The sequence below is a fragment of the Rossellomorea sp. y25 genome, assembly GCF_038049935.1.
In the GTDB taxonomy this organism is placed as follows: domain Bacteria; phylum Bacillota; class Bacilli; order Bacillales; family Bacillaceae_B; genus Rossellomorea.
In genome coordinates this window covers 1,372,501-1,487,843 of the sequence record NZ_CP145886.1, presented here as the reverse complement: position 1 = coordinate 1,487,843, position 115,343 = coordinate 1,372,501, and the positions used below count along the sequence as shown (strand labels likewise).

Here is a 115,343-nt window from a genome sequence, read left to right as displayed (position 1 = left end):
ATTTGTTGGACCATCGGGTTGCGGAAAATCAACTACCCTGCGCATGATTGCAGGACTTGAAGAAATTTCAAAAGGAAATTTCTCCATTGACGGAAAACGCGTGAATGATGTGGCGCCAAAAGACCGTGACATCGCCATGGTTTTCCAGAACTATGCCCTTTACCCACATATGAGCGTATATGATAATATGGCATTTGGCCTTAAATTACGTAAGTTCGATAAACAGGAAATTGACCGTCGTGTTCAAGAAGCGGCTAAGATCCTTGGCCTTGAAGCACTGCTTGATCGTAAACCGAAAGCACTATCAGGTGGTCAGCGTCAGCGTGTAGCACTTGGCCGTGCCATCGTCCGTGATGCGAAAGTGTTCTTAATGGATGAGCCATTATCCAACCTTGATGCTAAGCTTCGTGTGCAAATGCGTGCAGAAATCGCCAAGCTTCACCAACGTTTACAAACTACAACGATCTACGTAACACATGACCAAACAGAAGCCATGACAATGGCAACACGTATCGTTGTCATGAAGGATGGAGTCATTCAACAAGTTGGTTCTCCTAAAGAAGTATACGATAAGCCTGAAAATGTTTTCGTAGGCGGATTCATTGGATCACCTGCTATGAACTTCTTCCACGGATCCCTTGAAGAGGGGAAATTCGTTATCGGCAATGCTAAGGTATCGGTACCTGAAGGAAAAATGAAAGTACTTCGCGAGCAAGGTCATGTAGGCAAGAGCATCGTCCTGGGAGTGCGTCCTGAAGATATTCATGATGAGCCCCTTTTCTTAGATACTGCTGAAGGTGCCAAAATCACGGCGAAAATTGAAGTATCTGAATTGACAGGTGCTGAAACAATGCTTTACTCTCAATTAGAAGGACAAGAATTTGTAGCCCGCGTTGATTCCCGTACAGATATCGTGGCTGGTCAAACGATTGAACTTGCTTTTGACATGAACAAAGCCCACTTCTTTGATTCAGAAACTGAGTCAAGAATCCGATAAGAACATAAAAATGCCGCACTCATCTACGAGTGCGGCATTTTTTATATCGTTTAAAACTCTGTCAAATCAATGCTTTTCCCCTCTTCTTCCCCACATCGTACACATGTAAACAGATGCAGGCAAGTATCCGAGCAGCTGCTATTTGGTATGCCATCGGCTAATTGAACATGCTGTATATCCATATACGCACTGTACTCATCGTAAAAATCATAATATCTTCCCTGATCCGTTGTAGAGTCACCACACTTCTTGCAAAGCCCCCTATATTCAACGATTCCATTACATAATGCGCAAGCTTTCATGCTGTGTCACCATACTTTCAATCTAATCATTGTATAGTGTTATCCTTTTTACATTCATGATGATTTATGTAGAAAAATTATAGGTATTTAACAGGAATAAATTCCCTGTCCTCACTTTGAATATAATTCCCCGGAAAAACCATAATACCTAGTAACAAGGCAGCAACAAGCCTTCTTACACCCAACACGATGGGTTACACCATACTAAAGATGGTCGCTCATGGAATAGCGGGCTGGTGCAAATCCAGCTAACCCAACCAAAAAAACTTATACATTTTAAGGAGATGACAGATTATGCAACAGCAACAATCTCGCAGCAATTCATCTAACCAATTAGTAGCTCCAGGAGCTCAACAAGCAATCGACCAAATGAAGTACGAAATCGCTTCTGAATTTGGCGTACAATTAGGGCCAGATGCAACAGCTCGTGCTAACGGTTCTGTAGGTGGAGAAATCACTAAACGCCTAGTTCAAATGGCTGAACAACAAATCGGTGGCGGGTACCAACAATAATTAGCAATTTCATATGAATGGATCAAGCCCCCGGTTTTTGACTGGGGGTTTTAATTATGTCTGTTTGGCGTTATGAAAAGAACTGGCCCATTTTATTAGAGCCAGTTCTTCCTGTTATTTATTATGAACCATGTTCGCGGGATCGATCCATTCGTCATATTGCTCTTCTGTTAAGTAGCCAGATTCTATGGCTGCTTCCTTTAATGTAGAGCCATTATTGTGAGCTTTCTTAGCAATTTCAGCCGCTTTTTCATACCCGATATGAGGATTTAATGCCGTTACCAGCATAAGGGACCTTTGAACAAAGTCTTCTATTACCTCTACGTTCGCTTCAAGTCCTTTCACACACTTATCGTTAAATGACTTTATGCCATCTGTAAGCAGGCGTACGGATTGCAGCATATTATAGATGATGACTGGTTTAAATACATTAAGCTCGAAGTTACCTTGACTTGCGGCAAACCCTATAGCCGCATCATTTCCGAAAACTTGTGTCACTACCATCGTCACTGCTTCACTTTGGGTCGGATTCACTTTACCTGGCATGATTGAACTTCCTGGTTCATTCGCAGGTATCGTAATTTCTCCGATTCCACTTCTGGGACCGCTCGCTAACCACCTTACATCATTCGCTATTTTCATAATATCAGCAGCGAGGGCCTTTACAGCACCATGTACGTACACGATTTCATCATGGGACGTTAAGGCATGAAACTTATTATCAGATGAGACAAACTTGATGCCTGTTTGATTTTCTAATTGTCTTGCCACTTTGTCGCCGAATTTTGGATCGGCGTTAATCCCCGTCCCTACAGCCGTTCCCCCTATAGCCAGATTGACTAATCGATGAACGCTTTCTCTTAGCATGCTATAGGATCTTTCCATCATGGCCCGCCAACCGCTGATTTCCTGTCCCAGCGTCAATGGTGTTGCATCTTGAAGATGGGTACGGCCTATTTTAATGATGGATTGAAATTGGTTTTCTTTTTCTTTCAGTGTCGAGGTAAATTCCTGAAGGATCGGAAATAGCTTTGATTCGATTTCCTGATAAGCTGCGATATGCATCGCTGTCGGAAATGTATCATTGGAACTTTGGGACATGTTCACATCATCGTTGGGATGAACTTTTTCATCCACACTTTTTTCTTCAAGGATTTCATTCGCACGAAAGGCAATTACTTCATTTACATTCATATTGGATTGAGTACCGCTACCTGTTTGCCATACGACAAGCGGGAAATGATCATCCCATGTTCCTTCCAGTATTTCATCACATGCTGTACTGATCGCCTGCTGTTTCGCTTCTGAAAGCTTTCCAAGTGAATGGTTAACAACCGCAGCCGCTTTCTTTAGCTGGGCGAAGGCATATGTAACCTCAATGGGCATTTTCTCTGTACCGATTTGGAAGTTTTCTTTACTCCGTTGAGTCTGGGCACCCCAATATTTTTCTTTCGGCACCTTCATTTCTCCGATTGTGTCACGTTCAATACGATATTCCATTCTGGTTCCTCCCTTGTTTTGATCTTGTTATTACCATATTTCCACTAATCCTGGTGAACTAACCTTTTTCTGAGAAGTTTATTTGAGACTCATCAATTTATTCTTAGAAATTGTAACGTTGAGGTGTTCCTTCATGAATATAAAAAAGATGAATGAGCATCTGTCCCATTCATCTTTTACACTCTATTGTATTAAATTCAGGAATTGTTTCGTACGTTCATTCGTAGGGTTTTCGAAGACCTCCTGTGGCGTGCCTTCTTCTACGATATATCCGCCATCCATGAAGATGACCTTATCGGCTGCTTCTTTCGCGAATCTCATTTCGTGAGTAACGACAACCATGGTCATCCCTTCTTCGGCAAGATCCTTCATTACCTTCAGAACTTCTCCTACCAGTTCAGGATCGAGTGCAGAGGTGGGTTCATCGAAGAGCATCACTTCCGGCTCGATAGCGAGTGCTCTTGCGATTCCGACCCTTTGCTGCTGTCCACCTGAAAGCTGGAACGGATAGTAGTCAACTTTGTCACCCAATCCTACTTTTTTAAGCAGTCTGATGGCTTTTTCCCTAGTTTCAGACTTGTTACGCCTCTGTACAATAGTAGGTCCTTCCATGACGTTTTCCAGGGCTGTCATGTGAGGGAACAAATTGTAGTTTTGGAACACCATCCCTGTCTTTCTTCTTAGTTTAATAAGCTCTTGCTTGGATACTTTTTTATTGAAATCAACGGAGGTACCGCCTATTGAAACGGTTCCGTCATTAGGGATTTCGAGGGCATTCAAACAACGCAGGAAGGTTGTTTTCCCAGAACCTGAAGGGCCGATCAGGACGATTACCTGTCCTTTATTCACCTCAACATTCATTCCCTTTAACACTTCTAATTGATCAAATCGTTTCGTTAATCCTTTGATGGAAATCATATTCAATCTCCTTTAATTTGTTGCGGCATATAATTACTTGGCAATATATCGATCTAGTCGTGTCTCGATACGGCCTTGAATGATGGATAAGATAAAGCAAATGATCCAGTACAAGAGGGCAGCTTCCATGTACATAAGCAGGAACTCATAGTTGGTCGCAGCAATCTCCTGTGCTTTTCTGAACATTTCTGTTACAAGAATCAATGAAGCCAGCGACGTGTCCTTCACCAGACTAATGAATGAATTCGATAACGGCGGGATGGATACACGAGTAGCTTGGGGCAGGATGATTCTCTTTAAAGCTTGTGAATACGTCATACCGATGGAATAGCCTGCTTCCCATTGACCCTTGGGAATCGATTGAATCGCTGCACGGACGATTTCAGAGGAGTAGGCACCTTTATTTAATGAGAAAGCAATGATGGCAGACGGGAACGGATCAAACTTTATTCCAAGTGTCGGTAAGCCGTAGAAAATAATGAACAATTGAACAAGTAATGGTGTTCCCCTAATGGCAGATACATAAAATCGGGCAATTCCTCTTAAAATCGATACATTGGACAAACGGGCAAGTGCAGTAAGGACGGCCAGGATCATTCCTAAAGCAAAAGAAATCAGCGTCAGAGGGATAGAATAATACAAAGCTCCCTCTAGCATTGGAAGCAGGGAGCTTTGTAGTATATCAATCATTGCTTCGGGATCCTGGTAGATACTACTTAGGAGATACATCTTCTCCGAACCATTTCTCAGAAATCTCTTTGTACGTACCGTCTTTCTTCATTTCCTCTAACGCTTTGTTAACTTCTTCTACTAACTTGTCGTTTCCTTTACGGAACATCAGACCACTTTGTCCGGCCTCTTCAGCTTCAGCAGCTATTTTGACATTTGCGTTCGGCTGTTTCTTTAAATAGTCAAGAATTGAAATTTTATCGTTTACAGTTACATCTACTCTGCCTTGCTCAAGAAGTTGGATAGATTGTGCCAAGCCTTCAACGGGCTGAATTTCCGCCCCATTTTTTTCAGCGATATCTCTATAGTTACTTGTCAGAGATTGAGCAGAAGTTAATCCTTTAATATCTTCAAATGTCTTCACATCGTTATTGTCTTTGGATACAACCACTACTGCACTTGATTCGATATATGGTGTTGAGAAATCATATTTCTCCTGGCGATCTTCACGAATCCCCACTTGGTTTGCAATTACGTCAAAACGCTTAGAGTTCAAGCCTTCAAACATCGCGTCCCATTGTGTTTCCTGGAATTTCGCTTCAACGCCCAGACGCTTTGCTACTTCACGGGCAATCTCTACATCAAATCCAGTCAGTTCCCCGGATTCGTCGTGGAATGTGAAAGGAGGGTATGTACCTTCCGTTCCAACAAGTAATTCTCCTTCTTCCATGACTTGGTCGTATAGTGATGTTTTAGAGTCTTCTTTAGAATCACCACTTGATTCTTCTTTATCATTAGATTGACCACACGCAGCTAATACCATGGATAAAGCTATTAGCATGATGATGGATAATTTCCATTTTTGCATCGTATAACCCCCACTATTCTTATCGGATTTAAATTCGTTACGATTGTCATCATAAAACGAGACAAGAAATAAGTCAACATAAAAGTTTTCAATTCGAGACTTTTTTTATTCTTCTCCTTCCTAGTATGTAACCTGAGATGCAGATTCATGTAAATAATAACGATTTTGCGGTACACTATTTCCATAGTGAGACTGGAGGTCATAATGATGAAAATCGCTTTATTCGGAAGCACCGGGCGGGTCGGTTCTGTTGTCTTTCAACAAGTAAAATCTGTACATGAGGTAAACCGTCTGATAAGGAGCGAAACTGATAGAGAAGCGTGCAGCAATGATATTGTAGGCGATGTACTGAACGAAGAAGATGTGATGAGAACCATTGAAGGCTGTGACACGGTAATCAGCTGCTTGAATACAGATAAAAACGACGTACTCACAAGGAGTATGCCCAACCTCTTAAAAGCCATGAGATATCATGGAGTGAAAAGAATCATTACCTGTGGTACCGCAGGGATCCTTCAATCCCGAAAAGATTCAGCAGTATTTCGATTCCAGTCAAGTGAATCTAAACGAAGAAGCACAACTGCTGCCGAAGACCATTTAAGAGCCTATTTCATCTTAAAAGCCTCAGAGATGGACTGGACGATTGTCTGTCCAACCTATTTACCTGATGGAGAAAGACTGGGAATATACCGAACGGAAAAGGAAGTCCTGCCTCCTGAAGGAAAAAGCATCTCCATGTATGACACCGGGGATTTTATCTACCAACAGCTCGAGGATGATAGATATATCAGAACTCGTGTGGGGATTTGTTATTGAGTGTTTGGGACGCAGGTCTCTTGTCTCAGGCTCTACCAAAAAGAAATAGGGACAGTCCCCTGTCCCTACTACTCATTATTTGAAAATAGTTGAAATGATTTCGTCTGTTGTCATTCCGCTCTCCACTTCGAAAGTACCCGGACGCAAATCATTTTCAAGTCCGCGCTTTTCAACTTCTTTGTAGAAGTCGAGGCCGCTTTTGATGATGTTTGCGTTCTCCAGGGCATTCCCGACGTCAATGCTGGTCATTCCGGTAGACACGGTCAACATTGTACGATAAACGACACTGTCATCGTTTTTCCGCTCTTTAATGTCTTCCTTTTCTTCTTCCTGCTTCTCGTTCATGGCAGCGAGCTGCTTATTCCATTCATCTTCGGTATGTATAACAAAGCCATTGGAAGTAAGTTGTTTTACCATTTCTTCTTCTGTGAGTTTCTCCGTTTTAACGGTTTCCGCTTTCCCTGTGCTTTCGGCTTCAGTAGGACCAAACATATATACAGACCCAATTACAGTGGTTGCAATTAATAGACCTGCAGCAAAACTGCGCAATGAATTAGGTGTCACTCTCATTGTGCTACTAAGCCCCTTTCAGCCTTTTGGGCCCTAAATGGCGCAAGCAGATGTTCTACTTCATTAGGCTTCAGCTTTGTTTTTCCCGCTATGCTTTCAATGGAATAGCCCCTTTTATACAAATCAAGCATCTCACGCAGCAGGGTGCGCTCCTCAGATCCCGCTAATGCAACCCCTGCCTGCTGGGCTGTAATTTCGGCATCCAATTGAATATTTCGTAACTGCTTCTCCAGTTCATGAACCTCATTCAACACAGAAATCGATACATGCTCTATCTGTTGCTCAAGCTGCGAGTTGGTTTGTGTCGTTTTAATAAACGATAAAATGAGCAGCACAACTGCTGTCCCAAATAAAATGGCGATTGCCCATCCCATCATAGGATCCTCCCTTTATGAAACTTTTTTATCAATTAAATTATACATTGATAAAGGGAGAAATTCGATTTAAAACGACAAAATCCCACGAAAGTCCTGTTTTCTTAACAGGAAATAGTATTTTTGCTTGAATGACAGGGTATAATTGGTGACCCCTTTGGCGTTTTTCTACCAAAAAGAGTCCGTTTTTATCCAAAAACACAAAATTTGTTGGGATTTGGGGATTTTGGGATTTTATTTTCAAATTCCCAACTTTTATTTTCAAACGCACATCCTACCCCCTATATGTCTCCTCGGACTCCATCACAAACATTTCACCTTCCACACGCTCCACAGATCCCCTCTGCTTCCCATCCCCTTTCCTGATTCTCTTCACTCTCCCCTTGTCACCCAACAGTACCCGTTGAAGCGATGTCGCCATAAGATTATAGGAAAGCACAGTGAATGATAATGCAATAAGGGGCACAAAAAGAATCCACGGTGCCACCATCAGTTCAAAGTAGGCTTTCCCGATATTTCCTGCCCATTCATTGGAAAGAGAAAACAATCGCGTTACTCCCATCATGATTTCCCTTTCTACAGCCCCTCCCAGGAAAATCTCAAGAAAGCCGAGATGAGCAAATAATATCAGTACCGCCACATTTCGCTGAAAAAACAACAAGATCAGACGCGGGAATAAATTTCTCAGGATATGCCTCCGATACAAAGATAAGCCACTTGCTCCCAACGTTCTGGCACTCAGGACAAACTCTTCCTGGAGCACTTTCTTAATCTCTTTGGATAGGACTACAATCAATGGCGGAATGCCGATCAGCGTCAGGATGAAGATCTGAATACTTATCACTTTCACAAATGCCTTTTCCGGTTCATCGATGACGAAACTGATTGGTGAAAGGAGCATGAAGGCGATGACAGCCATGGGGATATAGACCATGGACTCTACCAACTCTTCAAATACCCTTTGCACTTTTTTAAAGAAGTTTATAAAGATCACTGATAATGAAAAAGCCAGTACCACCTGAAGAAGGCTGATGATCAATCCAATGATGATGGTAAACTTCGCCCCCTGAATGACATATGACCATAAGGGTAGACCCAATCGATCTGACCCGAACGGAGGCAGCTCAGCCGGTGTGAACGGCGGCCCCACTGTTTCGCCGTTATAGTTAAAGAAACTATACATCTTCACCTTTTCTTCTATAAATGGTTCATACAAAAAACTCAGCACTAATAGGCCCGTAATGAATAGGAACCCAATGAGAAACTGTGGCTGCTTCCAGAGATCTTTAAGCATAGGTCCCGTCCTCCTTTAGTCCGATGCTCTTCTTCATGCGCATCTCAATCAAAGTAAAGACCAGATAGAATGGGAGGAAGATGACAGTGGAAATAATCACAAAAGTGAATTCACTCGACCAGATCAGTAAATCCATTATCCCCCTCATATTGAACAATCTTTCTAATATAAACAAATTGGATAGCATAAAGGAGAAAATGATTTTGGATCGGTAGAATAGGCTGTAGACTACGTTCCTGAAACCATGTGTCACTATGACTTGAAATGCATTGAGACCTTTCCCCCTGGCGAGCTCTATGTACGGTTTCCGGTCTTCCTCTTTCAGCAGGAGAACGATGGTTTTAATTAAGAATACGGTCGGCACGATCGTTAAGCAGGTGACCGGCAACAGGTATAATTCTTCACCCGTCATGGCAATATCCCCTATTAACACACCGGTATGACGGAAATACATCACTACAGCCAGTTGAATACCGATGATGATGAATACATCGGGAAGCGATTCGAGGATATTCACCAGACTTAAGAACGCACGTTGCATCCATTTGGAAGAAAGAGAGATGAATAAACTGATTAAAAATGAAATTCCAACCGCCAATCCCAGAGAAAATACGAATACCTTCATGGAGTAGAAATATCGTTCAGCCAGAACATCCTGAAGCGGATATTCCTTACTCAGAACAAACAAGATCCACTGATCCTGTTGAAAGATTCGTGAGAATACATGATAAATTCCTAGGAAATATTCTTTCGGATAAAAGCCAAATGAGCTTCCTTGATCATTCATCATCAAATAATATAATTCCGTGTTTCCTCCTCCATAGAATAAGACGGGCAGCACGCTTATCAGTATAAAGCCCACAATAATAAGTACGAGTTTACGAAGTGCCTTCATGATTTCCCCCTTGTGATTGTCTCTATCTATTTACTGTTCTTGTAAGAGGTGACAAAATCCTTTTTCTGGATAAATTTTAAAAAAGAAAAGCACCCGACTCTATCAGTCGGATGCTTCCCGTGTCCTATCCTGCCTTATCACCTTTTGCCCCCTGCTGGAGCTGGTACATTTGATGGTATCGTCCCATCCGCTTCATCAATTCGTCATGATTGCCCCGTTCGACGATTTCCCCTCGATCTAAAACCAGTATTTGATCGGCATTCTTAATCGTAGAAAGTCGATGAGCGATGATGAAGGTCGTTCTTCCCTTCTTCAACACTTCCATCGCTTCTTGAATGATGGCTTCCGTCTCTGTATCAATACTCGACGTCGCTTCATCCAAAATCAGGATCGCTGGATTAAAGGCGAGAGCCCGTGCAAAGGAAATCAATTGACGCTGCCCTGAAGAAAGAGTGCTTCCTTTCTCGATCACGGGTTCGTCATAGCCGTTCTCAAGGTTTTTGAACACCTTTTCCGCACCAACGGCCTTGAGTGCTTCTTCCACCTGTTCCCTCGAAATCCGAGGATCATCAAGACTTACGTTGGATGCGATTGTACCCGTAAACAAATAAGGATCCTGTAAGACAATCCCCATATGCTCGCGAATTGTTTGATAGGGAATATCGACAATGTCTTTTCCGTCAATCAGGATTTTTCCTTCATTGCTATCGTAGAAACGGAATAATAGATTCATGATCGAGCTTTTCCCTGAACCTGTGTGTCCCACCAGGGCAACAGTTTCGCCTCTGCTTGCGGTAAACGTGATATCCTTCAATACATATTCATTTTCCTTGTACCCAAAGAAAACATTCTCAAAGCTGACATTTCCCTCATAACGATTCATTTTCTCATCTTCAACAGAAGTTCCACTCTCTTCTAGCAGTCGGAAAACCCGCTCCCCTGCCACTAGTGCCTGTTCAAGGTTCGCAAGCTGATTTACGATTCCTGTCACCGGCTGGAACAAACGGTTGATGTAATCGACAAAGGCATATAGTACGCCCAATGTTACCACCGATCCTACTCCGGTAGAGGCTCCTCCGAAATACCATATGAATGCCACGAAGGTGATATTTCTTAATACCCCTACAAGGTTATGGGAGGTCATTGAATTTAAGCTTAAAAGTTTATTTTGATATTTGAAGTGAGTTTCGTTCAAGTCTTCGAATTCTTCGTTTGTTTTCTTCTCTCTGCTGAAAGCCTGAATGATGTTCATGCCCTGTATCGATTCATTGATCATGGCATTGATATCGCTCACTTTCGATCTGATGATGTGATTGTATTTAGACGCATAAATACGGTACAGGTACGTCCATACAACCAGAATCGGGATCAGGATCAAGCAGATGGCCGCCAATTTCGCATCAAGTATAAAGAGTGCTATATAAATTCCAATAATATAAATCGTACTTGAGAAAAAAGTCGATAAAACTGTTACATACAGGTCTCTGATCGCTTCGGTGTCGTTTGTGATCCTCGCTACGACCTTCCCTGCCGGCAGATTATCAAAATAACGGATCGGCAGCTTCTGGATATGCTGAAAAACGTCATTACGCATTTTCTGAATCACACGGTTTGCAGCTTTCTGAAGGTAGAATCGCTGACCGTATTGGAAAAAGGCGGCGATTACCAATAAGCCAAAATAAAAGGCAATCAATTTGATAATTTTCGGGATTTCCGGATTATAAAAACGCAGCAGCTCGTTTCCCTTCAATTTTTGGGCGGGATAAGTTGCTGACTCATCCCCTTTTGTAATGGTCATTTCCCCTGCTGTGACAGATCGTTCACCATCAAAGGAAACACTAGAAGGAACGAAATAAAATGCTCTTCCCACTTGAAGAATACGGATGTCTTCCCCTTTGCTCTCCCCTTCAGAGAAATATTGATCACGCTTATACCAATTGCCCTCATAGGAAACAGCTTCTTTTCCCTCCACTGTTTCATACCAGGTTGATTCTATTCCAAGAATATGATCATCGATCAGTTTTTTTGCAATGAAAGGTCCTGCAAGTTCTGCCGCTACTGACACACTAAGCATCAAAAGGGCAGCAATAATGATTTTTTTGTAAATAAGGGCATAATCGACTAGTTTTCTTCCGACGTTCATGCGCCCACCTCCTCTAGTGAGGAATCTTCAACTTGTTGGCGATCGAATTGTTCTTTATACCAACCACCGTTTTCAAGGAGTCGTTCATGTACCCCTTCTTCTACCACTTTTCCATCTTCAAATACGATGATCCAATCTGCATGCTGAACCGCCGAGAGACGATGAGTCGTAATAATCGTTGTTTTTCCATCACGTTCTTTTCTTATATTGTCAATGATCTTTGCTTCTGTCTTGGCGTCAACAGCGGATAGCGAGTCATCAAGGATCAGTATTTCCGGATTTTTGATAAGTGCCCGGGCTATCGAAATCCGTTGCTTCTGACCACCTGAAAGCGCCACACCCTTTTCTCCTACAAGAGTGGTCAATCCGTCCGGAAGCATTTCAAGATCTTTTTTGAAATCAGCCAGTTCAATGGCTTGTTCCAGGTCTTGTTCAGTCGCATCATGTCTGCCGAACAGAATGTTTTCTCTAACGGTCCTTGAGAAAAGGACATGATCCTGGGGTACGTAGCCGATCCAGTCCCTTACCTGCTGGATGGTCAAGTCACTGATCGGGACACCTCCTATGGATAAAGCCCCTTTTCCGGCAGGGTATTCACGGAGGAGCTGCTTGATAAAGGTCGTTTTTCCACTTCCAGTCTTCCCGACGATTCCAAGAGTGCTTCCTTGATGGATATTCACATTAATATGGGACAGATTTAACACTTGTGAGGATGGATATTGAAAGTCCACATCCTTAAACCCTATGCGATCAGGAGAATCTATCCATTGAGGAGTCTCAGAATCCTGGACGTCCTGAACATAATCAAGGGTCTCCTGAACCCGGTCAAGTGAGGCATTTCCGCGCTGCATGACATTTATTAACTCACCAATGGCAAACATCGGCCAAATCAGCATACCGAGATACACATTAAAGGAAACAAGCTCTCCCAATGTGATCGACTGATGAAACACAAGATATGCCCCGTAGCCGAGTCCAATTAAATAACTTAGCCCTACAAGTACTTTTATGGTAGGTTCAAAGAGTGAGTCAATCTTTGCCACTCCTATATTCTTGTTATATACATCTTCTGTCATATCAGCGAAACGCTTCTCATCAGCTCTTTCCTGGACGTACGCACGAATGACACGAACGCCCGCAATGGACTCAAGCACTTTATCATTCAAGTCCCCGAATGAATCCTGAGCTTCCGTAAATCTCTTATGAATTCTCGCACCGTACACCTTCATCAACATTGCCATGATCGGCAATGGCAGTATAGCCGCTATGGTCAGTTTCCAGCTGATAAGAAATCCCATTGTAAAAAGGATCGTTAACATAAAGACACTGGAATCGATTAAGGTCAACACTCCGAAACCGGCTGTGACCGAGATAGCCTTCAGGTCATTCGTTGCCCTTGCCATTAAATCTCCCGTACGATTTTTCTCGAAAAACGTCGGTGTCATCTTTAACAAATGTCCCATGAATTTACTGCGGAGCTTCCGTTCAACCAGAAAGGCCCCTCCAAATAATTGATACATCCACACATACGTCATTGCGTACGATATGATAGCGATCCCGGCGATCAACCACAGATATTCCCCTACGACATCCCACGTCATCGCACCCAGGTGAATGTCATCAATGGCATTTCCGACAAGCTTAGGGGGAATCACATCAAGGATTCCGACAATCGTCAATAGAACGATCGCCACCGTATATCTCTTCCAATTTTCAATAAAAAACCATGATAATTTCTTAAAAATACTAAACATTCCACATTACCTCCTCTTGTTGATTTTCTTCACTATCCGCCTTCTGTCTCCACAGCAGACATCATCTTCTTCATTTGAATGATTAACATATTCATTTCCTCCTTCTAAATTAGGTATATATGTGATCAAGGATGGTCCTTGGGTACACCTAAACGAAAAAAAGACAGACGCTTAAGGCTTTTAACACTAGATCTGATAGAGGTTTCCTTTCGAATCCCCACCAATCTGTTGCGCCTTAAAACGTCCGTCTTTGTTTTTGGACATACAAAAGCACAGATTATATGCATAACCTGTGCCATTAATATTCATATTTCAGAATGATTAAGGAGTTACTGGTTATGTGATGATATGAAATTGGCTGCTGGTACTCCATGAATTGTATACACTTTCATCATCACAAACCCTCCATTCATTTTTATTATTAATTCCATTAATAACCATACTATACGCTTGAAATTGTGTCAATATTATTTTTATTATTAATTTTCTATATACTATATGTGATACCACATCAATAGTGAACCACCATTATTCTACGCTTTCACTTTTCATTTATTCCACGACGACAGCCGTTCCGTAAGCAATAATTTCTGAAGCATTCTGCATGACGGCAGAGGTTTCTAAACGAACGGCAATAACGGCATTTGCACCTTTTTGAGAAGCTTCTTCCATCATACGATCTATCGCCTGTTTCCTTGCCTCCTCCATCAACTCACTGTATTCGCTTATTTCTCCACCAATAATAGTTTTAAGACCGGCAATAATGTCTTTGCCAATATGCTTGGCTTGTACGGTACTACCCCTTACAAATCCTTTTAATTCTTTTACTTCTTTACCTGGTACAAAATCGGTTGTCACAATAATCATGATTCCCTCTCCCCTGCCTTGAATTTTCTCCAAATCTTCTTTGCAAATATGAAATAAAAGATAAGTGGAAACGGGCACTGAATCAATCCCCAGATCCCCCAGAACCAATAGTTATGTCCGTTCTTCCGGGCATCGATAAACAGGTAAATACTTTGAGTCAGAAGGATCGGAATGACAAGGGGTAAAATATATAGTTCTTCTTTCGTCATATCCTTTTCACCTTTTTCGTATATGTTATGCCAGTAAAGATCGAGGCTCCCACAAAGATGGCGACTTGAAGGAGAAGAAATAGAATTGGCATTTGAAATAACGTAAGGGAAAACACAGTCAAGATACAACAGGCCAGAAGAAGAAAGATGGTGAGATCTCGTTTAAACCTTGCTTTAAGCTCCACTTGCTTATCCTCTACTAATTGCTCGAACCACTGCAGGGACGGGGTGCTTTCGTCAATGTCTTCATCAATTGACTGGAATCCCTCCTCCAGTAATTTCTTTAATTCATCGTTATGTTCCTGATGATTGTTCATCTATTTTCAACTCCTTCCTCAGCCGGATGATCCCATGATGAACACGGGATTTCACTGTCCCAGGTGGCACTTCTGTCATTTGACCAATCTCTTCATAGGAATAACCGTAGTAATGTTTAAGGATGATAGGGAGCCTGATATCTTCTGATAGTGTGGATAGGGCTGCCAGCACATCATTCCATTCTTCATTCCTTGACTCCATCTCCCATTTTAATTTTCTAACGTTCACTTCTTCATTCTGCCAGTTCTGTTCTCTTTTCTTTTTACGCTGCAGATCAATATAACGATTGGTTGCGATGGAAATCAGCCATGATGAAAATTTTGATTTCCCATTGTATTGATGAATCTTCTCTACACATTTTGCCATTGTATCCTGAGCAAGCTCCTCTGCCTGATCCCGATTCATTGTCACTTTCATTAAGTATTTCACTAGAAAAGGATAATGCTCTCGAAAAAGAATAGCAAAGGCTTCGTGATTCCCTTTTTTCGCCCGTTTGATCAGATCTCTCTCTTCCATCCTTTACTGTCCTTTCTTTCCACCCCAGCCTGCGAGTTCATTAATAAGACGCACAAGAAGAAAAATCGTTCATAAAATCATTATACTTTTTTTGAAATATTTTCATTCTATTTTCAAAAGCCTTTTTTCGCAAAGATTGTTTCTTTATAACATTGGATCTGCCAGGGCTCTGTCAATCAGTGTGTGCTGGATGGTGAGGAGAACCGCTCCGCTTGCAGCTAGCGTTCGGCCGAGCCAGCCCCGCGGAAAGCGAGCATCCTGTAGCGGAAATCAACTACTTCTTCTCTAAAATAGCAACAAACTTTTCGGGAAATCCCACAATAAAGCCCTCTATGAATAGCCCTTTTCTATTCATAGAGGGAATCTCACTTAGCCATTCAGAACAGCAGGCTGAGCATTCTTTTCTTCTTTCACATATTTAGGTAGAATGATGGTGTAGAAGATACCTACTATGATTAGGCATCCTCCAACGAGCCAGTAGAGCATTTCAACGGTTACGACGGTAGGGAATGTCAAGGCAATCACTCCCAGTGTAATCGATTGTGACAGCATCATAAGAGGATTGATCCACCCTTGCACCCTGCCCATCATTTTTGGATCAATGATGCTCGGCATCCATCCTCCGATGGCAATATTCACAAGGGGTAACCCCAATGCGGCAAAAAAGATGATCGTGAGGAAGATCCAAGTCGCAGGCGCAAAAGATGCTGCGATGATAAATGTTCCGGAAATAACCAGCCCTGCAACGATCAACACATGAAACTTATACTTCTGAGCAAGCATCGAAGAGAAGATACTGCCGATCAATACACCCGCGCCGAATGCGACACCTAATAGAATCGAATATTCTTCATAAGACTCTGGGGCTAATTTATATTTCAATATAAAAATAGGAATGACCGAGAATCCGCCGTTCACAATTCCAAATACGACAAACCCTCCAATTAAGGATAACAACAGCTTGTGATTCAGAATATAATTCATCCCCGCTGTAAAATCCTTCCTCACAGACTGAATGTTCAAGTCTGTCCACGTATGCTTGCCGTTTGGAAGACGAACCTCTTCAGGAATGATACATTTCCTGATTAAGATGGCAGAAATAACGAATGTAACAAAATCGACTGCAATCGCACCGTAGATCCCCGCCGTCCAATATACAAAGATGGCCACTGCATTTCCAAGTAACATAAACAAGCTCATCACCATCTGATTCAAGCCGGCGGCCGTTGAATAATCATCTTTCGAAAGCACTCCTTGCAATATCCCCTGTTCAGCAGGAAAGAAAAACTTCTGAACGCCGCTTCGTAGAAACAAGATCGTAAATATGAGGGGCAGCCAGCCAATGTAGATGGCCCCGAATAATAAAAGTGTAAGGAACGCACTGATTGTATCACAGTGATAGGCGATTTTTTGCCGGTCCATTCTGTCAGCGAATACTCCAACAAGAAAGAAGACGAGAAGAGTGGGTAATGAGTACATCATTTCAGTCAGGGAAGCATACATGGGTTGCTCGGAAAACCGATCCAGCAGATAAAACATAAAGGCAGTCAAACCAATCACACTTCCCATATGCGAAGTGAAATTAGCAAAAAATAACTTTAGAAATATTGGATTCTTAAAGATTTCGATCATTTTTTTCATGAATAACCGTCTCCCATCAATGATTAACTATCTTTATCATATAAGGAAGGTTAAGTGAACTTGAGGGTCTATTGGTGGTTTTTTCCTCCGTCTGTGGTCGGATGTGGATCGGGAGGCTGGAAGTCTAACAAAAAAAGCGTAGGAATCTACATACCCCATTGTGTATTATAGTCATTTCAGTAACCCACTTGTGCCAAAATCGGGGGTTGTTGTGCCAGTTTTGTTGTTTATTGAGCCACTTTTGGTATTTGTTGTGCCAAATTGTGAACCTCTCTCTGAGTTCAACCAACAATACCCTGCCACTTTACCATCTATTGGCCAAACCAGCACACTAAATCGCCACGTATTCAATCCATACATACACAAAAAAAATAGCCCAGAGCCCCACGGCTCCAAGCTATTTAAAACCAAACAATTATTCAAACGTGCCCTTCACTATTGCTTCCCCGTTCTCTACCATCAACTTCCCCTTGGCAAACACCGTGTTTACTTCAAGTGTATTTTTATCCAACAGCACCAGATCAGCGTCTTTTTCAGCCTCAACGTGACCTTTTTGCTTTAATTTCAGGATTTTGGCAGGATTTGATGTAATGACTTTAATGGCTGTTTCCAAAGGAATCCCTTCTTCCAGAACAGCGTCTTTCACTTCACAGTATAAACTGGAAACCTGGCCAATCTGTAATCCTATCAGCTCGCCGTCCCCATCAAAATTAGGCAGGCTTGCTTGTCCATCCGAGGTGTATGTGATTTGTTCAACTGGCACACCTGCATCCAGCATGCGTTTTAGCGCTTTACTGCATTTCACTTCGCCATCTTCGAGAAATTGTGGAATCGTACTGGTCGTAAAGTCTACATAACCACCCCTTTGAGCATATTGAATCCCTGCTTCAAATAGATGGGCATTTCGATTAATATGAGTTGGATAGAATTGTTTAATCGGAATATCCGTTGTGTCGACTATTTCCTCTAGAAGCTTTAAATGGTCATGACTATCTCCTACATGAACATTGACAATTCCCGATTTGCCTGACAGCATGCCGCCAATTCGGGCAGCAGAAGCAATTTTCGTTAATTCATTTACCGTGGGTTGAGATGAGCGGTGGTCAGCAATTGCCACTTCGCCTACTCCTATGATGCGGTCTACTAAAATAATATCGTCTTCAATTTTTCCAGTAAGCGTTTTTAATGGTACTTGATAAGAACCGGTTTGCGCGTAGCAGGTAATTCCCTCTTCTTCAAGACCCTTTGCTTTCGCTACAAGGCTCGCCATCGTTCTTGTCGTTCCATCTGTTCCTATCACACCAACAAGCGTCGTGATACCGGCAAGCGTGGCCTGAGTCAGTTGAATTTCCGGTGTTCTTGTACGAAAGCTGCCCTCGCCGCCTCCACCCATAATATGTACGTGTGAGTCTATGAATCCAGGTACAACATACTTTCCAGTTGCATCCACAATCTTTATATCCACAAATTGATGAGGAGGTTCAATCTTATCTTCAATAAAACCTATTTTATTATCTACTATTAATATATCCTTTTTCCCTAAATATTCTGGAGCATAAACTTCTCCGTTTTGAATTAATGTCAGCATGATGTTTGCTCCCTTCATTTCTTATTCATACAATCGTACCGAACCTTTCGATAAAGGTTCGGCACTATAAATCAAATCAGAAACCGATGAATGTTGCCGTTATCACAAAGATCGATGAAAGAACGAATAGAATCAGCATGAATTTAGTAATAAATTTCGCCCATATTCCCCAATCGACACGGGCTGCTCCAAGTGTACCAAGTAAGGCAGCAGAGGTCGGCACAAGAATATTGGTTAATCCATCTCCTAATTGGAAGGCAAGGACCGCTACTTGACGAGAGACTCCGGCAATATCTGCAAGTGGAGCCATTAAAGGCATTGTTAAAGCGGCTTGACCGGAACCAGATACAACAAAGAAATTGAATACAGACTGGAATAAATACATACACCAGGCAGAAATGGCTTCAGGGAAATCCCCAACCACTTGCCCTGCTCCATATAACATCGTATTTAATACAGATGGTGCGTCAGGTGAATCTCCACCAAGGATAATGACGATTCCTTTTGCCATACCTACAACTAAGGCAGCCGGCAATAAATCCTTCGCCCCGTCGATGAATCCATCTGCTATATCATCCCATGACATTCCATTCAATTTAAACAGAACGCCAATGATTCCTGCTACTAATCCAATCGTAAAGAATTGGCTCGCAATCTCCGGAATATAGTAAGCGTGTTCCACTACTCCCCAAATGATCCAAGCAATACCTACTGCAACCGTTAATATGACAAGTGAATGACCCAAAGTAAATTTCGTATTTAGGTCTTGTACTCTGCCTTCTTTACGGAAGTATTCATCAGAAGCGTAAGAAAGACTCCGTTTAGGTTCCTTTCGAATCGCTACAGCATATCTCCATGTGTAAATGATCCCCACAAGTGTAAAGACAATCCACATCACAATACGGAAACCTGATCCCGAAAGAACCGGTACACCTGAAACACCTTGTGCGATAGCCACTCCGAATGGATTCATCCATGAAGTGGCGAAACCGATTTGAGTCGCCACGTAAGTGATCATGATTCCAGTGATGGCATCATACCCAATCGCAATCATGATTGGAACGAGTATCATGGCAAAGGCAATGGCCTCTTCCCCCATCCCGAACACGGCTCCCCCTAATGAGAACAAGAAGAACATAATTGGGATGATGAGAGATTCCTTTCCTTTCGTCCTCTCAATGACCTTTAGGATCCCTTCCTCAATGGCCCTTGTCTTCATAATGATGCCAAAGGCACCACCAATGATTAAGATAAAGGCCACAACACCTACAGCCGACCCCCATTTATCCCCTGATACAAGACCTTCAAATACATAATTAAGGAATCCAATTCCGCCACCCGGCTCGAAAAGACTGGTTCCTTCTCTAATTAGATTCCCATCATCATCCTTTAAATAACTGAACGAATCAGGATTTAATACCGTTTTGGTTTGTTCTTCTCCATCCTGCATAAATGTGATTTCTTCTGTCGTGAATTGCCCCTTTGGTACGACATACGTTAAAATTGCAGCTGCCAGTACAACGAAAAAAACAATAATAAATGTATGCGGCACCTTCCAGGCTTTTTGTTCTTTCTCCATTTCTTTCCCCCCGTTTGACAGTATGATTTGTTTCACATATGTACATGCAAGTTCCGTGCCAATCTATAATTATCTGAAAATACAAACTTTGGGTGCACTAATGGTTATTATCGGTTAAAATATACTTAACCAATAAAACACTTATCAACCAATTAAACCATAAGGGGGAGACGTATGAAACATGAATTAATTCTATTAGCTGGAACAAAGGAAACAGAAAGAGCTCTTAAGCAACAATTACAATCCGTTTTTGGAGAACTGATCAATATTACGAGTTATGCTTGTGATGAAGGAATTCCTACGTATTTCACCAATAAATTGATTGTTTATTCTTCTGCGCTCATCGCACCAGAAGTGAAAGAATATATCGATTTCGATTCATGCACCATCATTAAAGCTCGCCGCACCGTCAATTATGAATACATAGATCGTATTTTCGAGTTACCTCCGGGAAAAAAGATTTTATATGTGAATGACTTTATCGAGACGGCTCAAGAAGCTGTCTCTACATTGAAACGATTAGGAATAGATCACGTCGATTACATTCCATACTCCCCAACCGGAGACTACCCTAGACAAATTGATATTGCCATCTCACCAGGGGAAACGGCAAGCATACCACCTTCCATTCCCAGCAAAATCGATATCGGTGTAAGACTGATCGATTTGAATACCATTATGAAAATCATCTACCACTTTCAGTTGTCAGAGCAGTTAACCTTTGATATTACCGACCGCTATACGAGAAAGATCATCGAGCTCAGTCAAAAACTGGGCGCCATCAATCGACGGGCAAAAACGTTAAATAAATTTTTAAATAAAGTAGTGGATGGTGTAAATGATGGTATCCTCGCCTTTCAGGAAGACGGAGAAATTACCGTATTCAATGAAGTGCTTGAACGAATGGTCGGGATTACAGCTGCCCATGCGAAAGGAAAAAAACTAAACAGGGTGTTCAAGAATATCGAGCTCAATCACTTTTTGACATCGCAACAGGATGAAGATCAACAATATTTCACTCTCCGTCAGCAGAATGTAATGGTCTATCGTTTCCGTTTGAAGGCAGAAGGAGTCATCGTTGCAACGTTTAAAGATATGGAAGAGACCATTGAGATGGAAAAGGTCCGTAAACGGGAGCTTCAGCGAAGAGGGTATATTGCGAAATATACATTTGATAGCATACTGGGTAACAGCGCAATCATTAATGAAACAAAAATGATTGCCAAAAAACTCGCTCAAAGTGAGCTCCCGGTTCTAATCTATGGGGAAACAGGCACAGGGAAAGAGTTGTTTTCAAGCGCTATGCACAATGATTCTTCCCGAAAAAACAGTCCGTATCTTGCCGTTAACTGCAGCGCCCTGCCCGAGGATCTATTAGAAAGTGAATTATTCGGCTATGAGGACGGAGCATTCACAGGCGCAAAAAAAGGAGGTAAAAAAGGATTGTTTGAACAAGCTGATGGCGGGACCTTGTTTCTTGATGAGATCGGTGATATTAGCCTAAAGCTTCAAGCCAGACTCCTGAGGGTTCTTCAGGAAATGGAAATCAGACGGATCGGAGGAAACAAAAACATCCCTGTTGATGTCAGGATCATTGCTGCAACGAACAGGGATCTCCAAGCCTTAATAATTGAAGGAACGTTTCGTGAAGATCTCTATCACCGTCTGAAAGTTCTATCTTTGCAGCTGCCAAGTCTGCAGGATCGCAGCGAAGATATCCCCCTCCTCATTGAGAATTTCCTCCGAATGGAACAAAGCAAAATCTCTACAATCGACGTGGCTGTATTAGATGCATTGAAGAAAGCACCATGGAGTGGGAATATACGCGAACTTAAAAATACGCTGCTTTACATGATCACCGTTGCAGAACAAAATCGTCTAACGGTACATCAATTACCGAAAAATGATAATAATTTTAAAGGTAAAGTGCATACTAAGGATAACCTATCTCCTCCGGCCATCACCATGTCAAAATCAGGAGAGTATGTAAATATCCTTTCCGCTTTAGTTGAATTTTTCGAAGAAGGAAAACGAGCCAGCAGACAAAAGATTTATTCTTGCCTGCAACGAAGCTCCACTCCTCTATCCGTTCAACAAATTAGGACAAGACTAAACGAACTCCAGGATTTAGGCTATGTATGTATCCAGAGAGGGAGAATTGGAACAGAAATAACGCCTGAAGGAGTAGCCTGGCTAAATAATAATGTGGAGAAGGTTTTAACTATTCGTTAACAGGGTAACTTTACATTAACCGGTTAGAAATACAAAGCATATTTCATTGATACGATAAGTCGAGGTGATTTTAATGATACGTACAATCTTAATGGTCGTTGGAGCAATTGTTGTCATTGGTTGGATTATCAGCATGCTGTAATCAGAACCATTCAAACTGAACATTATTCCTGCTATTATATGAATTTTAATCAAATAGAAAGAGCAGAAAGGATCTTCCTCCGTTCTGCTCTTTCTTTTTGTTATTAAGCCAATGTTGAATCTGCACCTATATATTCTGCATTCCATTCACCGTTTTCCTGAATAGCTTTCATATAGGTAAATACAACCTGACAGGTTTGATCATCAGCGTTTAATACCTTTAAATGCTGAATACATTTTCGAATGGTTGGATCGTAGTTTCCATGGGATTCTTCTTCATTTAAAGTTTGAAGAGATTTCAAATACATATACACGATTTGCCGTGTTTTCTCATCAGTATTGATTTTCGTTAAGTGTTCAATACACTTTCTGATGATTGGATGCATTTTATCCATATCCTTTTCTCTCCTTAGTAGAAATAATTTACCATAATATTTCGTGTGATTGTCTCGATTTATGAGGGATTTTCCTGAAAAAGATTATAATTCATATATTGGGGTAAATAGTAGATATCCCAATATTGAGGTGATTTTAATGTATAGACATATTTTGTTAGCCTACGATGAAACAGATGGAAGCAAGAAAGCATTGGATGAAGTGCAGAAATTAATAAAAGGTTCTATAGATACAAAATTAACCGTACTCCATATATCAGATGAAAAGATAGCCAATCAAACCCATGATAACTATACTCCCACCCATGCACTGGCAGATACATCACCAGGGTTTGATAATAATTATATGGGGAATTTATCGGTTTCACCGGACAACAAAACTCATTCGACGGAGGAAGAACGTCATGAAATCAAGACCCCCTCCTCTACACATCACTTTTTAAAAAATGCAAAGGAAAAACTTTCTCCTTACGGGATTGAAGCAAACTATATTCACCTATCCGGTTCAGAAGCAAAACGCATATGTGAATATGCCAAAGAAATCCAGGCAGACCTGGTAGTGGTCGGAAGCAGCGGTAAGTCCGGTATGAAAAAATGGGTACTCGGAAGCGTCAGTGAAAAAGTCACTCAAAACTGTGAATCCAGTGTATTGGTTGTAAAATAAAATTAAATATCAGAAAGGGAGGGACGGACCTTGCAAGGTCCGTCCCTCCCTTTCTTTACTCACCTGTTAACTCATCAAAACGTTTATGGGCATTTTCTTCATCAAAGCTGCTATAAATTCGGTAGTCATCAAAATCTAATATTCGATAGTGCTTACTGAAAAGGTTCTGTTGAAGTATGTATTCATCATCCTTCTTCAAATCCTTCCACCAGACCTTCCCGCCTAACGTCTTTTCCTTCCGGTAATCAATCCCTTCCCGAGCAATTGTCTCTATGATTTCAAGAGGTTCCCCCCCAAGACTCGTGGTTAAGGTTTCACTATCTTTAAACAATGCACAGACGGCAATGACCGCGGTCCAGCTGGCCATGACTCTGCCTTTTTCTATTTGGACAAGGGTTTTTTTGGATAATCCGATGATGTTCGCCATCTTGTCCTGTGTATACCCTGCTTCTGTGCGTATTAGCCTTAATTTATCTGAAATGATTAAAACGATTTCTTCTTTTGTCATCGATTCACACCTTATTTCCGTTTTAGTGTAATATTACACTAATCTCAAAATTATTAAAACATATTTGATTGAACCCATTGATTTTTGTATCACTCTGTCCATTTTACTATACTTTAGATTAAGAATAGACGCATTCGAATCAACGGAGGGAAAATCATGACAAAAAGCATCATTGTCCTTATTAGGCAAGACCTTCGCCTTCACGATCACCCAGCTCTCTACAAAGCTTCTCAAGAAGGAAAAGTGATTCCTCTCTATATCTTGGATGAGGAAACTTCTCCTGCTTCAACCGGAGAAGCCAAGAAGTGGTGGCTGCATCAAAATTTAGAAGCCTTTCAAACATCTCTTCAAACGATTAACGGAAGACTATGGATGGATAGAGGAAAAGTAGAAAATGTTCTCCCTCAGTGGGTTAAGAAAACCGATGCACAAGCAGTTTACTGGAATCGGGTATATGATCCAAAGGTGTATGAACGGGATCTCACATTAGCCCGTTCTTTGTCCTCACAAGGAATAGATGTTCAAACATTTGAAGGTACACTTCTCCTCCCGCCTTGGAAGGTCAAAAAGGAGGACGGCACCCCTTATAAAGTGTACTCGGCATTTTATAAATCATTAAGGAAGGAAGAAATCCCGAAACCCCTCTTACCTGTTAAGAAACTAGAGGTCCCTAGGCTCGGTGCCGAGGGTCTATCACTTATCGATTTAAGTCTAAAACCCTCTATACCCTGGTTTCACATCATGGAAAGCATTTGGGACCCCGGCGAAGAAGCTGCTATTAAAAGGTATCATTCATTCGTTCAAAAAAGCATCGAGGACTATGCAGAAAGAAGAGACATGCCTGCAGAAGGACATCATTCCACTTTATCCCCATACTTAGCTCTTGGTGTCATTTCTGTGAGAAGCTTGTATCATTCACTCCTTGAAATGGGAGGTACACAAGTGGAGCCGTTCATTAAACAATTGATTTGGAGAGAATTCTCCTACTCCGTCCTCCTTCAGTTTCCTGAGTCCACCACACGGCCAGTAAATGAGAAGTTCAAGAAATTCCGATGGAAGAAGGAAAAGGAGTATTGGAATAGATGGACAAGAGGAGAGACAGGCTATCCAATCGTTGATGCAGGAATGAGAGAATTATGGGCAACGGGGTTCATGCACAACCGTGTCAGAATGATCGTCGCATCGTTCCTGACCAAGCATTTACTGATTCCTTGGCAAGAAGGCGCAAGGTGGTTTTCGAATACACTCATCGATGCAGACCTCGCCAATAATTCAATGGGGTGGCAGTGGGTTGCAGGCTCCGGCTTTGATTCAGCCCCCTACTTCCGCATTTTCAATCCAACCCTCCAAAGTGAAAAATTCGATAAAGAAGGCACTTATATCCGGATGTGGGTTCCTGAATTAAAAGATGTTCCCAGTAAACATATCCACAAACCTTCAGAAGCTTCCGTGGAGATTCTGGAAGGGGCCGGGGTCATCCTGGGGGAAGATTACCCCTATCCAATCGTGGACCATAAAGCCGCCAGGGATCGGGCATTAGATCGCTACCACGAAATAAAATAGATATAAAAAATCGAGTCTATCGCCTTTACAGGCCATAGACTCGATTTAATTTATGAGGAGATCACGCCTCTCCTCTTTGTTCCTTAATTGTACGTTTCTTCTCAGATTCTGATACAAACAGCGCACACGCTGCATCTCCTGAAATATTGATCGACGTCCTTGCCATATCAAGCAGGCGGTCAATCCCCAGAATTAATCCAATTCCTTCTACAGGCAGGTTTACACTGCTTAATACCATGGCAAGAAGGATTAATCCTACACCAGGAACCCCTGCTGTACCGATGCTGGCTAAAACAGCCGTTAGTACAACCGTAATCAGTTGTTCCAATGATAAATCGACACCATACACCTGAGCGATAAAGACGGTCGCAACCCCCTGCATGATGGCAGTACCATCCATGTTGATGGTGGCTCCTAATGGTTGGACGAAAGAGCTTACTGATTTCGATACGCCTAAACGCTGCTGTGCAACATCCATTGAGATGGGAAGCGTCGCGTTACTGCTTGATGTACTGAATCCTACACTCATCGCAGGACTGAAATTCTTGAAGAACCATAGCGGATTCTTCTTTGCCAGGAGGAGAATCGTTCCACCATAGGTAACGATGGCGTGAATGATCAATGCTGCAAGAACGACGACAAAATACAGCCACATCGCCTTCAAAGCACTGAAACCCTGGCTCCCTATTGCTGAAGCGATTAATCCGAATGTGCCGTATGGAGCGAATTTCATAACGAGTGTCACAAGGTACATCATAAGATCATTACCTTGTTCAACAAGCTTCAATATTCCTTTTGTTTTATCCCCTAAAGCTGTTAATCCAAATCCAATAAAGATGGCAAATGCAATGATTTGCAGCATATTTCCCTCTGTCATCGCCGTGAGTGGATTTTTTGGAATAATGTTCATGAGAGTCTCTCCCACAGGAGGAGCTTCTTTGGTTTCAAAACCTTCTGATTGTGTTTTGTCGATTCCCTCTACCAGGCCGGGATCAATGACATAAGCCAGAGATAGACCAATCACGATGGCTATACAGGTAGTCACCAAGAAGAATACAATGGTCTTCAATCCTATTCTCCCCAGTTTCTTAGGGTCACCCAGACCTGCAGATCCAAGGACGATGGATAGAAACACAATTGGCACGACAAGCATGCTGATGAGGTTAAGGAAAATCTTCCCTAACGGAGTAAATAGATAAGGATCTAATATATCAAATATATCTTTAGCAAAAATATTGAGCAGTAATCCCACAATCGCCCCCAAGATCAAGGCGATGATAATCTTCGTTGTTAAATTAAACTTCATAGATGTCCCTCCCCATAAAAAATACAAAATAATTAAAAGATGTTTACCCTAAATTAAAGCTTGCAAAACCATTCTCTCTTCTTCCTTCAAAAAAACAGTCTGCAATTCGTGCCAAGCTGCCTTCCCATTCAGATTTCATCCCTCTAGCTTCTTCATTCTCCCTCCCCTATTATACTGATTTTTTTAATAATTGAAGAAGTTTATGGGAGATTTAAAACATATTTACTATATTTCATCCCACTACACCCACAATAACAGGGAGAAACATGATTCAATCTTACTATGAATTGAATTCCAATCTTTTCTTTTTTACATTTAATGATTAAATACTACGTGGTTGGGTAAATAGTAATAACAGCATGAAAATAGAAAGGAAAATACCTAAAATGAATAAAACAGTCTATTTTCTTTCAAGTAGTCAACAGCGCAGCTTGATAGCTGAAGGGTGGGCTGAGAAGCTCGATGTGTCGGATTGGTCGTTCAAAAGTGCAGGTTGGGTTGCCGAGAGTCGTGCTGAATTCAGCGTTTTAGCAATGAAAGAGTTATGTATCGACATTAGTACCTACCCGCTTTCGCGCATCGAGATGAATGAACTTGGTGATGCTTCGGTTATTGTTGCGATTCAGGATACAGAATTTGATGATAAGATTGAGATTCCATCTGAATTAGAAGATAAGGTCATCTATTGGAATTTGCCTAATCCAAGGAAGCGTTCCAAGACACCTATTGAAGAATGGGTACACTATCAAGAAATTTGTGATGAGATTGCCATGCGAGTGAAAGATTTAGAAAACATCCTTCCACAACTACATTAAGAGGACTGATTACAACTGAAATTCTATTGTAATCAGTCCCTTTTTTTTATGTGAAATACTCCAGCTTCGCTTTCGGAAAATGCTTCTCCATATACGCATACAGATGATCTTTCATTTCCTGCTCCTCATCCTTCTGATAAATATACTTGCCTATCCCGTATTTCCCCCACTTATATCGACGTTCTTCTTCGTTTAGTTCAAGTTTAGTCATCGGATAATTTTTCTCTATGACCCTTTTAGCCGGTTTTGTGAAACGATGTTGAATAAATTCAAAGGTCAGATCCTTTTTCGCTTCTTCCGGCAGGTGAGCTTCCAAATGTTCAAACATTTGCTTATACCCTTCCTGCCATCCTTCATGGATATAGATAGGTGCCACAATGAATCCTAATGGATACCCTGCTCTCGCTACCTTTCCTGCTGCCTCAAGTCGCTTATCCAGGGGAGATGTACCAGGCTCGAAATTCTTGATCACATAATCTGCGTTGATGCTGAACCGGAACCTTGTTTTCCCGTTATGCTTTGCATCAAGCAGATGGTCGACGTGATGGAATTTCGTTACGAAACGAAGCTTGCCATACTCGGATTCACCAAAATGTTCGATGGCTCGTTTCAGTGTATGAGTGAGATGATCAATCCCTACGATATCGGACGTACAGGCAGCTTCAAAGCGAGTGAATTCAGGAGCTCTTTCCGCGATATACTTGTCCGCCGACTCAAAGATTTCATCCACATTGACATAGGTCCGGATATACGGCTTACTTCCCATCGTTGTTTGCAGATAGCAGTAGTGACAGTGTCCCATGCACCCTGTTGCAAAAGGGATGGCATATTCAGCAGACGGCTTGGATGTATCAAATTTCAACGTTTTTCTTACTCCAACTACTAATGTGGATTTAGCAATGCGATATTTCTGAAAGTGGTTATCCCCAGGCAGATTACGAACCTGGTTATGCGAAGTTGTGTACCGGATTTCCACCTCCATTTTTTCAAACTTTTCTTTGAGCTCTTTACCGAGGGGATATTCCAAGGCATTCGGTTCAAAGTAGACCAATTGTGGCACGAACGGTTTAACCATGCTTCATCCCTCCTACATGTCTCCAAATGATTGAGTATAGGCTTGCTCCGCTTCTGCTTCTGAAGAATAAACCGCAATTTCATGTGTTAACGGATAATAGGTTTCATATAGAAATAATGCCAGTTCATTCGGATTTTCCGGATCATGTACTATGGCTGCTTCCTGCACGTTGGCTACACTTTGTGTGTGGGGGTTTCGATAAATCACATATACGACATCCCCTGCTTGATAGGGCATATATTGATCATTCAGTTCCATTCTTTTCACCTTTTTCCTAAACGTCATTACTATCATTTTTTGTTATCTTCCCGATAAATATGATGGTAAAAGATGTTTATAAAAAAAACTTCTCCTGCACCTACTATGCAAGAGAAGTCACTCTTTTAAATACCATATAAATCATTCGTATTTTTGAATAGTTGTTTATATACATCTGCTTCTGGAATGCCTTTTATCTCTGCTATTTTTTCAATGGTTCGATGCATCATTCCAGGATGGGTCATCCTCCCTTGAAATTCTCCTTCAAACCGCCAAGGACCATCCGTTTCCACCATTATTCCTTCAACAGGATACTTTCTTACAAGCTTCTGTATCTCAATTTCATAAAGGACATCAGGTGTAATGGAGATTGAATAGCCATTTTCAATCATTCTATCAACGGTCTCATCATCTCCTTTAAACCAATGAAAATGAGCTTTCCCTATGGAGTGCTTTTCTAACAGGGCACAAACGATGGGTGCGTGTTCATACACCGCATGAAGGATAATCGGTTTGTTCATCCTCTTTGATTCAATCATGAACCGTTCCAACAGATCGATATACCGCTCAACTTCAACATCAGGATCTTCTTTCATTTTGTAATAAGGCAATCCTACTTCTCCAATCGCCACTATTTCCTGTTGATGCAGCTCAATGAATGATAGTAGTTCCTCAACTTCTCCTTCAGAGGGCAGTTCCTGCTCCGGATGGAACCCTGCAGCTGGTTTGACCCTAGCATCTCTTCTTGAGAGATCTATATTTGTCCTGGAAGACTGAAGGTTGGAAGATACAGTTATGAGCGCTTCAACAGCATACAGTTCAAGTTCCTGCAGAATCTTATCACGTTCATACCCATCGTATAAATCCAAGTGTATGTGAGCATCGATCAAGGAAGGTTTACACATATTGAGAAAGCTCCTCAAAAATGCTCGTTTTCCATTTCAGAAACTCCTCTGTTAAGAGAATCTCTTTGTCCCTGGGTCGGGGAAATGGTACTTTGAACTCTTTCTGTACACGGGCAGGCCGAGTCGATAAAACAATAATCCGATCTGAAAGGAATAGGGCTTCGTCAATATTATGAGTGACAAATAGAACGGAACTCAAATCTTCCTCCCAAATGGAAAGGAGCCACTTCTGCATGTCTAATCGTGTGAATTCATCCAGGGCAGAAAACGGCTCATCCAAACATAAAAAGGATTGAGGACTGACCAGGGCACGAATAAAGGCAACTCTCTGCTTCATCCCTCCAGAAAGATCACCGGGATAAGCATGCTCATATCCCTTCAAACCTGCCCGTTCAATCATACTCATTGCTTTTTCTCTATCCCTTTTTCCGTGCAGCTCCTGACCCAGCATCACATTCTCAATCACCGTTCTCCATGGAAGGAGGGACGGACTTTGAGGCATATAACTGATGGTTCCTCTCTGACCATTAATCGACCTTCCATCTAATTGAATATCTCCTGAATCGGGTGTGAATAATCCGCCGATGACATGAAATAGCGTGCTCTTCCCGCTTCCAGAAGGACCAAGGATCGAGACAAACTCACCTTCTTCCACATGTATGGAAAGGTTATCCAGGATCAGTTCTCCGTCAAAGTATTTGGACATATTTTGAATGGATAAGGTTGTCATGCTATTTGTCCTCCTTCCGATTCCACTTAATCATGATTTTTTCTAATAACAAGATGATGCCGAAGAAAGCCAGGCTGAGCAGCATAATCATAAAGATGGCAACAAATACCCTGTCTGTCCTGAAGGAAGAAGAGGCAAGTGTCATGTAGACCCCGATTCCTTTCTGAGCACCTAACCATTCCGAGATGACTGCCCCCATCACACTATAGGTAGCTGAAATTTTCAGTCCTGAGAAGATGGACGGTAGTGCATGCGGCCATTCAACTTTTCGAAAGATTTGCCCCTTTGATGCTCCTGACATTTTCATGTAAAGAATATACTCGGGGTTCGTCTGTCTGAACCCATCCAGCGCCGAGACCGCGACCGGAAAAAAGCAGATCAACGTAATCACAATGATTTTCGGCAATAGTCCAAATCCAAACCAGATAACAAGTAAAGGAGCCAGGACGATGATCGGAATATTTTGAGACAAAATCATAAGTGGATATATCGCTTCTCTTACTTTAGGGAGGAGATGCAGACCCACTGCAGTCCCGATGCCAATCGTACATCCAATCACAAACCCTCCGATCGTAAGGAGTGTTGTCGAAGCAAGATGTGTTGTAAACGTGGACCATGAGGCGACTCCTTCTGCCCATATTTCTGAAGGTGAAGGCATTAGCCATGCCGGCACCTCAAATACTCTAATGGTGGATTCCCAAATGATGAATAAAAGGATGATGACCAAGAAGGGTCTCCATCCTTTCGATATCCATGCTTTCATCCTTTATACTTCTCCGTTAATTGATCCATTTCAATCCCGGCCGGCTGATATAATACCTTGATTTGAGAAATGACGTTTGAGCTGCCCATTTCAATCATTCGTTCATTCATTTGTTCAATCACCTTAAATAAGTCAGATAGATTTCCTTCCATTGTCGTTTCTAATGGATGGACTTCATAACGGACACCAGATTTATCAATGATCGCGATGGCTTCATCCACGTATGGTATAACGTCTTCACCATTTTTCGTCTTCGGAATAATTTGTATGCTTACGAGTGCGTTCCCCATTTTGTTCACCTCTTAATTTGGTAAAAATTCGTTTGTAAAAGCTTTTTTACTGTCCAGTTCCTTATCTAATAAATTGTTCTCATACATCCATGAAGCATAGTTTTCCCATACCTCAAGCTTCTGCTCTCCCCATCTGTCAGCATCATCCTTGTATTTAGGAGCCAGCCATTCCTGGCTCTTCATGACTAATTCTTCATCAAGATCCGGAGCTGCCTCTAAAAGAATTTCACCTGCATCCTTCGGTTTGTCGATTGCAAACTGATACCCTTTTGAAGCAGCTGCCAAGAAGGCTTTAACCGTATCGGGATCTGATTCAATCATTTTTTCATTTGTTGTCAGGACAGGAGTGTAATAATCCAGTTTTTCAGAGTAGTCCTTTACGTACATCATGTTCAATTCCTCACCGCGAAGCTCTGCTTCAATACCTGTCCATCCATAGTAGATCCATGCAAAGTCAACATCCCGTTTCACGGCAGTAAAGAAATCTGTATCTCCCATGTTTACAAAATCCACTTTCTCTACATCTGCGTTTTCTTGTTTCATAATCGATGTCATGACAGCTTTTTCAACAGGGGAACCCCAACCGCCATAACTTTTACCTTCAAAATCCTTTGGTGTCGTAATATCCTTGCTCTTAGGTGATGCAAACCCCGAGGTATTATGCTGTATAACCGCAGCGATTGATACGAGGGGAACATCCTGTACCCTGGCTTGTGTGACACTTTCCTGGTATCCAACCCCGAACTCAGTTTTACCCGAGGCAACGAGTTGATCTGCCCCAGCCTCACCTGGTAAGATGATATCCACATCCAGCCCCTTCTCTTCGAAGTATCCTTTTTCTTTCGCAACGTATAATCCAGTGTGATTGGTATTCGGTGTCCAGTCCAGTACGACCGATACCTTTTTAAGATCATCCTTTTGTTCATCTGCCGTATTTCCTCCACCGCTGCAGGCAGTTAAAAGAAAGACAGCACAGATGATGACCATCCATTTTTTCATCTTGATTCCTCCTCAAATCCTCATATGTAGTTGTAACGTTTATTCGTTATTCTTCACTTAATAAGGTGAATGAATGTAAAACAAAAGGCAGATGGAACCTAAAAAGCTTTGGGACACTATAACAAAAAGCGCCCCAAGCCTTCAGCCCGGGACGCATCGTTAAACATGATCATGTATTGTTTAAGAGAATGTTTCCTACGCTGGTATCAGCCAGTTCAGGTTCAAAGGGTCAGTATCTACAGGATACAATCTCAACCGGCCATACCGGTTCCCCTACACTTTTACTATGAAATTAAACGTTATCTTCTACCCTACTTTGCCACAGAGTAGATGGATATTCAAGCATTTCCTATTAAAGTTAATTAAATTTGAAAGGCTCGTTCGTAATCACCGTTATCTACAAGTCCGTTAATAAACGGTATATAGGTAGATACAAGATGTGAATACCCTTTTTGATTGTAAAAAAACGTATATTGGACAAGGAAGATAATGACTAAGAATGGCAGCAGTCTCTTCTCATCTTGCGTTAAGGCAGCATCGAAGTGATACCCCGCCAAAAAGGTATGGATACATTCGAAATGCTCTTTCTTATCTTGCTGTACCAGGTCTTTGAGGATCCCTGCGATAAAGTAACCGATATCTGCTATACGGGGGGCTTTTCGTATCCTTTCAAAATCGATGACCCCGGTCACCCTTTCCTCATTTATGAGGATATTACGCGGGTGGCAGTCACTATGTACGAGTTGATGAGGCAATTTGCTATAGGAGAAAGACCACTCATTTAGCCTGCCTATAAACCCTTTCCCCCATATTTCAATCGATGTCGGATCTTGCACGGCTATCCACTCTCTCAAATGTGTGTCAACTTTCCATTCTTCTACCTCGTATTTACAGACATATTGTTTTAGTCTGCCATGGAGTTGAAAGAGATACGTTCCCGCCTTTTTAAGAGAAGCTAAGGAATAGACTTGTACTGGCTTTCCTTCGAGGGCTGGATACAGGGAGTAGAAATCTTGATGCTGTTGTACATAAGACTGGTGTGAGACCGTTAGCAATGGCCTTTCAACGGTAAGTCCGCTTTCCTGTAAATAGGTCGTTAAGAGATACTCTTCTTCTAGCATCTTCACAGAAGAATTGAATCTTTTTTTCAAATAATATGTCTTCCCCAGATTCTTTACCTTATAAACATTCGGATGACTGTCCACAGTCTCTATGCAGGAAGGATGAACCTTCCAGTTCAATAATAGATCATGAAGAGGTTCAATCATTTTTAATTCCCTTCCAAACATAGTAATATACGTTTAGTATGACTATGAAAGAATGTCTACATACCATATGAAAAGAGGTTGCATCCATGCAAAGAATACAAATGACGGAAGACTTATCATTCTCAAGAATCATTCATGGGTTGTGGAGACTTGCAGACTGGAATCAATCAAAGGAAGAAACCCTTGCTTTGATCCAGGAAAATATTGAAAATGGAATCACAACTTTTGATCACGCAGATATTTATGGCTCGTACATGTGTGAAGCCTTATTTGGTGAAGCCCTTGCCCTTCAGCCTTCCTTACGTGAGAAAATGGAGATTGTGACGAAATGCGGTATTGTCCTCCCTTCTGAAAATCGTCCGGAACATAAAACACATCATTACAACACGAGTAAAAAGCATATTTTGACATCTGTTGAAAACTCACTGCAGAATCTAAAAACGGACTACATCGATTTATTATTGATTCACAGGCCAGATCCATTTATGAATGGAGAAGAAGTGGCTGAATCCTTCACTCAATTGAAGGAAGAAGGAAAGGTACGTCACTTTGGAGTATCAAACTTTAAAGATCATCAATGGAATATGCTTCAATCCTATTTGCCGTTTCCATTGATCACGAATCAAATCGAATTATCTGCCTATAACTTAGAAAACTTCGAAGACGGTACATTAAACCTTTGTCAGGAGAAACGTGTCGCGCCGATGGCCTGGTCTCCACTCGCAGGCGGTGCGATTTTCAAGGGAGAGGATGAGAAAGCCATTCGTCTTCGACATACATTGAAGAAGATAAAAGAAGAAACAGGTGCAAAGGGAATTGATGAAGTTCTATATGCCTGGCTTCTTAATCACCCTTCAAACATTATGCCTATCGTCGGTTCCGGTAAAAAAGAACGCATCCAACATGCAATCGACTCTCTTTCTATTTCTTTAAACCACGATCAATGGTTTGAAATCCTGCAAACTTCTATGGGACATGATGTGCCGTAATAGAACTTAGTACAGCAAAAAAGACGATCCTTTTTCTAAAAGGTTCGTCTTTTTTAATTCGCTATATCGCCACCAACGTAATATTCCAGATAGACATCTTGTAGTTCATTCATGGAGAGCTCATAAAGCTGCTTACCAAAATATTTATATACGCCAATCCTTAATAATTGTTGAATATAGAAATCCTTCTTAAATTCAGGTGTCTTTTGCTTCTCTGATTTATTTTCTTGATGTAACATGTTCATCCCTCCAGTTGAGGATATACCCCAAATCGAGACTGAACTAAACATCCTCTTACACATTGGTAATATTAGGATAAAACGACAGCTGTTACGTACAAACGTGATGATGTCCCTCTGTGACACTTTTTCCCTCCACTTGAATCGTAGAGTGATGAATAGCAAATTCCTCTTCAAGATAGGCTGAGAGCCGTAATAAAATCGTATCTCGATTCACTTCGCTTCCCACCACCACATGACAGCTTAGAGCTGTGAATCCCGACGTGATGCACCATACATGAAGATCATGGACTTCAATGACTCCCGGGATAGCTGCCAGGCCATTCATCACTTGTTCCGTATCGATACCTTTTGGGGATCCCTCCATTAAGATATGAATGGAATCCTTCGTTACTCTCCATCCGGAAATGACGATTAGAATGGCAACCATGACAGAAGCAATAGGATCCGCCAAGTTCCAATTAAAGAAATAGATCAAGAGTCCGGCTGCGATGGCCCCGACCGATCCCAACATATCACCAAGTACATGAAGAAAGGCACTTCGGACATTCAAGTTATGTTCTGTATCCCCTCTCATTAAGATCCATGCCACGATCATGTTTACAACCAGACCTGTGATGGCGATCACCATCATACCTGGTGAAACTACAGGAGTATCTATAAAACGATGATACGCTTCCCAGAAAATATAGAGTGAAACGAGAATCAACGTGATGCCATTCATAAACGCCGCCAGTATTTCGAATCTCTTGTACCCATACGTCTTCCCTTTATCCGAAACCTTCTCACCTATATAAAAAGCTGCCAAACTAAGACCTAAAGCGGCTGCATCACTAAGCATATGTCCCGCATCGGAAAGAAGAGCAAGACTATTTGTGACGATTCCACCTATGACTTCTACGATCATAAAGGTGAAAATAAATAGGAAACTGATTAATAATGCTTTTTTATTCTGATTGTGTCCATGACTGTGGTCGTGACCCACTTGACATCCCTCACTTCCGGTCTCTTACTCTTAATAATCTAAGACCATTCAATGTAACGAGTAATGTCGCTCCCATATCGGCAAAAATCGCAATCCATAGAGTAAGCCAACCGGGAATGACAAGTAATAATGCAAGGAGCTTGATACCGATGGCAAATGAGATATTTTGCTTGATGATGGTAAGCGTTTTTCGACTTAAGCGAATGATATATGGCAGTTTTGAAAGATCATCGTTCATTAGCGCGATATCGGCCGTTTCCAGTGCTGTATCGGTTCCTGCCCCACCCATGGCGATTCCTACATTTGAAGCAGCAAGTGCTGGGGCATCATTGATTCCATCCCCAACCATGGAGACTTTTCCATAAGTGTTCATGTATTGCTTAACAAAGTCTAATTTATTCTGGGGAAGCAAACCTGCTTTGATTTCTTTGACTCCTACCCTTTTTCCGATCGATCTTGCCGTATTTTCATGGTCTCCTGTAAGCATCATTGTTTGCTCAATACCCAATTGATGAAGGCTGTCGATGATTTCGCGACTTGTTTCCCGCACTTCATCTGCTACGGCTACAAGAGCCAAAGCAGTATCCTCGACTCCGAACACCATGACCGTTTTCCCTTCCCGTTGAAGCATTTCAATTTCAGCTGAAGGAGTATTTACAAAGAAGCTATCGGATCCCAGGAAGTATTTGTTGTCACCTATTCGGCCACTGATTCCTTTACCCGTATGGGATTGAAACTCAAGCACTTCACAGTCCCCATACTCAATGTTCAGCTCCTTCGCCCTTTTTAGAAAAGCGTGAGCGAGGGGATGCTGGGAGTGAAATTCCAGTGCAGCCATCTTCATCCACAGCTCTTCTTCTTCTACATCTCCTAATCGTATAAAATCCGTTACTTCAGGCTCTCCTTTAGTAAGAGTTCCTGTTTTGTCAAAGGCGATGGCCTTTAAACGCCCTAATTCTTCTAAATACACGCCGCCTTTAATAAGAATGCCATTCTTGGCTGCGTTCCCGATGGCCGTTACAATGGCTACGGGAGTCGAAATAACCAGTGCACAAGGACACCCCACTACCAGGACGGATAGTCCCTGATACACCCAGGTTGACCATTCTGCTCCAAAAAGCAGGGGTGGTATGATCGCAACAAGGAAAGCGATGACCATAATAATGGGCGTATAATACTTTGCAAATACATCCACAAATGCTTGAGAAGGGGCCCTTTCTCCCTGCGCTTCTTCCACCAGATGAATAATCCTGGCGAGAGTCGTGTCTTCAATACGCTTGGTCACCTTAACCTTTAGATACCCTTCTTCGTTTAATGTTCCTGCAAATACAGCATCACCCTGGTGTTTCTCCACTGGTACCGATTCTCCTGTGATCGCTGCCTGATTGACAAATGAAGAGCCTTCGAGGATGTCACCATCCATGGCAAACTTCTGACCAGGTTTGACCACCATGATGTCCCCGATTTCAATATCCTCGGCATCAACGGCAAGCTCCATTCCATTTCGTATGATGATGGCTTGAGGAGGGGCAATGTCCATGAGTGAACGAATGGACTCACGAGCCTTATCCATAGAGTACGATTCCAGAACTTCACTGATGGCAAAAAGGAGAACGACGATCGCTCCTTCACCCCATTCACCAATAAACGCAGCTCCAATAATCGCAATGGTCATTAAGGTTCTCATATCGAATTCTAATTTAAGTAAGTTTTTGAATCCCGTTTGAAATAATCGATACCCGCCTACAGCAATCGCTGCTGCAAATGAAACAGTAGAAAAAATGTCACTGTTCTCGATTTTCATAAGTGGGACAGAGTAAGCAAGAAGGATAAAAAGAACAGAAAAAAGTAAATGCTTATATTTCGTGTAAAACGGGTCTTTTTTTTCCTCTCTCTTTCTGATTCCGTCTTCTTTAATGCGAAGCCCTTCAAAGGCTCCTGCTTTTTCTACCGCTTCCTGAGTGGTTTCTCCGTATACGGTAATCTTCGCCGCTCCAAAGTTCACCTTCGCATCTACTACTCCGTCGAGATGCTGAACGTTCTTTTCGAACTTCGCCGCGCACCCGGCACACGTAAACCCCTCGACCCGGTAAGTTTGTTTATGTGCCGCTTTACTGGTCACGTTCCTCCACCTCCATTTGATGCGTTACAGCAATTTCGATTAACTGTTTTACATGATGATCATCCAAGGAATAATATACGAGCTTGCCTTTTTTTCTGAATTTGGCTAACCCCTGCTTTTTTAATAAGCGTAAATGATGGGATGCTGTTGCTGTTGAAGAACCCGCAATATTGGCCACATCGCATACACACAGTTCGTCCTCGATGGTAAGTGCATACGCAATTTTCATTCTTGTTTGATCAGAAAGTGCTTTAAAGATCTCGGCTACCTTAGAGGTATTTTGTGTTAACATCATTGATTTTAAGCGATTGACCTTTTCATCTTCCACACACGCTACTTCACATACATCCGTCTCTTTCATCTCTTCACCCCTCTAACATTCAAATACTCTTTTGAATATAGTATAGAAGAAATGCCAATAATGTTCAAACATTCTTTTGAATGTATGGGATTTTTCGAAAATTCTAAGTAATGATATTCTGCGTACCAGGAAATTGGTTAGATTAATACCCATTTTCAGGAAAACTTTTTGCGTGCAGAGGAGGCTCATCGCCGTACAGTGCAAAGCGGGTATCCTGGACCGTAAATCAACTACTCCTTTCTTCCTTAAGATCGCCACAAACTTTTGGGAAAGAGCCAAATAAAAAAAGCCCTGGAATGATTCCTGGGCTTATAAGTAACATATTAATTTTGTTGTAGCTTTTTCCGATCACGTTTCATAAAGAGATCCAATGTTACCCAGAAAACGACAGATGTAATCGCAAAGATTGCGATTCCGAAGTAAATGTCTTCTGTTTTCCAGTCCAATCGTGGAATAAGCAGGCCAAGTACGCCTGATAATATATAGTAGCCACCAATTAATTGCAGGTATAATCGTCCAGTTTGGGACTGATTATTTTCCAGATAGCCTTTCCCTGCTTTGCCAAAGAAAATAGCTATTCCTCTTAAAATGACATAAACCGAAAAGGCAATGATAAGGGCTACAACAAGCTCTTGATTAAACACGTCTGCCATAATCGTTCTCCTTCCCATTATCCACTATTTGAAACCTAAATGGTTGTATTGTCCATTCCTATTCTCTATGATGAATCCATACATCATTTGGTAAATAGTTATTACTTAGAATAACCGAATTATGTACACATTGCAACGAACATTTGGGCATGGATAAGAATGTGATACTTTTAAAAGGATATACTCAATGGAAACGGATTTCAAGTGTTATCTTGCTTCAATTTTCACGGAACCATGACTTTTTTATACAGGAGGTGTTTGAAGCGAAGAGTGGTGCATGTCACGTTCACTCCTCAGCTTCCGCTCATTGGACATTCTACTTAATTTATTTCTTGTTGTTGTTTTAATTGCACTGACTGCTTTCTTCGTGGCTTCTGAGTTTGCCATCGTCAAGGTAAGAAGCTCCCGGATCGATCAGTTGGTATCTGAAGGAAATCAAACGGCCATTGCTGCTAAAAGGGTCATTTCACATTTAGACGAATACCTTTCAGCCTGCCAATTGGGCATTACCATCACAGCCCTCGGACTTGGGTGGTTAGGTGAGCCGACTATTGAAACATTGCTTCATCCCGTGTTTGAGAAACTTGATTTGAATGCTTCCATCACAAGTATCATTTCATTTGGACTCGCATTTTCCGTCATTACCTTTTTGCATGTGGTGATTGGAGAATTGGCACCCAAAACCTTTGCTATACAAAAAGCAGAGAAAGTCACTCTATTATTTGCACGACCATTGATATGGTTTTATCGGCTCGCTTATCCATTCATTTGGACATTAAACGGCTCTGCTCGAGTGTTCACGGGGTTATTCGGTTTAAAACCCGCTTCTGAACATGAAATTGCCCATTCAGAGGAAGAGCTTAGAATCATTCTTTCCGACAGCTACAAAAGTGGGGAAATCAATTCATCTGAATTCAAGTACGTAAACAAAATTTTTGAATTCGACGAACGAATTGCAAAAGAAATCATGGTTCCGAGAACGAATATCGTGACTCTATCCGCAGAGTCCACCATCGATGAAGTATTAGCCATTATCAAAGAAGAACGCTATACAAGATATCCTGTCGTGGACGGTGATAAAGACAATATTCTCGGTATAGTGAATGTGAAAGAATTGCTGACAACACTTGTGAACCACAAGGCGGAACACGAAGACTTAACTTCCTTTATCAAGCCTGTGATCCGAGTCATTGAAACCATCCCCATTCAAGCCTTACTCGTCAAACTTCAGAAGGAACGGTCGCCAATGGCCGTACTCCTGGATGAATACGGTGGCACTGCCGGCCTTGTTACTGTAGAAGATATCATTGAAGAGATCGTCGGGGAGATTCGGGATGAATTTGATATCGATGAAATTCCTGAAGTCCGGAAGGTGAAAGAAGATCATTATATCTTTGACGCTGTGATGCTCATTGAAGATGTGAATGACCTTCTTGGAATCACCCTTGAAGAAGATGAGGTCGACACGATCGGAGGCTGGTTCCTGACTCAGAAGTACGAAGTGAAGTTGAATGACAAGATCGAGGAACAAGGATATTGCTTTAGAGTGAAAGAAATCGATGGTCATCATATTCAATATTTAGAGGTTACAAAAATGGCATAGGCAGCCATGATGAAAAGAACGAGTCCGATTAACGGCTCGTTCTTTTTCTCTCAGTGAATGCAGTCATACGGAACGTCTGCAATCAAATCCCACTAAACAGATTTCCCTATAGAATAAATCCTTTCATAAATGGAAAAATAACCTCAAACATTTATGAGAGGTGAGTTATGACTAGCATCATTGTCGGATTAATCCTGCTTATGGTCTTAGCGTATTTAGGCTGGTCAATCATTTGGATCGCTCCACTGGTAGCAGGTTTAGTGGCATTAATGAGTGGACTTGAACTGCTTCCTGCGTATACAGAAACGTATATGACCGGCTTTGTGGATTTTGCTAAAGAATGGTTTCCTGTATTCCTTTTTGGAGCCATTTTCGGAAAGCTGATGGAAGACGTTGGAGCAGCGCAATCCGTCGCATACAAAATCACGAATATCATCGGAAAAGACCGGGCAATTCTTGGCGTGTTAATTGCCGCGGCCGTTCTAACTTATGGTGGTGTCAGTTTATTCGTTGTAGTATTTGCTATTTACCCTCTTGCCATCGCCATGTTCAGAGAAGCAGATATCACACGGAAATTGCTGCCCCCCACTTTCGTATTAGGGGCTTTCACATTTACAATGACAGCCATTCCGGGTACCCCTCAGATCCAAAACTTAATACCGATCGATTATTTCAAGACTTCCCCCACTGCCGCACCGATCATCGGTATCGTCGGCGGATTAATCATGGCGGTTGGAGGATATTTTTATTTAAGATGGCGTCAAAAGCAATTTACAAGTAAAGGAGATACGTTTACCGAGCCTAAAGGTGGAAACGATGTAAAGGAAATTAAAGAATCAGAGCTTCCTAATTTCTACTTATCATTTCTTCCTCTTGTCATTGTCGTCGTTACATTGAATGTCTTTAAGTGGAACATCCTGACCGCTCTTCTTGTAGGAATACTTTCGATATTATTCATTAACTTCAAACATTATAAAAAATTCATCCCTGCTGTCAATGGCGGAGCAAAGGGCTCAGTCATGGCAGTCATTAACACAAGCGCTGCCGTTGGTTTCGGAGCGGTTGTCACAGCGGCACCCGGTTTCAAGACGTTAACGAAGCTTATTCTTGGCATCAAAGGTAACCCCGTCATATCTGAAGCCATAGCTGTTCAAACTCTTGCAGCTATCACTGGATCTGCTTCAGGAGGAATGGGGATTGCCCTGGAGGCTTTGGGAGATAAATATTATGAGCTCTCTCAAACGAGTGGTATCAGTGCAGAAGCTTTCCATAGAATTGCTTCCATTTCATCAGGAGCCTCGATTCTGCCACATAACGGTGCACTGCTGACCTTATTTGCCGTAACGGGACTAACCCATAAAGATTCGTATTTGGATGTAGCTGTTGTCGGGCTGCTTATTCCTACGATTGCAGAAATCGTTTCAATCATCCTTGCCAATATGGGAATTTATTAATTAGAGGAGGAAAAGAAGATGGTCAATGATAAAGTTGTATTTATTACTGGTGCTGCAAGGGGAATTGGTTTTGAAATCGGGGAACACTTTGCTCAAAATGGTGCGAAAGTCGTTCTCTCTGATATCAATCAAGAAGGATTGGATGAAGCGGTTGAAGAACTGAAAGACAGAGGCTTCGATTGCCTGGGCATTAAATGCGACGTTACCAGTGAAAAAGAAGTGAAAGCGGGAATTGATAAGACAGTTGACCACTATGGCCGGATAGACGTTTTGATTAATAACGCAGGTATTCAACACGTAGCTCCAATTGAAGAATTCCCTATTGAAAAATTTGAGCTCCTGATCAAAATTATGCTGACCGCTCCCTTTATCGCAACAAAATTTGCTTTCCCTTATATGAAGAAGCAAAAATTTGGTCGTATCATTAATATGGCATCCATTAATGGACTGATCGGGTTTGCCGGTAAAGCGGCATACAACAGTGCCAAGCACGGTGTCATTGGTCTGACAAAGGTATCTGCTTTAGAAGGTGCCGAGCATGGGATTACTGTCAATGCCCTATGCCCCGGATACGTGGATACCCCCCTTGTCCGTAACCAACTAAAGGATATTTCAACCACTCGCGGAGTGGAACTTGAAAAAGTATTAAAGGATGTCATCTACCCTCTTGTTCCACAAAAGAGATTGTTATCAGTAGAAGAAATTGCAGACTACACCATTTTCCTATCCAGTGACAAAGCAAAAGGTGTAACTGGTCAGGCCGTTGTTTTAGATGGTGGATATACTGCTCAATAATAAGCACCCGAAAAATCGGATCAGGAAACTGATCCGATTTTTCTTCAGTTCATATTTTCAGGTAAGACACCTAAATCGATTCCCCACACGAGTGGCATGAAAAAATAAATCAAAAGTGCAATACATACGATACTAATCAGATTTAACCATATACCCGCCTTGACCATGTCTCCCATTTTGATATAACCTGATCCGAATACGACAGCATTCGGAGGTGTAGCCACCGGCAGCATGAAAGCACATGACGCAGCTAAGCCCGCCGCCACCATCAGACTATAAGGGTGAACATTCAAGGCAGCTGCAAGAGCAGCCATTATCGGAAACATCATCGTGGCTGTTGCCGTATTGGACGTAATTTCCGTTAAGAAAATAACAAAGGTCGTCACTGCAAGCAAGATGATAATGAAGGATATTCCTTCAAGAATCGTTAGTTGCTGTCCGATCCACTCTGCCAACCCCGTCTCTTTGAAACCTTTGGCAATGGCAAGACCTCCACCGAATAAGAGCAGGATTCCCCATGGAAGCTTCTTCGCATCATCCCAATTGATCAATCGCGATTCTTTTCTTCCTGGAAGAAGGAATAAAACGAGTGCCCCTGTAATCGCTATGATGGTGTCGTCTAATGACGGAATCCATTGGTTCAATAGAAACGATCGGGTGATCCAGCATAGGGCTGTAGCGACAAAGACCGTAAGAACAAGCTTTTCTTCAAATGAAATGCGACCAAGAGACCGGTTCTCTTTCTCTACAATCTCCCTTCCCCCCGGCAATTCTTTAATCTTTAATGGAAAAGCCACCTTGATTAAATACCACCAAGTAACAAATAGAAGAATAGCAGCAAGTGGAACCCCAAAAAGCATCCATTTCGCAAACGAGAAATCAATCCCATACAACTGTTTCACCACTGCAGCAAATATCGTGTTTGGAGGCGTTCCGATCAACGTTCCCAAGCCTCCGATCGATGCACTATAGGCAATCCCCAGCATGATCACTTTACTGAAGTGACCTGTTCTTTTAGCCCCCTCCTTTTCTAGACTTTGATTCACTTGATAAATCACGGCTGTTCCAATCGGAAGCATCATCATAGCCGTTGCCGTATTCGAGATCCACATAGATAAAAAACCAGTAGCCAGCATGAATCCAAGTACAATTCTTTCAGTGCCTGTACCAATCAACAAAATGATGTTCATGGCAATGCGCTTATGTAAGTTCCACTTTTCCATCGCAATTGCAATGATAAACCCACCCATAAAAAGAAAAATCGTACTATCACCATAGGCAGACGTGACATCCCCGGATTGAAGAGCTCCCGTAAGTGGAAACAAAATGATAGGCAACAAAGCAGTAGCCGGAATTGGTATTGCTTCTGTTATCCACCATACCGCTATCCATGTTGTACCTGCAAGGACAGCAACAGCCTCCTTCGCTAAACCTTCAGGAGAGAAAAATAACATAATAAGAATAAATAGGAGTGGTCCCAAAATAAACCCGATTTTCTGTCTTGGGTTTGCATTAGGCTCCGGAACAAGATTTGTATCCACCGTGTCTGAAGCAGCAGGCGTACTTCCGGAAGTGAAAAATTGCAAAGTATCCATCACATCTCCATGCCATTTCCAAAGTGTCCCCCATGCGTTTTTCACAATTAGCATCTACTCATTCCCCCATTACTCGTCTTACTAAAACTCTATCGACCATCGAAAGCGCTGTCAATTATATCCACTCCAAATAATATAAATAACTGAATATTCATTTCTTTCTTCCTACTCTCCTCACGCTTTCTCCTTCAAAGGATGTACATCTTCTTCAGGACATTCGCCCTCTCCCTACTAAACAAAAAACAAACCATATCTTCATAAACCTTTTCGTTGTAAAATATTGTTATAGAGTGATGACTGTTATTTCAAAGGAGACAATATGAAAATCTATTGGCAAATAAGCTATTTTGTAATAGGATTACTTATTTTCAGCTATGGGATCAGTATGTCCATTAAAGTGCAATATTTAGGGATCCATCCATGGGATGTGTTAAACATTGCCATGTTTGAGAAGTTCGGCTTAACGATTGGAACATGGAATATAATTGTCGGTGCCACCCTGATTGCAGGCACCCTTGTTCTGAAAGGGAAGTATGTTCGTATCGGGACAATCCTTAACGGAGTAATGGTTGGCATGTTGGTCGACTTCTTTCTATTTTACGATCTACTTCCGCCTCAAACGAACATAGTCGCAGATATCCTGATTCTATTATCAGCGATTATTTTAATGGGGATTGGCGGAGGATTGTATTCAGCGGCTCACCTTGGTACAGGTCCGCGTGACGGGTTTATGCTTACCATTTCGGACCTGACCAACTTATCAATCAGCAGAGTCCGGATCATGTGTGAGTGTGCGGTGTTACTAATCGGACTGCTTCTTTCCGGTCCAGTCTTCGTTTTCACCTTTATTTATACGTTTATTCAAAGTCCCATCTTTCAAAAATCCTTTTTATTTTTTACCGATAGACTCAATACCCGATTCACCAGTCGAAATAATGTAAGTTTGTAAAAAGGACAAATGCCTCAGGCATTTGTCCTTTTCTGCGTTATGACATCTCGCATGCCACTAAGCCGTATTGTTGATGGGGATTCAATTGCTTTATAAACTGAAATAATTGCTGCACCTGTTCATTTTCCATATCCCGCTTATAGTATTCTTCCAAGACCGACAGCATTTCATCAGGATACATCAAACAGGTATGACTTCCCCAGTCTGTTTGCCTGCCTTCTAATTTCTTATAATAAATGCCATCCAATAGGGAGAAAAAGAGTTCATACCCTTTCGGAAAAAACGGACTGATCCTTTTCGGGTAATTATGATTCCAGTCTCCCCCTTCATAATGAAATGTCTGGTCCGTTAAATCACCGATAAAGACTTCAACATCTGCCAAGCTATCTCCTCCTCTAGATAAATTTTAACCTTTATTATTATGTATAAGCCCGTCCTGTTATTTAGAACTGATTCGTTATTATTAAACTAGAAAAGAGCCGCTTCAGGATCTTCACCTGAAAACGGCTCCGTATTTTCACAAATATTTTCTTTGAACACTTCTGCCGTCATACGTAAATAACATATCACGGTTCTCCACACGGGTTTCGATATGCACCGGTCTTCCCCACAGCTGATGCAGATACGGTAAAACCTTTTCTAAATACTTAATATCGAGCTCCACGTCTTCAAACCAGTGCTTAAGATAAAGCTCCCCGCTCTTCATATAATCCCCATCATTCACCGTAATGTAAGGGAACCCGCCATTAACCCTCATGCCTACCAGCTGGTCCCGTACATGAGTCCATTCTTTATCGACGATTTTATAGTCCTTCCCTTGCTTCTGGAACAAATACATATCTTCTCTCGTAACAAGATCCTTTGTTAAATAGTTCCGTAAGAAAGAAATGTCAGATTCAATCTCACGAACCTCAAACATTTTTTCACGGCCGGAATTCGGTTTCGCCCCACGCTTTTTCATTTCATCCGTAGGGTTGTCGAAACGATCTTCAATATCCTCAAAAATCTTCAATCCTAAATAATACGGATTAATCTGCGTACGGGAAGGCTGTACAACACCTGCATTCAGCTTTGCAAACTCAATGGACTCACCACTCGTCAGATCCATTTCACGGATGATTCGCTGGTGCCAATACGAAGCCCATCCTTCATTCATGATTTTCGTTTCAAGCTGTGGCCAGAAATACAGCATCTCTTCCCTCATCATCGTCAATATATCCCGCTGCCAATCAGACAACTCCCTGCTGTACTGCTCGATAAAGAGAAGAATATCTTTTTCCGGCTGAGGAGGGAACTTCTTCTTCACCTTTTTCTTTTCTCTGCTCTTCGGCTTTTCATCCAATGACCACAGATCATCATAAGGTGTCGCATGAATCACTTCTTCCTCTACCCATTCCACATCATCCATCGTCCACGACAGCTTCGGGCGCATTAATGACGGATCAATATGCTCATCCACGGCAAGCACGGCATCCAGGAAGTTTTCAACCTCCTGCTTCCCATGTTCTATCTCATATCTTCGCACTCGTTCCGCAGTAGCCGCCATGCTCTCTACCATATCCCGCTTCGTGTTCTGGAATCGGACATTATTCTTAAAGAAATCACAATGGGCCAACACATGTGCCACAATCAACTTATTCTGAATAAGCGAATTCGAGTCCAATAAAAAAGCATAACAAGGATCAGAATTAATCACGAGTTCATAAATCTTGCTTAAACCCAAATCATATTGAAGCTTCATCTTATGAAACTGTTTACCAAAACTCCAGTGAGAAAAACGAGTCGGCATCCCATAAGCACCAAATGTATAAATAATCTCAGCAGGACAAATCTCATAGCGCATCGGATAAAAATCAAGACCAAACCCGGCTGCAATCTCAGTAATTTCCCCTATAGCATTTTGTAACTGCCTTTGCTCCTCTAAATTCATCGTCATCCCCCTCTTTATTCTCTTATCTAAATGTATGAAAAGAAAAGGGATTTGATGAGAAGAAAAGCGGAGGCGGGTTGGGCAGGCCAGACAAGCATAGGATGAAGTCGACAAAAAAAGCTGCTCCCTATCGTTAATTGGGAACAGCTCTTCAACAAATATTACATTCTTATATTCTTTTGCAGGATCATTACTGGAATGAGAGTACCCAGCAGTAAGAGCGCTGATAGTGAGAAAATCATTGAAATACTCAGTATTTCAAGAAGCAGCCCTACTCCAACAGAGGATAACCCAAACAGCAATGTGGTTAACGCTCCTTGTGCAGCATAGATTTTCCCAAGCTCTTCAGGTGGTGCACTTTCCTGCAAATACGTCTGAAGAACGACATTTTTAATTTGATCAAACAAACCGAACACAAAGGTTAAAACGAGTGCAAGGAGAGCAACCTTATTCCAGGCATAGACGAGTGTCACACTTGATGTAAAGACCATGCAAAGCGGGAGCCATCTATGCCTGAACTTTGAAAACAAGCCGTGAAGCTTAAAAATCAAATACGAAGCAAGAACCAAGCCTACAAAGAAGCTGGAGTTGATGAACCCCCACCATTCTTCCCCTCTCTGCAATTGCAGATCAACATACAAATACAAAACAGCCGCAATCCAAACGGTGCCAGAAATCGACTCTAACCCATAGATCCAAAACACGGGAACTAATCCCTTTCTCTTTCTAACCTCTGACCACCCTTCTCCAAGCTGTTGCCACCAAACTTTTCTCACTTCTAAGCTGGTGCTTGGGATAACAGGCAGCTTCATCATAAACAACGTACTTGCAAGAAACAAAACAATGATCACGATAAAAAGATTCGTTTCATTTATAAGCGATAATAGGATTCCACCTAATGCCCAGCTTGAGAATTGTATCGTCTGATCCACGGTAGAAAGGAATCCGTTCGCCCCCATCAACTCTTCCCGTTTCACAAGAAAAGGCACATAAGAGTTCCTGGCAGGCAATGCCCAGCCATCTAAAAATGAAATGATACTCGCACACCCTAAAAAGAACCACACATTTTCAATATTGAGTACCATTAACAAGAGAAAAAAACATAGGAAGAATGTTTTCCCCATTTGAGAGTAAGCAATCAAACTCTTCATTTGCGTGCGATTCAACAGAAGAGGTGCCGCCATACTACTGATGAAACGCGAAAACGTAATCACCAAAGGAACGGCCGTCATATAAACAGCAGAACCCGTTATATTGTATACAAGGGAGATTAACCCAACAATGTACAAAATATCTCCCATATTGGCTAACGCTTGACCGAACCAAAGATTTCTAAATGCAGTGGAATGCATATCTTTTCCTCCCTCTATTCAGTTTTTATTTAGGTGAGAAAAGATGGCATCACATGGGAATAAAGATCCCCTTTCAAATTATGTATAGGTTTATTTTAGCAAATCGTTTCAATTTTTGCAGTGAATACTTTATTTTATTAACAATACGGTGTTTTGGTGTTAGATTGTGACGCATTCTAACATACACCACGTGGTATATTAGGTGTTTTGCTAGGGTTATTGTGCCAAATCTGGTTTGTTGTGCCAGATTTACGCTTTGTTGTACCACTTTTGGAGAAACTTGTGCCAAATTGTGAACACCGCATCATTGCAATGACAAAATACCCTCCTTTAGATATCCGTTCACAAGCCGAACAAAAAAAGCCTTCTCTTAAGAAGACTTTATCTGTTGCACCTATTCCTGCACCGTAATGTTCAGTATTTTTTCATTATCAAGATCGTGTACGACGACTACAAGTACCTTTTTCTCTGCATTGTTCTCTTGAACGGTAAATTCAAATGAATCGGCCACTTTGTTTTCAGTCATTTTCTTTCTACCTTGATATTGATAATCCTTCACAGGCTGACCAGGATAATCTTCTTTAATAACGGCTGTGGCAATCCGGCCAAATTTTTGATAATCCGTTGGTTGAGCATTTGCATGACTTGAAAATAACAGAAAAAATACGGTTGATGCAATCACTATGACTTTCTTCATTATCATCACCTCTGTTTACGTTTCATTAATAGGATGAATTAAATTCACTGATTTATTCACCCAATAGTAGGAAAGCCAGCATTTGCAACATAACCAACTTTTACAGAGAAATAAATGCGGTTTTCTCCATACAATATGATTACCCCTTCAAAAGGAGGGAAACCAAGTGAACAAAGTCGATTACGATCGGGCCTTGTATTACACTCACCGATCAGAATGGGATAACCTGTTGATCCTCATGGTGAGAACGAAGGATGACCTTCTTTCGAAAAGAATTGAACACTTCTTACATGCGTACCATTTTTCAAATGATTACACGATTGTAGAGCGTAACCTATATACGCTTTTACGATATATTGAACATGCAAACTTCACCTATAGTGTAGAGCAACCACTTGAGGAAACCTTTGCAGAGATGTAGCTACAAGAGAATTCCACCTACGGCTGATCCAATTAGTATGCGCTATTGGATCAGCTTTTATTATTTTGGTATGTTTAAATTGAACCTAAAAAAAACCGGCACAATGCCGATTTTCGCGACTAAGAAGATATTTCACTTTTCACCAGTTCAGCCGCTTTCACATACACCTTCAGTTCCCTCATCAAGTCATCGACTAATTTAGCTGGTTCTTCTAAGAGTCCGTCCCCTTCATAATCAAAACAGTGTGGATCAAGGATGAGCTGCTTTGGAATGACGTTTGCATACACTCCACGGCCGACGATGCGAAGGTTGTTCAAGCAGTTGATCCCCCCCTTTCCTCCACCGGCACATGCAAGTAGTGCCACTGGTTTGTGGGCAAATTGCTCGCTGCTCAGAAAATCGAGTGCATTTTTCAATGTCCCGCTCATACCGCTGTGATATTCAGGGGAAGCTAAAATGACGGCGTCTGCTTCCGTCACTTTTTGTTTAAGTACTCGAACGGATTCAAGCTCTGATTGATCCTGCTCCCCATTGTACAAGGGGAGTGACCCCTCACTTAAGTCGATAAGGTCACAGTCATATGTCCGGGCAATGAATCGTGATGCAATTCCAGTACGCCCGCGTTTTCTTGGACTTCCATTAATAATTACAATACTCATATTAGAAAAATCCTTTCCTGTTTAGTTTGATGTCAATTGATGTTTAACGGCATACAATGCCGCTTGGGTTCGATCCGTTACTTCCAGCTTGGAAAAAATGTTTGAAATATGAGTCTTGACGGTTTTTTCCGTTATAAAAAGGCTGGAAGCAATCTCTTTGTTACTCTTCCCTTTCGTAAGCTCAATCAAAACATCCTTCTCCCGTTTGGTAAGCTCATGGATTTTGTGGGGTGGTTCTTTTCTGGAAATACGGGTGAGTAAATGGTTGGTTGCCTTAGGATGGAGAGAGTTTTCCCCGGATAAAAGCTTCCGGATACTATTCACTAATTCATCGGGTTCAATATCTTTTAATTGGTACCCGGCTGCTCCTGCTTCAATGGCCGGAATCACGTGATTCTGATCGGAAAAGCTGGTGAGCATGAGTATTTGAATAGCGGGATGATTCTTTTTAATTTCCTTTGTTGCTTGAATTCCGTCCATGACCGGCATCATTAAATCCATCAAGATGATATCGGGTTCCAATGTTTCAGCTAATTGAACGGCTTCTGCACCATTCTTCGCTTCTCCCACGATGTCCAGGTCCTTTTGTGTTTTCAGAAAGAAGACGAGGCCTCTACGTACGACATGGTGGTCATCTACTATTAACACTCTGATCATGCATGGCACCTCCTATCCTAATAGGGTATTTGAACTGATATACTCGTTCCTTTTCCGAGTTGACTGTTTATCGTTAGTTCTCCACCAATGCTTTTCACACGTTCCTTCATACTTTGTATCCCCACAGAAGGCAGAGCATGTTTGGTGTCATATTGAAACCCGTAGCCTCTATCTTCAATCATTAAATGAATGAAATGGGATTCACTTTTTAATGTATAAAAAATGTACTTCTCACCAGAATGCTTTTTACAATTACTAAGGGCTTCCTGGCTTACCCGCCACAGGACTTCTTCTATCCTGGAACTTAGGGAAATGACGCCCTCTACTTTCGTTTCAAGGGTCAAGCCCAGCATTTCTGCGTATCCTTTCACGGCTTCGACTATTCCATTTTCCAAACCATGGGGTCTTAATTGCCAGATGAGGGCCCTCATTTCCGATAGAGCTTCCTGGGCAAGATTCTGAATGGTCTTGAAGGTGCCATTCACTTCCTCTTCCCCGGTCATCTCCGCCCCGCCTCTTGCAGTTAGCGTAAGTGAGAATAACAGTTGATTCACAGAGTCATGAAGATCCCTTGCCAATCGGTTCCTTTCACCAATAAGAGCAACTTCCTGCTCTTTCTTTGTCAGTGTAATTCTCTTGATGGCGGAACCGATTTGGAAGGCAACCGATTCGAGAAGAGCAAGTTCAGCGGTTGAAAAGTGGGTTTTATTCGGAGCTGCAACATTTAATAACCCAAAGGATTCATTTCCGGACTGCAGAGGGACCGTTGCATGGTACGTGATTTCATCTGTATCCCCTCTGTTTTCTTCAATGGCCTGCTCAATGCGCTGACATTCGATGATATTGGAGGCTTTCGTAAGTTTTCCATTTCGAAAGCGATTGACACACCAGCAGCCGCCCCTTTTCATCAGCTCACATTTCCGGTCAGATAGTGACTCCGGGAGATTCTCATGGGAGACAAGCTCGTGACTGCCTTCCTTTTCAATAAAGAAAATCCATCCCGTTGTGAAGCTTGTGCCTCTGATCAGCTTCTTCAATGCACCTGAAAGCATAGAAGAAAGCTCTGTTTCATTGTTCAGCAATTCGGCTATCTCTTTCAAAAGCTCGATATTTGAAAGGGATTCTTGATTCATCTTCATCGTCCTCCCCGATCCTTCACTACTATTATATAGATTTCACACAAAACCGGTATTCTCAAAAAGAATGAAACACTCTACGACCTTTGACTGAAAACGTATGTTCTTTTTCAATCCAAAAAAACAAGAGATGTACCAGCACATCTCTTGTTTTTTTATTACGCAATCCAATGCAATACTGCTGTTTGTTTTACGCCTCACCTACAGATGAACTGATCATCGTTTCTACTTTCGCCATGATGGCTTTTTGCAGAGCATGTAATTTATTATCGCTATCGCTTTGTGTCTTACCAATTACACTGAAATAGAATTTGATCTTCGGCTCTGTTCCTGATGGACGCAGGCAAATCCATGATCCGTCTTCAAGATGATATTTCAGAACATTGGATGACGGTAATTGAATGGTTGATTCTTCACCGGATTGCAGGTCAACCTTTTTACTTACTTTATAGTCTTCCGATGATACGACCTTCAAGCCAGCTACTTCTTTCAGTGGCTCGTTTCTGAAATCCTTCAGAATTCCCTGAATTTGTTCTGCGCCTTCTTTTCCTTTTAGAGTTAAGCTCTTAAGCCCCTCTTGATAGAAGCCATGCTGCTCGAATAAATCATTCAGCACATTATAGAGAGTTTTCCCCTGCTTCTTATAGTATGCAGCCGCTTCTGCTGCCATCAGTACGGCTTGTATCGCATCTTTATCGCGGGCAAAGTCGCCGATTAAGTACCCATAGCTTTCTTCGTATCCGAATAAGAATGAGTATTCGCCTGTTTCTTCATATTTTTTTATTTTTTCACCTATGAATTTAAAGCCTGTTAGTACATCTTCCACTGAAGCCCCGTAATGTTCAGCCACTTTACGGCCAAGTTCAGATGTAACGATCGTTTTAAATACACGCCCATTCTCAGGAATCATATTTTTCTCCTGTTTACGTGCCAGAATATAATCAAGTAGAATCGCACCTGTTTGGTTTCCAGTGAGAAGAATATACTCGCCTGATTCTCCTTTTACAGCTACGCCTAAGCGATCTGCATCGGGATCTGTCGCAATCAGGATATCTGCGTCGATTTCCTTCCCGTCACGGATGGCATATTCAAAGGCCGCTTTATCTTCCGGGTTCGGGGATTTCACAGTCGTAAACTCAGGATCCGGAATCGCCTGCTCCTTTACGATGTGAACAGACTCATACCCTAAAGCTTTCAGACCCTTTTCAGCCATCTTTAAAGCTGTTCCATGTAATGGAGAAAACACGATTTTCAAATCGACTTCCTTGGCGATTTGCGGTTTTTCAGAAATCGAAATCAGATGCTCCAGGTAAGATTGATCGATCTCTTCGCCAATCAATTTAATCAGGCCGGATGATTTCAATTCTTCTTCAGGTTTAACTTCAATTTCCAGCTCATTTTCCACTTCATTCACTTTATCGATAACGGCATCGGCTATGTGTGGAGGCAGCTGAGCTCCATCCTCACCGTATACTTTGTATCCATTATATTCAGGTGGATTATGGCTTGCCGTTACCACGATTCCAGAGAACGCCTTTAATTGTCTAAGGGCAAATGAAAGCTCCGGAGTCGGCTTGAGTTCGTCGAACACATATGTTTGAATACCATGTGTAGCCAATGTCTTAGCTGATTCCATGGCAAATTCAGGTGATTTATAACGGGAATCGTAAGCGATTACAACTCCGCGCTTTTTAGCCTCTTCGCCTTGTTCTTCTATGTATCGTGCTAATCCTTCAGAGGCCTTTCTAACTGTATAAATGTTCATCCGGTTGGTTCCGGGACCAATTTCTCCTCTCATTCCACCAGTACCAAATTCAAGGTTTTTGTAGAATGCGTCTTCTAAGGTTTTTTCGTCGTCTTTCATTGCTCCTAAAAGCTCGTTGATCTCTTCATCTAGATGCAAGTAGTCGCTCCATTTTTCCCATGATGTTTTCCAACTCAAAACGATCCCCTCCTAATGCTGTATAATAATAAATTCTATCACAAATTGTAGAAATCCTGCTAAAACAATCCGTCACATGTCGACAAGATTCGTTCAGTCCTTATTTTAGCATAATTTTTCTTAAATAAAGCCCCACTGAATAAATCAGCGGGGCTTTATATTTCAGCATTACTTCTTATAATTCACTCCATATACATCATGTCGTCGATCTTTCAGCTGACGGACCGTTCCCGATTGACGCTGGCGTCGCAGGACTTCGAGATCGACGTCTCCGATCATGACCATTTCAATGTTCGGATTGGTTTCGCCGACGATTCCGTCACGTGCAAATTCAAAGTCGGACGGAGCAAAGATACCTGATTGAGCATATTGAATGTCCATATTTTCCGTTTGTGGAAGATTTCCGACCGTACCGGAAATGACTGTATAGATTTGGTTCTCAACAGCACGGGCTTGTGCACAGTATCTGACACGAAGATACCCTTGGCGATCTTCTGTACAGAATGGGGTAAAAATGATTTTCGCCCCTTTGTCTGTTGCGATACGGGCAAGCTCAGGGAATTCAATATCATAGCAGATTTGGATCGCAATCTTACCGCAATCCGTATCAAAGACCCTTACAGAATCTCCAGGGCTGATTCCCCACCACTTGCGTTCATTTGGTGTGATATGAATCTTGTACTGCTTCTCAATCGTTCCATCACGGCGGAAGAGATACGCGATATTGTAAATTTCATCGTCTTCTTCCTTAACGAAGTGAGACCCTCCAATAATATTGACGTTGTAACGAACGGCTAAATCCGTGAATAATTCAATGTATTCCTCTGTAAAATCCGTTAACTTTCTTACAGCGAGGCTCGGTGATTGAATATTCAGGAATGACATGAGCTGTGTAGTGAAGATTTCAGGGAACACGACGAAATCTGATTTCGCATCTGATGCTACATCTGTGAAATATTCAACCTGATTCGCGAATTCCTCGAAGGAATTGATTTTACGCATCATGTATTGAACAACACAGATTCTGACAGGATAACTTGTTTTGAAATGCCGCTTGCTTGACGGACGGTAATCGACGTTATTCCACTCCATTAAAGTGGCATATTTATGTGATCGTTTGTCGTCAGGTAAATAGTTCGGGTTGATCCGCATCAGGGTGAAGCCGTTTAATAATTGGAAGGATAGTACAGGGTCATAGATCTTATGACGCCCGACTGAATCCACGTACTCCCTTGGAGACATCTCCTCTGAGTGTTTATGGTAGTTAGGGATGCGTCCCCCAATGATGATACTCTTTAAATTCCATTGTCGTGCAAGATCCTTCCTTGCTTCATATAAACGGTGTCCTACCTTCATGCGTCGATATTCAGGGTGCACCATGACTTCGATTCCGTACAGGTTATAGCCATCAGGATTGTGATTCGTTATGTAACCATTATCCGTTACATCATCCCACGTATGGCGGTCGTCATACTCGTCAAAGTTAATGATCAGGCTCGAGCATGATGCAATAATTTCCCCTTCTAATTCGGCGACAAGCTGACCTTCCGGAAAAACGTCCAAATGACTTTCCAGATGCTCTACCTTCCAGGGATCCATCCCTGGGAAACAAACAGACTGCATGTTGATAATATCTCGAATGTCCTTATGTTCCATTGGACGAATGATCATTTTCTTTTCAAACTGTGATAAGTCTAGTTTTTCTGCCATCTATGATCTACTCCTTCATAAAATACCTGAATTATATACCCTTATAGTGCACTGTTGAAACGAAGTTCATGACAGTCCATCCCTTTTATTTTAGCAAAGGGGGGTGTATGAATTGAAGAAATTTGATTTGTCTGTAAATGTTCTGCAGTGGTGGTTGATTTGTTCAAGTTCTTTAACAACAAACAAATCCCCTTAAAAATAGAAGCACCCGATGATATGGGTGCTTCCTTTCATTTTATCCTCTAAAATAATATGCCGTTGCTTCCCATGGGTTTAAAGTAAACTCATCTTTCTCCTGCTTTTCTTCGTTTGTTATGAGGACTTCAGCCTGATTGATATCAAAAGAAGCGACGTTATCGATGACTTGCTTTTCTCCTGATACATTGCAAAGAACCAAGATTTTCTCACATCCATACGTTCTTGTATAAGCATACACGGAAGGATGATCTGCATAATGAAGTTCGAATGATCCGTATGGGATAATTTCATACTCCTTGCGAAGAGCGATCAATTTTTGATAGTAGTAAAAAATGGACTCGGAATCATTCAGTGCCTTTTCTGCATTAATTTCTTTGTAGTTCGGGTTAAGGGCAATCCACGGTTCTCCTTCAGTGAACCCTCCCTGGTCACCGCTGTTCCACTGCATAGGGGTTCTGGCGTTGTCCCTTCCCTTTACGTAAATGGACTTCATGATATCTTCCGGATTCATGCCTTCCGCTACTTTTTCACGATACATGTTCAGGGTTTCAATATCTTTGTACTCTTCAATGGAAGAAAATCGGACATTCGTCATTCCGATTTCTTCCCCTTGATAAATGTAAGGCGTCCCCTGCATCAGATGAAGAAGTGTTGCCAGCATTTTCGCAGATTTTATGCGGTACTCTCCATCGTCACCAAGTCGTGACACAATCCTTGGCTGATCGTGGTTGTTCCAGTACAAACTGTTCCAGCCCTTTCCGTGAAGTTCCGTCTGCCACTTTGTTAAAATGGTTTTCAATTTTACAAGGTCGAAAGGAATGACATCCCATTTCCCTCCTGGGCCCGAGTCCACATCCATATGCTCAAACTGAAATACCATATTCACTTCATTGCGATCCTTACCTGTGTAAAGGACGGCTTCATCCGGCGACACACCCGGCATTTCACCAACCGTCATCGCATCATAATGTGAAAGGACCTCTTGATTCATTTCCTGTAGGAACTCATGAATACGTGGACCGTTCATAAAGTAATCATGACCTGAAGCATACGTTTTGCCTTCAGGATTCGGCGCATCAGGCAATGTTGGCTCTTTGGAAATGAAGTTGATGACATCCATACGGAAACCATCGATCCCTTTGTCCAGCCAGAATTTCATCATGTCATAGATTTCCTGGCGCAGCTTCGGATTCTCCCAGTTTAGATCCGGTTGTTTTTTCGAGAAGAGATGCAGGAAATATTCCTCTGTCGTTTCATCATATTCCCAAGCAGAACCGCTAAATACAGACTCCCAGTTATTCGGCTCTATTCCGTCTTTTCCTTCACGCCAAATATAATAATCGCGATATGGATTGTCCTTCGATTTCCTCGATTCCACAAACCAGCCGTGCTCATCGGAAGAGTGATTCACCACTAAGTCCATCACAAGCTTTATACCACGATTATGCATTTCCGCAAGCATTTCTTCCCAATCAGCCATCGTTCCGAACTCATCCATAATCTTTTTATAATCGCTTATATCGTACCCATTGTCATCATTAGGAGATTCATACACAGGAGATAACCAGACCACATCGATCCCCAATTCTTTCAAATAATCCAATTTTGAAATGATTCCTCTAATATCCCCGACACCATCCCCGTTCGAATCCATGAAGCTGCGAGGATAAATTTGATAGACGACCGATTCTTTCCACCATTGTTTTGTCATGTGTGTTTTCCTCCTATAAAATCAATTTAAAAATAGAGCGCTTTCTGCAAACGCTTGCACAAATCGTTAAAAAAATATCATATTTGCTCATAAAGATTTCTTATTTTACTTTTATAATAATAACATACTATAATTTGATAGAATATACGAAGAAAGGAATTCTATATGAACAAAAAAGCAGATTCTCTGTTATTCCTGGCATGGGCTTCCTCTCTTGTGGCATCTCTGGGGAGTTTATATTTCTCTGAAATCATGAAATATGAGCCATGTGAATTATGCTGGTATCAGCGTATTTTAATGTATCCAATGGTCATTCTATTAGGTGTGGCTTATGTTCGCAAAGATTTTCAAGCGGCACTATATTCTACGAGTTTATCTGGAATCGGTATCCTCGTTTCCTTGTATCACTACTCTATTCAAAAAGTATCATTCCTATCAGAGAGTGCACCTGCCTGCGGACGTGTCCCATGTACAGGCGAATACATTAACCTGTTCGGCTTTATCACCATCCCATTCTTGGCATTGACCGGTTTCATCATCATCTTCATCGCAAGTGTAATGGTATTAAAAGCATTAAAGGAGGACAAATAGATTGAAGAAAATCATCATATTTCTTGTAGCGATTGTCGCATTATTTGCTAGCATCGCGCTCATCACAAGCATGCAAAACAGTCAAAAGGCAGAGGGAAATAAGTTCAAAAAAGCGAATCTTAACCCGGCCACTGTAGAACTGCTGGACGACCCTAACTATCAAAATGTAATCTTACCAGAGGAATTAGAAGAAAAATTAAAGAATAACGAAGACGTGACTGTGTATTTCTATAGTTCAACATGTGTTCACTGTAAGAGAACCACTCCTACCCTGGCACCTCTCGCAGAAGACATGGGAGTCGATATGGTTCAGTACAATTTACTTGAATTCGAACAAGGATGGGATCAATACCGAATCGAAGCTACACCGACACTGGTACATTTCAAAAATGGTAAAGAAGTAGCGAGAATCGTAGGAGAACAGCCTGAAGAAGAATTCGAGAAGTTTTTTGAAGAGAACGTTACGAAAGAATAAGTAAGCAAAAAAAAGAGGGGCTGACTTTTCTACGAGTCAGCCCCTTTCAAGTGAGGAGGAATTTCAAGATGAAGACACAGTGTATCTTCAAATTAACTTATTACAAGCTATTTTCCCCTCACTTGAATCTTCTAAACATTTTTATGCGAATTTTCTAAAGTATCAAACTTTTCCCGGCGTGATTTTTCTATACAAGCAACTGGTTATCCGCTCTCGAATAAATACTTAAATTATGCTTACAATCCGATTCTTCACTGAATTGATCATACGACAGTGGGAAAAACATACCAAAGCCTTGAAGAATTTCAGCATTGTGGTAAAACATTTCTTCATACACATCTTCTTTTGATCCGCTCTCCACAATGGAAATCAATGTTTGTAAGCTTGAAATCACCTGAAATGCTTCCTTAAGGGTTCCAAAGTATTCAAAGTTTCTCGTCGTCGTATGTAATACTTGCATATCATCAAATTGTTCAATTTCATCATCTGTGAAATAATCAGGGAAAATAGTACAATACATGTACTGTATAAGCTCTTGAATTTTGTCTTCCTGTTCATGTGTTGATGCTAGTAAAACTTTCACCGTCATAACCCACCTTTGTAATGGTTGTAATCTCTCTGTAATAGATATATTAAGGATAACATAGAAGTAGAACCAACAGCGTGGTAATTATACCCATGAAATGGGTTGAACAGGAGTTAATTTAGGTTTAAATACCCACATAAGTATAAGATTATTGTCATTTGAAGGAGTTTTTTGATGAAAACACAGAAAAAAGGAGAACTATTTGAACTACTCATTCCAGATAAATGGAAAAATGTAACGATTGAAACAATTCTTAGAAATCACTGGCAAGCACCTAAGAAACTAATTCATTCCATGAGGATGAAGGGTGATATTAAAGTGAACGGGGCATCGATTTCCTGGACCCAGCCCCTATCCCCGGGAGATGCGCTACAGCTTCATTTATTTAAAGGAGTTGAATACGATGTCCCTCCGACATACGGAGAAATCGATGTGTTATTTGAAGATGACCACCTGATTGTCGTCAACAAACCTGCCGGGATCGATACTCACCCAAACCATCCAGATGAGACGGATTCCCTTGCAAATCTGGTGGCCTTTCACTATCAAGCCCGGGGAGAAAGCTGCCGCGTCATGCACATTCATCGTTTGGACCATGACACGTCGGGTGCAATTATTTTTGCCAAACATCCGTTAAGTAAAGCGATTCTTGACCGCCTCCTCACTGAGAGGCAGATCAAGCGTACATACCACGCTCTCGTTCATGGTCGATTGAAGCAGAAAAATGGCACCATCTCTGAACCGATAGGGAGGGACCGCCACCACAATACAAGAAGAAGAGTTTCACCTTCAGGTCAGGATGCAGTCACCCACTACAAGGTGCTGGAATATAAAAATACTTATACATTAGTGGAGGTCCAGCTTGATACGGGACGTACCCATCAGATTCGCGTCCATATGAGTCACATCGGTCATCCTCTGGTTGGCGACACATTATATGGAGGAAAACCGATTTTCAAAAGGCATGCCCTGCATGCAGCACGAATTTCATTTCTCCATCCGCTGACGGACGAGTGGATCGAATGTGAGGCTGAGTGTGTGGATGATGTTGGGCTGTGAGAACACAATAAAAAAACGAGACACTCTCAATCGCGAGTGTCTCGTTTTTTTCATATGTTGATTACTTCAATCCGTTTTTAACCGCTTCAGCGATTTGGATCGTACGGCGAGTTTGGTGTTTCACTGCAGGCTCTACGGATTCAACCATATTGCCCTCTTGATCGACTGTTACACTCGTTCCGTACGGGTTTCCTCCTGTAGTAAAGCTTGATTGATCTGTGTATCCAGGAGCTGCGATGATTGCACCCCAGTGCATCATCGTTGTGTATAAAGCTAGAACCGTCTGCTCCTGTCCACCGTGTGAGTTGCTTGCAGATGACGTGGCGCTCACTACTTTGTTTGCCAGCTTCCCATTGAACCAAAGACCTCCAGTGGTATCCAGAAAAGCTTTGACTTGAGAAGGAACGTTACCGAATCGTGTTGGGACATTGAAAAGGTAAGCGTCTGCCCATTCAAGATCGTCAAGTGTCGCAACAGGTACACTATCTTTTGTTTCATTATAATGCTTCTCCCAAGCAGGGTTTGAAGCAATTGCTGCTTCAGGTGCTGTTTCTTCAAAACGGAGTACCTTCACTTCAGCTCCAGCTTCTTTCGCAGCCTCTTCTGCCCATTTCGCCATTTGATAATTGGTTCCTGTTGAACTGTAATACATGATTGCTAATTTTACGTTAGACATAGTCGAAATCTCTCCTTTAAATATGGTTGATTTATAATAAATAAGTGAAACACAGAATCAGACTGCAGGTAAATCAATCAACGTGCACCTGCAATATTCATTTGCTACCTAATTGGAAGTAGTGATGTTGGATTGCATGCCGAGTTTCTGTGTTGAATTTCCACATCATATATGTGAACATTTGAATTCCTATTGAAAAATGAACTTATTTAAAATAAAAGTGCGTCTATAGAGAATGATCCTGCCCCTACCAATGCTACTCCAAGAGCAACAACAATGAGCATCACATTATATTCTGTACCATTTTGTGTTACCCAATAACCATTTGGTCCGTGAACTTTTACGATCGCTACAATCATCGTTCCAATGATAAGCAAAGCGGCCAGTGGTGTCAGGAAACCTGCTGCGAATAGTATTCCCCCTGCAACTTCAGAAAGTCCTGCAAGTAATGCCATCGTTTTTCCAGGCTTGATTCCAATGGACTCAAAGAAACCACCTGTTCCTTGTAGCCCGTGTCCTCCAAACCAACCAAATAATTTCTGTGCTCCGTGAGCAGCGAATGTTAACCCCACTACTAAACGAATAACCAATAAACCGAACGCAGCTAATGCTGTCATCTTACTTCCTCCTCTTTGTTTTCCCTTCGAGATTTATCTTCAAACATTTCAAATTCAATTATTCTCAAATCATTTATCTTGAATTTGAGATATACGTGTAAAAAAAGAGTACTTGTTATCTCGAATATGATTATTTTGATTTCGAGATAATTGTATACTACTCCTCACAACTCTGTCAATACTATTTTACAAATTTTATTAAAATGGGAACCGGAGGAAGGAGGGTAAAAAAAAGAGGTCCGTCCCTCATCTGGCGGGACGGACCTCTTACATATATATCAATCAGAAATCGAAGTTGTCTGGATCGGGTCCAAAACGTTCGTCGAGATTCAGTTGATTGATTTGGTTCATTTCTTCCAGTGATAGTTCGAAGTTGAATAGATCTGCGTTTTCTTTGATGCGGCTTTCATGAACAGATTTAGGAATGATGATAACATCATTCTGAAGGTGCCAGCGCAGAATCACTTGGGCAGCCGATTTTTCATGCTTTTCAGCAATGTGATTCAGTGTTGGTTCATCCAGTACACGCCCTTGAGCGATTGGTGACCATGCTTCCACTGCAATATTTTGTGATGCACAGAATTCTCTTATTTTTTCCTGATTCAGACGAGGGTGTAATTCGATTTGATTTAATACAGGCTTTTCATTGCTGTTCTGCATTAAATCTTCAAGGTGATGCTGATGGAAGTTACTTACACCGATGGATTTCACTAAGCCTTCGCTAGACAACCTTTCAAGAGCCTTCCATGTATCGTTGTACTTTCCTTCTACCGGCCAGTGAATTAAATAAAGATCCAGATAGTCCATATCAAGCTTTCTCAAACTGGTTTCAAATGCTTTTAATGTTGTATCGTAGCCCTGATCACTATTCCATACTTTCGAGGTAATGAAGAGTTCTTCTCTCGCTACTCCACCGTCTTTCACACCTTGACCTACACTTTCTTCGTTGTCGTAGATCGCCGCTGTATCGATGGAACGGTACCCAGACTCAATCGCTGTTCGAACAGCTTGTACCGTTTCAGACGGATCTTTCATTTGGTAAACTCCTAAACCGACATAAGGAATTTCGATTCCGTTATGTAATGTCTTCGTACTCTTTAAGTTTTTTAACATATTGCATCCCTCCTGATTTATTATTTTACAAATCCACTCAGCTTTTTGCTAATATTATGATTGTGAAATTCGTTTTTTACTAAATTAAGGTCCGTCCCTCACCGTGAGGGGCGGACCTATTTTGATCATCGGCCGATAAATTGCTCCCTTCTCTTCCCGATAAAGGCGAGCTTATGAAGGGGGCGTGTCATGGCCACGTATTGGAGCTTGATGTCGAGTTCGTTTTCCGGATTGAAAGCTTCATCCACCGCTGCAATGATGACCACATCGAATTCAAGCCCTTTTGACAGATAAGATGGAACGACGACGATTTGATCTTTCGGGATCGATTCCTGTTCTTCCAACAACTTCACTTTCCCTGGCTGCCGCTCTTGAAGGACTTCACTGATTTTCACACAATCTTTCATGCTTTTTCCGATCACAGCGAATGTATGGAATCCTTCTTCTCGTCCAGCATTCACCTTCTCCTCGATTATGGCAGCCAATTCTTCCATTCCCACATACTCATCGAAGCCGGGAGCATCCCCATGTCTCACCACTGGATTCACTTTAGGAAAATCATAGGGTAAGAGATTCAGCAATTTATTTGCTTCCTCCATGATTTCAATTGTGGTTCGATAGCTTTTTTGGAGCTCGGTATACGTAGCCCTCGGAAACACATCTCTATACACCGGTTCCCATGACTGAAGTCCACGATAGGAATGAATCCCCTGGGCAAGATCCCCTACCAGTGTAAACATGTCGGTTTCAAGTGCCCTCTTCAACGAATAAAGCTGCATGTAACTATAATCCTGTGCTTCATCAATCACGATATTTTTTGCTTTATAAAATTTATCGATTCCAAACAAGTGAGTTTGCAAGTAAAGAAGGATGGCTAAGTCTTCTACCTCATACTGTTTTTTCTTCGCGTATTTCAACGTATAATGACTAAGCTGTTCTGCCTGCTGCATACTTAGCTCACCTTTCGAGTAAGAAGCCAGCCGTTTCGGATCTGAGAACAATTCTATGAAATATTGATCCAGGTTTTTCTTTTCAAACTGCTTCATGTAGGCCGTAACGCTTGTTCGGATCGCCTTCTTAATTTCTTCAACCCGCTCACTTTTCTTGTCCAATGCTTTGGACACATAGTCCTTCCGGTTTGCTGCCTGTGTCCGTTGAAAAAGCGCTGTTTCGATCCGTTCATCGAAAAACTTCTCTACCTTCTCCACCATCTGCTTCTTGTTCGTCCGAACATAACTCTGTAAGAGAGACTTGAGCTTTTCCATCCGGCGATAGATTGGCATATACGTATATTCATCTTTAAAAAGATGAGTGAACTTTTTGGCGGTGTAGAGCTTGTATTTATCCACATAGAAGTCTTTAGACGTATAAAAGCGTTGTTCAATTTCTTCTATATAATAATCAAGTATTCTCCTGAATGCTTTGGAGCCTTTGAACCCAGATATCCACGAGGCAGTCACTACGTCTTCATCATGGGTTTCAATCAACTGGGTGAGCTTGTTATCTTCTACTAAATTCAGCTTTTTCTCTAAGCAGGTCATGACATAATCTGGGAACGTCGTTTGTCTAACACGTTCTACTCCAAGTTCCGGCAATGCCTCTGAAATATAGTCGATAAACAAATTACTTGGTGCAAGGATCATCAGTTGTTTCGGGTCAAAATGCTGTTTGTAGTTGTAAATAAAGTATGAAATCCGATGAAGGGCGATGGTTGTCTTTCCACTTCCTGCGGCCCCTTGTACAATGATGGGCTTGTTTAAATCGGCCCGGATGATCCTATTTTGTTCTTCTTGAATGGTGGAAATGATCTCAGTTAAACGATTGCTGGAGCTTTTGGCTAATGAATCCTGAAGTAGTTCATCTGTGGTCGTTAAGTCAATATCCCTGATTTCTTCTAACAAACCATCCTCGATCATGTACTGACGCTTTAATGAAAGATCTCCTTCATATGTCTCGTCTTCCGCAACATACGAAACGTCACCAATCCTTCCTTCGTAGTATAGATTCGCTATGGGAGAACGCCAGTCCACAATGATTTGCTCTTGATTTTCACGCTGATACAAGGAGGTCTTGCCAATATAGTGCTTCTCCACCTTGTCCGATCCCTCGTGTTGAAAATCAATCCTGGCAAAATACGGTTTCGTTTTCGCTTTCGTTAGGGACTCCAGTTCTTCTTTGGACATCTCAAAAAAGCTTGAGTTCGTCAAGATATCGATGTACGCAGCACTCGATTCGCCCCAATCAATATCTCCAAAAGCTTTTTCCATGTTTTCCTTATACTTTTCCTTACTCGTCTGGGATGTGCTGATGACTACATCAATGTAGCGCTTCGTAAACTCCAGGCGTTCTGATTCAGTTGAAAAATCGGGATGAATAGTTGATTCCTTCGTCATACATTTCTCCTTCCAAATGTTTTAGCCGCAATGGAGAAAAAAACGTCTCATCACTAGTACTGAGGTAACGACTCTCATTGGATGAAACGTTTAAAAAAGACTTATCGAAATCTGGATAAATTATGTAGGCGTTTGGGAGCAGGAATATATATTATCAGATAATTAGGGAAAGTTCAATAGAAAAGCGGAAGGGCTTTGCTCAGAGGCGACAAGCATATGGCTTCAACAAAAAAATAACCCTCCACCTATAAAGATGAAGGGTCTTTTATAAGATCCACAGGAAACACAATCTGAAAACTCGTCCCCTTGCCTACTCGACTTTCAACTGTAATGACGCCTCTCATCGCTTCAATGATGCGATAAGAAACCATTAGCCCCAGACCGGTTCCTTTTTCCTTCGTAGAAAAATAAGGTTCACCCAGTCTGGATTGTTGTTCAGAGGTCATACCGACTCCATTGTCAGTAATGGTTATGCTGACGTTCCCCTTTTGAACCTTCGAAAGTATCGTGAGAGTACCTCCTTTTGGCATGGATTCAATCGCATTTTTAATGATGTTGAGAAATGCTTGCTGAAAGCTCCGTGTATTGCCGACGATGGTGGCGTCGATGATGTGATTATGTACAACCACCGATTGCTGGTTGCTCAATGGTTCCACCATATCAATGAGCTTATTGAGTTGTTCAGAAATTGAGATGTTCTCCACATGATCAGGGTCCGGCTTGGCGAATGTAAGATAGTCGTTGATGATATCTTCTGCCCGTTTCAGTTCTGATGATGCGATTTCTAAGTACTGCTCTTTTTTTCCAACTGGAAGATTTTCTTGATTGAGCAGTCTCAGAAACCCTTTAATAACGGTTAAAGGATTCTTTACTTCGTGTGAGATGCTGGCTGCCAGCTGAGACAGTACTTCCATTTTTTCTATTTTCATGAGTGCTTGTTTGATTTGGATCTGTTTTAGTAATGTTTCACAAATGTAAGTCAGGATAAGCATTCCCAATGAAGGGAGTAAGATGAAATTAATGAGATAGCTTTCATCAATCACAAACACGGTCATCGCATTTGCAATAAGAGCTGCTACTATGGAATGAGTGGTAAAGAGAATCACTGAGAATATGATCTTCTTACGGCTCGTTAACCGGTCGAAATCGAACCACTTCATCCCGATAACTGTCAAGAGGTAGATCACCACATAAATAACAAATGCTACTATACTCCAACCATATATCATTGTCCTGGAAACCATTAAGACAACTAAAAGTGCAAACCCCGTATAGGGCCCTCCATACATAATTCCGAGTACAAAAGGAATCATCCGTAAATCATGTACACAGTATGGATTTTGATAAATAGGGGAAAGCATGCACAGGATAATGGCCGTACTCAAAGAAACAAGGGTTGCTAACCTTGTATACCAGCCCTGTATCATTTTTCTTTCAAGAAGGAAAAAAATTAAAAAAATACTCAAAATGATATAAAAGAAATTATTAATAACATCCTGATTAAAGATAATCATACTTACCCTTTGACCTTTCAAAGATATTGTCTACTTTATAGAAATTCTACCACACTACTACAAAAATCGTTACAATTATATATGTAATTCTACATTTACATAAGACAACTCTCCCGTAATTGTACAGGAGAGTCATCAACTTACACAGTTTTCAATTGTTCACCAAGATAGTTTGCTAACTCAAGCATCCCGTATTGTCCGTACTTCGCCTCGGCATCCTTGTTGTAATTTGTATTGGTGTTCACATCATATGTGTAGATGGTGCCTTCATTGTCTTGAATGAATTCAATCCCGGCTACATCAATCCGGTTCTCTTTTAAAAATGCTTCGTAAGACGAGATGATACCACAGGAAAAGTTTTCCCTTATTTGGAATTTAGGCTTCTCCTCTTGCTCCCCCACTGGACAGAATAGATCATCGACCTGACAGACATCAGCCGGACATAGTTCAAATCCTTTTGACGTATCCACCTTCACAGCATAAATGAATTTGCCGCCAATGAACTCACACCGTGTAATCGAAGCGTCTGGTGCTTCAATGTATTCCTGGATAAGCGTCGTTCCGTCTAACGGTTCTTCAAACGTATCACTGCATACATAGTTTTTCAAAGCATCAACTGAATGAAACAACTGAACTCCCAATCCTTTTCCTGCACGATTATGCTTGGTGATAAAGGAAGGTTTATTAAGCTTTTCAGCCGCTTCAATTATTTGCTCATTTCCAACAGCTGCAATGGTTTTCGGTGTCTTGATGCCTGCAGCGTTCAAGGCCATATACTGATTCACCTTACTCACTTCCAACCGAAGGGCACGGCTTCCGTTCAGTACCTTTCTATCGTACCTCTCTAACCAAGAAAGAACGCTTTCCGTTAACTCAGGCGCAAAACGATGGTCTCGTGTATGGGAAGATGCACTGATTCGATTATAGAAAACACCTTCTGGCGGCTCTGATGATAAATCGACGAGTCCTTGGTCCAGGAACCATTCCTCATAAGGCAATTGAAGCTCGTTGAGACGAGTCGTTAAATGATTGGTCCATTCACTGTTTTCATGAATAATATGAATTTTCTTCACGATCATTACCCCATTTGTTTGTAGGAATTTTAAAATAGTCTCACAACACAAAGTAATCCTACTATAAAAGTAGGATTTAGGTCAACGATCATCACCTTGTTTTTCTCTCGGTTCTCATTTGAATTTTCATACCACTTTTGGTGAGCTGATCGCTCGGTCTCTGAATGTCATGTCTAATGGAAGATCTTTGATCATCCTTCAATATATCCCTGATTTCCTGTAAGACTTCAAGGTTGGTCGTTTGCTTCACCTTGTATGGCTGCTCCCCGCCTTTCAAGCGGTTGACCACCTTTATCATCAGAAAAATGCTCATGGCCACGAGAAGAAAGTCTACAAGGGCTTGTAGGAACTTTCCCAATTCAATCACCTCTGCTCCAATTCGAAGGTGCAGGCCTTCTAAGTTAATGCCACCAAATAAAATTCCGATTGCCGGCATCATCATGTCCTGAACGAGAGACTCCACAATCTTGCCAAACGCTGAACCAATGATGACAGCAATCGCTAAGTCAACTACATTCCCCCTTGAAATGAATTGCTTGAATTCAGACCACATGATACATTCACCTACCGCTTCACTTACTCTTAACATATGGCAGAAACAAATGAGATATGAAGACAAGGTCAAAAAAGCCTAAAGAAGATATTTCCCTACAATAGCAAGCAACACAATAAAAGCAACAACGACCATTAAGATGATCAACATTTTTTCATCTTTATTCCCTAGCATTCTTTTCTCCTCCTCTTATCCCTTGAGGAACTTATACGGTCCCTCTATCAAATAATTTCGTTTCCAGTATCACCGGTTGAGGATCCGCCTTTTCGAGAAATAGCTTAAACGATTCTTCTCCTACTTTTCGTATCGGGACTTCAAATGACGTAATGTCCAGTGCATCGGCAATGGGATGATTATCAAAGCTTAGTATAGCCAAATCATCGGGTATCCTGATTCCTCTTTTAGCTGCCTCTGTCACCATTCCGGCTGAAACCTGATCACTTGTTACGATAAGGGCTGAGGGCTTTTCTCTCAGGTGTTCCCATGCTTTCACCACATCTCTCCCATCTTGCAGATGATAGCAGTCATTGAAGATCCACTCATCACGCACAGGATGGCCGGCAGCTTCTGAGCTATCGTAGAACCCCCGGATCCTTTCCTCACTATTCGTCCCGAACGTCCGATGCAAACACAGTCCGATCCGTGAATGACTTTTTGAATAGAGGTATTCGAGTCCATTCCTTATTCCCTGGTAGTGATCGATGAACACCTTTTTATACGAGGGATCATACACATTTTCACAAAAAACCACATTGGGACCGACGAATGGGGCAAGAACATCCAGTGAATTGGAGCGCGACGTCAGGATCAATCCATCCACTTCCTTCATTTGCAGTCGATGAAATGCATCAAGTTCTGCTCCCCTGTCATAATTCGTTTGGAAAAGCTGAATATGGTATCCATGTTTTAACGCTTCCCCTGCTATGCCTTGAAGAATCTCTCCGAAGTAAGGAAGATTCAAGTAGGGCAAAACAACTCCTATGCTATAGGTCTTGCCTTTTGATAAATGGACAGCATTCGCGTTTTTTATATAATTTAATTGCTCGACGGCCTCTAGAACCTTCTTACGTTTTTCTTCTTTCACATATGGATGTTCATTTAATACCCTTGAAACCGTTGAAACTGAGACTCCCGCCAATTTGGCGATACTGCGAATATTTGTCATACCCATACCCCTCATGAAATATTCTGAATGGTCCACCTATCCCTTTTACACAAATAATCAAATAAAACGCTTGCTCTGAAACGCGTTTCACACTTTAGAGTTAATCATGCAAGGGGTCTTAAGTGGCATACCGAACCCCTAAAACCGATAAGGAGGCTATACTATGCTCGGTATTTTATTCTTACCCGTTCTTTGTATCATCATCATCGGAGGAAGCTACGCCGCATTAAAGCCCATCCATTTCTACACTCCTCACGATCAAGAAGATCCATTTGAGCATATATTCAATAATAAACTCAACTAACCGCCTGCCTGCAATGACGCAGGCTTTTTATTTTACCCATTTCACTGCCCAATTCTGGACGGCATCCATCACCTGCTCTAGTTCTCTACCTTTTTTCGTCAGGCTATAGAGTACCTTGACCGGCTTTTCGTCGAGAACTTCCCGAAACACTATGCCATGTTCCTCCAATTCCTTCAATCTGTCCGTCAACACCTTTTGACTGATATTTGGTATTTCTTCATTTAAATCTTTAAAACGGCATGTGCCTTCAAATAATACCTTTATAATCATCCCGATCCAGCGCTTACCTAATAATTCAAAAGCAGCGGCATATTTCGGACAAAGTTTTGTTTCCATCGCTCTCAACACATCCTAAATATTTATCCCTTGACGCATACTAAAACGTCGGGTATATTGTTCATATTGCTTATACACTTACAAAAAGTAAGTAACATACAAATATATACCATATTATAACACTTTTTTAAACATCAAGGAGGCTTTATCATGGATAATTTCTTTCAAGTAGTCGAAGAACGGCGCTCAACGAAAGTGTACGACCCTCAAGTGGAGATCCCTCGCGAGGAATTAGTCAGCCTGCTCGAAACAGCAGGGAAGGCTCCATCTGCCTGGAATCTTCAACAGTGGAAATTCCTGGTATTCGATAACAAAGAAGTTCAAGAACGCTTACTCCCGATAGCCTATCACCAGCAGCAAGTACATGATGCTTCTGCAGTTGTGGCTATACTTGGTGACTTGGAAGCCAACAAGAACGTCGATCCTGTCTTTGACCCTGCCATTGAAAAGGGGGAAATGACGGCTGAAATCAAAGAGGTACTTAAGAAACAAATCGACGGAGCCTACAGCCGTGACGAATACCCAAGAGACGCAGCTTTCAGCAATGCTTCCCTGGCTGCTATGCAATTCATGCTTGCTGCGAAGGCGAAGGGCTGGGATACTTGCCCGATCGGCGGCTTCAATCCGGCAGCTCTCGCAAGCGAATTCAATGTGTCGGAGCGCTATATTCCGATTATGCTGATTACAATCGGAAAACCGCTTCAAGAAGCACGAAAATCAGGTCGTTTAGATATCCGCAACTTAATTGATTGGGCAGAATAAGCCTATGAAAAAGCCGCATCCAAGGGGATGCGGCTTTTTCAGGTTCTTAAAAGAGTACGCTCTTTTCAATCTGTTTCATTTCATAGAAGTAGCCTTTTTTCCTCATGAGCTCATCAAAACTTCCTGCTTCTACAACCTTTCCCTGATCCATGACGACGATTTGGTCCATTTCTTCAAGACCTGTCAATCGGTGACTAATCAGAATCAGTGTATCACCATCCGCTACGGTATAAAGATGCTTGAAAATCTCTTTTTCCATCAAAGCATCAACAGAAGATGTCGGTTCATCCAGCATCCATAAGGGTGAACCTTTCAATAGGGCCCTGGCAATCGCTAATCGCTGCTTCTCTCCACCAGAAAGATTCTCTCCTTTTTCTAATATAGCGTCCTCTAAAGAAAAGTGATCCAGCTTCACTATTTCTAATGCCGTTTCCATTTCCTCATCTGTCAGATCGTCACGTACCAGCATTAGATTATCCTTCATTGTGCCGTAGAAGAAATGATTTTCTTGAAGAACCACATTGGCTTGCCCCCACAACGACTCTTTATCGATATCTTTAATTGAAAGATCATTCACGTAAATCGATCCTTGATCCGTTGAGTAAAAGTTTAATAACAATTGAAGCAATGTTGACTTCCCTGATCCCGAAGGTCCTACAATCGCCGTTTTCGAACCTGCAGGCAGCTCAATTCTTACCTCGTCCAAGGTCTTCCTTTCCTCTCCATTAAAGGAAAAGCTCACATCCTTCATACTGAAGGAAGGTGCGTGCCCACTCAGACCCCAGCCTAAGGAAGGTCCGTCCCCGAAGGTCCTCTCTTCTGGAATAATGGAAGACAGACGGCTTGCCCCGCGGCGTGAGTCTTCATAGTGTGTAGGTAGTACTGCCATTGGTGTGGCATTTTCGAATACGGTTAGCGAGATCATGACAAGCATCGCAAGGTATATCCCGTCCAAATGACCTGCTGCGACTGAATACGCCCCTAATGCTAAAACGATCCATGAAATGAGTTGGGAAACCAGGATGTTCGTTGAATGACTAAAGAGAGAATAGATGCTCTCCCGTTCTTGCTCACTCACATAACCTGTTGCTGCATGAACGAGACTCCTCTTTTTATCCTCCAGTCTTTGATATATCTTCAGGTCTCTGAACCCATAAAGAAATTCTGTTACCTCTGTGGATAAATCCCCTCGACTTTCTCGTAAGGTCGTTTCAATTTCCCTCTGTTTATAAGCAAAATAGACTGGGACAATAAATCCCGTTAATAGAAGCCCCCCGAGAAGGATCAACGCAATAGAAACAGAATAAAACATCGTAAACAAGATCGTACTTAAGAACACCATCACCAGGATAATCGGTGGATAAAAGACGCGAAGAAAGAAATTCTGTAAGCTCTCTACGTCTCCTACGATTCTTGAAAGAAGATCTCCACTTCGATATCGCCAGAAAATTCTCGGTGCTAACGGCTCGATTTTTTCATAGATGGAAACCCGCAAGTTCGCCAAAATCGTGAACGTAGCCCTATGGGAAAAATAGCGTTCCCCATACCGGCTTAACGCCTTCGTAAAGCCAAACAGCTTCAAGAGAGCAATCATTACCGTAAGAGCATAAAGAGGTACCTCCAATGCCGCTTTAGAGATTAAATAGCCACTGGAAGCAAATAGTCCGACCGAGGTTATTCCAGCCAGAAAGCCAAAAAGAATAGAGTACACCATATCCTTCTTTTCCTTCATCATCAGCTTTACGACAAACCCTAACTCCTTCATCTAAAGCTTCACTCCTTGTTGTGCAGTCACCATATCACGATAGTGAGAAGTAGACTTCATTAATTCCTCATGATTTCCTATGCCCGCTAATTTCCCATTTTCTAAAAATAGGATTAGATCCGCTTCTCGAATCGTATGAAGACGGTGAGCTACTGTAATCACCGTTGAATTCTTTGATAATTCCTGTATGGATGATTGTAGGATCCTCTCCGTTTGAAGATCCAATCCCGTTGTTGGTTCGTCGAAGAGAATAAGAGACGGTTTTTTAAGAAAGGCCCTGGCTATGGCCATACGCTGCTTTTCTCCACCAGAAAGCCCTCTCCCTGCTTCACCAATCGGGGTCTCATATCCTTTATCGAGGCCTGCAATCATTTGTGAGATTCCCGCTTTTTCAGCAGCGTATTCGATCTCTTCCAGGGTGACGCCCTCTCTTCCGCCAACCGCAATATTCTCGGCAATCGTGCCTGAGAATAAGTAAGGACTCTGTGAAATATAACTCAATTGATCAAACCAGTCTCTTTCCCCATATTCACATCTCGAAAGTCCATCAATCACAATGTCACCATCAGAGGGATCAAGAAGGCCGGCTAATAGATGAAGGAGGGTTGTTTTCCCTGCTCCACTCTGACCCACGATCGCCACTTGGCTTCTGGGAGGAAAAGCAGCCGTAATGCCTCGAAGATCAAATCCCTTATCCTCGTAGGAAAACCCTACATTACATAGCTTAATTGTTGGAGGAGTCCCATTTGTTTCGAACTTCTTCTCTCCCCATCTTACAGGTTGATCCTTCTCTTCAAGCTCCTCCATGACTTTCTTCGCGGCTCCCACACTACCTCGCCCAGTATGAAAGGCATGCCCCAGCTCTTTTAATGAAAGATAGAACTCTGGTGCAAGAACGAGAACAAAGAAAGCTGTGAAGAATGAAATACTTTCAAAGACGACTAATCTGAGCCCCACTTCCAGGGCAATCAATCCAATACTTAACATAGAGATAAACTCTAACATCAAGGAAGATAAGAAGGCAGTCTTTAACACTTCCATCGTGGCTTCACGAAAATCAAGACTGGCAGAACGTATCCCCTCTTTTTGTTGCTCCCCTCTTCCAAGCAGCTTCAAGGTAGTCAATCCCTGCAGTGTATCGAGAAATCGTCCAGAAAAAGCCGTCAGTTTGTCCATTTGCTTCTCGGATTTATTCTTTGTCATGACTCCGATAATCGCCATAAACAAAGGAATGAATGGGGCTGTTATCACCATGATCAGACCCGTATACACATGCTCAGTAAAAATAATGATTAAAAGAATCAACGGGACGATGGTCGTTTGAATTCTTTGGGGTACGTATTGACTGTAATACCCGTCCAGTCCATCAACGGCATCCATCATCGTACTGACCTTTTGTCCAGACTGTCCTTGAAGGGATGCTTGCAGTGGATTTTTTGCCCACTTAATTAAAAGCCGTTTTCTCAAGTCGACCTTTACCTTCGAAGCCATCCTGATTCCTGTTCGTCCGTTTACATAAGAAAGTGCCGCTCTCCCCACTAGAATAAGAAGCAAAGCACCCAGCATTGGGAGGATGTCTTGAAACCCAGCTTCCTCTATAAACATTTTATCTACAACGCTAACCAGTAAGTAAGCTTGTCCAATAACGACTCCCCCCATTAATAGGGATGTTCCGTAAAGCGCCATCATGGATGATCTCTGCTGCTTAGCCAATCGATTCAGCTCTTTCATAACTTCTCTCAACTCCAAAAGTTAAAAGTTAGTGAAATACTTCACAAATTCAATAACTCTATTATAGTAAACTTGTTCCCTTTATGCATCTTTTAGGATTGACCTTTTTGTGACAATTCCAGAACACAGGTAGTTTTGAATGCGGCGGAAGTGGATATTCCCACAAAGTCTACTATATTAACAGGAAATATGGATACTTCATTTTGAAATCTACTTTTACAAGGGATTTGTGACGGTCATGGTCTGGTATTTCTATGATGTCCTAACGAATCCAGCCGAAATCACCAATAATCCGGCCGTTTTTCTGGATAATCCGGCGGAAATCATCAATAATCCAGCCGATTCTGATAAAAATCCAGCCGTTTTCTTAATTGATCCAGCCGTTTTCTTAATTGACCCAGCCGTATTACAATAATTGTAAAAAAAGAGCACAAAATAATTTCAAATCAATAAAAAGAGAGAGGCGCATCCCTAAGCGAATGACCTCTCTCTTTGTTCAGCTATACTCGGCACATCATATCTTCAATAAATCCTTCGTCACACGCTGGATAATCTCCGGCAGTACTGAGAATGTGTAAGGTTTATACACTCTCTCTGTCCACTGATGGCCATCCTTTCCATAAACTCCTATATTAATCGAAGGGATGTTCAGCTTTCTGATCATTTCGATAGGGACAGGATACAACTGATCGATCAGCGGCAGGTTCTTTTTGAATACCTCGATATCCTCGTCTTCTTCATGAAGAGAGAGAAAACTGCCGTCTGCTAGATAAGGGAAAAACCGTTTAATGACAAATTCTTCGCCGGTTTCTTTGGCTATATCATTTAAGCATTTTCCTAACGCTTCTCTTACCCTCTTGCCATACTCATTTTCTTCATTTACAAAGTTGTGAGGTAAAAATGGCGGTGCGAAGAAAATGATCACTCTGGGTGTTCGATCGGGATCCAGGTGCTGTAAGGCTTCCACCATCGTATATGCAATCGTTCTTCTATCTTCTCCTTCCATATCATGAAGAATCTTTTTCATGACAGGATCCGGATCAATGCCTCTTTCCTTTAGCCAGAAGATATACTCCCGTAATGTCAGCACCTCCACTTCCCAGGAAAACTCCCTTTCCGGGAAACCATGATAGCTCCGATATTGCTCAAACTGCTTTTTGCTCCGTTCTTCCAGTTCACTCACTGCCTTTAATGCTGCCTTTTTCATATCGTAGAGCACTTCTCTGGCGGTTCTCTCGTAGACAAAATAGTTGAAGTAAAGAGAAGCGCTAAGAGGGGTTTGGACATTATACGTATGCTTATCATCTTTGAAATACAAGCACGATGGCGGCAGGGTGAATTCTCCAGGTATATCCTCCAGATAATCCAGGTTCTGATTGATTTCGAGATTGATTTTTGAAGCAATCACAGTAGGATCGATGGATGTCAGCACATCCCCTACATGCGCTTCTCTTCCATATATATAAAAACTTGGCAGAAGCTTCCCTGCAGCACCTGTGTAAATATATCGTTTACAGTCCCCGTCATAGATCGGAGAAATGAAATCCGTATTGATCGCTGCCAAATAATCAAAGCCCTCTTTCTTTAAACGATAGAGATCACTTAAAGCAGCAATCATTCCGGCATGTTCACTTTCTTCGTCACCATTAAACAGGAAGAGTAAATTTCCTTCCGGGGCTGCTTGATCCGTATGGTGTAAAAGATTGGCTATGTGGACGGCAATCCCGCTCTGCATATCCAAGGCCCCTCTTCCAAATAGCCAGTTTCCAGAAAGTGCATCTTCCCTAACCTTTTCCTCTCCTTCATAATCCATAAAGAATTTCTGAAGAAAGTCGGGATCATGAGCCATATCTTGAAGTGCCCCATAATCATCCGTCCCTACCGTATCATAGTGGGCATGGAATAATACGGTTTTCGAAGACGTTCCTTTCACGAGGGCAAACACGTTTTTCCTTCCTGTGGGATCGTTCGGGACTTCTTGCAGCCAGACCCGATCAGGATGCTCCTGAAAATAAGGAAATGAGGAAATCATTTCATATATATACTGGGCTTTTTCACTTTCGCCTGTTGTTCCGTTATAGCTTTTCAGAGCGACTAAGGATCGTGTGATCTGCTCAATCTGCTCGGAGATTGAGTTGTTTTTCAATTGAGTATACACGTTAGTACCGCTCCTTTCCTTATGAAATGTTACTTCCTGCGTGGTAAATCGTTTACTGACTGGGCATTATAGAGACTGATTCTTCTATAATTGATAACATCTTATCGAAAACAAAAGGGGTTTGGAAGGGGTTTCAAGATATTTTCTTAAAAAAATTTCGGTATCCCCTATTGAAATCCAATCTATTACCGAATATTATAGAAGTTGCGTGTTTTTAATGTTCGTTTTTATTGGAGGTATTACGATGTTTAAATTGAAGGAACACGGCACTAATCCTAAAACTGAAATACTGGCAGGTATTACAACATTTTTAACAATGGTGTACATTGTCGTTGTGAATCCCATTATTTTAGCTGATGCAGGTGTCCCATTTGATCAAGTCTTCTTAGCAACCATTATTTCAGCCGTAGCCGGAACGTTATGGATGGCCTTGTTCGCAAACTACCCGATCGCCATCGCACCAGGGATGGGATTAAATGCTTATTTTACGTACTCAGTAGTCGGTGCGAATGATGATATTTCTTATATCGTTGCGTTTTCTGCCGTTTTTGTAGCAGGTATCATCTTTATCATTCTCTCTTTAACACCGTTTAGAAAAAAATTAATCGAAGCCATTCCTCAAAATCTAAAGCACGGCATAACAGCAGGAATCGGTTTGTTTATTGCGTTTATTGGATTACGATTGACAGGACTCATCCAAGCTCACCCAACAAATTTAGTACAGTTGGGGGATCTTCATTCATCCTCTGCGATCTTAGCGTTAATCGGGCTGGCTGTTACCCTGATCCTCATGGTCTTACGTGTCCATGGAGCATTATTTATCGGAATGATTGTCACTGGACTCGTTGCATTCTTTACAGGAGAATTATCATTTAAGGAAGGATTTGTGGCCCTCCCACATCTTCCAGAAGGACTGATCGTAGCAAATCCGGTAACTGCTTTTGCTGATGTTTTCCAGTATGGATTATATGCGGTAGTCTTCTCTTTCTTGCTTGTGACCATCTTTGACACAACGGGAACAATGATCGGAGTGGCTCAACAAGCAGGTCTTATGAAAGGCAACACGATGCCAAGAGCACGTGAAGCACTATTGGCTGATTCCATTGCAACGACTGTTGGAGCTATGTTTGGAACAAGTCCTACGTCCGCTTATATTGAATCTTCAGCCGGTGTTTCCGCTGGAGGAAGAACAGGACTGACAACATTAACGGTTTCTGTTTTGTTCATCGCTGCTGCATTCTTCGGTCCTCTTGTAAGTGCCGTATCGGGAATTTCAGCTATTACTGCTCCAGCACTTATCATCGTTGGAAGCCTGATGATGGGAAGCATCTCCCAAATTAAATGGGATCAATTAGATGAAGCCTTCCCTGCTTTCTTAATCATCCTAAGCATGCCATTAACATCAAGCATCGCAACGGGGATTGCACTGGGATTCATTTCTTATCCATTATTAAAAGTAGTAAAAGGACAATGGAAGCAGGTACATCCACTCGTGTATATCTTTGCCGTCCTGTTCTTCTATCAGCTGGCATTCCTGCCTCATTAAACCGATATAGATACTTGAAAGACCGTTCATAATGAACGGTCTTTTTGTAGTGCAAATTCAGCTGGTTGTGTCCATATTCTCTTGACACTTTTTAGATTTTCATCATCAAAAGTTAAACAATATATATCCGGCATTTCAAGCTTTCTCCAAAACCTGATATCATATTGAGGATCAAAGTAACTCATGATCAAAACCATAATATTACCATGTGTTCCAATCACAACGTTTTTCCCATTATATTCTTCAATGATCTTAAATATCCCTTGTACGCCCCTTTTTTGAGCAGTGAGATTCGACTCTCCGCCTTCCAAGGAAAAAGCAGGATCCTCCCACACCATTGAGATTGCCTCTTCAAAGTTTTGAACAGGTTTTCCAGAGAGAGTTCTTTCTCTCAATTCTTCATATAAATTGATTCCCTTCCCAATATGGCGGGCTGTCCCTTCAACGGTTTCCACCGCCCTTTTATATGGACTGGAACATACTGCATCAATCTTTTCCTTCTTTAATAATTCCGTTACATTCTCAGCACCCACCTTACCTTTCTCAGAAAGGGGTCTGGTTAATTCCTCGGGGGTATATTTTGAGTGAGCATGCCTCACCAGATACAGTTGAGTCATTGCCAACTTCAATCACTCCTTTTTACTTTCCAACCACAAAAAAGAGCTGTCATGGAGAACAGCTACTCTTATTTCCACACAACGTCCAATTGACTAGCATAAAATGTTATCGCCTTTTTATAAGGTTCGATGGTGGATTCTTGTGACGATTCTCCAATACATGTCAGCAGTAGCTCCATTGCTTGACTATGTTCGTTCAAATTATAGAGGGTCATGGAATAAAAGACCGTCAACGCTTTATTTTCAGGAAATCGTCCGATTGCTTTCTCGAACACGGTTTTGCTTTTATCATACTCTCCCAATGTCCGATATGTACTCCCTAATCCAAGATAGGCGCCTTGTAAATCTTTATCATCCAGTCCCAATTGAATCGAACTTTCGTAATAAGGAACGGCTTCGCTTTCGAGTCCCATTGCGTCATGGCTCCATGCACATTGGTAATGCAGAAAACCATTATCTGGTTCTTCCCCAATCAATCGCTTCCACCTTTCAATGGAAGCTGCGTATTCTCCCGACTCTCTCAGTTCAATGGCTTCTTCTATTTTTCTATTCATTTTAAAGTCTCCCATTCACTCTGGAATGAACTCCATCAGCCAGGAATCATGATGTTCGCCTTCATGAAGCTCATGCTCCCGTAGTATTCTCGCTTTACTATATCCACATTTCTCATAGCAGCGGATCGCTCTGGTGTTCCAAGTCATGGGATCCACCACGAGGCGGTGGACCCCCTCTTTCTTGAGCAAGTACTCTACTACAGCTCGAATGAGTTCCGTCCCTAAACCCCTGTTCCAATATGCCGCTTCTCCGATGAATTGATCCGTACCATAAATCACTTCATCTAAATTCGTGTAACCATACCGGATCATCGTTTCTTCATCAAGCTGATAATACTGGAGATAACCGATTTCACTCCCCTCATACTCAACCAGACAACCTGAGACGGCCCTCTCTGCAAGGAATTTCTCCTCCACCATCTGAAGAGTGAAGGGACGGTCCCTCCCTTCATAAAACTCCAGTACCTCCGGATCCTGCAACCACCTTGCCAACGTGTATTTATCCCCCTCCACTAAAGGACGGATAAATAAATCCCCACTCCTGACATTCATACACACACCTCCCATAGCTCTCCTCTTCCTCTATACATTCATCACTCACCAGAAAAAACCCTTTTTTTATTTGAGGGACGGGCATAGGTACGTTTCTCTGTATGACAAGTTTGTGAATTAATTCACATTTATGTATGTTATGCTATATTTCAGAGTAGAATATCAATGTGTTTCGTGTTATCATTTGGTTGTGAATTACTTCACAATATCTCCGCTCATATTCTGAAAGCTTTATTACTTTCTCTTAATCTCACCATTGTTAGATTCATGTGACCAATTTTTTTTACAAATAATTAGTGAATAGGTGATGACGTATGACAATCAAATGCACAAACAAAGTAGCTTTAATCGGTACAGGATTTGTAGGTTCAAGTTATGCCTTTGCTCTCCTCAATCAAGGAATCGCACATGAACTTGTGATGATTGATTTGAATAAGGAGAAAGCTGACGGAGACGCACGTGATTTAAACCATGGTCTTGCTTTCGCTTCTCCTATGAAAATATCTGCAGGAGATTACAGTGATTGTAAGGATGCTGACCTGGTCGTGATTACGGCAGGAGCTAACCAGCAGCCAGGCGAAACCCGTCTGGATCTGGTGGAAAAGAATGTGAAAATCTTCAAAAATATTGTAGACTCTGTCATGAATAGTGGATTCAACGGCATTTTCCTTGTGGCGACGAACCCTGTCGACATCTTAACGTATGCAACGTGGAAATTTTCCGGACTGCCGAAAGAAAGAGTCATCGGATCAGGAACGATTCTCGACACAGCCAGACTTCGTTACTTAGTCGGCGAGCACTTTGATATTGATACACGGAATATTCACGCCTATATTATGGGAGAACACGGAGACACGGAATTTCCCGTTTGGAGCCACACAACTGTAGGAGCAAGTCATTTAAGTGAGTTGATTGACCTCCACCAGGATGACGTCCAGAAACAGCTTGATGATATATTCGTTAATGTAAGAGATGCAGCCTATCACATCATTGAACGGAAAGGCGCAACCTATTATGGTATTGCCATGGGTCTTGCCAGGATTACCAAAGCGGTCTTTAACAATGAAAATAGCATTTTAACCGTTTCTGCCCTCCTTGAAGGGGAGTATCATCAGGACGATATCTACATCGGTGTTCCTGCGATTATTAATCGTGAGGGCATCAGAAAAGTCGTCGAGCTTCCATTAAATGATAAAGAAAAAGCTCAATTCGCCCACTCTGCAGAAACACTCAAACATGTGATGAAAAAAGCGATGGAGACTTGATCCATTCCCTTCGCTAACTTAATAGACACGCACGCCCACCCAACCTCCTCATAAGATAAAGAGAATTCTTTATGAGGAGGTTCTTCTATGTACGATCACAGACAATTATTCCCTGGATTTCCTGGCGGCGGAGGCGGCGGCTTTCCCGGATTCCCTGGAGGTGGCCAAGGATCAGGGGGCGGCGGCTTTGGCATCCCAGGTTTTCCTGGTGGAGGACAAGGCGCACCAAGCTCACCACCACCTACTGGCGGGCAAGGCGGACAAAATCAACCACCACCCGGACCACCACCGAACTTCCAACCGCAAAAAACGGTGATGCAAGGAACACAAGGTGGACCAAGTGTTTTTGCAGTAGACCCAGGTGCCATCAGAAGATGTTTATTCCGTTACACGTATATTTGGTTAAGAAGGGATGCTTTCTGGTTCTATCCTGTCTTTGTTGGACGCCGTTCCATTGCCGGATGGAGATGGATTGGATTCACATGGGTATACTTCGGCATCGACTTGGATAAAATTGAATCCTTTACGTGCGTGTAGGACTGCTCATGTATTCATATCCATACTATAGGACCGGCAACACCAAGGGGACGATTACTGTAACAGGTGAGCATACCCTTTATATCGATCCTGATCAAGCCATTGTCTCTGTCGGTGTTGTCACTAAAGATGAAGAGCTTGAAGCGGCCCAAAACCAGAACCAGCAACAATCGAGTCAAGTCGTTCAATCACTATTAAACAACGGAGTGTCACAAAAGGATATCCAGACCTCCACCTATCAAGTGTTCCCACAGTACAACTATGAGGACGGAAAGCAAATTTTCACAGGATATGAGGTTCGCCAAGTATTCCGAGTTACCATTCAGAACATTGAAAAAGTCGGTACGATTATTGATGATGCCATTAAGAGCGGTGCGAATCGTGTAGAAAACATTTCATTTGTCAATTCCAACCCCATCGAATCCTATCAGCAGGCCCTTGCTATGGCATATCAAAAGGCGTATCAAAAAGCACTCACATTATCCAGCCAATCGGGGCAGCAGCTCGATCCCCAGCCAAAGTCCATCACAGAGCAATCAAGCCCAATCGTCACCCCCTTTATGACCACCGGGTTTGTAAAAGCCGCTGAAGAGAGTGCAGCCGTCCAACCAGGACAAATCGCCGTCACAGCCATCTTGACAGTAGAATACCAAACCCGATAAACGACAAACTGCCAAAACAATTCAGTACTTTGGCAGTTTGAATAACGTTTTAGAGGGACGGACCTCCAGGTTTGGTGGTTTATGCGTCGATTTCTACTTTCATGCGTTAAAAATCCTTTCACTCATGACTAATACTAAAGAGCCCATCCCGAAAACGAATGAGCTCCCCCTGCTATCGCCCAAACCTCAGCTCAGGATTCACCACATGCGCTGCCACTTTTTCAGCAGACGCAACCACTTCATCGTCACTCATCATTCGAACCCCATGCTCTACATAAGCAGGCAAGAATGTCATTCCCGTTAAATTAGCAGTAGCCTGCAGTGGTTTCAGCAGTTCACTCATGGAGTAGTGATTAAAGCCTCCTGATCGGTAAGCTCCACCCGGACCACCGGTTGAAGTCACGACTAAGAATTCTTTTCCGTGAAGCTTCGTCCCCTCTGCTCCATAAGCCCATCCATATTCTAACACCTTATCCTGCCATTCTTTTAAAATCGCCGGTGTGCTGTACCAGAAGAATGGAAATTGGAAGACGATTCGGTCATGTTCTAATAAAAGATTTTGTTCTCTCTTAACATCAAAATTCATGTTCGGATATTCTTTATATAAATCATGTACAATAACGTTCTCTTCTTTTTCCAAACGTTCTGACCAAGCTTTGTTCATTCTTGATTCTTGTAAATTTGGATGTCCTACTAACACTAGTGTTTTCATTTCAACTACTCCTTATTTGTATGTACAAATAATATCATCATTTGTTTGTACACACAACTAACATGGTAAAAAATTTTATTTTTTATTTTCCAATATCGAATTGGCTTCGTTCACATCACGCGTCAGCTTGCGAGCCTGTTCCTCCCCCATGATTTCAGCATAGCGTTTAAATAGGTTCTTCCAGCACTGAGAAATGTCACCCTGCATGCTATAGCCTTTATCCGTCAGGGCAATGATTGCTAACTTTCCTTTGTTCTTTCGTGTAACAAGTCCCTTCATCTCTAATTTATCAACAAATCGGGTACTTGTTGAAGGAGCGATATTTAAAGCACCACTAAGCTCTTTTTGTGTTAGACCGTCTTTATCCTTTAAGGTCATCAACAAAAATGCATAAGTGGGAGACAAACCGATCGGCGCAAACTCTTCCTCCGCCATCTTGTTCATCATTCTTGCCAAGTGATTGGCAGAAAAATAGAGACAGTTACAGAATTGATCTTCCACTATCCTCGACCTCCGTTAATGTTTGTATGTACAAACTACATCAGTCATGAGGATTTGTCAATGGTTTCCACTCTACTCACCCAGGGATTTCGATTTACGGCTGCATGCGTCCATTGCTGTTAAGATGGCTCCTTTAAAATTATTTTTCTCCAGGGCTGACACAGCTTCAATCGTTGCTCCGCCCGGTGAACATACGGCATCCTTCAATTCCCCCGGATGAGTGCCTGTTTCAAGGACCATCTTCGCCGCTCCAAGTACAGCCTGTGCTGCCAGCTGATAGGCTTGTTTTCTTGGAACGCCTTGCAGAACCGCTCCATCGGCCAGTGCTTCTATGAACATAAATACATATGCAGGAGATGATCCGCTCACAGCCGGAATGGCATCCATCAAGCTTTCCTCTACCATTTCAGACTTTCCGAAGCTATCTAAGATCGCTTTCACATCTTCAAGATCAGCGTCGGTTAATTCGCCATTTACACAGTACGCTGTCATACCTTCACCTACAAGAGACGGTGTATTTGGCATGGTTCGGACAATTTTAACAGACTTAGAAAGCTGACTCTCCATCCAATCAATCGTGATTCCTGCAGCAATGGTAATGATGATGGCGTCCTTTTTCAGAGAATCCTTTATTGATTCAACAATGTTCCGATATTGATCTGGTTTCACTGCTAAAAACACTATGTCTGAAAAAGCTGCTACGCTCTTATTATCACTAATAACCCCCACTCCAAATTCCTCTGCTACTTTTTCCTGCGTCTCTTGTGTTCTGGCGCTGGCTTTAACCGAATGATTCTCTACTAAACCGGACTTCAATATCCCCCCCATGATCGCTTGTGCCATATTTCCGCACCCTATAAATCCAATGGTTTTATTCATTTTTTCACCTCGTCAGTTTGTATGTAAACAGTCTTTAGCATCATACCAAATTTTTCTCCACATATAAAATAAACGCCATTAAAAAAGGCTCAAAGGAGAAATCCTTCAAACCTTTCCATCATTCCACCAGCTTCCCGCAATGGGGGCAAAGAGATTTTTGATAATCCTTTGGAATCTTCCTGTGACAATGAATACATGTCTTTACATACACAGGCTGTTCAAATAAATCCTCTGACATTCCGTATCCCCTTTTAAATGTGGTCCTCATCAAACGGACTAATAATCCGATGATCACACCTGTAATAAGGAGTGCCCAAATCATTTTTCTCTCGCTTTTTCAAGAATTTCACTGTAGTGCAAATCGACGATTGGCTCATCATGGAGCAATCTGTCCCTGATCTCTGAAAGCAAGGACTCCTCGACCTCTGATAAATTCTCTAGATCCCACTTTTTATGGAAAACAGAATAAAGTGTTAAATCCCTGAGGAGCAGAAAATGGGGAATGCGGTCCACCCATTCTTTCTCTAAATCACACTCCGTCAAATATCCTTTTAAAAACGAAATGAGGAACCTTCTGCCAAATTGACTACGGGTATCTAAGTTCTCATTACGAAGCTTCCACCACACGGAATAGTATAGGGGAATGGCGACATCACTTATAAAAAAGAACTGTGTACTATCATCAAAGTCAAACACATGAATATCACCCTTATGGTAAAAAAAGTTCCCTGGATGGATGTCAGAGTGAATCAGTCCAAAGGTATCTTTCGTTTCCTCATAGCTTTTGATCGTTTTTTTATTTATCTCACCTTTTTCGATGATGTACTCATCTTTCACAGAAGATAAATACTTCCCATACTTCAACACGTCATCCTCATCCCAACGATCACGACGATTGATACCCTGAACATATCCTTTTGTCACTCGATGCATATGTCCTGTGATTTTCCCCCATTTGTAAAAGAGTTCCTCATCGAACAATGGGTCATTTATCTTAACCGGACTTCCTGGAGCTTTATCAAACAAACAAACATAAAAATACGTGTCCCCTGCTTTGATAATTTCTACGAGCTTCCCTTTATCAGAATGTTTGACTAATGATACATTCACTCCGTGTTTATGTAAGTAGTTAATCCATTTCAGTTCAGCTTCCACTTCTCTTTCTGAACGATGAGAACTGTGAGTGAGGCGGAGGATATAGGGGCTGTCTCCCTTATGAACCTCATACACATAGTTTTCAAAGTCTCCGAGCTTCTTCGCTTGAGCAGTGTTACAGCCATATCGTGAGGCAGCTTCCGCAAATAGCTCCTCTGTAAAAAGTTCTTCGATCCATTTTTCCATTGTACCTTCTCCTACTCCACTAAAGTATTGGTCTCTTTTCTCAGGAGAGCCACTCGATACGGAAACAGCTCTGCTGTCATAATCCCCTCTTTTACGGTAGGATCTTCCTTCATGAACGCTCTGGCCTTTTCCGCATCTTCCGCTTCAAAAATAACGATTCCAAAAGCATTTTCTTCTTCATTTAACGTTCTGCCGGCAAGGATCACCACTCCAGAGTCCGTAAGCTCCTTCAACCTCTCAAAATGACGATGAACAATCCCCTCATCCCCGGTTGTCCAATTTTCTTCTTTATGTAAGCGCGGAATCAGCTTTAATACATAGATAAATTCCATCGTGATCGAACCTCCTTCTCCACTATATATACGACTTCACTTACCGGGATTCCTTTTTAAGTAAATCAAGTAAACGCAAAAAAGCGATTGAACCCTGTTCAACAGCTTACATGGTTATTTAAGAATCCATGCTCCCTCATCCATTCATCCATCGCCCGATTTGAGTATCTTTTTCACAGGCATCACCTTTTTATGAATGCTCAGTTAAAGAAATCAGGATACGAATGAATATCAGGTGTTTTCACAATATGGATTTCTTTCCTTGCATTGATGGAGGCATAGAACACCTCATCGATTGAAGAGAATCCCGCTTTCCCGATTTCTTCCCATACCCGTTTTTCCTCCACGTTTAATTTATCTAAAACGCTTGTATGCAATACTCCATCTACAATAAGAGGGAACGCAAGGCTCGTTCGCTTCATGACTCCCGCATCTTCAGCTGTAACGGTTTGTTTTGAAGGCATCTTTTGAATCGATAAACTTCCGTTAGGCTCAATGATTCCGATTTGTATATCTTCCAGCAGGAAAACTTCTTTTTCCCGAAGGAGCATCAAGATATTATCAATCGTATAACCGGTTTTCTTTAATTCTTCTTTTAGAATCTGACCGTTTTCAATGACAACAGTAGGTTCAAAGGAAAGAATTTTACCCATTTTTCTTGAAGAAATTTTCATTTTGGTCAAGATTTTTTGTAATATGGCGATAAGAATCATTGCGACGATGGTATGGATGTGTTCGATGTTGGGATCGGCAATATCTGCCCCTACAACAGAACCGAATACAAGGACCACTAAAAAGTCAAACACCGGTAATTCTCCAATTGACCGCTTTCCCATATATAGTGTCACAAATATCATAAATGGAAGGATCGTAAAGATTCTTAATGCTACGATACCTAAGTCTTTAAAATCTACCATAAGCAGCTCAAATCCTTTATGTCTCAGATAAGGATAGTTTCCCCTATCTTAGATCAAACATGAAAGGTGTTTTCAGTCACGAAAAAGAACCAACCATTGGGGAAGGTTCTTCTACTCACTTATCTTTTGAAATTCAAGGTCCTTTTCACTCATCAAGTACTGCAATGCCGTGCGGAATGTGAGGAAGCTTTTGATTCCTTGAAGTTCTCTTACTCCTGAATTGATCATCACTTGAGTCAGAGCCGGGGTAAATCCGACGAAAAGGGTTTCGATCCCCATCAACCCAATAGCTTTGACCATGTTATGTATATAAGTGCCGAAGATGTCAATTTCCCCGATTTCATTTTCTGATATGGCTGAAAAGTCTATAATAATCGTACTAATATCTTCTCCATATGACACGTCCAGTATCTTTGAAATGATCCGCTCAAAGCGTTCAGGGTTGAGTCTTCCAGTAACAGGAATCAATATGGTTTCAGGGATGATGGATGGGATAATGGGTGCAGAAATATCCATGATGATTTGTTCCGATTGAGCTAACTGTTCTTGTAATTCCTTAATTTCCTGTTTTAATCGTTGGATTTCTTGCTTTTCATCTGTCATGATAAACCTCATCGCTTATAGAATGTTTTTATTTGTAAAACGATTTCTTCCTTTCTATTTTAGCACTTTGGTTATAGAATCACCTAATTATTTAATATGTAATTAGATTAATAGATTCCAGTGAAAAACCAGCCTCATCGGCTGGTTTTCTCATGCGAATGCTTTTTCCTGTTCCTTGTGGAAGAAACTTTTCATGGCGTGGAACACATCGGCTTTTTGTTTGAGAATATAGTAACGGAAATCGTCGTTTTTAATGTTCTTGTAGGCTGACATGAGAGTGGAATGACGGTTATACTGGTTTACTTCCCCGTATCCGAACATGCTGGATACTTTCATTAATTCTTCTACAAGCTTGACACATCGCACGTTATCAGACGTTAAATTATCTCCATCAGAGAAGTGGAACGGATAGATATTGTAGCGGCTCGGAGCGTACTTTCCATCGATGAGTTCCAACGCTTTACGATAAGCTGATGAACAGATGGTTCCTCCGCTTTCCCCTTTAGAGAAGAAATGTTCTTCTGACACCACTTTGGCTTCGGTATGATGAGCGATGAATTCAATTTCCACCGTTTCATATTTAGTGCGTAAGAAGCGGGTCATCCAGAAGAAAAAGCTTCTTGCCATATATTTCTCCCATACTCCCATACTTCCACTCGTATCCATCATGGCCAAGACGACCGCTTTGGATTCAGGTTTCAACACTTCATTCCATGTTCTGAACTTCAAGTCTTCGGTATATATCGGATGAAAGCTTGGTGCTCCTTTCATGGCATTTCTCTTGAAGGCAGACATCATCGTCTTCTTTTTATCTATATTCCCCATTAGGCCTGTTTTACGGATATCATTGAATTCAATGTGCTCGACGGTTTGAACATCTTGCTCCTTCTTCTTTAGGTTCGGAAGTTCCAATTGGCTAAATAAGGCTTCTTCAATCTCCAGCATCGACACTTCTGCTTCATAGTAGTCTTCACCGGCTTTATCTCCGGCCCCTTGACCTTTTCCAGGACCCTGCTGCTGTGGTGTGCCGTCTCTTGCAATGACGTCCCCTACCTGACTCTCACCGTCTCCTTGCCCGACATGTTTATTCTTATCATAGTTGTAACGAATTTTATATTCATCTAAAGAACGAATCGGTATCTTGACGACGTCTCGACCATTGGACATGACAATATTTTCTTCTGTAATCAAATCAGGTAAGTTATTTCGAATCGCATCCTGTACTTTCTCTTGATGTCTTTGTTGATCATCGTGACCTTTGCGGTGGAGGGCCCAATCTTCCTTGGAAATGACAAACTGATGATTATCCATTTGACTCAAATTATTCCCCTCCTTAAAATTTTTCACAATTTTTCGTTTTCCTGCATACACTATGTTGACTGTCTAAACTGCATGTATCCCATGAAGTGAAACGGGGATTACTCTATCCTATGCAGAAGTATTGATAAATTTACAAATAATTTCGACAATTAAACGTTCTTTTTTGATTGGACAAGCCTATTTTTCTGACAGGTTGTGTAGAGGTCATTGATCGTTCTATAGAAATGACTCCATAGCACGTTCAGTCAAAAAAAAATAACCAGGCAGAAACACCTGATTAAGCTTCTTCTTCATATTGAGCCGGGTCTGATACTCGATTGTGTATCTTTAATTCGCCACTGGAACGTAACTTTTCCATTTGCTTCCCTAGCTTAATGACTTCCTCCATATTGGAGGCCATGCTTCCGTTAAGAGGTTCTGCATCTTCTGGCCGATGAGGTTTAGAAGACATCCTCTCCACCCACTTTCATATTAGATAATGGGCCCAGCTCTCTATCTATAGACTATTATATTCAGACTTTTCCGTCAACTATTCCTTGTCTTTCTCTTTAAATTGAACAGGGTCGGGTTGTTTCTTGTCTTCTTTCAGCTCTTCATTCGTTCTGAGTTTGTCCATTTGCTTCCCTAGCTGCTCCATCTCTTCCATATCATGTGCCATGGATCCATTTTCAGGTTCATAGTTTTTATCCAGTTCATATTTGTTTTTGGTCAATATTCTCACCTCTTGGCTACTACTTTTCCCTGTAGGTAAGAGATTTAAACTTTAAAGAAAAATCGGGAGGTGCCCGGCACCTCCCGATTTCACTTCTATTAACGATTCAACAGGCTGCCCACATAGCGCAGTAATTCGTTGGCGGATGTAGAGTTGTAGCCGTGTTCATCGATGAGGCGGGCAACCACTTCGTTGACTTTCTTCAGCTGCTGTTCGTCTGGCGTTTTAGATGAAGTCGTGATTTTCACAACGTCCTTCAAGTCAGCGAATAGCTTCTTCTGAATGGCTTCTCTCAAGCGATCATGTGAATTGTAGTCGAAACGTTTTCCTTTGCGGGCATAGGCAGAGATACGGATAAGAATTTCTTCACGGAATGCTTTTTTCGCATTTTCTGAAATGCCGATTTGCTCTTCAATGGAGCGCATCAGCTTTTCATCCGGATTGATTTCTTCACCGGTTAATGGATCATGAAGCTTAGCCTTATTGCAGTATGCTTCAACGTTATCAAGATAGTTATCCATAAGCGTCTTCGCAGACTCTTCATATGAATACACGAAGGCTTTCTGAACTTCTTTCTTGGCAATATCATCGTATTCCTTACGGGCGAGGGAGATAAAGTTCAAATACTTATCACGAAGCTCATTTGTAATCGATGGATGCTGATCCAGTCCTTCTTTCAAAGCACGTAGCACATCTAACGCGTTAATGGTCGGTATCTCTTTACGAATGATCGTAGATGAGATTCGGTTAATGACGTAACGCGGATCGATTCCGCTCATTCCTTCATCCTGATATTCCTTCTTCATTTCATCCACATCTGCGGAGTTAAAGCCTTCGACATTCTCACCGTCGTACAAGCGCATTTTCTTGATTAAATCAATATCACCACGCTTTGGTTCTTTCAATCGGGTTAAAATGGTGAACATCGCCGCTACCCGTAACGTATGAGGAGCCACGTGGACGTTCGACACATCACTTTCGTTGATCATTTTCTCATATATTTTCTCTTCTTGAGTGACTTTCAGGTTATATGGAACCGGCATGACAATAATACGGGAATGTAAGGCTTCATTCTTCTTATTAGAAATGAAGGATCTATACTCAGTTTCATTCGTATGAGCCACAATCAACTCGTCGGCTGAAATAAGGGCAAATCGGCCTGCCTTGAAGTTTCCTTCCTGAGTAAGGGATAATAAGTGCCATAAGAACTTTTCATCACACTTAAGCATTTCCTGGAATTCCATCAATCCACGGTTTGCTTTATTTAATTCTCCATCAAATCGGTAAGCCCTCGGATCTGACTCAGAACCAAACTCGGCAATCGTGGAAAAGTCGATACTTCCTGTTAAATCAGCGATATCCTGTGATTTTGGATCAGATGGACTGAACGTACCAATTCCGACACGTTTATCTTCAGAGAAAAAGACTCTTTCGACCTGAACGTCTTCTATGCGGCCATGATATTCTTTCTCCAAACGCATAGTATTTAACGGAGAGAGATTTCCTTCAATGCGAATGCCATATTCGTTGTAAAAATCTTCACGTAAATGTTGAGGAATCAAATGCAGTGGATCTTCATGCATCGGACAGCCTTTGATTGAAAAGACGCCTCCTCTTTCAGTCCGGGAATACTGCTCCAACCCGCGTTTAAGCATCGACACAAGGGTTGATTTCCCTCCACTAACAGGGCCCATCAGTAACAAGATTCTCTTTCGGACATCTAATCGCTTCGCAGCAGGATGAAAGTATTCTTCAACGAGTCTTTCCAGCGCCTCTTCTAAGCCAAATAATTGATTGCTGAAGAACTTATACTTTCGTTTCCCCTCGACCTCCTCAACCCCGGCATCCTTAATCATATTAAAGACTCTTGAATGAGCGGATTGCCCAACCCAAGGCTTCTCTTTCAGCAGGTCTAAATACTGAGCAAACGTCCCTTCCCATTTCAGTTTCTCTTCTTCTTCTCGGTAATGTTCGATTTTTTTTAAAATATCCATAAGGACCTCCCCCTGTCGCTTAATGAGAGACGATTAATATACTGTATGCGCTTGGTCAACTGAACATGTTAACAAGATATATTTATTACAGACAAAGGTCCGATATTCACGGGAAACAATAGGGCATGCCTGTAAGATACAAGGGTTTTCATTTTCATTTCGTCAAGCTGCCATAGATTCAGTAAAAAAATAACTGATTTCATTCACATCAAATAAAAAATAGGCTATACTAAAGACAGACTGTGGAATAAGTGAAACTGGGAGGTTACCAAACATGGGTACTATAATGATTATAGGTGTATCTTTAGCATTCTTAGTAGCGATTTTCACTGCTGGATATAATGATAAACCCGGCTCCAACTAATTCATAAACTAAAAAAACTGGCCCGGGCCAGTTTTTTTAGTTATTACGCCATATTAAATTAAGAGCAATCACTACAAATGTCCCCACGATCAACCCATTACTCATTACAATTTGAAGCGAACTCGGAAGGTCTTTGAAAAGATCCGAAGATTGAAAGAAAAGACTCGTGCCACTCAAAAGTGAAATACCAATGATTGATAATTCCCTTTGTTTCAACTGAATCGAAGTTATCTTCTTTACCGAAATGATAAACATATTCACGATTGTTGAAAGCAGCGCTGCACTTGCGACGGCTACAGGCAAAGTAGACACGACATGGACCACCTGTGGCATAAAGGATATGAGTAATAAACTGCCTGCTGCTATAAGAAATGGCAGACCGCTTCTTTGTTTCGTCGTTTGTACAAAACCGGATGTAACCGGTAAGGGCACAATGGCAAGAGCAGAGAAAATGGATGATAACCAATGATTGATTCCTCCGACGACAAACCCTCTTCTTATACTGTCTTGTTTATTGATCTTCTCTCCATCATAAACATCATACATCGAATCAATGGCTGCAATATTGTTTAGAATCAGGGTAAACGAAAACAGAATAGTCGCAGTGATGATACTACCGTTGATTGCAGGGGGTCCCCATGAAAATAGTTCTGGCACAGCTAGACTATTAAGATCCCTCTGTCCAATAGGGGTAGAAGCCCCACCGAAAATGGCGAACACACCCCAGCCAACAATGATGCCTATTAAGAGTGAAAACTGCTTTCCCCAACCTTTTGCTTTAATTGATAGAATCACAATAAAGATAAAAACGAATATGGCAAGCATCGTCAGTTTCCAATCAACGTTTCCTTCTTCTTGTACGATCATCCCATTAAAAAAGATACCACTAAGCTGAATCGCTAGAAGAAACAAAAATACACCTGAAACCAAAGGTGGAAATACTCTTTGGTAAAATAATTTATTTTTCACTAATCCCATAAGGATCAGTATACATCCTGCTAAAGCAAGTGAGCCCATACCAAGTGATAAAGATTCTTCAACCGACAGACCATTTTGCTTAGAAAAGGCTGCCAAAATAACAAACACACTTACCCAGGATCCAGCCGGTCCTTCAATAATCGGAAGGGAATGTCCAATTACTTTCTGAAGAATGGAGCCGAGAGCAACCAGGAAAAGCGTTCTTTGCATTAACCCTGAAATCTCGGTCTCACTTAAACCAAACACACTACCAATCACAATGGGAAGAGCAATCGACGTGCCAATTAAAAACATGAGCCATTGAAAGCTTTGTAGGGCGGTTCCTACGGTCTGCCCTTTGTATTTCATGATACTTTAACCGCTCCGGCTTTAAGCAGCATCTCCTCAATTTCTACAAAACCTCTTTCCCTCGCACGCTCAATTGGTGATTTACCTTCCCGATCAGGAATGGTTACATCCGCACCATACTCGATTAATGTGGCAATAATCTCTTGATGTCCCTCTCCACCGTCACTCAATACAATGGCTTCCATCAACGCCGTCCAGCCAAGATCGTTAACATGATTGATATCGACGTTTGTTTTATCCAGTAAAAGTTTCACGGTCTCCCCGTGGCCTTTTTCCGCAGCTGGAATTAGAGCGGTTCCGCCATATCGATTCACTAAAGCAGGATCTGCTCCTGCTTCGATTGTGAGAAGCAGAATGTCATTCATTCCTTCTGCACCGGCGTACAGAAAAGGATTGTTTTTTAATTCATCCTGTAAATGAATATCGGCTCCCTTATCAATCAGTAAACGGACCATATCCGTATTATTTTGATATGTCGCCAGCATAACAGGCGTTCTACCAAGGGCATCCTGTTGATTAATATCAGTCCCTTCATCAATTAACGTTTCTACCTCTTCAATATATCCTTCTTTTATATAGGTGAAAATCACTTCTTTTTCCTCCTTTTGAGCATTAAACGAACATCCCGCTAGAGTACTGATAAAAATAGCAATGAGCATCTTCTTCATTTTCACTCCCCCTAACAACTTTTAGGGTATCACGGCTTGATATATATGGATAATATCTATTAAATTGTATTATTATATATTTATCATATAAGGAAGGGGAATACCATGCTGGACCTTAAACAACTGCGTTACTTTTTGGCGATTGTGGAAGAAAAAACAATACTCGCTGCAGCAAAGCGACTACATATGTCTCAGCCCCCCCTAAGTCAGCAGCTGCGCACGATGGAAGAGGATCTCGGTGTGAGCTTGTTTTACCGGAAAGGAAGAAAACTGGTGATTACAGAGGCTGGTAAAGCCCTTTATCAGCATGCTTATCAGATGATCAAGCTGCTGGAGGCTGCTGAAGCAGAAGTGAAAGAAATTGGTTCAGGGGAAAAAGGCAAGCTGAGGGTTGGTGTAAATACATTATCAGACATTGATTTACCATATATTTTGAAAGAGTATGAAAAGAACTTCCCAAACATCACCTATAACATTCATCAAAACGAATCCTCACAGCTCATTCATCTTTTAGAATTACGTGAGATTGATGCTGCTCTGATTCGACTGCCATTTTCAGCAGACAATATGGAGACGGTGACCCTTCAAGAAGAGCCATTTTACTACATTACGAATGTTCCGATTTCAAGTCATGGCACGATTGCATTAGAAGATATTGTTCACCAGCCATTAATCCTTCCAAGTACACGAAGTTTGGGCTTGTACGAAATGATTGTTCAGTCATTTACTTCAATCGGGTTGACGCCGTATATAAAGGCAGAATGTTCGGATACCGTTCTTCTTGCCAATCTTGTGGAACAAGGATTCGCTTCCTCCATCGTTCCCCATAGTGCTCTGCAAGTATTTAAGCATAAAGACGTTCAACAATTGGAAATTGAGAACATGAACAACGCAAGCTACGGTATCGTATGGAAAAAAGACTTCTATCTTCCTAAAACAACGAGGGAGTTTATCCGGTTAGTCACAGAACATTTTAAAGTCGGGTTTCCGGAGATGGATTAGGAAAAAGCCCGAAAAAGATTTGATCTTTTCGGGCATATTTTTTTAGATTCTTTATCTACACGCGGGTGCTACCTTTTATTAAATCCTTTCTTCTCCACAAATTCCTTCATATACATGCGTTTCTTACCTGACAGCATGTTGGCCATTTGCTCGGTCCATCGATCCGAACGTTTGCCGTCCGTTCGTACATGATAATAGGAAGAAATGGTTTCGTCATAGCGATCGAGTCCCTCTTTCATGTACCCTTCATCATGTTGATATGAATCCTCATGGTAAATGGCTTCCATTGGCAACCTCGGCTTCACATCAGAATTTCCTTCAGGGAAACCGACAGCCAGCCCGAATAAAGGAATGACGCGATCAGGAAGCTCCAGCAGTTCACTTACTGATTCCAGATCATTCCGAATCCCACCAATATAGCAAATGCCCATTCCCATGGATTCAGCAGCAATGGACGCATTTTGGGCCGCCAGTGAAGCATCAATCAATGCCACCATGAATTTCTCCGTGCTTTCAAGTGTTGGAATGACATCAGCATTTTCCCATTCACCTATCTTCTCGTGGCGGTACAAATCGGCACAGAATATAAAGAAATGACCATTTTCTTCTACATATAATTGTGGACCGGCAAGCTCCGCCAACTTCTTCTTTTTAGCAGGATCCTTCACCCCAATGATTGAATACGCTTGAATATAACTGGACGTACTGGCAGCCTGGGCACTCGAGACAATTGTCCGGATTTGCTCCTCGGTTAACGGCTCACTCTTGAATTTCCGTATGGATCGATGCTTAAGAATCGTTTCAATGGTTTCATTCATTATGTACTCTCTCCTTCACATTCTTTCCCTTAGTATAAGCCAAATAAAAAAAGGAATGAAAATCATATGATTCTCATTCCTTTTTTTTATAACAGACCCGGATATTTTCTTTGTCTTAATGCTTCATAAATCAGAATCGCCGCTGTATTGGAAAGGTTCAATGAACGCACGTTTTCGTTCATTGGTATGCGCAGGGCGCGATCCAAATTATTTTGGATGATGTCATCCGGCAGTCCTGAAGTTTCCCTGCCAAAAATGAAGAAGTAATCCTTCTCTTCTACACTGTAGTCAAAATCAGTGTGAGGGATCTTTCCGTATTTTGTTAAGTAGAAAAATTCTCCACCGTCATTTTTCTCGAAGAACTCTTCAATTGAATCATAGTATACAATGTTTACAAACTGCCAATAATCAAGGCCTGCCCGCTTTAACATTTTATCATCTGTTGAGAACCCGAGTGGACGGATCAAGTGCAGAGTTGTGTCCGTTGCTGCACACGTTCTCGCAATATTCCCTGTATTAGCAGGGATTTCTGGTTGATATAATACAACATGTACTCCCATGTTCCTGTCACCTCATTCATAAAACTCTAAGTGACATTATACCATTTCCTCCCCATAGAACAAGACTTAGCCGTCATCTACTATGGTAAAAAATCTATACTTGATATTGGGTGTATAAGCAGTCGAGTCCTCATACTTCCAATACCGCATTCTGCTGTTGAACGTATGGGCATTCACGAGAGGCTCTCCTGCAGCATCTTTACCGGTTACGATCGTAGTATGGTCAAAACGACCATCCCCTTCAAAGTCATAGCAGATGACATCTCCAAGCTTCAACTCTTTAGCGTCATTTACCTGTCTTCCCCTTAACCCGACCGTCGAATTGGGGATATACCATCTCATGGAATTCGCAACCGTCCAGCTATAGCTCCAGTTCTGATTTCTCATCCACCAGCCTTTCCCTTTCGTCGGATACCCCCGCATGGGAGCGTCCCCGGCATGGAGGCACTGTGAAATATAGTTCGTGCAATCATTCTCAAACTTCTTATATGCAGGGTTATAGCTGTTCCACCATCGCTCAGCATATTGCACCGCGCTAAGCCGATCATATTGATACGTCACTCTAGCCTCTTTCCCGTCGAAGTTTGAACTCTCTTCACGTACAACATTCTCTTCATAGAGAATCGGAATCTCGCCGTCTTCATAGATTTTACCCTTATAAAATGCTGAACGCCTATTCTCTACTTCTTCTTCTAAATAAAGAAGATCCCCCTGCTTAATAAGATATTTATAGTGAACATCGTATAAAATGGTTTGTGTTTCATTACGCTGGGGTGTCATGCTTTGGATTTTCCCTGCTGCATCCACCTTTACAATTTCCGCATTCCGTCGAAGACAAGATTCCTTCTTGCTTCTCACTTTGTCATTGTGATAATCTGACTGACTGCGGGATGTATATTCATCAATCACATGTTGAACCTTTTCCATTAACAGCTTTCTGATCATTGTCTTCCCTCCTCCCTAATTGTTATGCGGGGAGAAGACTGTTCAAAACAAAAAAGGATAAACTCAGGTGGATATGTGAGTTTATCCTTTTGGACTATTTGGTTATCAGGCTAAGGCCCTTTTTGATTTCGTTTAATACATCGTCATCTGTTTCTACTGACTGCTGTTTCAGTAACGCCTGTTGTGCTTCTTCTCCGCCGATTTTGCCAAGTGCCCATGCAGAGGTACCTCGGATCACCGGTCTAACATCCTTTTTCATCACGTCAACGAGATCTTTAATGGCTGTTGTATCCTTATAATGAGCGAGTGCAATGATCGCGTTTCGCTGGATCGGCTTCTTACCTCTCCATGAACCGGATACATGACCATACTTTTCTTTAAACTCACGGTTACTGATCGTTAGAAGCGGCTTTAATAGCGGCTTTGCAATTTCTGGATCCGGCTCCATCTCTTCGTGAAAATGAAAGTCCATCCCTTTATTTTCAGGACATACGGTCTGGCAGGTGTCACATCCATAAAGGCGGTTCCCAAGCTTTACCCGGTATTCATCGGCAAGAAAGCCCTTTGTTTGCGTCAAAAAGGCAATGCATTTCTGAGCATCCAGCTGTCCTCCTTCGATAAGAGCTCCCGTTGGGCAGACATCCACGCATTTATTGCATGTGCCACATTGGTCCTCCATCGGTGTATCAGGGGCAAAGGGAAGATTTGTCACCATTTCCCCGAGATACACATAGGATCCGAACTCAGGTGTTATAATCGAACAGTTTTTTCCGCTCCAGCCAATCCCGGCACGCTCAGCCACGGCACGGTCAACGAGTTCACCCGTATCCACCATGGATTTGAAACGTGCCTGGGGAACCCTTGATACGATATATTCTTCCAGCTTTGAAAGACGATCCCTAAGCACATGGTGATAATCCGTCCCCCATGATGCCCGGCAAAAGATCCCCCGTCTCTCTCCCCGTTTACTTTGTGGAGCGTTCTTCATTTTGGAAGGGTAGGCGAGAGCAATGGCGATGATCGATTTCGGCTTATCAAATATCAAAGAAGGATCAACCCGCTTTTCTATGTCCTTTTCCTCAAACCCGGATTGATACCCGAGCATCTCCTGGCGCAGGAGCCTGTTTTTCATTTCCGAGAACGTATCCGCCGTTGTAAAGCCAATCTTATCAATGCCGATTTCCTTGCTATACTCGATGATATCCTGTTTTAATTGATCGATATCCATCGCCCTGTCCTCCTTTCTATCTATATATTCAACACTTACAATTAAGCTTACGTGAAATAGGAACGTGTATTATGATAAACTATTTTAAAACAAATGTGGAGGGAAAATAAGTGGAAATCACGATTGATTCATCCATTACAAGCAAAATCCCCGATTTCAAAGTGGGATTCATTCAATATCATGATATCGAAGTCGGCACTTCTCCTCAAATGCTGAAAGGAAGGCTTCAGCTGTTCCAGGAATCCATCTTCTTTGATCTTCACGATAAAAATGTGACGGAAATTGAAGGAATTGTCGCGTGGCGGGACATCTTCAGGAAAACAGGAAAGGACCCAAATCGCTACCGTCATTCTGCCGAAGCCCTTTTTCGCCGGGTTAAAAAACAGAATTATTTGAGCACCATTAACTCAAGCATCGATCTCAACAACTTCTTCTCCCTTCAATACGAAGTGCCCATCGGCATTTACGACAGGGATCAACTTAACGGAGACACCATTCAATTGAAAATTGGTGAAACCGGACAATCATACATAGGGCTCAACGGCCGGGAAAACTCCCTGGAAAACCTGATCGTCGCATGTGACGGGGACGGACCTTTCGGAAGTCCATTCGTCGACTCAGACCGAGCACCCGTCGGGGAAGAAACCAAAAATTCCGTTCAGATCATCTTTCTGAAGCCTTCCCTTTCTATAGAAGAAAGCGAGAAACTCACGAAATCGTTAATGGATATGTTCCTCGGTGTCCATGGTGGAGAAGGATCATTTGAAGTGGTGGGTGGATAGAAGTTTGTGCAGGATCCCTGTTTCACGGGATCCTGTTTTTTATTGAGAATCTTGTACGAGAACCATAGCCATTTCCAAGAAATCTCAGCCTCTAAAGCATACGAATGGCTTATTCCTTAGATGAAAGGGAATATCCAACCCGCTTTCGGCTGTGGCCGGAGTCAATCCGGCCGAAATTCACGATAATCCGGCCATTTCTTGTGAAAATCCAGCCATTTTGGCAAATAATCCAGCCGTTTTATATTAAATGTAAATTAAACACTACTAATTTGAGACTAACACATCACGCAACTACTCCACAAAAAAAGAGAGCCCAATGGACTCCCTTCTTACCAACCTACACCCACCACATATCCGACGGCTGTTCTTCGATCAGTATCGACTTCAGATTCTTCACGGCACGCCCGAAGCCTTCTTCAATCGACATGATCGGATCCTCATGCTCGATGCTTACCACATAATCATATCCGAATGTGCGCAGTGCACTCATCATATCAGACCACTCCTGCAAGGAATGTCCACAGCCCACTGAACGGAAGGACCACGCTCTTGTTTGGATGCTTCCGTAAGGCTGCATATCCGTCAGACCGTACATGTTGACGTTGTCTTGGTCGATATACGTATCTTTCGCATGGAAATGGTGAATCGCATTTTCTTTACCCAGGATTTTGATCGCGGCAACCGGATCGATTCCTTGCCACCACAGATGACTCGGATCAAGGTTTGCACCGATTGCGTCACATGTTTCTTCACGGAGCTTCAATAACGTATATGGAGTGTGTACAAGGAAACCTCCATGCAGCTCGAGACCGATCTTCACATTATGATCCTGAGCGAGCCTGCCCATCTCTTTCCAGTAAGGAATCAACTTTTCTTCCCATTGCCATTTGAGAATATCCCCATATTCATTCGGCCAAGGGGATACTGGCCAGTTCGGATGCTTTGCTCCTTCATGGTCGCCCGCTGTTCCAGAAAAACAGTTCACAACCGGTACATTCATCAAGCTTGCGAGCTTTATTGTTTTCTGAAGTGCTACATGGGATTCTTCCGCAAACGCTGCATCAGGCGAGATCGGATTTCCGTGACAGCTGAAGGCACTGATTTCCAAGCCTCTTGACGTTACTTTCTCTACGTATTCGTTTCTCTTCTCTTCGCTTTCTAAAAGAGCGTCCAGGTCACAGTGAGCATTTCCGGGATAACCTCCCGTGCCGATTTCCACTGCGTGTAGCCCGGCTCCTTTTACATAATCAAGCATTTCATCAAGATTCTTTTGTGAAAATAATACAGTAAATACGCCTAGTTTCATTTGTGCTTCCTCCTATTTCAATCGGATGCTCTGTCCGGTTTCACTGCTTTTATAAATGGCATCAATTATTTGAGACACTTGCATGGCTTCCTGGGGCTTCACAACCAGCTCCTCTAAACCGAGACAGCTGTTGATAAAGTTCCGGGCTTGTGGAAGACTTGGATCATCTTCACCGGGAACCCAATCCGCTTCACTATTCAGAAGCATGCCGTGTTTCATTTGGTTCATTTGGAACGGGAATAGATCGATCCCCCCCGTTTCCCCTGATATGCTCATGCTTTCTTCATCACCCTTGACATTTGCAGACCATGACGTTTCGAAGAGCATGGATGCACCGTTATCGAACTTGATATAAGCCGTCACATGGTCATCGACTTCAAATTTCTCTTTATCAAAATCTCCCCACTGATTCACTTGATCTGGCATTCTACTAAGCTTGTTGTAGGTCGTCCCGGTTACTTCAACAGGCGCCGGGTTCCCAAGGAGCCATAGGGATAGATCCAGGAAGTGACATCCGTAGTCGATCAGGCTGCCGCCTCCTTGAAGTTCCTTGTTGGTAAACACTCCCCAGCCAGGAACTTTGCGGCGGCGGATCGCCCTTGCCCTGGCCACCATTGGTTCACCGATTTCATCTTCCAGGATGACACGCTTTGCCGCACGTGAATCCTTCATGAAACGATAATGATAGGCGATAGCCAGAACCTTCCCTGACTGTTCCGCAGCTTCGATCATCAATTCACATTCTTCAGGAGTCATGGCCATCGGTTTCTCACAAAACACATGGATCCCGGCTTTGAGCGCTGCAATCGTGATTTCCGCATGAAATTTATTTGGAGTACAGATCGTCACAGCATCCACATGTCCGAACATGTCCCGATAGTCACTGAACACGTTCGGAATGCTAAAGGTTTCTGCCACGGTTTGAGCAGTGACAGGATTGATATCACTGATCGCTTCAATGGATACAGAATCTGATAGTTTCATAAAAGTAGGGATGTGGCGCGTTTGGGCAATGCCCCCTACGCCGATCACTCCCATCCGAAGTTTAGTCATTGCTGCATTCACCTCTATTACAATTTTACGATCCGTTTTGTTTCACTTGATTCCAGGGCAGATAAAACCACTTCTAACGATTTCTTTCCTTCTTCACCTGGAACAGGAGGCTCTGCATCATGAAGGATGCTGTCGACAAATTGATCGATTACACGGGAATTCGTCTGGCCGCCCTCGTCATTTGTCTGAATGCCGCCAAGCTCATACTTCACTACTTCTCCGCTTAAGTATTGAACGATAAGGGAGTTGACCGGATCATCCTCTAAACGCAGGATGGCCTTCTCTCCATAAATGATCGTAGAGTTGTCTTCTTTCGAAACATAAGACCAGCTTGCTGCAAGGGTACCGATTGTACCGCTTTCGGTTTTCAATACACAGACAGCCGTATCATCCACATCTGCATTTTCCTTTGCACTTGTTTCAACAAAGGCACCGACTTCGGCAAATTCTTCCCCTAAGATGTACCGAAGGAGATCGGTTTTGTGTACCCCAAGGTCACCCATGGCACCGATGAATGCTTCATTCTTTTTAAAGAACCAGCTGTCTTTCCCGTCAGCACTCCACCCTTCAGGTCCACCGTGACCAAATGCAGAACGGAAACTGTAGATTTTACCTACTTCACCACTTTCAATCAGCTGCTTCGCTTTTTGGTGAGAAGGGACAAAACGCTGGTTATGAGCGATCATCAATTTTTTACCGTTTTTACTAGCTGCATCGATCATTCTTTGAGCTTCTTCACTTGAAGTGGCCATCGGCTTTTCACATAATACATGTTTTCCGGCGTTTAGGGCATCGATGGAAATCGGTGCATGCAGGTAGTTCGGTGTACACACACTCACGGCTTCCACTTCAGCGTTCGCCAGTAGTTCTTTATAATTGGTATACGCTTTCGCTCCGACTGCATCGGCTATTTTCCATGCCCGTTCTTCCACGATGTCACACACCGCTACCACTTCAACGTTTTCATTGTTTGCATATTCCGGCAAATGACGATGCTGTGCGATGCTTCCACACCCGATAACCCCGATTTTTAATTTACTCATGATTTTTCCTCCTCTTGTTCTTTAGTTAGATCCTTTGATTTCTTCTAACGGCTGTGCGTTTCCGTATACCGGTCTTGCATGATCTACAGGGGATGCCCATTTCACTGCATTGACGATGACCTTCTGAACGTCTTCATTGTAATAGGTTGGATACGTTTCATGTCCTGGACGGAAGTAGAATACTTTTCCGTTGCCACGCTGATACGTACACCCGCTTCTAAACACTTCCCCACCTTCGAACCAGCTCACCATCACAAGCTGATCAGGAGTCGGAATGTCAAAATGCTCTCCATACATTTCTTCCTTCTCAAGCTCGATGTATTCCCTTAAGCCTGCTGTAATCGGATGACTTGGATCGACTATCCAGATGCGTTCTTTCTCATCAGCTTCACGCCATTTCAGGTCACAGGAAGTACCCATCAATGTTTTGAAGATTTTAGAGAAATGACCTGAATGAAGGACGATCAATCCCATTCCATCAAGGACACGCTGTTTCACTCTTTCAACTACTTCATCAGTGACTTCATCATGGGCGATATGTCCCCACCACAGCAATACGTCTGTACTATCCAGCACATCTTCCGTCAATCCATGCTCACTTTCGTCTAATGTAGCCGTTTTCACATTGAATGATGCTTCTCCCAGGAAGGAGGCAATGGCACCATGAATTCCTTCAGGGTACACCTCTCTCACTTTCGGATTCTTCTGCTCATGACGATTTTCATTCCATACAGTAACGTTTAACATTGTAAAACCTCCAAGTTATGTGTTTGATTGTAAGTGCCGATATTCATTTGGTGTCATACCGACGTGCTTTTTAAATACTTTGCTGAAATATTTTTCATTCCCATACCCTACACCATAGGCGACTTCATATATCTTCAAATATGGATTTTCAAGCAGTTTCCTTGCCTTTTCCATCCGAATATTCGTGATGTAATCCGTGATGGTAGATCCATGATCCTGTTTGAACTTACGTGAAATGTATTCCCTGCTTAGGTAAAAGCGATCGGCAATGTCCTGAAGATTGATATCCTCTTGATAATGCTGCTGAAGGTATTCTTCAATGTGCTGCATATTGTTCTTTTCCCGTTGGTACTTTACCTTTGAAAGGGTTTGAATTAATTCTCTGAACTCTTTCGCCTTTTCCTCTTTAAATTTCCTGAACGAAAACGAGCCGTCTTCATTCCAATAATCAAGGCCCCGATAGAGTGGTTCTGGATGCTGAATCTCATACTCTTTCAACCAATTATTCCGTAATAACTCAAATTGATTTTCCCAAACCTGGAGCTGCTCAAGTGAGAGTGCATGCCCTGTTTTCAACTGTGCAAATATCCCGTCCAACTGGGACTGAACCTGCTCCCGGCTCCCTGAACGGATTGCCCATTTCAATTCATTTGAGTGATCCAACAAATGCAGCAGGGGCTGTCTTTTCACATCTTTATGGGTGACGATTTTCTTTTGATCAAGCAGAGAATGCTTAAGATAAACCTGTAAAGCAGATTCATACGCTTCGTTTATTTTCTTAGACTTCTGTCCAATTGCAATGATCGTAAAGAGTTTACTATATTGATAGATCAATGAGTAGATTTCCTCTAACAGATACGTCACATTTTTATCATTCCAGAAGAGAATCACAAGCTCTTCTTCTTTGTTCCCATTCCGGAAGCAAACTCCATCATTTTGCTTTCGCAGCAATTCATTGCAAATGTTGATAAGTGTAAAGAAGGCAAGGTCGCGGTCTCCTTGAAAGGACTTCATCACAATCGGTTTTATGGGGATGAGGGCAACGGTCTTTGCAAGCTTTGTAATGGTAATCCCAAACTCCTGATCAACCTTTTCTACCATCTCTGTGGTAATGTTCTCCTTCGCACAGAGACTTGAAAACAACCGATCCCAATAGAGGGGCTTTGCCTCATTCATCACTCGATTTTCCTCGACCTGGGATTTTCTTGATCGAGCCTGCTCATTCCACTCTTTTACCGCTTTATCCAGTGTTTCATTTAACACATCCGGTTCAATCGGCTTCAGAATATAATCAAAGCTTTTGTAGAAGATCGCGTTTCTCATATACTCGAAATCATCATACCCGCTTACAACGATGGTTTTGCTTTTAAGGTCAGAGGCATGAAGCCATTTTAAAAGGTTAATGCCATCCCGCTTCGGCATCCTCATATCAGTGAAAATGATTTCCGGCCGGTGCTCTCTGATCATTTCGATGGCTTGGTCTCCATCTTCCGCCTCCAGAATGGTGTGGATCCCATGCTTGTCCCATTCCGCTAATAAAAGTAACCCCTCACGCACATGCTTTTCGTCGTCAATGATGATTGCCTTCATTTGCTTCACCTTCCATTCTTATTGGCAGCCTCATAGTGACCATAAAGCCTCCCTCAACATGATTTTCAAGCTGTAAAGTGGCCAGGTGATCATAGTAGAGCTTTAATCGAACATATACATTCTTCAGTCCGATATTGGTCTCATCCCCCGTTTTATTCCATGCTTCTGCTTTAAAATGATCCCCTATTTCCCGAAGTCTGCTTTCCGTTACGCCAACACCATTATCACGGACAATCATCACCAATTCTTTCTCATCCTGAAAGCAAGATAACCATATTCGCCCTACCCCGTCCCGGATATCGAATCCGTGTTTGAAGTAGTTTTCAATGAGAGGCTGCAGGAGCATCTTCGGTACCGGGGTCTCCATTACCTCTTCTTCTACCTCTACACTGTAATCCAGATTCTCACCGAAACGTTCTTTTTGTAAAAGAAGATAGGCGTTCGTGTAATTGATTTCCTTGCTTAATGGAACCACATCCTCCTCCATATTCATCCCGTACCTCATTATTTTGGAAAGGTGGGTGATCAGGGAGTAGATTTGCGGAACCTTGTTCTTCAAAGCAATCGTTCCAATGGATTGCAGGGCATTATAGAGAAAATGCGGATTGATTTGAGACTGGAGGACCTTTAATTGATTCGTCTTGTTTTCGAGCTCCAGTTTGTACTCACGGTTGATCAGATGATTGATCCGCTCGATCATCTGCTGAAACCGGTAGCCGAGGATCCCGATTTCATCGGAACCGAACGATTCGGACTGTACCTTCATATTCCCTTTTTCAACCTGTTGGATATGTTGAAGCAGAATCCGTATGGGTGACGTAATTTTGAAAGAAACAAATAGGGTCGCGAGCACCACAAGTGATAGCCCAAGAACTCCAAACAGAATATTAATCTTCGCGACACTAAATGCGCTTTCATAAAGATTCACGTAAGGAACCCGTTTCACTAACAACCAACCGCCGGCCGAAGCAGGGAGCTGGTCGTACATCATCACCCCGTTGAAGGAGTCCTCCTTCCACTCGAGTGTCCCTGATACATCTTTTGATTCCATTATTCTCTTAATCCACTTCTGGTTGTTGCCATCATCCGATACATCCCGGTCCGAGCTATAAATCATTTCCCCTTCCGAAGAAAGAAGATAGAATTCTTCTGACTTAGCGTTATAGAGGTTTCTACTCAAATCGATGATCTTGTCAGGTGAAACCTCCAATGAGATATAAGCAAGCACCTCATCACCGGGAACGTTTCGGAATGCCCGGTGAATCGTGACAATATCCTTCGACCGGTTGATATTCTTTTCTTCCTGACTATGGGTTGGTTCAATATACATGTTATAAGGGCTGCGCTCTGCATTTCTGAAGGATTCCCATTGCGAATCCCTTACCTTATTAGAAAAAACAACTGTAGAGCGCTTTGTTGCCGAAATGACGCGGTCACCATCGGCGAAGGAAATACGTACCCCGTTAATTGTATCACCCGTGTAGAGAATCGTTTGCACAACATTCTTTACAATGCCAATCGTCAAGTAATTATTCTCTTGACTTGGTGATCTCATGAAGTTAATAAAATCAGGATTATTATAGAGTGATAGAGTTAACCCGTTGAGCTCATTAATATAGCTCTCCAGATTCACCTTTCCCTGATAAAGAAGATTGCTGCTCTCCTCCACCACCTGCTCCTCTATGGAGTCCTTCGTATAAAAATATGTAATAATAATAGAACTGCCAAACGGCACAATCGTCGTAATCATCAACAACACAATCAACTTATTCCGAATGCTGGTCTTTAACATGAGGGACGGACCTCCCAGGTCTCACTTATACACTAGTATAAAGTGTTTTTCCCTGCTCTTGGAAGTGTTTTTTCGAAATATTCCTATTAAACTTATAAAATAGAAAGCATGCCCAGTAGACATGCTTTCTATTTTTTCAATTTACTTCAAGTTATCCCATGTTTGCTGGAATCGCTCAAGTACAGTGTCGTAATCAATTTTCCCTGCGGCATACTCCTGGATCGTTGCAGCGAATTCCTTATTCGCTCCATCCGGCCATTTGAACCAAGTCCAAGGAATCGTCTTCTCTTCTTTAGAGTAGTCAAGGATGGACTGACCTAAGTCTCCAAGACCATTTGGCTCGATGTTATCGAAGGCCGGGATGAACGCAAACTCTTCCGTGATATAACGCTTACCAGTTTCAGATGAAACCATCCACTCTAAGAATGTTTTCGCTTCTTCAAGATGCTCAGAGTTCTTGTTTAATACCCAGTTATTCGGTACACCTACAGGAAGGCGATCAGCACTATCATCATTGCTGATAGAAATTGGAAGGAATCCCATGTTGATTTCAGGATTGATCTCAGTGATCATGTTCTCAGTCCAGTTTCCTTGTTGCAGCATCGCAGTTTCACCAGAAGCAAATAGCGTTACTTGTGTATTGTAATCCGTCGTTAACGGATTATCATTTGCGTACTTAAGCTCAGCATCTAAAACTTCTTTGAATTGTTTGAACTTTTCGTTGCCTACAATCTTCTCGGAACCATCATAAAGACCGGCGATGAACGCATCCGGATCTTCCTGCTGAGCAAACGGAATGTTAAGTAAATGTTGACCAATTACCCACCACTCGCCATAACCAGCTGAGAAAGGCGTGATTTTCTTCGCTTCAAGCTTCTTCGCAGCGTCTTTTAACTCATCAATCGTTGTAGGCGGCTCAGTGATTCCCGCTTCTTCAAATAAATCTTTATTATATACAAATCCGTAGCCTTCAAGGTTAACCGGCATACCATAAAGCTTGCCATCTTCATCCGTCATCGGCACTTTACCGATCGGAAGAACATGCTCAACCCATGGCTCACCGGAAAGATCTGCTAACTTCTCTTTCCAAAGCTCTAACTCTTTAAAACCACCGTTGTTGAAAATGTCCGGCTCTTCACCAGAAGCAAATTTCGCTTTCAAAGCAGCACCGTAATCGGCACCTCCACCAACTGTTTCAAGCTTAATCTTAATGTTTGGATGCTCAGCTTCGAACTCATTGATCATTTCTTGAAGCTGATCGGCAATTTCAACCTTGAACTGGAAGAAATTAAGGGTAACTACATCGTCACCTGATCCAGACTCTCCACCTGATTTGCTTGTAGTGTCTTTAGAAGAACAGCCAGCAATAATACCAAATACTAAAACCAAAGACATACAAAGTAAAAGTATACGTTTCATAAATGGATTGACCTCCCTGATATAAATTATTTTATATAAATTTCTGTATCAATGATAGACCATCTCGACAGAAACTTTATATCTACTTAATTGACCCTGAAGCAATACCTTTGATGATATGCTTCTGTAAAAATAAGAAGAAAATGATGATCGGTGTAATGCCAAGCACCAATGCTGCAAGACCCATATCCCATTGCTTCGTATACTGAGCGAAGAATGAGCTTGCTGCGAGTGGAATCGTACGCAGTTCCGCATCCTGTAATACAAGAAGGGGAAGAAGATAGTCATTCCAAATCCATAAAGTGTTCAAAATGACCACGGTTACTGTTATCGGCTTAAGTAATGGGAATACAATTCTCCAGAACACACCAAACTGACTGCAGCCATCAATCATCGCGGATTCTTCAATCTCAATCGGAACGGTTTTCACAAATCCATGATATAAGAAAAGAGAAAGTGGCACGCCAAATCCGAAGTACATGATGATCAAACCTGGAATACTATTCGTAAGTCCCAACGTCCCTCCTACCTTCATAAGAGGAATCATCACCGTCTGGAACGGAATGACCATGGCTGAAACAAAGATGACAAATAAAATTTTGCTGAACTTCCCTGGCGTACGTACCATCTTCCACGCCGCCATGGAGCTGATAATCACTAATCCAATGTTACTGAAAACGGTGATGACCAAGGAGTTCCAGAAAGCACGGGGGAAATTGATGATCTCCCACACCTTCGCATAGTTAGAGAAAACAAATTCCTTTGGCCACGCCGCCGCATCGATCAAAATCGCTGCAAACGGCTTCACTGAGTTGATCAGTACGAAGTAGAAAGGAATAAGGAAAATGAGCCCTATGACAATTCCGATAATCTCTAATACAAACGTTCTTTTCGTATAGCGATTGCCCATTACGCCTGAACCTCCTTCTTCTTCGTCACCATCACCTGAACCGTTGTAAACACTGCCACTACCACAAAGAACAGGATCGATTTCGCTGTTCCCAGGCCATAACGGTTATTCTGGAACGCTTCTTGATAAATATTGATCGCCACAGATTGTGTAGAATTGAATGGTCCCCCGCCTGTTAACGAGATGTTCAAATCGAATATCTTAAAGGCCATTGAAATCGTCAAGAAGAAGCAAATTGTGAATGCCGGTAAAATCAACGGAATGATAATCTTCGTCAACAACGTCCAGTTGGATGCTCCATCTATCCTCGCTGCTTCCAAAAGTGAATTATCCACCCCTTGCAATGCCGCAACATAGATGACCATCATATAACCACTGATCTGCCATGCAAACACGATGACAATCCCCCAGAATGCCGTCGTCTCATCACCAAGCCAAGGCATTTTAAAGAATCCGATCCCCGTCATATTCCCGAGTGATGCAAATCCTTTCACAAAGATGAACTGCCAGATGAATCCGAGTAGCAATCCACCAATTACGTTGGGAATAAAAAACACTGTCCGCAAAATGTTTCGCGTCTTCAATGCTGCATTCAGTAAAAGTGCAAACCCGAAACCTATTAAATTACTAATAATCACAGCCGCAAACATAAACTTCGTCGTGAACATAAAGGAATTAAAAAATGTCTTATCATCTGTGAAGATCTTTTTGTAGTTATCAAATCCAACCCACTCTACAACTGAGCTGACACCATTCCATGAGGTAAACGAATAATACACCCCCATCAAAAATGGAAGAATCTGAATCACTAAAAAAAATATAAGTGCCGGTCCAACAAAGGCAGCATACGTCAGCAAGCTCTTATACTTGAACTTCTTCTTCGTAACCGCCTTGATTTGCGCATCTGGGCTTACTGGTCCAGTCTGAATCTTGGTTTCCACCCGTATCACCACCCCTAATAATGTAATCGCTTTCTTACATTATAATGGGAGCGCTTTCTTAAATAGGGGGACTCAATTGACAAAGAAGGTGCAAAATTTTGACTAGATGGGTTTGGGATGGGTTGGTGATGGGTAAATGAAAAGGTTGGGTTTCTTTGGCTTGATAAGGTGAACGTAGGGTACAATGCGATTTTGAAAATAAAATGCTGGAATTGAAAATAAATGTGGTGAATTTGAAAATAAAATTGGAAAGTCGATAATAAATGTAGCAAAGTCGATAATAAAATCGAAAGGTCGATAATATATCTGCCAAACTCGATAATAAATCCGAAAAGTCGATAATATATCTGCTAAACTCGATAATAAATTATCAAGTGCCTATAAATCTAGCAGTTATATAGTTATAGAGAGTCGCTTTTTTATGTAAAATTATCATTTTCACTCTAAAATAGTCTTTTTTCAACTCCATTCCTGTACAAAATGCTACTAATACTATCTATAATATTGAAAAACTTCGAATCTCCCCCCTTATCCTACTAAAATAAAGCTGTTACTCATTGATCCACACTAAAATCTACTCATTTATTACATTCTTCCACATTTACCTCCTAAATTTCAGTCTCAGAACAATAAAAAAAGACTTCCTCTAATGAGAAAGTCTATCATATGTAAATTGGAGCGGGTGAAGGGAATCGAACCCTCATCATCAGCTTGGAAGGCTGAGGTTTTACCACTAAACTACACCCGCGAATGGTACCGGTGGCCGGGGTCGAACCGGCACTCCAGAGGAACACGATTTTGAGTCGTGCGCGTCTGCCAATTCCGCCACACCGGCATTACATTTGGAGGCGGCAACCGGATTTGAACCGGTGATCAGGGTTTTGCAGACCCATGCCTTACCACTTGGCTATGCCGCCTTAATATTGGAGCGGAAGACGGGATTCGAACCCGCGACCCCCACCTTGGCAAGGTGGTGTTCTACCACTGAACTACTTCCGCACTACTGGGCTAGCTGGATTCGAACCAACGCATGTCGCAGTCAAAGTGCGATGCCTTACCGCTTGGCTATAGCCCACTGATAGTATATGTCACGGAAATGAAAATGTGACTTTTATGGGGCGACTGATGGGAATCGAACCCACGAATGCCTGAACCACAATCAGGTGCGTTAACCACTTCGCCACAATCGCCATGATAAAATTGGCAGGGGTAGTAGGAATCGAACCCACACCAAAGGTTTTGGAGACCTTCGTTCTACCTTTAAACTATACCCCTATGAAATATAATTGGTTTCCAATGAATCTTCCTGCTATTAGCTGGGGTTCAATACTCCGCTTACGCTAGGAAAAAAATCTTGGTGGAGGGGGGCAGATTCGAACTGCCGAACCCGAAGGAGCGGATTTACAGTCCGCCGCGTTTAGCCACTTCGCTACCCCTCCAAATAGTAAATCACTCGGTTGGTGCCGGCAAGAGGACTTGAACCCCCAACCTACTGATTACAAGTCAGTTGCTCTACCAGTTGAGCTACACCGGCATCAAGTAATAAATGGTGGCTCAGGACGGAATCGAACCGCCGACACATGGATTTTCAGTCCATTGCTCTACCAACTGAGCTACTGAGCCATTATGCAAAATAAATATGGCGGTCCGGACGGGACTCGAACCCGCGACCTCCTGCGTGACAGGCAGGCATTCTAACCAACTGAACTACCGGACCAAAAATTTTCGCGCCTGCAAATTTTTTTACCATGAGTTGCGCCAGCAAAATAACTTTCATTACCTCGCAATAGCGAAAATAACTATCCATGCGTGACTCATTAAGGATTATACTATCCAAAGTCAAAAATGGTATTGCGGGGACAGGATTTGAACCTGCGACCTTCGGGTTATGAGCCCGACGAGCTACCGAACTGCTCCACCCCGCGACGATATGATTTGTTAAGTTAAACTTATAAATTAAGGATGATTATTCAACTCAGCTTATGCTTCGTGAAAAATCATGGTGGAGGATGACGGGATCGAACCGCCGACCCTCTGCTTGTAAGGCAGATGCTCTCCCAGCTGAGCTAATCCTCCATTATATTCATTGTTTTATTTCATTTTTGGAAAAAAGTGTTGGTGACCCATACGGGATTCGAACCCGTGTTACCGCCGTGAAAGGGCGGTGTCTTAACCGCTTGACCAATGGGCCTTAATAAGAAGAAGTGTTATGGCGGAGAGCAAGGGATTTGAACCCTTGAGACAGCGTTAACCGTCTACACGATTTCCAATCGTGCTCCTTCGGCCACTCGGACAGCTCTCCATATAATGGCTCCGCAGGCAAGATTCGAACTTGCGACCGATCGGTTAACAGCCGATAGCTCTACCACTGAGCTACTGCGGAACGATATGCCTGGCGACGTCCTACTCTCACAGGGGGAGATCCCCCAACTACCATCGGCGCTGAAGAGCTTAACTTCCGTGTTCGGCATGGGAACGGGTGTGACCTCTTCGCCATTGTCACCAGACAATTCCTTGTCACTTTTTTAAGGACAAGTATTATTATATCGCGTAGATATATTTTTTCAAGGCTTTTTTTATATTTTCTTATAAAATTTATTCCCTGAAAACTAGATAAAGAATTGATGTCAAGAAAGCCGAATACCGACCAATTGTGCATCTACTTCTTCAAGTAGATACCATTCCAGCTCCGGCGGCTAGAGACTCGAGGTCATTTCAGTTCAATCAGCTGAGGGTAAAAGGCACCCTCTTCTGATTGCCCAAAAATGCTTGTCGTTTCTGGTCAAGCCGCCTCCGCTTTATAGTGTGGTTAAGTCCTCGATCGATTAGTATCAGTCAACTCCACATGTCGCCATGCTTCCATCTCTGACCTATCTACCTAGTCATCTTCTAGGGATCTTACTCACTTACGTGATGGGAAATCTCATCTCGAGGGGGGCTTCATGCTTAGATGCTTTCAGCACTTATCCCTTCCGCACATAGCTACCCAGCGATGCCTTTGGCAAGACAACTGGTACACCAGCGGTGCGTCCATCCCGGTCCTCTCGTACTAAGGACAGCTCCTCTCAAATTTCCTGCGCCCACGACGGATAGGGACCGAACTGTCTCACGACGTTCTGAACCCAGCTCGCGTACCGCTTTAATGGGCGAACAGCCCAACCCTTGGGACCGACTACAGCCCCAGGATGCGATGAGCCGACATCGAGGTGCCAAACCTCCCCGTCGATGTGGACTCTTGGGGGAGATAAGCCTGTTATCCCCGGGGTAGCTTTTATCCGTTGAGCGATGGCCCTTCCATGCGGAACCACCGGATCACTAAGCCCGACTTTCGTCCCTGCTCGACTTGTAGGTCTCGCAGTCAAGCTCCCTTGTGCCTTTACACTCTGCGAATGATTTCCAACCATTCTGAGGGAACCTTTGGGCGCCTCCGTTACTCTTTAGGAGGCGACCGCCCCAGTCAAACTGCCCACCTGACACTGTCTCCCACCCCGATAAGGGGCGCGGGTTAGAATTTCAATACAGCCAGGGTAGTATCCCACCGATGCCTCCACCGAAGCTGGCGCTCCGGCTTCCAAGGCTCCTACCTATCCTGTACAAGCTGTACCAAAATTCAATATCAGGCTACAGTAAAGCTCCACGGGGTCTTTCCGTCCTGTCGCGGGTAACCTGCATCTTCACAGGTACTATAATTTCACCGAGTCTCTCGTTGAGACAGTGCCCAGATCGTTACGCCTTTCGTGCGGGTCGGAACTTACCCGACAAGGAATTTCGCTACCTTAGGACCGTTATAGTTACGGCCGCCGTTTACTGGGGCTTCGATTCGCACCTTCGCTTGCGCTAAGCACTCCTCTTAACCTTCCAGCACCGGGCAGGCGTCAGCCCCTATACTTCGCCTTACGGCTTCGCAGAGACCTGTGTTTTTGCTAAACAGTCGCCTGGGCCTATTCACTGCGGCTCTCTCGGGCTTGCACCCTACCAGAGCACCCCTTCTCCCGAAGTTACGGGGTCATTTTGCCGAGTTCCTTAACGAGAGTTCTCTCGCTCACCTTAGGATTCTCTCCTCGCCTACCTGTGTCGGTTTGCGGTACGGGCACCTTTTTCCTCGCTAGAGGCTTTTCTTGGCAGTGTGGAATCAGGAACTTCGCTACTATAATTCGCTCGCTATCACAGCTCAGCCTTCACGATGATGGGATTTGCCTCATCATCAGCCTAACTGCTTAGACGCACATATCCAGCAGTGCGCTTACCCTATCCTCCTGCGTCCCCCCATTGCTCAAACGGAAAAGAGGTGGTACAGGAATATCAACCTGTTGTCCATCGTCTACGCCTATCGGCCTCGACTTAGGTCCCGACTAACCCTGAGCGGACGAGCCTTCCTCAGGAAACCTTAGGCATTCGGTGGATGGGATTCTCACCCATCTTTCGCTACTCATACCGGCATTCTCACTTCTAAGCACTCCACCAGTCCTTACGGTCTAGCTTCGCAGTCCTTAGAACGCTCTCCTACCACTGACACCTAGAGGTGTCAATCCA

Annotated in this window: 113 protein-coding genes, 16 tRNA genes, 2 rRNA genes and 1 riboswitch (2 of these 132 only partly in view); of the genes, 25 read left to right on the top strand and 106 right to left on the bottom strand. The window is 42.3% G+C overall.

Annotated features, from left to right (window positions below):
- Positions 1–997, top strand: partial view of a sn-glycerol-3-phosphate ABC transporter ATP-binding protein UgpC gene (gene ugpC, locus AAEM60_RS07410; RefSeq protein WP_341357742.1) — the 3' portion only. Its footprint begins 101 nt before the window's first position; the window shows 997 of its 1,098 coding nt (coding positions 102–1,098); its start codon lies beyond the left edge, outside the window; it ends in the stop codon at positions 995–997.
- 50 nt (positions 998–1,047) lie between these two features.
- Here the strand turns inward: ugpC and AAEM60_RS07405 are convergent, their stop codons facing one another.
- Positions 1,048–1,299: a hypothetical protein gene (locus tag AAEM60_RS07405; protein ID WP_299739936.1), complete on the bottom strand. Its 252-nt coding sequence runs from the start codon at positions 1,297–1,299 to the stop codon at positions 1,048–1,050.
- Between the two features lie 294 nt (positions 1,300–1,593).
- Here AAEM60_RS07405 and AAEM60_RS07400 point away from each other — a divergent pair, with 294 nt between their 5' ends.
- Positions 1,594–1,812 (top strand): alpha/beta-type small acid-soluble spore protein, encoded by a 219-nt coding sequence (locus tag AAEM60_RS07400; RefSeq protein WP_064091756.1) that lies wholly within the window; start codon positions 1,594–1,596, stop codon positions 1,810–1,812.
- A 114-nt stretch (positions 1,813–1,926) separates the two neighbouring features.
- Here AAEM60_RS07400 and fumC read toward each other — a convergent pair whose 3' ends face one another.
- From fumC to AAEM60_RS07380, 4 genes are all read right to left on the bottom strand, one after another.
- The gene (gene fumC, locus AAEM60_RS07395) at positions 1,927–3,312 is read right to left on the bottom strand and encodes a class II fumarate hydratase (RefSeq protein ID WP_299739932.1); all 1,386 of its coding nucleotides are present in this window, start codon (positions 3,310–3,312) and stop codon (positions 1,927–1,929) included.
- Between the two features lie 183 nt (positions 3,313–3,495).
- Positions 3,496–4,230, bottom strand: a complete 735-nt coding sequence (locus AAEM60_RS07390; protein WP_341357741.1) for an amino acid ABC transporter ATP-binding protein — start codon at positions 4,228–4,230, stop codon at positions 3,496–3,498.
- 33 nt (positions 4,231–4,263) lie between these two features.
- Positions 4,264–4,959, bottom strand: a complete 696-nt coding sequence (locus tag AAEM60_RS07385; protein WP_113971234.1) for an amino acid ABC transporter permease — start codon at positions 4,957–4,959, stop codon at positions 4,264–4,266.
- Positions 4,943–5,767, bottom strand: a complete 825-nt coding sequence (locus AAEM60_RS07380) for an amino acid ABC transporter substrate-binding protein (RefSeq protein ID WP_299739926.1) — start codon at positions 5,765–5,767, stop codon at positions 4,943–4,945. The genes AAEM60_RS07385 and AAEM60_RS07380 overlap by 17 nt, the downstream gene beginning before the upstream one ends.
- A 204-nt stretch (positions 5,768–5,971) precedes the next feature.
- Between AAEM60_RS07380 and AAEM60_RS07375 the strand changes: the two genes are divergently transcribed.
- Positions 5,972–6,583, top strand: a complete 612-nt coding sequence (locus tag AAEM60_RS07375) for an SDR family oxidoreductase (protein WP_341357740.1) — start codon at positions 5,972–5,974, stop codon at positions 6,581–6,583.
- 75 nt (positions 6,584–6,658) lie between these two features.
- Here the strand turns inward: AAEM60_RS07375 and AAEM60_RS07370 are convergent, their stop codons facing one another.
- The 14 genes from AAEM60_RS07370 to yfcC form a co-directional block, all read right to left on the bottom strand.
- Positions 6,659–7,153 carry a hypothetical protein gene (locus AAEM60_RS07370; protein WP_299739924.1) on the bottom strand — a complete coding sequence of 165 codons (495 nt, stop codon included), beginning with the start codon at positions 7,151–7,153 and terminating at the stop codon, positions 6,659–6,661.
- Positions 7,150–7,530: a hypothetical protein gene (locus AAEM60_RS07365; RefSeq protein WP_299739922.1), complete on the bottom strand. Its 381-nt coding sequence runs from the start codon at positions 7,528–7,530 to the stop codon at positions 7,150–7,152. The genes AAEM60_RS07370 and AAEM60_RS07365 overlap by 4 nt, the downstream gene beginning before the upstream one ends.
- A gap of 37 nt (positions 7,531–7,567) precedes the next feature.
- Complete coding sequence (locus tag AAEM60_RS07360) at positions 7,568–7,798, bottom strand: hypothetical protein (RefSeq protein WP_341357739.1); 231 nt, start codon at positions 7,796–7,798, stop codon at positions 7,568–7,570.
- Between the two features lie 3 nt (positions 7,799–7,801).
- Complete coding sequence (locus AAEM60_RS07355; protein WP_299739918.1) at positions 7,802–8,821, bottom strand: ABC transporter permease subunit; 1,020 nt, start codon at positions 8,819–8,821, stop codon at positions 7,802–7,804.
- Positions 8,814–9,716: an ABC transporter permease subunit gene (locus AAEM60_RS07350; RefSeq protein WP_341357738.1), complete on the bottom strand. Its 903-nt coding sequence runs from the start codon at positions 9,714–9,716 to the stop codon at positions 8,814–8,816. Before AAEM60_RS07350 ends, AAEM60_RS07355 begins: the two co-directional genes overlap by 8 nt.
- A gap of 124 nt (positions 9,717–9,840) precedes the next feature.
- Positions 9,841–11,859 carry an ABC transporter ATP-binding protein gene (locus AAEM60_RS07345; RefSeq protein ID WP_299739914.1) on the bottom strand — a complete coding sequence of 673 codons (2,019 nt, stop codon included), beginning with the start codon at positions 11,857–11,859 and terminating at the stop codon, positions 9,841–9,843.
- A complete protein-coding gene (locus AAEM60_RS07340; protein ID WP_299739912.1) occupies positions 11,856–13,613 on the bottom strand; it encodes an ABC transporter ATP-binding protein in 1,758 nt (585 codons plus the stop codon). Before AAEM60_RS07340 ends, AAEM60_RS07345 begins: the two co-directional genes overlap by 4 nt.
- Positions 13,614–14,165: 552 nt before the next feature.
- The gene (locus AAEM60_RS07335) at positions 14,166–14,480 is read right to left on the bottom strand and encodes a YbjQ family protein (RefSeq protein WP_299739910.1); all 315 of its coding nucleotides are present in this window, start codon (positions 14,478–14,480) and stop codon (positions 14,166–14,168) included.
- Positions 14,477–14,689 carry a sigmaY antisigma factor component gene (locus tag AAEM60_RS07330; protein ID WP_113971228.1) on the bottom strand — a complete coding sequence of 71 codons (213 nt, stop codon included), beginning with the start codon at positions 14,687–14,689 and terminating at the stop codon, positions 14,477–14,479. Before AAEM60_RS07330 ends, AAEM60_RS07335 begins: the two co-directional genes overlap by 4 nt.
- Positions 14,686–15,006 (bottom strand): YxlC family protein, encoded by a 321-nt coding sequence (locus AAEM60_RS07325; RefSeq protein ID WP_299739908.1) that lies wholly within the window; start codon positions 15,004–15,006, stop codon positions 14,686–14,688. The genes AAEM60_RS07330 and AAEM60_RS07325 overlap by 4 nt, the downstream gene beginning before the upstream one ends.
- Positions 14,984–15,523: an RNA polymerase sigma factor SigY gene (gene sigY, locus AAEM60_RS07320; RefSeq protein WP_299739906.1), complete on the bottom strand. Its 540-nt coding sequence runs from the start codon at positions 15,521–15,523 to the stop codon at positions 14,984–14,986. The genes AAEM60_RS07325 and sigY overlap by 23 nt, the downstream gene beginning before the upstream one ends.
- Before the next feature lie 369 nt (positions 15,524–15,892).
- Positions 15,893–17,164, bottom strand: coding sequence for an MFS transporter (locus AAEM60_RS07315; protein ID WP_299739904.1), 1,272 nt, complete (start codon positions 17,162–17,164; stop codon positions 15,893–15,895).
- A gap of 415 nt (positions 17,165–17,579) precedes the next feature.
- Positions 17,580–18,752, bottom strand: coding sequence for a beta-aspartyl-peptidase (iadA, locus tag AAEM60_RS07310; RefSeq protein ID WP_299739902.1), 1,173 nt, complete (start codon positions 18,750–18,752; stop codon positions 17,580–17,582).
- Positions 18,753–18,828: 76 nt separating this feature from the next.
- Complete coding sequence (gene yfcC, locus AAEM60_RS07305) at positions 18,829–20,331, bottom strand: putative basic amino acid antiporter YfcC (RefSeq protein WP_341357737.1); 1,503 nt, start codon at positions 20,329–20,331, stop codon at positions 18,829–18,831.
- Positions 20,332–20,505: 174 nt separating this feature from the next.
- On the opposite strand from yfcC, the gene AAEM60_RS07300 reads away from it, so the two are divergent.
- The gene (locus tag AAEM60_RS07300; protein ID WP_299739899.1) at positions 20,506–22,563 is read left to right on the top strand and encodes a sigma 54-interacting transcriptional regulator; all 2,058 of its coding nucleotides are present in this window, start codon (positions 20,506–20,508) and stop codon (positions 22,561–22,563) included.
- A gap of 245 nt (positions 22,564–22,808) precedes the next feature.
- Here AAEM60_RS07300 and AAEM60_RS07295 read toward each other — a convergent pair whose 3' ends face one another.
- Positions 22,809–23,099, bottom strand: coding sequence for a hypothetical protein (locus tag AAEM60_RS07295; RefSeq protein ID WP_299739897.1), 291 nt, complete (start codon positions 23,097–23,099; stop codon positions 22,809–22,811).
- A gap of 139 nt (positions 23,100–23,238) precedes the next feature.
- Here AAEM60_RS07295 and AAEM60_RS07290 point away from each other — a divergent pair, with 139 nt between their 5' ends.
- Positions 23,239–23,763 carry a universal stress protein gene (locus AAEM60_RS07290; RefSeq protein ID WP_299739895.1) on the top strand — a complete coding sequence of 175 codons (525 nt, stop codon included), beginning with the start codon at positions 23,239–23,241 and terminating at the stop codon, positions 23,761–23,763.
- Between the two features lie 55 nt (positions 23,764–23,818).
- On the opposite strand, the gene AAEM60_RS07285 is transcribed toward AAEM60_RS07290, so the two are convergent.
- Positions 23,819–24,271 (bottom strand): helix-turn-helix domain-containing protein, encoded by a 453-nt coding sequence (locus AAEM60_RS07285; RefSeq protein ID WP_299739893.1) that lies wholly within the window; start codon positions 24,269–24,271, stop codon positions 23,819–23,821.
- 156 nt (positions 24,272–24,427) lie between these two features.
- Between AAEM60_RS07285 and AAEM60_RS07280 the strand changes: the two genes are divergently transcribed.
- Positions 24,428–25,834, top strand: a complete 1,407-nt coding sequence (locus AAEM60_RS07280) for a deoxyribodipyrimidine photo-lyase (RefSeq protein ID WP_299739892.1) — start codon at positions 24,428–24,430, stop codon at positions 25,832–25,834.
- Positions 25,835–25,895: 61 nt separating this feature from the next.
- Here the strand turns inward: AAEM60_RS07280 and AAEM60_RS07275 are convergent, their stop codons facing one another.
- Positions 25,896–27,140 carry a dicarboxylate/amino acid:cation symporter gene (locus tag AAEM60_RS07275; RefSeq protein WP_299739890.1) on the bottom strand — a complete coding sequence of 415 codons (1,245 nt, stop codon included), beginning with the start codon at positions 27,138–27,140 and terminating at the stop codon, positions 25,896–25,898.
- A gap of 386 nt (positions 27,141–27,526) precedes the next feature.
- On the opposite strand from AAEM60_RS07275, the gene AAEM60_RS07270 reads away from it, so the two are divergent.
- Positions 27,527–27,955 carry a phosphatase gene (locus AAEM60_RS07270; protein ID WP_341357736.1) on the top strand — a complete coding sequence of 143 codons (429 nt, stop codon included), beginning with the start codon at positions 27,527–27,529 and terminating at the stop codon, positions 27,953–27,955.
- 46 nt (positions 27,956–28,001) lie between these two features.
- Here AAEM60_RS07270 and splB read toward each other — a convergent pair whose 3' ends face one another.
- The 8 genes from splB to AAEM60_RS07230 form a co-directional block, all read right to left on the bottom strand.
- The gene (splB, locus tag AAEM60_RS07265) at positions 28,002–29,030 is read right to left on the bottom strand and encodes a spore photoproduct lyase (RefSeq protein ID WP_299739887.1); all 1,029 of its coding nucleotides are present in this window, start codon (positions 29,028–29,030) and stop codon (positions 28,002–28,004) included.
- Between the two features lie 12 nt (positions 29,031–29,042).
- Positions 29,043–29,288: a transcriptional regulator SplA domain-containing protein gene (locus AAEM60_RS07260; protein WP_299739885.1), complete on the bottom strand. Its 246-nt coding sequence runs from the start codon at positions 29,286–29,288 to the stop codon at positions 29,043–29,045.
- A 125-nt stretch (positions 29,289–29,413) separates the two neighbouring features.
- Positions 29,414–30,193 carry a TatD family hydrolase gene (locus AAEM60_RS07255; RefSeq protein ID WP_341357735.1) on the bottom strand — a complete coding sequence of 260 codons (780 nt, stop codon included), beginning with the start codon at positions 30,191–30,193 and terminating at the stop codon, positions 29,414–29,416.
- Entirely contained in the window at positions 30,186–30,923 is a 738-nt protein-coding gene (locus AAEM60_RS07250; RefSeq protein WP_299739881.1) for an ABC transporter ATP-binding protein, read from the bottom strand. Before AAEM60_RS07250 ends, AAEM60_RS07255 begins: the two co-directional genes overlap by 8 nt.
- A gap of 1 nt (position 30,924) precedes the next feature.
- Complete coding sequence (locus AAEM60_RS07245) at positions 30,925–31,686, bottom strand: ABC transporter permease (RefSeq protein ID WP_299739879.1); 762 nt, start codon at positions 31,684–31,686, stop codon at positions 30,925–30,927.
- On the bottom strand, positions 31,683–31,976 hold the full coding sequence (locus AAEM60_RS07240; RefSeq protein WP_044337844.1) for a thiamine-binding protein: 294 nt from the start codon (positions 31,974–31,976) through the stop codon (positions 31,683–31,685). Before AAEM60_RS07240 ends, AAEM60_RS07245 begins: the two co-directional genes overlap by 4 nt.
- Before the next feature lie 12 nt (positions 31,977–31,988).
- Positions 31,989–32,975 carry an ABC transporter substrate-binding protein gene (locus AAEM60_RS07235; protein ID WP_299739875.1) on the bottom strand — a complete coding sequence of 329 codons (987 nt, stop codon included), beginning with the start codon at positions 32,973–32,975 and terminating at the stop codon, positions 31,989–31,991.
- A gap of 175 nt (positions 32,976–33,150) precedes the next feature.
- Positions 33,151–33,260: riboswitch (TPP riboswitch) on the bottom strand.
- 77 nt (positions 33,261–33,337) lie between these two features.
- Complete coding sequence (locus tag AAEM60_RS07230) at positions 33,338–34,243, bottom strand: phosphotransferase (protein ID WP_341357734.1); 906 nt, start codon at positions 34,241–34,243, stop codon at positions 33,338–33,340.
- Between the two features lie 86 nt (positions 34,244–34,329).
- On the opposite strand from AAEM60_RS07230, the gene AAEM60_RS07225 reads away from it, so the two are divergent.
- Complete coding sequence (locus AAEM60_RS07225; RefSeq protein ID WP_341357733.1) at positions 34,330–35,232, top strand: aldo/keto reductase family oxidoreductase; 903 nt, start codon at positions 34,330–34,332, stop codon at positions 35,230–35,232.
- A gap of 53 nt (positions 35,233–35,285) precedes the next feature.
- On the opposite strand, the gene AAEM60_RS07220 is transcribed toward AAEM60_RS07225, so the two are convergent.
- The 5 genes from AAEM60_RS07220 to AAEM60_RS07200 all read right to left on the bottom strand — a co-directional run bounded on the left by AAEM60_RS07220 (position 35,286) and on the right by AAEM60_RS07200 (position 39,592).
- Entirely contained in the window at positions 35,286–35,471 is a 186-nt protein-coding gene (locus AAEM60_RS07220; RefSeq protein WP_299739869.1) for a Fur-regulated basic protein FbpA, read from the bottom strand.
- 91 nt (positions 35,472–35,562) lie between these two features.
- Positions 35,563–36,456 (bottom strand): cation diffusion facilitator family transporter, encoded by an 894-nt coding sequence (locus tag AAEM60_RS07215; RefSeq protein ID WP_299739867.1) that lies wholly within the window; start codon positions 36,454–36,456, stop codon positions 35,563–35,565.
- A 10-nt stretch (positions 36,457–36,466) separates the two neighbouring features.
- Positions 36,467–38,578 (bottom strand): heavy metal translocating P-type ATPase, encoded by a 2,112-nt coding sequence (locus AAEM60_RS07210; protein ID WP_341357732.1) that lies wholly within the window; start codon positions 38,576–38,578, stop codon positions 36,467–36,469.
- Positions 38,568–38,939: a metalloregulator ArsR/SmtB family transcription factor gene (locus AAEM60_RS07205; protein WP_299739863.1), complete on the bottom strand. Its 372-nt coding sequence runs from the start codon at positions 38,937–38,939 to the stop codon at positions 38,568–38,570. The genes AAEM60_RS07210 and AAEM60_RS07205 overlap by 11 nt, the downstream gene beginning before the upstream one ends.
- Before the next feature lie 323 nt (positions 38,940–39,262).
- The gene (locus AAEM60_RS07200; protein ID WP_299739861.1) at positions 39,263–39,592 is read right to left on the bottom strand and encodes a hypothetical protein; all 330 of its coding nucleotides are present in this window, start codon (positions 39,590–39,592) and stop codon (positions 39,263–39,265) included.
- 277 nt (positions 39,593–39,869) lie between these two features.
- Here AAEM60_RS07200 and AAEM60_RS07195 point away from each other — a divergent pair, with 277 nt between their 5' ends.
- The 3 genes from AAEM60_RS07195 (at position 39,870) to AAEM60_RS07185 (ending at position 43,444) form a co-directional block, all read left to right on the top strand.
- A complete protein-coding gene (locus AAEM60_RS07195) occupies positions 39,870–41,195 on the top strand; it encodes a hemolysin family protein (protein ID WP_341357731.1) in 1,326 nt (441 codons plus the stop codon).
- 167 nt (positions 41,196–41,362) lie between these two features.
- On the top strand, positions 41,363–42,649 hold the full coding sequence (locus tag AAEM60_RS07190) for a GntP family permease (protein WP_299739859.1): 1,287 nt from the start codon (positions 41,363–41,365) through the stop codon (positions 42,647–42,649).
- A gap of 18 nt (positions 42,650–42,667) precedes the next feature.
- Entirely contained in the window at positions 42,668–43,444 is a 777-nt protein-coding gene (locus AAEM60_RS07185; RefSeq protein ID WP_299739857.1) for a 3-hydroxybutyrate dehydrogenase, read from the top strand.
- A gap of 44 nt (positions 43,445–43,488) precedes the next feature.
- Here AAEM60_RS07185 and AAEM60_RS07180 read toward each other — a convergent pair whose 3' ends face one another.
- Positions 43,489–45,093 carry a DASS family sodium-coupled anion symporter gene (locus AAEM60_RS07180; protein WP_299739855.1) on the bottom strand — a complete coding sequence of 535 codons (1,605 nt, stop codon included), beginning with the start codon at positions 45,091–45,093 and terminating at the stop codon, positions 43,489–43,491.
- Positions 45,094–45,358: 265 nt separating this feature from the next.
- Between AAEM60_RS07180 and AAEM60_RS07175 the strand changes: the two genes are divergently transcribed.
- Positions 45,359–45,988, top strand: a complete 630-nt coding sequence (locus tag AAEM60_RS07175) for a YitT family protein (protein ID WP_299739853.1) — start codon at positions 45,359–45,361, stop codon at positions 45,986–45,988.
- Between the two features lie 37 nt (positions 45,989–46,025).
- Here AAEM60_RS07175 and AAEM60_RS07170 read toward each other — a convergent pair whose 3' ends face one another.
- The 4 genes from AAEM60_RS07170 to AAEM60_RS07155 all read right to left on the bottom strand — a co-directional run bounded on the left by AAEM60_RS07170 (position 46,026) and on the right by AAEM60_RS07155 (position 49,967).
- Complete coding sequence (locus AAEM60_RS07170) at positions 46,026–46,370, bottom strand: hypothetical protein (RefSeq protein ID WP_299739850.1); 345 nt, start codon at positions 46,368–46,370, stop codon at positions 46,026–46,028.
- 135 nt (positions 46,371–46,505) lie between these two features.
- Complete coding sequence (locus tag AAEM60_RS07165) at positions 46,506–47,918, bottom strand: SpoVR family protein (protein ID WP_341357730.1); 1,413 nt, start codon at positions 47,916–47,918, stop codon at positions 46,506–46,508.
- A gap of 161 nt (positions 47,919–48,079) precedes the next feature.
- Positions 48,080–49,270 (bottom strand): MFS transporter, encoded by a 1,191-nt coding sequence (locus tag AAEM60_RS07160; protein ID WP_341357729.1) that lies wholly within the window; start codon positions 49,268–49,270, stop codon positions 48,080–48,082.
- Between the two features lie 394 nt (positions 49,271–49,664).
- Entirely contained in the window at positions 49,665–49,967 is a 303-nt protein-coding gene (locus tag AAEM60_RS07155) for a DUF3889 domain-containing protein (protein WP_148968280.1), read from the bottom strand.
- Positions 49,968–50,133: 166 nt separating this feature from the next.
- On the opposite strand from AAEM60_RS07155, the gene AAEM60_RS07150 reads away from it, so the two are divergent.
- The gene (locus tag AAEM60_RS07150; RefSeq protein ID WP_299739838.1) at positions 50,134–50,388 is read left to right on the top strand and encodes a YhdB family protein; all 255 of its coding nucleotides are present in this window, start codon (positions 50,134–50,136) and stop codon (positions 50,386–50,388) included.
- A 119-nt stretch (positions 50,389–50,507) separates the two neighbouring features.
- On the opposite strand, the gene AAEM60_RS07145 is transcribed toward AAEM60_RS07150, so the two are convergent.
- The 6 genes from AAEM60_RS07145 to AAEM60_RS07120 all read right to left on the bottom strand — a co-directional run bounded on the left by AAEM60_RS07145 (position 50,508) and on the right by AAEM60_RS07120 (position 58,401).
- A complete protein-coding gene (locus AAEM60_RS07145; RefSeq protein WP_341357728.1) occupies positions 50,508–51,047 on the bottom strand; it encodes an NADPH-dependent FMN reductase in 540 nt (179 codons plus the stop codon).
- Between the two features lie 21 nt (positions 51,048–51,068).
- The gene (locus AAEM60_RS07140; RefSeq protein WP_299739834.1) at positions 51,069–51,704 is read right to left on the bottom strand and encodes a response regulator transcription factor; all 636 of its coding nucleotides are present in this window, start codon (positions 51,702–51,704) and stop codon (positions 51,069–51,071) included.
- Positions 51,705–51,721: 17 nt separating this feature from the next.
- Complete coding sequence (locus AAEM60_RS07135; RefSeq protein ID WP_341357727.1) at positions 51,722–52,843, bottom strand: GAF domain-containing sensor histidine kinase; 1,122 nt, start codon at positions 52,841–52,843, stop codon at positions 51,722–51,724.
- A gap of 187 nt (positions 52,844–53,030) precedes the next feature.
- Positions 53,031–54,782: a phospho-sugar mutase gene (locus tag AAEM60_RS07130; RefSeq protein ID WP_341357726.1), complete on the bottom strand. Its 1,752-nt coding sequence runs from the start codon at positions 54,780–54,782 to the stop codon at positions 53,031–53,033.
- 168 nt (positions 54,783–54,950) lie between these two features.
- A complete protein-coding gene (locus AAEM60_RS07125; RefSeq protein ID WP_299739829.1) occupies positions 54,951–56,492 on the bottom strand; it encodes a bifunctional GNAT family N-acetyltransferase/carbon-nitrogen hydrolase family protein in 1,542 nt (513 codons plus the stop codon).
- A gap of 235 nt (positions 56,493–56,727) precedes the next feature.
- A complete protein-coding gene (locus tag AAEM60_RS07120) occupies positions 56,728–58,401 on the bottom strand; it encodes an alpha-glucosidase (RefSeq protein WP_299739827.1) in 1,674 nt (557 codons plus the stop codon).
- 165 nt (positions 58,402–58,566) lie between these two features.
- Here AAEM60_RS07120 and AAEM60_RS07115 point away from each other — a divergent pair, with 165 nt between their 5' ends.
- Complete coding sequence (locus AAEM60_RS07115) at positions 58,567–58,992, top strand: disulfide oxidoreductase (RefSeq protein ID WP_299739825.1); 426 nt, start codon at positions 58,567–58,569, stop codon at positions 58,990–58,992.
- Position 58,993: 1 nt separating this feature from the next.
- Positions 58,994–59,467: a thioredoxin family protein gene (locus AAEM60_RS07110; RefSeq protein ID WP_299739823.1), complete on the top strand. Its 474-nt coding sequence runs from the start codon at positions 58,994–58,996 to the stop codon at positions 59,465–59,467.
- 187 nt (positions 59,468–59,654) lie between these two features.
- Here the strand turns inward: AAEM60_RS07110 and AAEM60_RS07105 are convergent, their stop codons facing one another.
- A complete protein-coding gene (locus AAEM60_RS07105; RefSeq protein ID WP_299739821.1) occupies positions 59,655–60,056 on the bottom strand; it encodes a DUF5365 family protein in 402 nt (133 codons plus the stop codon).
- Between the two features lie 171 nt (positions 60,057–60,227).
- Here AAEM60_RS07105 and AAEM60_RS07100 point away from each other — a divergent pair, with 171 nt between their 5' ends.
- Complete coding sequence (locus AAEM60_RS07100) at positions 60,228–61,112, top strand: RluA family pseudouridine synthase (protein WP_341357725.1); 885 nt, start codon at positions 60,228–60,230, stop codon at positions 61,110–61,112.
- A gap of 61 nt (positions 61,113–61,173) precedes the next feature.
- Here AAEM60_RS07100 and wrbA read toward each other — a convergent pair whose 3' ends face one another.
- The 8 genes from wrbA to AAEM60_RS07060 form a co-directional block, all read right to left on the bottom strand.
- A complete protein-coding gene (gene wrbA / locus AAEM60_RS07095) occupies positions 61,174–61,788 on the bottom strand; it encodes an NAD(P)H:quinone oxidoreductase (RefSeq protein WP_299739818.1) in 615 nt (204 codons plus the stop codon).
- A 209-nt stretch (positions 61,789–61,997) separates the two neighbouring features.
- Positions 61,998–62,405, bottom strand: coding sequence for a DoxX family protein (locus AAEM60_RS07090; protein WP_299739816.1), 408 nt, complete (start codon positions 62,403–62,405; stop codon positions 61,998–62,000).
- A 282-nt stretch (positions 62,406–62,687) separates the two neighbouring features.
- Positions 62,688–63,518: an aldo/keto reductase gene (locus tag AAEM60_RS07085; RefSeq protein ID WP_299739814.1), complete on the bottom strand. Its 831-nt coding sequence runs from the start codon at positions 63,516–63,518 to the stop codon at positions 62,688–62,690.
- A 125-nt stretch (positions 63,519–63,643) separates the two neighbouring features.
- Complete coding sequence (helD, locus tag AAEM60_RS07080; RefSeq protein WP_341357724.1) at positions 63,644–65,911, bottom strand: RNA polymerase recycling motor HelD; 2,268 nt, start codon at positions 65,909–65,911, stop codon at positions 63,644–63,646.
- 245 nt (positions 65,912–66,156) lie between these two features.
- On the bottom strand, positions 66,157–67,338 hold the full coding sequence (locus tag AAEM60_RS07075) for a HAMP domain-containing sensor histidine kinase (protein ID WP_341357980.1): 1,182 nt from the start codon (positions 67,336–67,338) through the stop codon (positions 66,157–66,159).
- A 227-nt stretch (positions 67,339–67,565) separates the two neighbouring features.
- The gene (locus AAEM60_RS07070) at positions 67,566–68,498 is read right to left on the bottom strand and encodes an alpha-L-glutamate ligase (protein ID WP_341357723.1); all 933 of its coding nucleotides are present in this window, start codon (positions 68,496–68,498) and stop codon (positions 67,566–67,568) included.
- A 91-nt stretch (positions 68,499–68,589) separates the two neighbouring features.
- Positions 68,590–69,051 carry a large conductance mechanosensitive channel protein MscL gene (gene mscL / locus AAEM60_RS07065; RefSeq protein ID WP_341357722.1) on the bottom strand — a complete coding sequence of 154 codons (462 nt, stop codon included), beginning with the start codon at positions 69,049–69,051 and terminating at the stop codon, positions 68,590–68,592.
- Positions 69,052–69,256: 205 nt separating this feature from the next.
- Positions 69,257–70,216, bottom strand: a complete 960-nt coding sequence (locus tag AAEM60_RS07060) for a LacI family DNA-binding transcriptional regulator (RefSeq protein ID WP_299739804.1) — start codon at positions 70,214–70,216, stop codon at positions 69,257–69,259.
- Positions 70,217–70,379: 163 nt separating this feature from the next.
- Between AAEM60_RS07060 and AAEM60_RS07055 the strand changes: the two genes are divergently transcribed.
- Positions 70,380–70,520: a hypothetical protein gene (locus AAEM60_RS07055; RefSeq protein WP_299739802.1), complete on the top strand. Its 141-nt coding sequence runs from the start codon at positions 70,380–70,382 to the stop codon at positions 70,518–70,520.
- Positions 70,521–70,547: 27 nt separating this feature from the next.
- On the opposite strand, the gene AAEM60_RS07050 is transcribed toward AAEM60_RS07055, so the two are convergent.
- On the bottom strand, positions 70,548–70,856 hold the full coding sequence (locus AAEM60_RS07050; RefSeq protein WP_299739800.1) for a helix-turn-helix domain-containing protein: 309 nt from the start codon (positions 70,854–70,856) through the stop codon (positions 70,548–70,550).
- A gap of 150 nt (positions 70,857–71,006) precedes the next feature.
- Between AAEM60_RS07050 and AAEM60_RS07045 the strand changes: the two genes are divergently transcribed.
- Entirely contained in the window at positions 71,007–71,618 is a 612-nt protein-coding gene (locus tag AAEM60_RS07045; RefSeq protein WP_299739798.1) for a nitroreductase family protein, read from the top strand.
- Between the two features lie 46 nt (positions 71,619–71,664).
- On the opposite strand, the gene cydC is transcribed toward AAEM60_RS07045, so the two are convergent.
- Positions 71,665–73,383, bottom strand: a complete 1,719-nt coding sequence (gene cydC / locus AAEM60_RS07040; RefSeq protein ID WP_341357721.1) for a thiol reductant ABC exporter subunit CydC — start codon at positions 73,381–73,383, stop codon at positions 71,665–71,667.
- Positions 73,384–75,114: a thiol reductant ABC exporter subunit CydD gene (gene cydD, locus AAEM60_RS07035; protein WP_299739795.1), complete on the bottom strand. Its 1,731-nt coding sequence runs from the start codon at positions 75,112–75,114 to the stop codon at positions 73,384–73,386.
- 238 nt (positions 75,115–75,352) lie between these two features.
- Between cydD and AAEM60_RS07030 the strand changes: the two genes are divergently transcribed.
- Complete coding sequence (locus tag AAEM60_RS07030) at positions 75,353–75,529, top strand: hypothetical protein (RefSeq protein ID WP_341357720.1); 177 nt, start codon at positions 75,353–75,355, stop codon at positions 75,527–75,529.
- A gap of 99 nt (positions 75,530–75,628) precedes the next feature.
- Here AAEM60_RS07030 and AAEM60_RS07025 read toward each other — a convergent pair whose 3' ends face one another.
- Positions 75,629–77,272 (bottom strand): M20/M25/M40 family metallo-hydrolase, encoded by a 1,644-nt coding sequence (locus AAEM60_RS07025; RefSeq protein WP_299739791.1) that lies wholly within the window; start codon positions 77,270–77,272, stop codon positions 75,629–75,631.
- 244 nt (positions 77,273–77,516) lie between these two features.
- Between AAEM60_RS07025 and AAEM60_RS07020 the strand changes: the two genes are divergently transcribed.
- A complete protein-coding gene (locus AAEM60_RS07020) occupies positions 77,517–78,818 on the top strand; it encodes an NCS2 family permease (protein ID WP_341357719.1) in 1,302 nt (433 codons plus the stop codon).
- A 26-nt stretch (positions 78,819–78,844) separates the two neighbouring features.
- On the opposite strand, the gene AAEM60_RS07015 is transcribed toward AAEM60_RS07020, so the two are convergent.
- The 3 genes from AAEM60_RS07015 to AAEM60_RS07005 form a co-directional block, all read right to left on the bottom strand.
- Positions 78,845–79,435 carry a histidine phosphatase family protein gene (locus AAEM60_RS07015; protein WP_299741269.1) on the bottom strand — a complete coding sequence of 197 codons (591 nt, stop codon included), beginning with the start codon at positions 79,433–79,435 and terminating at the stop codon, positions 78,845–78,847.
- A gap of 68 nt (positions 79,436–79,503) precedes the next feature.
- Entirely contained in the window at positions 79,504–79,989 is a 486-nt protein-coding gene (locus tag AAEM60_RS07010) for a tetratricopeptide repeat protein (protein ID WP_299739787.1), read from the bottom strand.
- A 15-nt stretch (positions 79,990–80,004) separates the two neighbouring features.
- Complete coding sequence (locus tag AAEM60_RS07005; RefSeq protein ID WP_341357718.1) at positions 80,005–80,541, bottom strand: GNAT family N-acetyltransferase; 537 nt, start codon at positions 80,539–80,541, stop codon at positions 80,005–80,007.
- 314 nt (positions 80,542–80,855) lie between these two features.
- Here AAEM60_RS07005 and AAEM60_RS07000 point away from each other — a divergent pair, with 314 nt between their 5' ends.
- The 3 genes from AAEM60_RS07000 (at position 80,856) to AAEM60_RS06990 (ending at position 83,005) form a co-directional block, all read left to right on the top strand.
- Positions 80,856–81,806, top strand: a complete 951-nt coding sequence (locus AAEM60_RS07000) for an L-lactate dehydrogenase (protein WP_341357717.1) — start codon at positions 80,856–80,858, stop codon at positions 81,804–81,806.
- Between the two features lie 87 nt (positions 81,807–81,893).
- Positions 81,894–82,343 (top strand): hypothetical protein, encoded by a 450-nt coding sequence (locus tag AAEM60_RS06995; RefSeq protein ID WP_299739782.1) that lies wholly within the window; start codon positions 81,894–81,896, stop codon positions 82,341–82,343.
- A gap of 8 nt (positions 82,344–82,351) precedes the next feature.
- Positions 82,352–83,005, top strand: coding sequence for an SIMPL domain-containing protein (locus tag AAEM60_RS06990; protein WP_341357716.1), 654 nt, complete (start codon positions 82,352–82,354; stop codon positions 83,003–83,005).
- Between the two features lie 172 nt (positions 83,006–83,177).
- On the opposite strand, the gene AAEM60_RS06985 is transcribed toward AAEM60_RS06990, so the two are convergent.
- The 13 genes from AAEM60_RS06985 to AAEM60_RS06925 all read right to left on the bottom strand — a co-directional run bounded on the left by AAEM60_RS06985 (position 83,178) and on the right by AAEM60_RS06925 (position 94,674).
- A complete protein-coding gene (locus tag AAEM60_RS06985) occupies positions 83,178–83,717 on the bottom strand; it encodes an NAD(P)H-dependent oxidoreductase (protein ID WP_341357715.1) in 540 nt (179 codons plus the stop codon).
- 75 nt (positions 83,718–83,792) lie between these two features.
- The gene (locus AAEM60_RS06980; protein WP_299739776.1) at positions 83,793–84,218 is read right to left on the bottom strand and encodes a MarR family transcriptional regulator; all 426 of its coding nucleotides are present in this window, start codon (positions 84,216–84,218) and stop codon (positions 83,793–83,795) included.
- Between the two features lie 72 nt (positions 84,219–84,290).
- Positions 84,291–85,097 (bottom strand): pyrroline-5-carboxylate reductase, encoded by an 807-nt coding sequence (gene proC / locus AAEM60_RS06975; RefSeq protein ID WP_299739774.1) that lies wholly within the window; start codon positions 85,095–85,097, stop codon positions 84,291–84,293.
- A 318-nt stretch (positions 85,098–85,415) separates the two neighbouring features.
- Positions 85,416–86,438, bottom strand: a complete 1,023-nt coding sequence (locus tag AAEM60_RS06970) for a phosphotransferase (protein ID WP_299739770.1) — start codon at positions 86,436–86,438, stop codon at positions 85,416–85,418.
- Positions 86,439–86,449: 11 nt separating this feature from the next.
- On the bottom strand, positions 86,450–86,770 hold the full coding sequence (locus AAEM60_RS06965; protein WP_341357714.1) for a YciI family protein: 321 nt from the start codon (positions 86,768–86,770) through the stop codon (positions 86,450–86,452).
- A gap of 200 nt (positions 86,771–86,970) precedes the next feature.
- A complete protein-coding gene (locus AAEM60_RS06960) occupies positions 86,971–87,687 on the bottom strand; it encodes a DUF421 domain-containing protein (protein WP_341357713.1) in 717 nt (238 codons plus the stop codon).
- 111 nt (positions 87,688–87,798) lie between these two features.
- Positions 87,799–88,290 (bottom strand): STAS domain-containing protein, encoded by a 492-nt coding sequence (locus AAEM60_RS06955; protein ID WP_299739764.1) that lies wholly within the window; start codon positions 88,288–88,290, stop codon positions 87,799–87,801.
- 150 nt (positions 88,291–88,440) lie between these two features.
- Positions 88,441–89,610: a sporulation protein YhbH gene (gene yhbH / locus AAEM60_RS06950; RefSeq protein ID WP_341357712.1), complete on the bottom strand. Its 1,170-nt coding sequence runs from the start codon at positions 89,608–89,610 to the stop codon at positions 88,441–88,443.
- 277 nt (positions 89,611–89,887) lie between these two features.
- Positions 89,888–90,061, bottom strand: coding sequence for a multidrug ABC transporter ATPase (locus AAEM60_RS06945; RefSeq protein WP_299739760.1), 174 nt, complete (start codon positions 90,059–90,061; stop codon positions 89,888–89,890).
- A gap of 78 nt (positions 90,062–90,139) precedes the next feature.
- Positions 90,140–90,322, bottom strand: coding sequence for a hypothetical protein (locus AAEM60_RS06940; RefSeq protein WP_299739758.1), 183 nt, complete (start codon positions 90,320–90,322; stop codon positions 90,140–90,142).
- Positions 90,323–90,420: 98 nt separating this feature from the next.
- Positions 90,421–92,316 carry a PrkA family serine protein kinase gene (locus AAEM60_RS06935; RefSeq protein WP_044337899.1) on the bottom strand — a complete coding sequence of 632 codons (1,896 nt, stop codon included), beginning with the start codon at positions 92,314–92,316 and terminating at the stop codon, positions 90,421–90,423.
- Between the two features lie 400 nt (positions 92,317–92,716).
- Positions 92,717–94,006 carry a purine/pyrimidine permease gene (locus tag AAEM60_RS06930; protein WP_299739753.1) on the bottom strand — a complete coding sequence of 430 codons (1,290 nt, stop codon included), beginning with the start codon at positions 94,004–94,006 and terminating at the stop codon, positions 92,717–92,719.
- Positions 94,003–94,674: an ankyrin repeat domain-containing protein gene (locus AAEM60_RS06925; protein WP_341357711.1), complete on the bottom strand. Its 672-nt coding sequence runs from the start codon at positions 94,672–94,674 to the stop codon at positions 94,003–94,005. Before AAEM60_RS06925 ends, AAEM60_RS06930 begins: the two co-directional genes overlap by 4 nt.
- A 105-nt stretch (positions 94,675–94,779) precedes the next feature.
- Between AAEM60_RS06925 and AAEM60_RS06920 the strand changes: the two genes are divergently transcribed.
- The gene (locus tag AAEM60_RS06920; protein WP_341357710.1) at positions 94,780–95,676 is read left to right on the top strand and encodes a LysR family transcriptional regulator; all 897 of its coding nucleotides are present in this window, start codon (positions 94,780–94,782) and stop codon (positions 95,674–95,676) included.
- Positions 95,677–95,744: 68 nt separating this feature from the next.
- Here the strand turns inward: AAEM60_RS06920 and nfsA are convergent, their stop codons facing one another.
- From nfsA to queG, 4 genes are all read right to left on the bottom strand, one after another.
- Complete coding sequence (gene nfsA, locus AAEM60_RS06915) at positions 95,745–96,494, bottom strand: oxygen-insensitive NADPH nitroreductase (protein ID WP_299739747.1); 750 nt, start codon at positions 96,492–96,494, stop codon at positions 95,745–95,747.
- A gap of 86 nt (positions 96,495–96,580) precedes the next feature.
- The gene (trmL, locus tag AAEM60_RS06910) at positions 96,581–97,054 is read right to left on the bottom strand and encodes a tRNA (uridine(34)/cytosine(34)/5-carboxymethylaminomethyluridine(34)-2'-O)-methyltransferase TrmL (protein ID WP_299739745.1); all 474 of its coding nucleotides are present in this window, start codon (positions 97,052–97,054) and stop codon (positions 96,581–96,583) included.
- A 66-nt stretch (positions 97,055–97,120) separates the two neighbouring features.
- A complete protein-coding gene (locus AAEM60_RS06905) occupies positions 97,121–97,999 on the bottom strand; it encodes an amidase domain-containing protein (RefSeq protein ID WP_299739743.1) in 879 nt (292 codons plus the stop codon).
- Between the two features lie 94 nt (positions 98,000–98,093).
- A complete protein-coding gene (gene queG, locus AAEM60_RS06900; RefSeq protein ID WP_299739741.1) occupies positions 98,094–99,227 on the bottom strand; it encodes a tRNA epoxyqueuosine(34) reductase QueG in 1,134 nt (377 codons plus the stop codon).
- Between the two features lie 110 nt (positions 99,228–99,337).
- Between queG and AAEM60_RS06895 the strand changes: the two genes are divergently transcribed.
- Positions 99,338–100,009, top strand: coding sequence for a phenylalanine--tRNA ligase beta subunit-related protein (locus AAEM60_RS06895; protein ID WP_299739740.1), 672 nt, complete (start codon positions 99,338–99,340; stop codon positions 100,007–100,009).
- A 337-nt stretch (positions 100,010–100,346) separates the two neighbouring features.
- Here the strand turns inward: AAEM60_RS06895 and AAEM60_RS06890 are convergent, their stop codons facing one another.
- From AAEM60_RS06890 to AAEM60_RS06760, 27 genes are all read right to left on the bottom strand, one after another.
- Positions 100,347–101,315, bottom strand: coding sequence for a sugar phosphate isomerase/epimerase (locus tag AAEM60_RS06890; RefSeq protein WP_299739738.1), 969 nt, complete (start codon positions 101,313–101,315; stop codon positions 100,347–100,349).
- A gap of 12 nt (positions 101,316–101,327) precedes the next feature.
- The gene (locus AAEM60_RS06885) at positions 101,328–102,368 is read right to left on the bottom strand and encodes a Gfo/Idh/MocA family oxidoreductase (RefSeq protein ID WP_299739736.1); all 1,041 of its coding nucleotides are present in this window, start codon (positions 102,366–102,368) and stop codon (positions 101,328–101,330) included.
- Between the two features lie 17 nt (positions 102,369–102,385).
- Positions 102,386–103,411 carry a Gfo/Idh/MocA family oxidoreductase gene (locus AAEM60_RS06880; RefSeq protein ID WP_341357709.1) on the bottom strand — a complete coding sequence of 342 codons (1,026 nt, stop codon included), beginning with the start codon at positions 103,409–103,411 and terminating at the stop codon, positions 102,386–102,388.
- Positions 103,412–103,432: 21 nt separating this feature from the next.
- Entirely contained in the window at positions 103,433–104,158 is a 726-nt protein-coding gene (locus AAEM60_RS06875) for a ThuA domain-containing protein (protein WP_299739732.1), read from the bottom strand.
- Between the two features lie 15 nt (positions 104,159–104,173).
- A complete protein-coding gene (locus tag AAEM60_RS06870; RefSeq protein ID WP_299739730.1) occupies positions 104,174–105,748 on the bottom strand; it encodes a response regulator in 1,575 nt (524 codons plus the stop codon).
- Positions 105,729–107,540, bottom strand: a complete 1,812-nt coding sequence (locus AAEM60_RS06865; protein WP_299739728.1) for a sensor histidine kinase — start codon at positions 107,538–107,540, stop codon at positions 105,729–105,731. The genes AAEM60_RS06870 and AAEM60_RS06865 overlap by 20 nt, the downstream gene beginning before the upstream one ends.
- 141 nt (positions 107,541–107,681) lie before the next feature.
- The gene (locus tag AAEM60_RS06860) at positions 107,682–108,959 is read right to left on the bottom strand and encodes an ABC transporter substrate-binding protein (protein WP_299739726.1); all 1,278 of its coding nucleotides are present in this window, start codon (positions 108,957–108,959) and stop codon (positions 107,682–107,684) included.
- An 82-nt stretch (positions 108,960–109,041) separates the two neighbouring features.
- Positions 109,042–109,869, bottom strand: coding sequence for a carbohydrate ABC transporter permease (locus AAEM60_RS06855; RefSeq protein WP_299739724.1), 828 nt, complete (start codon positions 109,867–109,869; stop codon positions 109,042–109,044).
- Complete coding sequence (locus tag AAEM60_RS06850) at positions 109,869–110,810, bottom strand: sugar ABC transporter permease (protein WP_341357708.1); 942 nt, start codon at positions 110,808–110,810, stop codon at positions 109,869–109,871. The genes AAEM60_RS06855 and AAEM60_RS06850 overlap by 1 nt, the downstream gene beginning before the upstream one ends.
- Positions 110,811–111,484: 674 nt before the next feature.
- Positions 111,485–111,558: transfer RNA gene (locus tag AAEM60_RS06845), tRNA-Gly, on the bottom strand.
- Between the two features lie 3 nt (positions 111,559–111,561).
- Positions 111,562–111,645 (bottom strand) — tRNA-Leu (locus tag AAEM60_RS06840).
- A gap of 8 nt (positions 111,646–111,653) precedes the next feature.
- Positions 111,654–111,727: transfer RNA gene (locus AAEM60_RS06835), tRNA-Cys, on the bottom strand.
- Positions 111,728–111,734: 7 nt separating this feature from the next.
- Positions 111,735–111,809: transfer RNA gene (locus AAEM60_RS06830), tRNA-Gly, on the bottom strand.
- Between the two features lie 4 nt (positions 111,810–111,813).
- Positions 111,814–111,885, bottom strand: a tRNA-Gln gene (locus AAEM60_RS06825).
- A 39-nt stretch (positions 111,886–111,924) separates the two neighbouring features.
- Positions 111,925–112,000, bottom strand: a tRNA-His gene (locus tag AAEM60_RS06820).
- An 11-nt stretch (positions 112,001–112,011) separates the two neighbouring features.
- Positions 112,012–112,085, bottom strand: a tRNA-Trp gene (locus tag AAEM60_RS06815).
- Between the two features lie 80 nt (positions 112,086–112,165).
- A tRNA-Tyr gene (locus tag AAEM60_RS06810) sits at positions 112,166–112,249 on the bottom strand.
- Positions 112,250–112,268: 19 nt separating this feature from the next.
- Positions 112,269–112,344 (bottom strand) — tRNA-Thr (locus AAEM60_RS06805).
- A 13-nt stretch (positions 112,345–112,357) separates the two neighbouring features.
- Positions 112,358–112,433 (bottom strand) — tRNA-Phe (locus AAEM60_RS06800).
- Positions 112,434–112,450: 17 nt separating this feature from the next.
- Positions 112,451–112,527, bottom strand: a tRNA-Asp gene (locus AAEM60_RS06795).
- A gap of 134 nt (positions 112,528–112,661) precedes the next feature.
- A tRNA-Met gene (locus tag AAEM60_RS06790) sits at positions 112,662–112,735 on the bottom strand.
- 75 nt (positions 112,736–112,810) lie between these two features.
- A tRNA-Val gene (locus tag AAEM60_RS06785) sits at positions 112,811–112,886 on the bottom strand.
- A 40-nt stretch (positions 112,887–112,926) separates the two neighbouring features.
- Positions 112,927–113,001: transfer RNA gene (locus AAEM60_RS06780), tRNA-Glu, on the bottom strand.
- A gap of 19 nt (positions 113,002–113,020) precedes the next feature.
- Positions 113,021–113,112, bottom strand: a tRNA-Ser gene (locus tag AAEM60_RS06775).
- A gap of 6 nt (positions 113,113–113,118) precedes the next feature.
- Positions 113,119–113,193: transfer RNA gene (locus tag AAEM60_RS06770), tRNA-Asn, on the bottom strand.
- A gap of 7 nt (positions 113,194–113,200) precedes the next feature.
- A 5S ribosomal RNA gene (gene rrf, locus AAEM60_RS06765) occupies positions 113,201–113,317 on the bottom strand.
- Positions 113,318–113,615: 298 nt separating this feature from the next.
- Positions 113,616–115,343: ribosomal RNA gene (locus AAEM60_RS06760) — 23S ribosomal RNA — on the bottom strand; it runs 1,207 nt beyond the window's last position.

Excerpts from the sequence above, each read along its gene's own strand:
- AAEM60_RS07405 (WP_299739936.1), bottom strand. The coding sequence starts at position 1,299 with ATGAAAGCTTGCGCATTATGTAATGGAATCGTTGAATATAGGGGGCTT.
- AAEM60_RS07400 (WP_064091756.1), top strand. The coding sequence starts at position 1,594 with ATGCAACAGCAACAATCTCGCAGCAATTCATCTAACCAATTAGTAGCT.
- fumC (WP_299739932.1), bottom strand. The coding sequence starts at position 3,312 with ATGGAATATCGTATTGAACGTGACACAATCGGAGAAATGAAGGTGCCG.
- AAEM60_RS07390 (WP_341357741.1), bottom strand. The coding sequence starts at position 4,230 with ATGATTTCCATCAAAGGATTAACGAAACGATTTGATCAATTAGAAGTG.
- AAEM60_RS07385 (WP_113971234.1), bottom strand. The coding sequence starts at position 4,959 with ATGTATCTCCTAAGTAGTATCTACCAGGATCCCGAAGCAATGATTGAT.
- AAEM60_RS07380 (WP_299739926.1), bottom strand. The coding sequence starts at position 5,767 with ATGCAAAAATGGAAATTATCCATCATCATGCTAATAGCTTTATCCATG.
- AAEM60_RS07375 (WP_341357740.1), top strand. The coding sequence starts at position 5,972 with ATGATGAAAATCGCTTTATTCGGAAGCACCGGGCGGGTCGGTTCTGTT.
- AAEM60_RS07370 (WP_299739924.1), bottom strand. The coding sequence starts at position 7,153 with ATGAGAGTGACACCTAATTCATTGCGCAGTTTTGCTGCAGGTCTATTA.
- AAEM60_RS07365 (WP_299739922.1), bottom strand. The coding sequence starts at position 7,530 with ATGATGGGATGGGCAATCGCCATTTTATTTGGGACAGCAGTTGTGCTG.
- AAEM60_RS07355 (WP_299739918.1), bottom strand. The coding sequence starts at position 8,821 with ATGCTTAAAGATCTCTGGAAGCAGCCACAGTTTCTCATTGGGTTCCTA.
- AAEM60_RS07350 (WP_341357738.1), bottom strand. The coding sequence starts at position 9,716 with ATGAAGGCACTTCGTAAACTCGTACTTATTATTGTGGGCTTTATACTG.
- AAEM60_RS07345 (WP_299739914.1), bottom strand. The coding sequence starts at position 11,859 with ATGAACGTCGGAAGAAAACTAGTCGATTATGCCCTTATTTACAAAAAA.
- AAEM60_RS07340 (WP_299739912.1), bottom strand. The coding sequence starts at position 13,613 with ATGTTTAGTATTTTTAAGAAATTATCATGGTTTTTTATTGAAAATTGG.
- AAEM60_RS07335 (WP_299739910.1), bottom strand. The coding sequence starts at position 14,480 with ATGATTATTGTGACAACCGATTTTGTACCAGGTAAAGAAGTAAAAGAA.
- AAEM60_RS07330 (WP_113971228.1), bottom strand. The coding sequence starts at position 14,689 with ATGACGAAAGAAGAACTATATATTTTACCCCTTGTCATTCCGATCCTT.
- AAEM60_RS07325 (WP_299739908.1), bottom strand. The coding sequence starts at position 15,006 with ATGAACAATCATCAGGAACATAACGATGAATTAAAGAAATTACTGGAG.
- sigY (WP_299739906.1), bottom strand. The coding sequence starts at position 15,523 with ATGGAAGAGAGAGATCTGATCAAACGGGCGAAAAAAGGGAATCACGAA.
- AAEM60_RS07315 (WP_299739904.1), bottom strand. The coding sequence starts at position 17,164 with ATGAAAAAAATGATCGAAATCTTTAAGAATCCAATATTTCTAAAGTTA.
- iadA (WP_299739902.1), bottom strand. The coding sequence starts at position 18,752 with ATGCTGACATTAATTCAAAACGGAGAAGTTTATGCTCCAGAATATTTA.
- yfcC (WP_341357737.1), bottom strand. The coding sequence starts at position 20,331 with ATGGAGAAAGAACAAAAAGCCTGGAAGGTGCCGCATACATTTATTATT.
- AAEM60_RS07300 (WP_299739899.1), top strand. The coding sequence starts at position 20,506 with ATGAAACATGAATTAATTCTATTAGCTGGAACAAAGGAAACAGAAAGA.
- AAEM60_RS07295 (WP_299739897.1), bottom strand. The coding sequence starts at position 23,099 with ATGGATAAAATGCATCCAATCATCAGAAAGTGTATTGAACACTTAACG.
- AAEM60_RS07290 (WP_299739895.1), top strand. The coding sequence starts at position 23,239 with ATGTATAGACATATTTTGTTAGCCTACGATGAAACAGATGGAAGCAAG.
- AAEM60_RS07285 (WP_299739893.1), bottom strand. The coding sequence starts at position 24,271 with ATGACAAAAGAAGAAATCGTTTTAATCATTTCAGATAAATTAAGGCTA.
- AAEM60_RS07280 (WP_299739892.1), top strand. The coding sequence starts at position 24,428 with ATGACAAAAAGCATCATTGTCCTTATTAGGCAAGACCTTCGCCTTCAC.
- AAEM60_RS07275 (WP_299739890.1), bottom strand. The coding sequence starts at position 27,140 with ATGAAGTTTAATTTAACAACGAAGATTATCATCGCCTTGATCTTGGGG.
- AAEM60_RS07270 (WP_341357736.1), top strand. The coding sequence starts at position 27,527 with ATGAATAAAACAGTCTATTTTCTTTCAAGTAGTCAACAGCGCAGCTTG.
- splB (WP_299739887.1), bottom strand. The coding sequence starts at position 29,030 with ATGGTTAAACCGTTCGTGCCACAATTGGTCTACTTTGAACCGAATGCC.
- AAEM60_RS07260 (WP_299739885.1), bottom strand. The coding sequence starts at position 29,288 with ATGGAACTGAATGATCAATATATGCCCTATCAAGCAGGGGATGTCGTA.
- AAEM60_RS07255 (WP_341357735.1), bottom strand. The coding sequence starts at position 30,193 with ATGTGTAAACCTTCCTTGATCGATGCTCACATACACTTGGATTTATAC.
- AAEM60_RS07250 (WP_299739881.1), bottom strand. The coding sequence starts at position 30,923 with ATGACAACCTTATCCATTCAAAATATGTCCAAATACTTTGACGGAGAA.
- AAEM60_RS07245 (WP_299739879.1), bottom strand. The coding sequence starts at position 31,686 with ATGAAAGCATGGATATCGAAAGGATGGAGACCCTTCTTGGTCATCATC.
- AAEM60_RS07240 (WP_044337844.1), bottom strand. The coding sequence starts at position 31,976 with ATGGGGAACGCACTCGTAAGCATACAAATTATTCCGAAGACGAAAAAT.
- AAEM60_RS07235 (WP_299739875.1), bottom strand. The coding sequence starts at position 32,975 with ATGAAAAAATGGATGGTCATCATCTGTGCTGTCTTTCTTTTAACTGCC.
- AAEM60_RS07230 (WP_341357734.1), bottom strand. The coding sequence starts at position 34,243 with ATGATTGAACCTCTTCATGATCTATTATTGAACTGGAAGGTTCATCCT.
- AAEM60_RS07225 (WP_341357733.1), top strand. The coding sequence starts at position 34,330 with ATGCAAAGAATACAAATGACGGAAGACTTATCATTCTCAAGAATCATT.
- AAEM60_RS07220 (WP_299739869.1), bottom strand. The coding sequence starts at position 35,471 with ATGTTACATCAAGAAAATAAATCAGAGAAGCAAAAGACACCTGAATTT.
- AAEM60_RS07205 (WP_299739863.1), bottom strand. The coding sequence starts at position 38,939 with ATGAAAGAGACGGATGTATGTGAAGTAGCGTGTGTGGAAGATGAAAAG.
- AAEM60_RS07200 (WP_299739861.1), bottom strand. The coding sequence starts at position 39,592 with ATGGCAGACGTGTTTAATCAAGAGCTTGTTGTAGCCCTTATCATTGCC.
- AAEM60_RS07195 (WP_341357731.1), top strand. The coding sequence starts at position 39,870 with ATGTCACGTTCACTCCTCAGCTTCCGCTCATTGGACATTCTACTTAAT.
- AAEM60_RS07190 (WP_299739859.1), top strand. The coding sequence starts at position 41,363 with ATGACTAGCATCATTGTCGGATTAATCCTGCTTATGGTCTTAGCGTAT.
- AAEM60_RS07185 (WP_299739857.1), top strand. The coding sequence starts at position 42,668 with ATGGTCAATGATAAAGTTGTATTTATTACTGGTGCTGCAAGGGGAATT.
- AAEM60_RS07180 (WP_299739855.1), bottom strand. The coding sequence starts at position 45,093 with ATGCTAATTGTGAAAAACGCATGGGGGACACTTTGGAAATGGCATGGA.
- AAEM60_RS07175 (WP_299739853.1), top strand. The coding sequence starts at position 45,359 with ATGAAAATCTATTGGCAAATAAGCTATTTTGTAATAGGATTACTTATT.
- AAEM60_RS07165 (WP_341357730.1), bottom strand. The coding sequence starts at position 47,918 with ATGAATTTAGAGGAGCAAAGGCAGTTACAAAATGCTATAGGGGAAATT.
- AAEM60_RS07160 (WP_341357729.1), bottom strand. The coding sequence starts at position 49,270 with ATGCATTCCACTGCATTTAGAAATCTTTGGTTCGGTCAAGCGTTAGCC.
- AAEM60_RS07155 (WP_148968280.1), bottom strand. The coding sequence starts at position 49,967 with ATGAAGAAAGTCATAGTGATTGCATCAACCGTATTTTTTCTGTTATTT.
- AAEM60_RS07145 (WP_341357728.1), bottom strand. The coding sequence starts at position 51,047 with ATGAGTATTGTAATTATTAATGGAAGTCCAAGAAAACGCGGGCGTACT.
- AAEM60_RS07140 (WP_299739834.1), bottom strand. The coding sequence starts at position 51,704 with ATGATCAGAGTGTTAATAGTAGATGACCACCATGTCGTACGTAGAGGC.
- AAEM60_RS07135 (WP_341357727.1), bottom strand. The coding sequence starts at position 52,843 with ATGAAGATGAATCAAGAATCCCTTTCAAATATCGAGCTTTTGAAAGAG.
- AAEM60_RS07125 (WP_299739829.1), bottom strand. The coding sequence starts at position 56,492 with ATGGCAGAAAAACTAGACTTATCACAGTTTGAAAAGAAAATGATCATT.
- AAEM60_RS07120 (WP_299739827.1), bottom strand. The coding sequence starts at position 58,401 with ATGACAAAACAATGGTGGAAAGAATCGGTCGTCTATCAAATTTATCCT.
- AAEM60_RS07115 (WP_299739825.1), top strand. The coding sequence starts at position 58,567 with ATGAACAAAAAAGCAGATTCTCTGTTATTCCTGGCATGGGCTTCCTCT.
- AAEM60_RS07105 (WP_299739821.1), bottom strand. The coding sequence starts at position 60,056 with ATGACGGTGAAAGTTTTACTAGCATCAACACATGAACAGGAAGACAAA.
- AAEM60_RS07100 (WP_341357725.1), top strand. The coding sequence starts at position 60,228 with ATGAAAACACAGAAAAAAGGAGAACTATTTGAACTACTCATTCCAGAT.
- wrbA (WP_299739818.1), bottom strand. The coding sequence starts at position 61,788 with ATGTCTAACGTAAAATTAGCAATCATGTATTACAGTTCAACAGGAACC.
- AAEM60_RS07090 (WP_299739816.1), bottom strand. The coding sequence starts at position 62,405 with ATGACAGCATTAGCTGCGTTCGGTTTATTGGTTATTCGTTTAGTAGTG.
- AAEM60_RS07085 (WP_299739814.1), bottom strand. The coding sequence starts at position 63,518 with ATGTTAAAAAACTTAAAGAGTACGAAGACATTACATAACGGAATCGAA.
- helD (WP_341357724.1), bottom strand. The coding sequence starts at position 65,911 with ATGACGAAGGAATCAACTATTCATCCCGATTTTTCAACTGAATCAGAA.
- AAEM60_RS07075 (WP_341357980.1), bottom strand. The coding sequence starts at position 67,338 with ATGATACAGGGCTGGTATACAAGGTTAGCAACCCTTGTTTCTTTGAGT.
- mscL (WP_341357722.1), bottom strand. The coding sequence starts at position 69,051 with ATGTGGTCTGAATTCAAGCAATTCATTTCAAGGGGGAATGTAGTTGAC.
- AAEM60_RS07060 (WP_299739804.1), bottom strand. The coding sequence starts at position 70,216 with ATGACAAATATTCGCAGTATCGCCAAATTGGCGGGAGTCTCAGTTTCA.
- AAEM60_RS07055 (WP_299739802.1), top strand. The coding sequence starts at position 70,380 with ATGCTCGGTATTTTATTCTTACCCGTTCTTTGTATCATCATCATCGGA.
- AAEM60_RS07050 (WP_299739800.1), bottom strand. The coding sequence starts at position 70,856 with ATGGAAACAAAACTTTGTCCGAAATATGCCGCTGCTTTTGAATTATTA.
- AAEM60_RS07045 (WP_299739798.1), top strand. The coding sequence starts at position 71,007 with ATGGATAATTTCTTTCAAGTAGTCGAAGAACGGCGCTCAACGAAAGTG.
- cydC (WP_341357721.1), bottom strand. The coding sequence starts at position 73,383 with ATGAAGGAGTTAGGGTTTGTCGTAAAGCTGATGATGAAGGAAAAGAAG.
- cydD (WP_299739795.1), bottom strand. The coding sequence starts at position 75,114 with ATGAAAGAGCTGAATCGATTGGCTAAGCAGCAGAGATCATCCATGATG.
- AAEM60_RS07030 (WP_341357720.1), top strand. The coding sequence starts at position 75,353 with ATGGTCTGGTATTTCTATGATGTCCTAACGAATCCAGCCGAAATCACC.
- AAEM60_RS07020 (WP_341357719.1), top strand. The coding sequence starts at position 77,517 with ATGTTTAAATTGAAGGAACACGGCACTAATCCTAAAACTGAAATACTG.
- AAEM60_RS07015 (WP_299741269.1), bottom strand. The coding sequence starts at position 79,435 with ATGACTCAACTGTATCTGGTGAGGCATGCTCACTCAAAATATACCCCC.
- AAEM60_RS07010 (WP_299739787.1), bottom strand. The coding sequence starts at position 79,989 with ATGAATAGAAAAATAGAAGAAGCCATTGAACTGAGAGAGTCGGGAGAA.
- AAEM60_RS07005 (WP_341357718.1), bottom strand. The coding sequence starts at position 80,541 with ATGAATGTCAGGAGTGGGGATTTATTTATCCGTCCTTTAGTGGAGGGG.
- AAEM60_RS07000 (WP_341357717.1), top strand. The coding sequence starts at position 80,856 with ATGACAATCAAATGCACAAACAAAGTAGCTTTAATCGGTACAGGATTT.
- AAEM60_RS06995 (WP_299739782.1), top strand. The coding sequence starts at position 81,894 with ATGTACGATCACAGACAATTATTCCCTGGATTTCCTGGCGGCGGAGGC.
- AAEM60_RS06990 (WP_341357716.1), top strand. The coding sequence starts at position 82,352 with ATGTATTCATATCCATACTATAGGACCGGCAACACCAAGGGGACGATT.
- AAEM60_RS06985 (WP_341357715.1), bottom strand. The coding sequence starts at position 83,717 with ATGAAAACACTAGTGTTAGTAGGACATCCAAATTTACAAGAATCAAGA.
- proC (WP_299739774.1), bottom strand. The coding sequence starts at position 85,097 with ATGAATAAAACCATTGGATTTATAGGGTGCGGAAATATGGCACAAGCG.
- AAEM60_RS06970 (WP_299739770.1), bottom strand. The coding sequence starts at position 86,438 with ATGGAAAAATGGATCGAAGAACTTTTTACAGAGGAGCTATTTGCGGAA.
- AAEM60_RS06965 (WP_341357714.1), bottom strand. The coding sequence starts at position 86,770 with ATGGAATTTATCTATGTATTAAAGCTGATTCCGCGCTTACATAAAGAA.
- AAEM60_RS06960 (WP_341357713.1), bottom strand. The coding sequence starts at position 87,687 with ATGGTAGATTTTAAAGACTTAGGTATCGTAGCATTAAGAATCTTTACG.
- AAEM60_RS06955 (WP_299739764.1), bottom strand. The coding sequence starts at position 88,290 with ATGACAGATGAAAAGCAAGAAATCCAACGATTAAAACAGGAAATTAAG.
- AAEM60_RS06945 (WP_299739760.1), bottom strand. The coding sequence starts at position 90,061 with ATGTCTTCTAAACCTCATCGGCCAGAAGATGCAGAACCTCTTAACGGA.
- AAEM60_RS06935 (WP_044337899.1), bottom strand. The coding sequence starts at position 92,316 with ATGGATATTTTAAAAAAAATCGAACATTACCGAGAAGAAGAAGAGAAA.
- AAEM60_RS06930 (WP_299739753.1), bottom strand. The coding sequence starts at position 94,006 with ATGAAATACAAAGGGCAGACCGTAGGAACCGCCCTACAAAGCTTTCAA.
- AAEM60_RS06925 (WP_341357711.1), bottom strand. The coding sequence starts at position 94,674 with ATGAAGAAGATGCTCATTGCTATTTTTATCAGTACTCTAGCGGGATGT.
- AAEM60_RS06920 (WP_341357710.1), top strand. The coding sequence starts at position 94,780 with ATGCTGGACCTTAAACAACTGCGTTACTTTTTGGCGATTGTGGAAGAA.
- nfsA (WP_299739747.1), bottom strand. The coding sequence starts at position 96,494 with ATGAATGAAACCATTGAAACGATTCTTAAGCATCGATCCATACGGAAA.
- trmL (WP_299739745.1), bottom strand. The coding sequence starts at position 97,054 with ATGGGAGTACATGTTGTATTATATCAACCAGAAATCCCTGCTAATACA.
- AAEM60_RS06905 (WP_299739743.1), bottom strand. The coding sequence starts at position 97,999 with ATGATCAGAAAGCTGTTAATGGAAAAGGTTCAACATGTGATTGATGAA.
- queG (WP_299739741.1), bottom strand. The coding sequence starts at position 99,227 with ATGGATATCGATCAATTAAAACAGGATATCATCGAGTATAGCAAGGAA.
- AAEM60_RS06890 (WP_299739738.1), bottom strand. The coding sequence starts at position 101,315 with ATGAAACTAGGCGTATTTACTGTATTATTTTCACAAAAGAATCTTGAT.
- AAEM60_RS06885 (WP_299739736.1), bottom strand. The coding sequence starts at position 102,368 with ATGACTAAACTTCGGATGGGAGTGATCGGCGTAGGGGGCATTGCCCAA.
- AAEM60_RS06880 (WP_341357709.1), bottom strand. The coding sequence starts at position 103,411 with ATGAGTAAATTAAAAATCGGGGTTATCGGGTGTGGAAGCATCGCACAG.
- AAEM60_RS06875 (WP_299739732.1), bottom strand. The coding sequence starts at position 104,158 with ATGTTAAACGTTACTGTATGGAATGAAAATCGTCATGAGCAGAAGAAT.
- AAEM60_RS06870 (WP_299739730.1), bottom strand. The coding sequence starts at position 105,748 with ATGAAGGCAATCATCATTGACGACGAAAAGCATGTGCGTGAGGGGTTA.
- AAEM60_RS06865 (WP_299739728.1), bottom strand. The coding sequence starts at position 107,540 with ATGTTAAAGACCAGCATTCGGAATAAGTTGATTGTGTTGTTGATGATT.
- AAEM60_RS06860 (WP_299739726.1), bottom strand. The coding sequence starts at position 108,959 with ATGAAACGTATACTTTTACTTTGTATGTCTTTGGTTTTAGTATTTGGT.
- AAEM60_RS06855 (WP_299739724.1), bottom strand. The coding sequence starts at position 109,869 with ATGGGCAATCGCTATACGAAAAGAACGTTTGTATTAGAGATTATCGGA.